This window comes from Streptomyces sp. NBC_01260 (assembly GCF_036226405.1).
GTDB lineage: Bacteria > Actinomycetota > Actinomycetes > Streptomycetales > Streptomycetaceae > Streptomyces > Streptomyces laculatispora.
Genome location: NZ_CP108464.1, coordinates 3,095,094 through 3,210,436 on the forward strand (window position 1 = coordinate 3,095,094; position 115,343 = coordinate 3,210,436).

The following is a 115,343-nucleotide window of genomic DNA, read 5'->3' on the forward strand; positions in this document are numbered from 1 at the left end:
GGAACCGGTTCGCCGTGACCTGCCGCCTGGTCCCCGGCCACTACACGCCCGGCGACCACTGATCCAGGCACTCCCCTCCGCACCGCCCACCTCAGGAGCCTTCCGCCATGACCGCGTCCGACCTCCGTGCGCTGCACCACGGACGTACTGTCGGCGATCCGCTGGTCCTCCCCGGCCCGTGGGACGCCGACAGCGCCCGCGTCCTCGCCGACGCGGGGTTCCCGGCCCTGGCCACGCCGAGCGCGGGGGTCGCGGCCTCGCTCGGGTACGAGGACGGGGCCACGCCCGCCGCCGAGATGTTCGCGGCGGTGGCGCGCATCGCCCGCGCCGTCTCCGTACCCGTGTCGGCCGACATCGAGGCAGGGTACGGACTGGCGCCACGGGAGCTGGTGGAGCGGCTGCTCGCCGCCGGGGCCGTCGGCTGCAATCTGGAGGACACGGTGGACGGGGTCCTCGTGGATGCCCGGTGGCAGGCGGACCGGCTGGCGGAGGTGCGGGCGGCCGCCGGGGACGCGCTGTTCGTCAACGCCCGGGTGGACACGTACGTCACCGGCGTCCCGGAGGGCACGGACCAGGAGGCCGAGACCGTGCGCCGCGCGCTGCTGTACGTGGCCGCGGGCGCGGACTGCGTCTACCCGATCGGCGCCCCGGCCGAGTCGCTCCCCCGCCTGGCCACCGCCGTACCCGCACCGCTGAACGCGCTCGCCCGGCCGGACGGTCCGGGTCCGCGCCGCCTCGGCGAACTGGGCGCCGGCCGCGTCACGTTCGGCCCCGGTCTCCAGCGCCGGGCCATGGCGGCCCTGCGCGAGTTCGCCGACGGGCTCCGTGGGGCCTGAGGCCGGCCCCGTACGAGAAACGCCACCGCCCCCGGCAGCGGCTGACTGCTGCCGGGGGCGGTGGCGGTGGCGGTGGCGTCCGCGGGTCCCCTGGGGGACGTACGGATCAGATGAGGCCGAGCTCGCGGACCGCGTCGCGCTCCTCGGTGAGCTCCTTCACCGACGCGTCGATGCGCGCACGGGAGAACTCGTTGATGTCCAGGCCCTGGACGATCTTGTACGTGCCGTTCTCCGTGGTGACCGGGAAGGACGAGATGATGCCCTCCGGAACGCCGTAGGAGCCGTCCGACGGGATACCCATGGAGGTCCAGTCGCCGGCGGCGGTGCCGTTGACCCAGGTGTGCACGTGGTCGATGGCGGCGTTCGCGGCGGAGGCGGCCGAGGACGCGCCACGGGCCTCGATGATCGCGGCGCCGCGCTTGGCGACGGTCGGGATGAAGGTGTCGCCCAGCCATGCCTCGTCGTTGACGAGCTCGGCGGCGTTCTTGCCGGCGATCTCCGCGTGGAAGATGTCCGGGTACTGGGTGGCCGAGTGGTTGCCCCAGATCGTCAGCTTCTTGATGTCGGAGACGGCGGCACCGGTCTTGGCGGCCAGCTGCGAGATCGCGCGGTTGTGGTCCAGCCGGGTCATCGCGGTGAAGCGCTCGGCCGGTACGTCCGGGGCGGCGGCCTGCGCGATGAGCGCGTTGGTGTTGGCCGGGTTGCCGACGACGAGGACCTTGATGTCGTCCGCGGCGTTGTCGTTGATCGCCTTGCCCTGCGGCTTGAAGATGCCGCCGTTGGCGGAGAGCAGGTCGCCGCGCTCCATGCCCTTGGTGCGCGGGCGGGCGCCGACGAGCAGGGCGACGTTCGCGCCGGCGAAGCCCACATTGGCGTCGTCGGTGATCTCGATGTTGCGCAGCAGCGGGAAGGCGCAGTCGTCGAGCTCCATCGCGGTGCCCTCGGCGGCCTTCAGACCCTGCGGGATCTCCAGGAGACGCAGGTTGACCGGCACGTCCGGGCCGAGCAGGTGGCCGGAGGCGATGCGGAAGAGCAGCGCGTAGCCGATCTGGCCGGCTGCGCCGGTCACGGTGACATTCACGGGAGTGCGGGTCATGGCGATCTCCGTTAGACAGCTGGCGGTGGGGGCTCCTGGCCCCTGGTGCTGGACATCCCTGAATCTTGATGTGAAGAGATATCCAGCGATCAGGCTATCCGACCCGGAACCCCTCGGCCGCCCGGCCCCCTGTGGCACCGCACACAACCGGTCACTCCCCGCTCACCGCCCCGCTCCTCGTTCACCCCGTCGCTTCGGCCGTGCACCCCTTCGTGCCGGTGGCGAGGGTGGCGCACGCCTTGACGTCGGCGACCCGCTTCACGGCGACCATCGGGGTGTACGTGTCAGCGGCGGCGGACACCGTGCCGTCCTGCCCCGCACCGCCCGCGCTGATCCGTACGGTGTCGCCGGTGGCCGCCTTGGTGATCCGTGCCCACGCCGCCCCGCAGGTCTTGCTGTAGCGCACCTCGACGACGCTTCCGCCGACGGTGGCGCTGGAGACCGTACGGACGTATTCGCCGCCGCAGCCCATGTCCTCGGGGTCCTGCCCGGCGCAGTCGGAGCCGCTGCACCCGACCCCGGCCGGCAGTTCCGGCGCACTGGCCGTGGGCGACGGGGAAGGGGCGGCGGCCTTGTCGGCGTCGGAGTCACCACCCGAACCGGTCAGCAGCACCACACCGGTCACCGCGAGCAGGACGCCCACCGCGGCCGCGGCGATCACGAGCTGTTTACGGCTGCCGCCACGGCCCCGGCCACTCCCGCTGCCCTTGCCACTGCCACTGCCGCGATGCGCGGGCGGCTGCCCGGGAGCGCCCCCGTGGGCGTTCATCGCGGGCGGCAGACCGGGCCCCGCACCCATCGCCCGGTCCGGCCGGACCTGCGGCTGCTGCGGCACCTGCGGAACGCTCCCGCGCTGGGCCGGTACGGACGGGGAGCGGCCCCCGTCGCTCACGCCCGGTGCCGCACCCGTCCCGCCCTCGGCCGTGCCGACACCATGGGAGGGCCGGCTCCTGCCGTGGCCGCGCGACGGCTGCCCGGTCTCGCCGAGCGCCGCCCGCGCCTGGATTATCCGCATGCCCTCCATCGTCATGTCGTGGCGCATCTCGGCACGGCTCCAGGCCCGTTCCGTCAGCTCCCACATGGTGTTCAGGTGCACGTGATTGGTGCCCGTCACCTCGGCCAGCGCGACGATGGCGCCCCTGGGGGCGAGCAGCCGCCCGTTCAGATACCGCTCCCACGACGTCTTGCTGTACCCCGTGCGGTCGGCCACGGCGGCGATGCTCAGGCCGCTGCGGTCGACGAGTCTGCGCAGTTGGCCGGCAAACTCCCGGACCTGTGGGTCGAGATCCTCCGGCAGTGCCTTCCAACGAGGCATTACTTCCCCCTACTTCCCACTTCACATCGTTTCGGCTTCCGCTGCCCCCGCACGCGCCCGGCGCCTCGCACACCGCTCTGGCCCCGTCCGGAGCCGGTGGTCTTCCGCCCCGGACTACCCAGATAGATGCGCGAACGCAGACTGCCAGTTCCTGGAGAGGGAGCGCATGGTTGCACTCGGCAGCCCGGCACACACCCGCACGCGCCCCGGCCTCGCCCGGCCTCGCCCGGCCCGCCTGCCGCCTGCCGCCTGCCGCCTGCCGCCTGCCGCCTGCCGCCTGCCGCCTGCCGGGCCAGTCTGCCATCGTTGCCTGACGATCACACCGTGGCGGAATGGTCACTTCCGTGCCACAGGCCACAGCCATCCCTTGAACAGTCCTCCCCCAACCACAAGGCTGTAGTCAGGACGGGGCAAGGCCGCTCAACTCGCCGGATTCCGGAGCTTTTCGCTCCGGCACGCCCCGTCCCCGGCGTCCGTCCCTTCTCGGGGGAGGGGACGGGCACCGGTCCGCGGCCCGGGGCGGCCGCGCGGATTCAGCGGATCGTGAAGTGGACCGCGTTCTCCAGGAACGGGATGTCCAGCCACGGCTTGGGCTGCGCCATCAGCGAGAGCATCACGATGAGGACGCCCAGCAGCCCGTACGTCACCAGGTCCGTGAAGCGGGAACGCACCGCGAGCATGCCCACCGAGGGGATCACGAGGCGGAGTACCGCGCCCCCGATGAGCGCCACACCGATCAGTATCGTGCCGACCCGGAAGGCCTGCTCGAAGGGGTCGGAGGCCACGATCAGCAGGCCGATCGCGGCCGTGCCGAGCACCGCGAGCAACGGCCACTGACGGGCGGGGGCCGGAGCGTCGCCGCCCGCCGCCCGGCCGCCGCCCTCGGGACGCGCGGTGTCCTGGGTGAGCGATGCCAACGCCCGCGACCGGCCCGTCGCGGGGGCCGCGGCGGGAACGGGCGCGGGGTGGCTGCCGGTGCGACCGTCCGCAGGAGCGTCCGCACCGTCATCCGCAGCGCCGTCCGCGGTGTCGTCCGGTGCCGCTGCCGCTGCCGCGCTGTCGCCCGACGCGGGTGAAGCACCGTCGGCCGGGTCCGCCGGCCCGCCGTCAGCCGAGGAGTCGGCAGCGCCGCCGGCCGGAACACCGGCCGCGCCCTCGGACTGCTCGGCGACCGGCCCGTCCGCATCGGCGGCGGCCCGGTCGGCCGGACTCGTACCAGCACCCATGGGGTTCCTTCCGGATCGGTTCAGCCCGCGGACGGGACGGAGTCGCGCTCGGCCGCCTCGACCACGTTGACGAGCAACTGGGCGCGGGTCATCGGGCCGACACCGCCCGGGTTCGGCGAGATCCACGCGGCGACCTCGGCCACGCCCGGGTGTACATCGCCGACGATCTTGCCCTCCCCGTCCCGGCTGACGCCGACGTCGAGCACGGCCGCGCCCGGCTTCACGTCCTCGGGCTTGATGATGTGCGCCACGCCCGCGGCCGCGACGATGATGTCGGCCTGTCGCAGGTGGGCGGAGAGATCACGCGTACCGGTGTGGCACTGGGTGACCGTGGCGTTCTCCGACTTACGGGTCAGCAGCAGCGGGATGGACCGGCCGATGGTGACACCGCGTCCGACGACCACGACATGCGCCCCGTTGATCTCCACACCGTGGTGGCGGAGCAGCTGCACGACACCCTGCGGGGTGCAGGGCAGCGGTCCCTTCTCGTTGAGCACGAGCCGGCCGAGACTCATCGGGTGCAGCCCGTCGGCGTCCTTGGCCGGATCCATCAGTTCCAGAACGCGGTTGGTGTCGATCCCCTTGGGCAGGGGGAGCTGCACGATGTAACCCGTGCACTCGGGATCGGCGTTGAGCTCCCGTACGACGTCCTCGATCTCCTCCTGGGTGGCGGTGTCGGGGAGTTCGCGCTGGATGGAACCGATGCCGACCTGCGCGCAGTCGCGGTGCTTGCCGTTCACGTACCACCTGCTGCCCGGGTCGTCACCCACCAGCAGGGTTCCCAGGCCGGGGGTGATACCCCGGGCCTTGAGGGCCGCCACGCGGACGGTGAGATCGGACTTGATCGCGGCTGCGGTGGCTTTGCCATCGAGAATCTGGGCAGTCATGGAGGCATTCTCGCGGATGACCCACCCGGGGACCAATTACAGGTACCGGCCGTGGACACAAGGTTGCACTTGGACAACTTCTCGTACCGCGGCTGGACAAACTTACTTCCCGCTTATAACGATGAAGGCCGCAGTGCCGCAGAAGTACCCGGGGGGCGGACCGCTGATGTTTTCTTTCCTCCGCGCGGCCGCATTCGTCCCCGTATGTCCGTTGGAGGAAACGCCCAGATGAGCTTCGGCGACCCGAACCCGAACAACCCTTACGGGCAGCAGCCCGGCCAGCAGCCCGGTCAGCCGCCGCAAGGTCAGCCGCCGCAGGGCCAGCCCGGCTACGGCTACCCGCAGCAGGCGCCCCAGGGAGTGCCGCCGCAGGGCCAGCCCGGTTACGGCTACCCGCAGCAGCAGCCCGGCGTTCCGCCGCAGGGCCAGCCCGGCTACGGCTACCCGCAGCAGGCGCCCGGCACGCTCCAGGCCAACAGCGGCTACATCAACATCCCGACGCTCGGCACGGTCGAGGTCGCCTCGATGGGCCGCCGCCTCGGCGCCCGTTGCATCGACGCCGTCGTCATCGGAGTGCTCTACGGCATCCTCAGCGCGATCGGCCTGGCGAGCGCCCTGGGCCTCGCGAAGAGCACCGACGACTGCGGCAGCAATCTGGACCCGGGCTACCAGTCCTGTGTCAACGACGCGAGCGTCAGCATCATCGCCACCATGTTCGGCGTGCTGGCCCTCTTCATCCTGATCACGCTGCTCTACGAGTGGCTGCTGATCTCGCTGATCGGCGCCACGCTGGGCAAGAAGGCGCTCGGCCTGAAGGTCGTCAAGGAGAACACCGGCATGGCCCCGGGTCTCGGTGCCGGCTTCATCCGCTGGATCATCCCGATCGTCGGCGCGTTCCTCTGCTACATCGGTGCCATCCTCACGTACCTGTCCCCGTTCTTCGACAACTCCGGGAAGCTGCAGGGCTGGCACGACCGCGCTGCCGGCACCCTGGTGATCAAGCAGTAACGCGGGCCGCACCACACGAAGGGCCGGTCTCCCCGAACTCGTTCTCGGAGACCGGCCCTTCGTCGTGGCCATGAGGCGTCAGGAGACGCCGGGAATCAGTGGAAGAAGTGGCGGGTGCCGGTGAAGTACATCGTCACGCCGGCCTTCTTCGCGGCCTCGACCACCAGCTCGTCGCGGACCGAACCACCCGGCTGGGCCACGGCCTTGATGCCGGCCGCGGTCAGGATCTCCAGCCCGTCGGGGAAGGGGAAGAAGGCGTCGGAGGCCGCGTACGCGCCCCGTGCCCGCTCCTCGCCCGCCCGCTCGACGGCGAGCTTCGCGGAGTCGACGCGGTTGACCTGGCCCATGCCGACGCCGACCGAGGCGCCGTCCCTGGCGAGCAGGATCGCGTTGGACTTGACCGCCCGGCAGGCCTTCCACGCGAAGGAGAGCTCCCGCAGCTCGTCGGCGGAGAGCGCCTCGCCGGTGGCCAGCGTCCAGTTGGCCGGGTCGTCGCCGTCCGCCTGGAGGCGGTCGGTGACCTGGAGCAGCGCGCCGCCGTCGATCGGCTTGACCTCGACCTCGGCCGACGGGGCCTCGGGGCAGCGCAGCACGCGGATGTTCTTCTTGCGGGACAGCACCTCGACCGCGCCGTCCTCGTACGCCGGGGCGACGATGACCTCGGTGAAGATCTCCGCGACCTGCTCGGCCATGGCGACGCTCACCGGACGGTTGACGGCGATGACACCGCCGTACGCCGACAGCGGGTCGCAGGCGTGCGCGTTGCGGTGCGCCTCGGCGATGTCGTCGGCGATCGCGATGCCGCACGGGTTGGCGTGCTTGATGATCGCGACGCACGGCTCGGCGTGGTCGTACGCGGCCCGGCGCGCGGCGTCGGTGTCCGTGTAGTTGTTGTACGACATCGCCTTGCCGTGCAGCTGCTCGGCACCGGCCAGGCCGCCGGCGCCGGAGGTGTAGAGCGCGGCGGGCTGGTGCGGGTTCTCGCCGTAGCGCAGGACGTCCTGGCGCTCGTACGTCGTACCGAAGAAGTCGGGGAAGCCCGAGTCGTCGGCGGCGGCGTAGTCGTCCGCGAACCAGGAGGCGACGGCCACGTCGTACGCGGCGGTGTGCTGGAATGCCTCGGCGGCGAGCCGCTTGCGGGCGGTCAGGTCGAAGCCGCCCGCCTTGACCGCGGTCAGCACGTCGGCGTACCGCTCGGGGCTGGTGACGACGGCCACCGAGGGGTGGTTCTTGGCGGCGGCGCGGACCATCGAGGGGCCGCCGATGTCGATCTGCTCCACGCACTCGTCGGCCGAGGCGCCGGAGGCGACGGTCTCCTTGAACGGGTAGAGGTTGACGACCACCAGGTCGAACGGCTCCACGCCCAGCTCGGCGAGCTGCTCGCGGTGCGCGTCCAGCCGGAGGTCGGCCAGGATGCCGGCGTGGACGCGCGGGTGCAGCGTCTTGACGCGGCCGTCGAGGCACTCGGGGAAGCCGGTGAGCTCCTCGACCTTGGTGACCGGTACTCCGGCGGCCGCGATCCTCCCGGCGGTGGAGCCGGTGGAGACCAGCTCGACACCGGCCTCGTGCAGACCGCGGGCGAGGTCTTCGAGCCCGGTCTTGTCGTAGACACTGACCAGGGCGCGGCGGATGGGCTTATTCACCGACATGATCGAGATGAACCTTTCGTCCCTCAATGCGATAGCCGTCACGGGCGAGCCGCCCCACGGCCTCGACGAGCAGCTTGCGCTCGACTTCCTTGATGCGTTCATGGAGAGCTGCTTCACCCTCCGGGGTGTCCTCTTCGGTCACCTCGACCACGCCCTGCGCGATGATCGGACCGGTGTCGACGCCGTCGTCGACGAAGTGGACGGTGCACCCGGTGACCTTCACGCCGTACGCGAGCGCGTCACGCACACCGTGGGCACCGGGAAAGCTGGGGAGCAGGGCGGGGTGGGTGTTGATGAACCGGCCGCCGAACCCGGCGAGGAACTCCTTGCCCACGATCTTCATGAACCCCGCGGACACGACGAGGTCCGGGCGGTGCGCGGCGGTGGCCGCGGCGAGCGCGGCGTCCCACTCCGCGCGTGACGCGTGGTCCTTGACCCGGCACACGAACGTGGGGATTGCGGCCCGTTCGGCCCGCTCCAGACCAGCGATGCCGTCGCGGTCCGCACCGACCGCCACGACCTGTGCGCCGTACCCCTCGGGGTCGTCACCGATCGCGTCGAGCAGGGCTTGGAGGTTCGTACCGGAACCGGAGACCAGCACGACCAGTCGGGCCGGGGCGGCGGAGGAGAGCGGGGAGGCCACGGCTGGGCCCTTTCTCGCGTGTGGAGCAGTTCGAAGCGGCCGCACCGTCTGCCGCGTCTCGGGAGCAGCGGCACGGCGGCCATGCTGTTTGTGCGGTCGTACGAAAGAATCACGCCCCCCGATACGGGGAACTCTACGAACGAGCCGACCGTCAGCAACGATACCGGCACCTCGCGAGGCCCCCGCGTGACGGGGGTGGGGGACCGGTGGCGCTCCGGCTCATACGGGAGCGGGCGCTCCGGGGCGGCAGCTGTCGGCCACCGCGCGCACGCCCAGCTTTCGGCCCCTCCTCGCCGGGAGGTAGCGTCAGGTGACAGCGAACCGTCCACAGGGCGGAAATGACGAGATGGGGAAGACGTTCACCATATGCCGGACCGACGCCGCCGCACCGCCTTCCGCCACCCGCTGCCCGAGCCGGCCCCCCTGCTGATGCGGGAGCGCCAGTCCCCCGCGCCGGGCTCCTCTTCTTCCCCTTCCTCCTCGTCGTCGGGGTCCTCCGGGTCCTCCGGGGCCCGTCCCGAGGACGACAACCCCTTCGCGCCGCCGCCGGAGAACCGCCCCGACCAGCCGTGGCAGCCGCGCCACCCGGCCAATGGCGGTACCAACGGCAACGGCGGCACCAATGGCAACGACGAGAACAACGGGGACGGCGGGGACTCACCCGAGGGCGGCTCCCCCGACAACCGGCCCGTCTGGGGCAGCCAGTGGAGCAGCCACCAGCCCGGACGCCAGAGCGGCGGTTTCGGCGGGCAGCCCGCCGGACCGGCGGGACCGAACGGACAGGGGGGTGGCCGGGGCGGCCCGGAGGGCAAGTCCGGTGGCACCCGCTGGGACCCGACCGACCCCGTCCAGCGCCGGGCGCGCTACTCACTGCTCGCCGGTATGTGGGCCTTCTTCTTCGCGATCTTCGACCTCCCGGAGATCGCCCTGCTGCTGGGCGCGCTCGCGACCTACTGGTCGATCAGCGCGCTCCGGGCCAAGCCGAAGGACCCGTCAACGACCGGGGGGACGGCCGGATCGGCTGCGGCTCCGGGCGCGGCCGCCGGTGCGCATGCCGATGCCCAGGGGCAGGGCACCGGCCCCGGTACCGCTGCCGGCCCGGCCCACACGCCGGGGTCCGCAGCAGCGCCGGGTGCGCCGGGCACCGGCGTCCTTCAGCGGGGCAGCCGGCAGCAGACGACTGCCGCGGTCAGCGGTCTGGTGACGGCGCTGATCGCTCTGGCGATCGTCGCGACGTCGTTCACGGTGCAGCTGGTCTACCGGGACTACTACACCTGTGTGAACGACGCCCTCACCAAGTCGGGCCAGGTCGCCTGCAACGATCTGCTGCCGAAGCCGCTGGAACCCCTCTTCGGCGTCAAGAAGTAGCGTCCGGCGGGTGGACCGGTCCGGCCTCCGCCGGATGGTCCGCCCGCTCTCCGGCCGCCTTGGCGTGCCAGGGATCGGTCGGCAGGAAGTCGTACAGCTCGCCGTCCTCGTCGCCCTGGCCGGCCGGGCCGGGCGACGAGGGCCCGGGCGATCCGGATGCGGACACGGGCACGAGCGCCGACGCGGGCCGGGATGCCGGGCCGTGGGCGGGTACCGGGTCCGTTCCGGTCTCCGCCGCATCCTCCGTATCCGCCGCATCCGCGTCCGTCTTTCGGTGGCCCCATCGCGGCCCCCACCCGCGTCCGGTGGGCGTGGCCCCCTTCCCCGCCTCTGCGGACCCCCGCACCTCTTCCGTCTCTTGCGCCGTGCCCGGCCCGGTCGCCGCCTCGGCCGCCGGCGGCTCGGGCGCGGTGCGTCCACGCAGCCGCCAGGCCCGCAGCAACACCGCCATCGGGACGCCGAGCGCGGCCGTCCACGCCAGGGCCGCCGCCCCCGTGAGCCACCACACGGGGCCGAACTCCGCCAGTGCCCGGGTCCCGAGCGGTCCCCCGGCCGCCGCCGCCAGCAGCGCGGCGCCGATCCCGCACCCCACCGCCCCCAGCGCGGCGGTGAACGCGGTCTCCCGCAGGCTCCACGCCTCCTCGCGCCCAGCGGCGGCGGGCGCGGCACGTCGTACGGTGAACCAGGCGACCGTCAGCGCCGCCGCGACCGGGACCGCCGCGGTCGCCCAGTTCAGCGGTGTTCCCGCGCCCTCGGCCGGCATCGCGGCCAGCAGCGGGAAGTCCGGCAGCGCCGGGCGGCCCGCGAAGGCGACCGGGCTGACCGTGGACGCCGTGCCGAGCGCGAACCCCGGCCCGAGCCCGTACGCGGCCCCCCACACCGCCGCGTTCGGCACCAGCAGCAGCGCCAGGAACAGCACCGCGCACCGTCCGGCCCAGTCTCCGGAGAACCGCAGGAACGAGTCCTGGACCGGATCCGCGTGCCACACCAGCGCCGCCGCGACCACGAGCGCGCCACCACCCAGCAGGACCATCACCCCGGCCGCCGCGGACCGGCCCACCACCCGGGCCCGCCGGACGAACCGGGAGCGTGCCATCGCCTCGTGGAGCCGGACCGGCGCCCAGGAAGGCGGCGATCCGAGCCGTCGCCCGGAAGCCGCCCACACCCCGGCCGCCGCCGCGCCCGCCACCACAAGGACCGCCGGGAACAACAGGGACAGCGGTTCGGCGGACAGCGGGGCGCCGCGCGCGTAGAGCGCGACCGGCGCCCCGACCAGCAGGTACCCGCCCGTCACCAGGGCGAAGGCGCCCCCGGGCGAGGGGGCTCCGCGCCCTTCGTCGGGCTCCAGCACGTCCCTGGCCGCGCGGTGCACCAGCCAGACCGGCAGGGCGGCGAACAGGAGGGGGACCACACCGACGGGGGCGGGGGCCCCGGTGAGGGTGTCGGTTCTGATCAGTTCGGCGCCATGGGCGAGCAGCCAGAGGCCGACGGCCGTGTGGACGGCCTCGCCGGGGCCGCTGTCGGCGCCGGGGGAACTGATCCAGAGGATCATGACGAGCACGGCCACGGAGCCCAGCCCGAGCCCCGCGGCCACGGCCCCGCGCAGCAGCGCCGAGGCCAGAACGGCGGGCCGTCCCCGCACTGCCGACAACGACGGGCTGCGTTCGGTCACTTGGGTCACACCGCAATGCTCCCAACGACACGCGCTTATTCCATGTAACGGGCGAATGACCGCTGTGTCGCTCAATATGCGCTTATGTTCTTTTTCACCCAGCGCAGGCCGGGCGGGGAGCCCTCATGACACAGAGCACGACCGGCACGGCAGATACCCATCCGCTCCCCCCGCCCAAGGAGCGTCGCAGGCTGCGGGAGGCGAAGTCACTGAGTGAGGAGCAGGTCGCGGCGGCTGTGGGGGTCACCCGGGCCACGGTCCGGGCCTGGGAGACGGGCCGCACCCGTCCACGCGGGCGCAAGCGCGAGGCGTACGCCAGGCTCATCGGAACGGGTGACGCACCGTCCACGCCACCCGCCGAGGGCATCAAGCCGGACACCCCGGACAAGTGGTCGAAGGATTCAGCCGAACGGGCGGCCCGCCCGACTGCCTCTGAGCCCGCCGAGGTCTCGGAGGCTTCCGAGCCTTCCGAGCCTTCCTGGGCAGTCTCCGCCGCCGGTTCCAGCGGCGGTGGCAGCGGTTCGGGGGCCGGGACCGGGCCTTCGCCCGCCGAGGCGTTCGACGCCCTGTACCGGCACACCGCCGCCGCGCTGTTCCGCCAGACCTATCTGCTGACCGGCCGCCGCGGCCTGGCCCGCGAGGCCGTCGGCAAGGCCTTCGACCTCGCCTGGCAGCGCTGGCCGGAGGTCGCCGCGGACCGGGACCCGGTGGGCTGGGTACGCGCGGCCGCCTACGAACACGCGGTGTCGCCGTGGCACCGGCTGCGCCGCGCGCACCGCCGCCTCGATCCGCCGCCCGAGGCGCCCGGCCCCCGTGCGCTGCTCGACGCGCTGCTGGCCCTGCCGCCCTCGTACCGCCGCACGCTGCTGCTCCACGACGGAGTCGGGCTGGGGCTGCCGGAGACCGCGGCGGAGACGGAGGCGAGCACCCCGGCGGCGGCGGGGCGGCTGATGACCGCTCGGGCGGCCGTCGCCGAGAAGCTGCCCGAGCTCGCGAAGCCGTCGGCACCGGCCGAGCAGTCCGCGCTGCTGCACGAGCGGCTCGGCGCGCTCGCCCTCGCCCAGCCCGCGCCCTCGCTGCCGGTCCCGGAGCTGATCCGTAGTGGCAGCGAACGCAAGGCGCAGCTCTGGACGCGGGCGGCCATCGGGTTCATCGTGCTGCTGATCGGCCTGACGCTGATCACGCTGGCCACCGCCCCGAGGAAGTACGAGACACCCCAGTCGCCCGCGCAGAAGGTCAGCGGGGTGCCGCCGCTCGGCGGTCCGGAGAAGCTCACGCCGCAGGACAAGAAGCTGCGGAAGAAGTTCGGCAAGGAGCTCGTGCGCGGTCCGGCCCGGCTGGTTCCCGAAGTGGGCTGAGTCCGGGGCCGTACGCAAGGACGCGGGCCCGCACCCCTGATCGGGGGTACGGGCCCGCGTCCTTGCGTACGGTGACGCGATCCTGCGGTGGTGCTCCGACGCGCTGAGGCGTCAGGCGCCGAGGATCTCGCGCGCCAGCTTGGCGGTCTCGGTCGGCGTCTTGCCGACCTTGACGCCGGCGGCCTCAAGGGCCTCCTTCTTCGCCTGCGCGGTGCCGGAGGAACCGGAGACGATGGCGCCGGCGTGGCCCATGGTCTTGCCCTCGGGGGCGGTGAAGCCCGCGACGTAACCGACGACCGGCTTGGTGACGCTCGATGCGATGAAGTCCGCCGCACGCTCCTCGGCGTCGCCGCCGATCTCGCCGATCATGACGATGAGGTCGGTCTCGGGGTCGGCCTCGAACGCCGCGAGGGCGTCGATGTGCGTCGTGCCGATGACCGGGTCGCCACCGATGCCGACGGCCGACGAGAAGCCGATGTCACGGAGCTCGTACATCATCTGGTAGGTCAGCGTGCCCGACTTCGACACGAGACCGATACGGCCGGGCTTGGTGATGTCGCCCGGGATGATGCCGGCGTTGGACTGACCGGGGGTGATCAGGCCGGGGCAGTTCGGGCCGATGATCCGGGTCTTGTTGCCCTTCGCGCCGGCGTACGCCCAGAAGGCGGCCGAGTCGTGAACGGCGATGCCCTCGGTGATCACGACGGCGAGGGGGATCTCGGCGTCGATCGCCTCGACGACGGCGGCCTTCGAGAAGGCCGGCGGCACGAAGAGGACGGACACGTTCGCGCCGGTCTTCTCCATCGCTTCCTTGACGGAACCGAAGACCGGGATCTCGCTGCCGTCGAAGTCGACGGAGGTGCCGGCCTTGCGCGGGTTCACGCCGCCGACGATGTTGGTGCCGTCGGCGAGCATGAGCTTGGTGTGCTTCATGCCCGTCGCGCCGGTCATCCCCTGGACGATGACCTTGCTGTCCTTGGTGAGGAAGATAGCCATGGTGGTCTGAGTCCCTCTTCCTTACTTCGCAGCCGCGGCGAGCTCGGCGGCCTTGTCGGCCGCGCCGTCCATGGTGTCCACGCGCTGAACGAGCGGGTGGTTGGCGTCGGAGAGGATCTTGCGACCCAGCTCCGCGTTGTTGCCGTCGAGGCGCACGACGAGCGGCTTGGTGACCGCTTCGCCCTTGGTCTTGAGCAGCTCAAGCGCCTGGACGATGCCGTTGGCGACCTCGTCGCAGGCGGTGATGCCGCCGAAGACGTTGACGAAGACGGACTTGACGTCCGGGTCGCCGAGGATGATCTCAAGGCCGTTCGCCATGACCTCTGCGGAGGCGCCGCCACCGATGTCGAGGAAGTTGGCGGGCTTCACGTTGCCGTGGTTCTCACCGGCGTACGCGACGACGTCCAGGGTCGACATGACCAGACCGGCACCGTTACCGATGATGCCGACCTCGCCGTCGAGCTTGACGTAGTTGAGGTTCTTGGCCTTGGCGGCAGCCTCGAGCGGGTTGGCCGCGGCCTTGTCCTCGAGCGCCTCGTGGCCGGGCTGGCGGAAGTCGGCGTTCTCGTCGAGAGACACCTTTCCGTCCAGGGCCAGGATTCGCCCGTCCTTGGTCTTCACCAGCGGGTTGACCTCGACGAGGAGGGCGTCCTCGGCGACGAAGGTGTCCCACAGGGTCACCATGGCCTCGGCGACACCCTCGGCCACGTCGGCCGGGAACTTCGCCTGGGCCACGATCTCGCGGGCCTTGACGATGTCCACGCCGTCCACGGCGTTGACCGGGACCTTCGCGAGGGCCTCGGGGGTCTTCTCCGCGACCTCCTCGATGTCCATGCCACCCTGCACCGAGGCCATGGCCAGGAAGGTGCGGTTGGTGCGGTCCAGGAGGTACGAGACGTAGTACTCCGCCTCGATCTCCGGGGACAGCTCGGCGATCATCACCTTGTGGACCGTGTGGCCCTTGATGTCCATGCCGAGAATGTCGGTCGCCCGGGCGACCGCCTCGTCGGGGGTGGCGGCCAGCTTGACGCCACCGGCCTTGCCGCGGCCGCCGACCTTCACCTGCGCCTTGACGACGGACTTGCCGCCCAGCCGCTCGGTCGCCTCGCGGGCTGCCTCAGGCGTGTCGATGACTTCACCGGCCAGCACCGGTACACCGTGCTTGGCGAAGAGGTCCCTCGCCTGGTACTCGAACAGGTCCACGCGCGTCCGTCCCTTATCAAATGGTCTCGCGGTTGGTTTTCTGCGTGGGCGTGCCGCGAGGGGCAACGTGACTGCGACTGTCACCAGGAAGGCGCACACGGTGACCGAATACGCGGCATGTCCATCTCGCAGGTTATCCCCGCGCCCCGCAGGACCCTAAATCGCAGATCGCACCTGGGCGGTGATTACGGTCACAGGCCGCCCTGGTAGCCGGGTCGCAGTGGACAAAACGGCGCGGGCACACCGGTCGGGCGACCGCCCGTCATCCATGGGCCTCCTTGTCCGGCAGGGGCAGCGGCCGCTTCTCGATCGCCGCCGCCATCACTTCCGGAAAGAGGTCCGGCGTACAGGCGAAGGCCGGAGCGCCCAGCGCGGCGAGTGCGCTCGCGTGGTCGCGGTCGTAGGCGGGTGCGCCCTCGTCGGAGAGGGCGAGCAGGGTCACGAACTGCACTCCGGACGCCTTCATCGCGGCGACCCGCTTCAGCATCTCGTTGCGGATGCCGCCCTCGTACAGGTCGCTGATGAGCACGACGACGGTGTCCGCGGGGCGGGTGATCCTGGACTGGCAGTAGGCGAGCGCCCGGTTGATGTCGGTGCCGCCGCCGAGCTGGGTGCCGAAGAGCACGTCCACCGGGTCGTCGAGCTGGTCGGTGAGGTCGACGACGGCCGTGTCGAAGACGACGAGCCTGGTCCGCAGGGCGCGCATGGAGGCGAGCACGGCGCCGAAGACCGAGGCGTACACCACGGAGGCCGCCATCGAGCCGGACTGGTCGATGCAGAGGATGACGTCCTTCTTCACGGACTGTGCCGCGCGGCCGTAGCCGATGAGCCGCTCGGGCACGATCGTGCCGGCCCCGTCCTCCCCGGGGAGGGTCAGGTAGTTCTTGAGGTTGGCCCGGATGGTCCGGTTCCAGTCGATGTCGTGGTGACGCGGCCGGCTGACCTTCGCCGAGCGGTCCAGCGCACCCGTGAGCGCCGCCCGGGTGCGGGTGGTGAGCCGGCTCTCCAGCTTCTCGACGACCTTGCGCACGACGGCTCTCGCGGTCTCCTTCGTCGTCTCGGGCATCACCTTGTTGAGCGAGAGCAGGGTGCCGACGAGATGGACGTCCGCCTCGACGGCCTCCAGCATCTCCGGTTCGAGCAGGAGCGCGGAGAGGCCGAGGCGGTCGATGGCGTCGCGCTGCATGACCTGGACGACGGAGCTGGGGAAGTACGTACGGATGTCCCCGAGCCAGCGGGCCACGGAGGGCGCGGAGGCGCCCAGTCCTGCCGAGCGGCCGCTGCCGCCCCGTCCGCCGGGCTGTCTCCCGCCCTCGTACAGCGCGGTCAGTGCGCCGTCCATCGCGGCGTCGCGTCCGGTGAGGGTGCAGCCCGTGCTCTGCGAGCTGTCCGCGCCGAGCACCATGCGCCAGCGCCGCAGCCGTTCACCGTCGTCCGCGCCCTGCACGCGAGCGGTCTCGTCCGTCCCGGCCGGCTTGTCCGCCCCGGCCGTCCTGGTCGTCGTCATCCCGTTGCCCCCAGCGGTTGCTCGGTGTGGTCGTGTCCCTCCGCGGCCCCGTCCCCATCCGCGTCCAGGCCCAGCAGCAGGCGCAGCACCGGCAGCACCGCGTCCGCCCGCGGTCCGTCGAGTACGGGGCCGAATCCGGGAGCCGTCGCCCCGCCGCCAGGGACCGTGCCCGCCCCCGCGGCCGCTCCCCCGGCAGCGGGGCCGCGCCGGACGAGCTCGCCCAGCGTGCGCCGGACACCTGATTCGTACGCCGAGAAGGTGCGGCGCAGCAGCGGCAGCACGTCGGTGAAGGTGTCCGGGGAGACCCCGCACAGCCAGGAGTCGACCAGGGCGAGCAGCCGCTCGTCATGGACCAGGAGCATGCCGCCACCGGCCGCCCCGCCGACGAAGCCCTCGATCCACGCGGCGGCGTCGGCGGGCGGTGTGCCGGGCGAGAGGGCCAGGCCCATCAGCCGGGCCGCGTCGTCCTGTCCGAGGTGCCCGTCGTCGAGCAGCAACCGGGCGGCCCGGCCCCGGATCACGCCTGCGACCGTGTCGCGGGCGGCGAGCTTGCGCAGCACCGCCCTCCAGCGTTCGCGCAGCCCGTCCGCGTTCGCCGGTACGGCGCCGGCGAGCAGCCCGATCGCCGTGTGGACGCCGTCCACCTGGCGGCGCAGCGCGGCGGCCCCGTCGTCGTCGAGTCCGGTGCAGGCGGGTGGCAGTCCGACGCAGATCCGCTCCGCCAGCCCGGCCGCGACCTCCCCGAGCGCCGCGGTGTCCGTGGACCGGACGTCCCCGTAGCGCAGCGTCCGGGCCAGGGACGGCAGGGCGTCGGCGAGGTGGCCGACGTCCGTGTCGAGGGCGGCACGGTCGGCGAGCACGCGCATCACGACGGGCAGCGCCTCGGGCAGTTCGGCCAGCAGGCACTGTTCGGCGAGCGCGGTGACCTCGGCGAGGGCGGTGGCCGCCACGGCGTCCGACTCGGCGCGGGCGGTCGCGGCGGAGAGCACGGTGGTGCCCCATACGCCCGCCTCCGCGACGCGTACGTACAACTCGGGCTCCCAGCGCAGCCGCCAGCTCTCCCGGAAGGTGCCGGTGCTCCCCCGGCCCTCGGTGGGTTCGCCCCAGCCGACGCCGAGGATCCGCAGCCGGTGCAGCAGCCGGCTGCGGGCCGCGTCGGTGTCCTTGCGGAGGTCGAGCTCCATGTCCCGTTCGGACGCCTCCGGTTTGAGCCGCAGGGTGCGCTGCAGGCGGGTGAGGTCGCGCTGGAGCGGCACGGCGGGGGCGGTGTCCGGTACCTCGCCGAGTGTCCCGCCGACGATCAGCCGGTCCCGGACGAGGGCGAGCGGTACGTCGGAGCCCTCGCACATCACGGCGCGGACGGCGTCGGTCGCCTCGCTCAGTCCGGCGAGCGGCCGGCCCCGCACGGCGGCGAGGGTCGCGGCGAGCCGGACGGCCTCGATGACATGGGCGGACGACACGAACCGGTCCTCGTCGCGCAGGAGTCCGGCGACCTTGGTCATCCACCGTTCGACCGGGCGGTCCGGGGATGCGAAGAGGTGTGCGTACCAGCCGGGTGAATCGATCCCGGCCCCGTATCCGCTGTGCCGGGCGAGCCGGTGGTGGGTCCAGGGCACCCAGGTCAGCTCGGCCTTGACCTTGGGCAGTCCCTTGAGGAGGGCCCGGTCGGCGGCGAGCGTCGTCCTCGCTTCGAGCGCGGGTACGTGCCAGGCACCGCAGACCACGGCGAAGTCGTCGCCGAACTCCTTGCGCGCCGTGCGCAACTGGATCCGCATGTACGCCTCGCGGACCGCGTCCCTGGGGTGGCCGCCGTCCCCGTACACCTCGCGCAGCGCGGTCATCGCCTCGCCGAGCGCGGCGAAGGCCGCCGACGGGTCGCCGGGGCCGCCGTCGTGGGCGCGGTGCTCGACGACGTCCTCCCACCAGCGCTCGGGGTCGTCGTAGCCCGCGGTCTCGGCCAGTACCCCGATGGGGTCGACCGGGACGGGCGGGGAGCCCGCTTCCCCGGCCTGTTCCGCCGGGCCCCGGCGCTCGTCCTCCTCCGTCATGGCCAGCGAGTGGGCGGCCGGCAGGTCGATGAAGCGGACCGGGACGCCGTGCGCGAGGGCCCAGCGGATCGCGACCCATTCGGGCGAGAACTCGGCGAGCGGCCAGAACGCCGCCCGTCCGGGATCATCCACCGCATGGGCGAGCAGTGCGACGGGCGGCCGCATCTGCTCGTCGGCGGCGAGCGGCAGCAGCGCGTCGCCCTCGGGCGGGCCCTCGATGAGCACCGCCCGCGGACGGGCGGCCTCCAGTGCGGCGCCGACGGCGCGGGCCGAGCCGGGGCCGTGGTGCCGCACCCCCAGCAGCAGCGGCCCGCCGGGGCGCGGGGCGCCGGTCACAGGGAGGCCTCACGGCAGGCGCGGTAGAAGTCCTTCCAGCCGTCCCGCTCGCGCACCACCGTCTCCAGGTACTCCTGCCAGACCACCCGGTCGGCGGCCGGGTCCCGGACGACCGCGCCGAGGATGCCGGCCGCGACGTCCCCGGCACGCAGCACCCCGTCGCCGAAGTGGGCGGCGAGGGCGAGGCCGTTGGTGACGACGGAGATGGCCTCGGCCGTGGACAGCGTCCCCGAGGGCGACTTGATCCTGGTGCGGCCGTCGGTGGTGACCCCGTCGCGCAGCTCGCGGAAGACGGTGACCACGCGGCGGATCTCCGCGAGGCCGTCGGGCGCGGGAGGCAGGTCGAGGGAGCGGCCGACCTGGTCGACGCGCCGCGAGACGATGTCGACCTCGGCCTCGGGGGTGGCCGGCAGCGGCAGGACCACCGTGTTGAACCGGCGGCGCAGGGCACTGGACAGCTCGTTGACCCCGCGGTCGCGGTCGTTGGCCGTGGCGATGACGTTGAAGCCGCGGACGGCCTGGACCTCCTGGCCCAGTTCGGGCAGCGGCAGGGTCTTCTCGGACAGGATGGTGATCAGGGAGTCCTGCACATCGGCGGGGATGCGGGTGAGCTCCTCGATCCGCGCGGTCATGCCCTCGGACATGGCGCGCATCAGCGGGCTGGGCACCAGCGCGTCGCGGCTGGGGCCGTGCGCGAGCAGCTCCGCGTAGTTCCACCCGTAGCGGACCGCTTCCTCGGGTGTGCCCGCCGTGCCCTGGACGAGGAGGGTCGAGTCGCCGCTGACGGCGGCCGCGAGATGCTCGGACACCCAGGTCTTGGCGGTGCCGGGCACACCGAGCAGCAGCAGCGCCCGGTCGGTGGCGAGCGTGGTGACGGCGACCTCCACGAGGCGGCGCGGGCCCACGTACTTGGGTGTGATCACGGTGCCGTCGGACAGGGTGCCGCCCAGCAGGTACGTGGCGACGGCCCAGGGCGACAGCCGCCAACGGGCGGGCCGCGGGCGGTCGTCGGCGGCCGCGAGTGCCTTCAGCTCATCGGCGAAGGCGTCCTCGGCGTGCGGGCGCAGCGCCTCGGCGCCCACGGCTGCGGTGGTTTCGGACACGGTCATGGATCCCCCTCCAGATCGGTCGGCCCGATGTGGTTCCCACCGTGCACCATGGCACTGACAATCGGCTTTCCCGCAGGTCAAAGGCGGTTGTCAGTGGTGCGTCCTACCGTCGTGTCCATGCTGCTGACTGACGGGGGAGAACCCTTGCGCACCGCCGCTCCGGCGGCGCGCTGGACGGTGGAGCAGGTCCTGGCCCTGGCTCCTGACGAAGCTTCACGCAAGGCGGGGAACAAGCTCGGTTCGGCCGGGCCGTGGTCGGACACCGGGTGGGACGGCCCGGGTGCGGTGTGGGGGCTGTGCAGGGGGAGCGGGAGCAAGCCGTACCGCACGGTGATCGATACCACCGGCCCCGCGTACAGGTGCAGTTGCCCCAGCCGGAAGTTCCCCTGCAAGCACGCGCTGGGCCTGTTGCTGCTCCGGGCGTCCGACGAGGGGGCCCTGCCCGCGGCCGATCCGCCCGACTGGGCCGGTGAGTGGCTGGCGGGCCGCCGCCGCCGCGCGGAGGCCGCGGAGGTGAAGGAGCGGCCGGAGGGGGGCGAGGGCGCCGCGGCCGGACCTGCCGATCCGGCGGCCGCCCGGCGGCGGGCCGAGCGCCGGGCCGGGCGGATCGGCGGCGGCGTGCGGGAGCTGGAACAGCGCCTGACCGACCTGGTGCGCGGCGGTCTGGCCGCGGCCGAGCAGTCGGGATACGGGCTGTGGGAGGAGACGGCGGCCCGCATGGTCGACGCCCAGGCGCCCGGTCTGGCGGGACGGGTAAGGGAGTTGGGCGCGATCCCGGGTTCCGGACCGGGCTGGCCGGTGCGGCTGCTGGAGGAGTGTGCGCTGCTGCATCTGCTGGACACGGGCTGGCTGGGCATCGACCGGCTGCCGCCCCCACTGGCGGCCACGGTCCGTACCCGGGTCGGGCTGCCGGCCCCCGCCGAGGGTCCGCCGGTCCGTGATCACTGGCTGGTCCTCGCCCAGTACGACACCCCCGAGGGCAAGATCGTCGCCCGTCGTATCTGGCTGTACGGGAGGGAGTCGGGCCGGACCGCGCTGCTGCTGTCCTTCGGGGCCGCCGGCCGCTCCCCCGGACAGGCCCTGCCGGTGGGCGTCACGCTGGATGCCGAGCTCACGCCCCATCGGGGATCGGGACAGCTGAGGGCCGAACTCGGGACGCGGTTCGGGACGCCGGCGCCGGCCGGGACGCCGCCGCCGGGCGTCACGGTCGCCGGGGCGGTCGCCGCGTACGGGCGGGCCCTGGGCGACGACCCCTGGCTGGACTCCTGGCCGGTGACGCTGCGCGACGTCATACCCGTGCCGTCCGAGGACGGCTGGCAACTGGCGGACGCGGAAGGGGATTCGGCCCTGCCGATCGCCCCGGCCGCGCTCTCCCGGCCCGCGCTGTGGAAGCTCGTCGCGCTCTCCGGCGGCGGTCCGCTCACCGTCTTCGGCGAATGCGGCCACCGCGGTTTCGACCCGCTCGCGGCCTGGCCGCCCGTGCGCGAGGGCGGCGACGACGCGCCGGAGGCCGCCGCGCACACCCTGCCGGTCAACGCCGAGACCGTGCCGCTCATCTGACTCCTGGAGGAGGAGCGATGCCCCGTACCGCCACACCCACCACATCCATCACCCCCGCCCCCACGGTCTCCGCAACCGACGACCCCACCGGCCCGCTCACCGCGACGCCGTGGGAGGAGCTCGTCACCTCGGCGCTGCTCGGCACGGACCGCCGCCCTCCCGCGGCGGCATCCGGCACCGGCCCGCACAGCCGGCCGGGCGGGGTAACGGGCTACGCGGGCCCGGACGGGGCGGCGGCCGCGCTGCTGAATGCCGCCGCCCTGCACACCGTGCGGCGCCGGGCGGGTCTGCTGCCCGCTCCCGCCGCGCCCCGGCCCGCTCCCGCGCCCGCCGACCCGCGGCCGCCCCTTCCGGGGGCTGCCCGGAGCCGGCTGGAGCGGCTGCTCGCGGACCGGGCGGCACCGAGCGGTTCGGGCGGCAGACGCGGCACGGCTCCCGATCTGACGGAACTGATTCCGCAGTGGCTGGCCACCGCCAATCTGCACGGCTACCGGGCACCGGACGCGGCGCTGCCCGCCGTGCTGGACGCGGCCCGGGCCCGGACCGATCTGCGGCCGCAGGCCCTGGCGTTCGCCGGACCGCGCGGCCTCTGGCTGGCCGGGCTGAACCCCGAGTGGAAGTTCGCGCTGCGCGGCTCGTCCGGCACCTCACTGCTGCCGGACGTGACCGACCCGGAAGCCGTCCACCGGCTCTGGGAGGAAGGCCTGTTCGCCGAACGGGTCGCGCTGCTCTCGGCGGTACGGGCGCACGAGGCGGGCGCCGCTCTCGCCCTGCTCGCCACCACCTGGGCCACCGAGCGGGCCGAGGACCGGCTGATGTTCATCGACTCCCTGCGTACCGGGCTCTCCGGCGCCGATGAGGCCTTCCTGGAGCAGGCCCTCGCCGACCGCAGCCGCAATGTCCGCGCGACGGCCGCCGAACTGCTTTCCGCACTTCCCGAATCGGCGCTCGCCCGCCGGATGGCGGACCGGGCCCTGTCCTGCGTGAGCCCCGGCCTCACCGGCAGCGGGCCGTCCGTGGCCGTGGAGGCCCCGCACGAATGCGATGCGGCGATGCAGCGCGACGGTGTGGTGGCGCTCCCGCCGTCCGGGCGGGGCGAGCGGTCCTGGTGGCTCGGCCAGCTGGTGGAGTCGTCCCCGCTCGCGATCTGGCCGACGCGGTTCGGCGGCCGCGAGGCGCGGGAGATCGTCGCGCTCCCCGTGGCCGACGGCTGGAGCGAGGAACTCCACGCGGCCTGGTGCCGGGCCGCCGTCCGGCAGCGGGACCCGAAATGGGCGCGGGCGCTGCTCGGCGCCCCCGCGACACCCCCGTCGAACGGCCCCGGTACGGCATCGCTCGCCGAGCGGTCGAAGCTCCTGATCGTGCTGCCCTCAGCCGAACGGGCCGGCTGGGTGGCCGGGTTCATCGCCGCGCACGGCCTGTCGGAGGCGTTCCAGCTGCTGGGGGTCTGCCCGACCCCCTGGGCGGAGCCGCTCGGCCGCTCCGTCGTCGACGCCCTCGACATCGCCCGGGACGCCGGCAGCTATCCGTGGAGCTTCAGCGGGGTGATGGGCCTCGCCGAACGCTGCCTGAATCCGGCCGAGGCCGACCGCCTGGAGGTCCTCACCACGACCCCCGACGAGCCGGCGGACGCCTCCCCCGGCGCGAACGGCTACTGGTCGGAGGCGTTCCAGCGCCTGGTCTCCACCCTGCGGCTGCGCGCGGCGATGGACGCGGAGCTGGCACCGGACCGGTGAGACGGACACGGGCCGGATCGGACGACGGCCGGGACCGGGCCTCGGGCCGGGTCAGCCGCCGCAGCGGCACCCGGAGCGGGACCGGCCCGCCCGTGGGATCAGGCCTCCGCCGGCTGGCGGACGTTCGCGTTGACCCAGGCGACGATCTCGACCGTCGTCGCGCCCGGGGTGAAGATCTCCGCGACTCCCTGCTCCTTGAGCGGTGCGATGTCCGCCTCCGGAATGATGCCGCCGCCGAAGACCTTGATGTCCTCCGCGTCGCGCTCCTTCAGCAGGGCGATCACCTTCGCGAAGAGCGTGTTGTGCGCACCGGAGAGGATCGAGAGGCCGATCGCGTCGGCGTCCTCCTGGATCGCGGTGTCCACGATCTGCTCGGGCGTCTGGTGAAGCCCGGTGTAGATGACTTCCATACCGGCGTCGCGCAGGGCCCGCGCGATCACCTTGGCCCCGCGGTCATGGCCGTCGAGGCCCGGCTTGGCCACCACCACTCGGATCGGACCGGTCACACCCATCACTGCCTCCACATGCGTCTCCCGTCCCTGAAGAGCCGGGGATGTGAACGAACGTTATCCACAGCATCCCGCAAGCCGCTGTTTCGCGGTGGGCGGGGAGGGGGAAATCACACGTGGGACATGTTCACCGGGCGCCGTTTCCCGCAGCACGCGGCACACCTGCCGTGCGGGACCGACCGCCGGGGGAGCCGCACGAGGTCGTCGTACCACCGCGCCGTCAGCCGCACGGCACGGTGGTACGGCTCATCGACCGCCCACCGGACGGTCACCGAAGGTGATCCGGAAGGCACGGCGGGCGGCGGGTCCCGGACGGTGAGCTGCCGCCCGGACCTCCGACACGGCGCCCCATGAGGGCATACGGGGCAGGAGCCGCCTCTCCCCGGGTGCCGGAGCAGGAGGTCGACCATGAAGGCCCCGCCCTTTCTTCCTCTACTGCCGCGTCGGCCCTGCCCGCGGGAGGCCTGGCTGTCGTCCGCACTGCTGAGAGCGACCGCGCTGGAACTCGTGGTGCTCGCCGGACACGCACTGCTGTATCCCACCGGCATCACCGGCGAGCGGAGCGCCCCGCCGCGCCCGGCGGCCGATCCGGCCCCCGCACCCTCCGGGACCACCGCCCTGCCCAGGGGAAACGCCAGGAACACCGAGCACACCGGACACACCGGGCACACCAGGCACACCGGACAGACCGACCGGCCGCCCGTCGTGCTCCTGCACGGCTTCATCGACAACCGCTCCGTCTTCGTCCTGCTGCGCCGCTCCCTCGCCCGGCACGGCTGGCGCCATCTGGAGTCGCTCAACTACTCCCCGCTGACCTGCGACATCCGCACCGCCGCCGAGCTGCTCGGCCGCCACATCGAGGAGATCTGCGCCCGCACCGGACACCGCGAGGTCGACATCGTCGGACACAGCCTGGGCGGCCTGATAGCGCGCTACTACGTACAGCGACTGGGCGGTGACCGACGGGTCCGCACCCTGGTCACTCTCGGCACACCGCACGCCGGCACCGCTGTCGCCCCGATGGCCAGCGCTCACCCGATCGTGCGCCAGATGCGCAGCGGATCGGCCCCGATCGAGGAGCTGCGGCTGCCCGCGCCCGGCTGCCGCACCCGGTTCGTCAGCTTCTGGAGCGAGCTGGACCAGGTGATCGTCCCCGCCGAGGCGGCCTGCATCGACCACCCGGACCTCGATGTGACGAACGTACGCGTCAGCGGGATCGGCCATCTCGCGCTGCCCGTGCACCCGGCCGTGGCTGCCGGGGTCCGCCAGGCGCTCGACGCGCAGGAGCCGGCAAGGGGGTCCGCCGGCGCCGCGTCCGTGGCCTGATCCCGCCGGATTCCGGGAGTCGTGCCCCGTCCGGCCGGCCCGGTCAACGGCCTTTCGTGCCCGGCCCTGCCCACAAATAGAACGAATTTCGAACATAGAGCCAAGGCTGTGTGAGCGGTCCGTCGAAAGACGGCCGATTGCCCGTTTCCTGTGCGCCCGCGGGCCGTGGACGATTGTCGGCGTCGCATACCGCCGGGTACAGTCGCGGCCACTGCTTTCCCCCCGGAGTCCCCCACGGGCCCCGGACACAGGTACTGCTGTCGAGGCGAGAGAGAAGTTGGTGAACGACCAGCACCCCCACGCCGGGCACGTCGGATACGACAGCCAATCCACGGGCGGATTCGACAACGACCCGCTCTTCGGCTCCCTCCCCGGCGGCTACGGCGGTTCGTACGACGCCACGCCCGGTTACGCCGCCCCGTACGACAGCGGGCAGGCCGGTCACAGCGGCCAGTACGACGCCACCCAGTGGGACACGGGCGCACACCGGACCGCCGCGTACGACCACGCCGCCGACTACGCGGCCTACACCCCCCACCCTCAGCAGCACCCCCCGTACGAGACGGCCCCGCAGTACGACGCGGCCCCGCAGTACGACACCACCGCGACCTGGGCGGCGCAGGACGGCTACGGCGCGAACATCCCGGCGCAGGGCGGCGCCCCGGACGCATCCGGCCAGTGGGACACCTCCGGCTGGTACGCGAACGGCCAATGGTCAAGCACCGACACGGCGGGATACGACTCCGGCGCGTACGACGCCACCGCCTGGAACACCGGCGCCACGCCCGAGCACGGACAGCGAACGCCGCACAATGTGACGGAATCGCACGAGCCCGAACAGACCGCACAGCATCCGTACGAGACACACGAGACGTACGAGGTGCACGAGGCGTACGAGCCTTACGAAGACCGCTCCCAGGAGCAGGGCCAGGACCAGCGCCACGCCCCCGCCCATGAACAGGCCTCCTACGACGCGCAGGATTCGCACGAGCCCGGCGCCGGCCACGAAGCCGAGGCCCTGGACCAGGACCCGTCCCCGGCCCCTGCCGTGTCCCGTCGCCCCGCGAGCCATCCGGTCTCCCGCGGCAGCCGCAGCCGCAGGCGTTCGCCCGCCAAGCGCTCCGCTCTCCTCACCGTCGCCGTTCCCTCCGCCTGCGTGATGAGCGTGGCCGGTATCGCCGCCGCCTCCGTGGGCGGGATGGGCGGCGGCGAGGAGAAGAAGGACGACACCACGACGATGGCGGCCGCCGACCCCGGCACGGTCAAGCCGGTCGCCGCCAACAACAAGCTGGACACCCAGCTCGCCAACCTCAGCGCCGACGCGGAGAACTTCGCCGACCGCGCGAGCCGCACCCAGGAGCGCATCGACCTGAAGGAGCGGCAGGCCGCCGAGAAGAAGAAGCGCATCGCGGAGGCCGCCCGCAAGGAGGCCCTGCGCCCCAAGTACGTCATGCCGGTCAAGGAGCACGGCCTCAGCGCGTACTTCGGCCAGGCGGGCGTCAACTGGATGTCCGTGCACACGGGCATCGACTTCCCCGTCCTGTACGGCACCCCGGTGATGGCCGCGACCGACGGCACCGTTCACACGCAGTTCAACACCGCCTACGGGAACATGGCCATCGTCACGATGGCCGACGGCACCGAGACCTGGTACTGCCACCTCAGCAGCACCCGGATCCGCTCGGGCCCGGTCAAGGCCGGTGACGTCATCGCGTACTCCGGGGACTCCGGCAACTCGACCGGCCCGCACCTGCACTTCGAGGTGCGGCCCGGCGGCGGCGCGGCCATCGACCCGCTGCCCTGGCTCCGCAGCCACAACGTCGACCCGACCTGAGCCGGCGGACGGCCGCGCCCGTCCGCCGGACCGGACGGGCGCTACAGCTTCTGGACCGGCGCGTACCGCAGCAGCAGCTTCTTCGGCCGCTCGTCACCGAAGTCGACCGTGGCCTTCGCCTGGTCGCCGATGCCCTCGACCGCCGTCACCGTGCCCAGACCGAACTGGTCGTGGGTGACCCGGTCGCCGACCACCAGCGTGATCGTCGGCTTGTCCGAGGTCCGCCGGGTCGCGAAGCCCGAGGGCCCGGAGCGCGAGCGGGACGCGGACAGCGACGAGGTGATGCCCGACGTCGGTCCCGCCGGAGCCGCCATCGGGCCCTTCCGCTTCCACTCCAGGTGCTGGTCCGGGATCTCCTCCAGGAACCGTGACGGCGGGTTGTACGAGGGCTGGCCCCACGCGCTGCGCATCGCCGCCCGGGTCAGGTAGAGCCGCTCGCGGGCGCGGGTGATACCGACATACGCGAGCCGGCGCTCCTCCTCCAGCTCCTTGACCTGGCCCAGCGCCCGCATGTGCGGGAAGACGCCGTCCTCCATGCCGGTCAGGAAGACCACCGGGAATTCGAGGCCCTTCGCCGTGTGCAGGGTCATCAGCGTGACGACTCCGGAGCCGTCGGTGTCCTCGTCGGGGATCTGGTCGGAGTCGGCGACGAGCGCGACCCGCTCCAGGAACTCGGAGAGGGTGCCCGCACCCTCCTCCTCGCCGCGCTCCTGCTCGAATTCGAGCGCGACGGCGGCAAGCTCCTGGAGGTTCTCGATCCGGGTCTCGTCCTGCGGGTCGGTGGAGGCCTGGAGCTCGGCGAGGTAGCCGGTCCGTTCCATGACGGCCTCCAGCACCACCGCGGGGCCCGCGCCCGACTCGACGATCGTGCGCAACTCCTCCATCAGCGTGTTGAACCGCTTGACGGCGTTGGCGGAACGCGCGGCCATGCCGTACGCCTCGTCGACGCGGCGCAGCGCCTGCGGGAAGGTGATCTTCTCGCGTAGTGACAGGGCGTCGATCATCGCCTCGGCCCGGTCGCCGATGCCGCGCTTGGGCACGTTCAGGATGCGGCGCAGCGGGACCGTGTCCTCGGGGTTGGCGAGGACCCGGAGGTAGGCCAGGACGTCCCGGACCTCCTTGCGCTCGTAGAAGCGCACACCGCCGACGACCTTGTAGGGCAGGCCGACCCGGATGAAGATCTCCTCGAAGACACGGGACTGCGCGTTCGTCCGGTAGAAGATCGCGACATCTCCGGCCCTGGCGTCGCCCGCGTCGGTCAGCCGGTCGATCTCGTCGGCGACGAACTGCGCCTCGTCGTGCTCGGTGTCCGCGACGTAGCCGGTGATCCGGGCTCCGGAGCCGGCGTTGGTCCAGAGGTTCTTCGGGCGGCGGCTCTCGTTGCGCTCGATGACGGCGTTGGCGGCGGACAGGATCGTCTGGGTGGAGCGGTAGTTCTGTTCCAGCAGGATCGTGGTCGCGTCCGGGTAGTCCTCCTCGAACTGGAGGATGTTGCGGATCGTGGCGCCGCGGAAGGCGTAGATCGACTGGTCCGCGTCACCGACGACGCACAGCTCGCCGGGGGCGTCGGCGGCACCGGCCGGGCCGACCAGTTCCCGTACGAGCGTGTACTGGGCGTGGTTGGTGTCCTGGTACTCGTCGACCAGGACGTGCCGGAAGCGGCGGCGGTAGTGCTCGGCGACGTCGGGGAAGGCCTGGAGCAGGTGCACCGTCGTCATGATGATGTCGTCGAAGTCCAGCGCGTTGGCCTCGCGCAGCCGGGCCTGGTACATCGCGTAGGCCTGGGCGAGCGTCTTCTCGAAACCGTCCGCCGCCTGGCCGGCGAAGGTCTCCTCGTCGATCAGCTCGTTCTTCAGGTTCGACACCTTCGCCGTGAACGACTTCGGCGGGAAGCGCTTCGGGTCGAGGTCGAGATCGCGGCAGACCAGGGCCATCAGCCGCTTGGAGTCCGCGGCGTCGTAGATCGAGAACGAGGAGGTGAAGCCGAGCTTCTTCGACTCGCGGCGCAGGATCCGTACGCACGCGCTGTGGAAGGTCATGACCCACATGGCGTTGGCGCGGGGGCCGACGAGCTGCTCGACGCGCTCCTTCATCTCGCCGGCGGCCTTGTTGGTGAAGGTGATCGCCAGGATCTGGCCGGGGTGCACCCCGCGCTCGGCCAGCAGGTGGGCGATGCGGTGGGTCAGCACCCGGGTCTTGCCCGAACCGGCCCCGGCGACGATGAGCAGCGGGGACCCCGCGTGCACCACGGCGGCACGCTGCTCGGTGTTCAGCCCGTCGAGCAGCGCGGCGGCGTCGATGACCGGGCGGTGGGCCCCGTCGCGGTAGTACGCGTCGCGGGGCGGCGGGGGCCCGTCGAACACGCCCCCGAAGAGGTCCTCCGGCACCGCTTCGGGTGCGGAGTCCTCGGGGGGCGGCGGGGGCCCTTCCTCCGTGTGCTGGAGGCCGGCCAGGAAACTGTCGTCAAAGAGGCTGCTCATCGCTGTCCGAGTCTAGGCGGCCGCACTGACACCCCGGGGCCGCATCACGAACCGCGCACCACCGCGCGGCCACGGAAAGCGATGCCGCACCCACCCTGTGTGGACGGACCCCGCACCTGACCTGCCCGCACCGCGTCCACTTCGGCAAGGTCACGAAAATGTATCGGGCATATCGAACATCAACCTTCACAGCGACACCATGAGTTGGCTAGCGTGCTCGTTCGGGCGGCCCGTACCCCCAGAGGCGAACCACGCCGAGCGGGCGTCCACGCCGAATCCGGCCTGCCCGTACGGGGTCCGGAACCGGGGACCCACACGCAGCACCGGGGTGAATCGGTCCGAACCCCCACCAGGACCGTAGGGCAGCCTTCCGTTCCGCCCGAACCCGACAGCTAACCCGGTAGGCGGTCCACGGAAGGAGATGCCGGCCTTGGCATCGCATCGCAAACCGCGCCCCCGGGTGCGCAGCACCACCCCGGCCATCGGGTTCACGACGGCCGCACTCGCCTCGGTGACCCTGCTGTCCACGCAGAGCGCGCTGGCGGCCCCGGCCCCGAAGCCCAGCATCGAGGACGTCCAGAAGAAGGTCGACGGCCTCTACCGGCAGGCGGGCACCGCGACCCAGCACTACGACCAGGCGAAAGAGGCGTCCGCCAAGCAGCGCACCAAGGTGGACGCGCTGCTGGACGACATCGCCGAGCGCGCCGACAAGCTGAACGACGCCCGCCGGACGCTCGGGAACTACGCCGCCGCCCAGTACCGCGACGGCGCGCTCGCGCCGACCGCCACCTTCTTCCTGGCCAACGACCCGCAGTCGTTCTTCGACCAGACCCACCTCATGAACCGGATGGCCGCGAACCAGCAGCAGGCCGTCACGGACTTCCGTACGAAGCAGGCCGAGGCGTCGAAGAAGCGTGCCGAGGCGGTGACGAGCCTGGAGACGCTCACCGCGTCGCAGACCAAGCTGCGTACCAGCAAGCAGAACGTGCAGAACAAGCTGACCGAGGCCCGCACGCTGCTGTCGAAGCTGACCGCCGAGGAGAAGGCGCGCCTCGCCGAGCTGGAGCGGAAGAAGCAGGCCGAGGCCAAGCGCAAGGCCGCGGAGCTGGCGGAGAAGCAGGCCGCCGCGAAGGCGGAGGCCGACCGCAAGGCCAAGGAGGCCGGAAGCGGGACCGGCACGGGGACGGGCTCGGGAACGGGCTCGGGCACCGGGACAGGCTCCGGCTCGGACAGCAGCGCCACGACGAAGGCCGGGAAGGTCCTCGCGTTCGCCCGGGCCCAGATCGGCAAGCCGTACGTCTGGGGGGCGACCGGCCCGGCCTCGTACGACTGCTCGGGGCTCACCCAGGCGGCCTGGAAGGCCGCGGGCGTCACCCTCCCGCGGACCACCTGGGACCAGGTGAAGGTCGGCACCCGGATCGCCACGGCGGATCTGCAGCCCGGGGACCTGGTCTTCTTCTACGACGACATCAGCCACGTCGGCATCTACAAGGGCGACGGCATGATGATCCACGCGCCGAAGCCGGGGGCGGACGTGCGCGAGGAGTCGATCTACTACATGCCGATCTACGGGAGCGTGCGGCCCGGCTAGCGAGTGTCCGGCGCCCCCAGGGGCCTGCCGTACGGAGCACGCGTAGTGGGTCCGTGGCCCAATACGCGGGCTCCGTGGGACCGTTAGCGTGTTCTTATGCCACTCATGGGGGAGTTGCGGCGCCGGCTAGGCCGGCGCGCTGTACCACGTACGGAAGCGCGGGTGCTGGGGTTACGCCGGCGGCGGGACCGGGGACAGGGCGCACTGGAGTGTCCCGGCCTGGTGGTCGTGGCGGTCATCGGGGCCCTGGTCGCGACCGGGATCGGCGCCGACCTGTCCGAGACGCGGGCACAGCGCGCAGAGCACCACAGGAGCGAGCGACCGTGAAGATCTTGGAGAGCGTCCGGGGCATGGCCTTCCTGGGGACCTTCGGCCAGGCCAGGCTGTTCTCGGCAGCCTGCGCCGAGCGCACCGCCGGGGTACTCCTCCAGTACCTCGCCGACGAGGGGCGCCCGGCGGACCAGGACACCTGTGTGGCCGCGCTGGAGCTGCTGTGGGACACCGCGCCGCCGGACGAGAACGTGGCCGCCGCCATGCACCGCAGGCTGAGCGCACTGCCGGAGCTCGGTCAGGAGTTCCGGCCGAGCGGCGTCCGGCAGTCGGCGGCGCTCGGGCTCAGAGCCCTGTTCGCCGGCATCGCGATGCTCATCGACCAGGGCCCGGACGGCGCGGTCGAACCGTCCGAATCGGCGCGGGCGCTCGCCCGGGAGCTGGACGGGGAGGTCGGCGCGACGGCCGCCGAGGAGGACGCGATCCAGGACCGGGACGTCGAGCGGATCATGTCCTGGAGCCCGCAGGAGCGGACGCTGCACGTCCACGGGCTGCGCGCGGCGGCGGCGGAGACGGGCCGCGACCGGCTGGCGGCGGCCCGGACCCGCCACGGCCTCGGCGACGGGGCACCGGACGGAGCCTTCACGCACCCGGGCTCGGTCTCGGTCACGGCCACCGCCGACCGCGGCGATGTCGCGGCGGCCGAACAGCGCGCCCGTTACGGGGTGGTGGGCCGGATCACGGCGGGCTCCGACGCGGGGGGCTACCTCCGTGTCGACCGGCTGGCCGACCTCGCCGAGTCGCCCGAGGAGCGGGCCTCCGCTGCCGGAGTGGACATCCTGGTGGCGGCCGACCCGGCGATGACGCGGGACTACGTGGGCGAGTGGGTCGAGGACTGGGCGGGTGTGGAGGAGGCGCTGCGGCGGGAGGGCCGGCAGGTCGACTGGGACGCCGCGCCGTAGTCAGAAGCGCTCAGAGGTGGTCGACAGTGGTCAGCGGTGGTCAGCCACCGGTCGGTTGCGGACGGCCGCCGGCCACCCACCGGCCACCACCCGCTCAGGTCCAGAGCGTGGCGATGAAGATGTTGACGACCGTCAGTCCGCCCACCGCCGCGAAGAGGCCCTTCTCGACCTTCTCCTCGTCCCGCTTGACGTAGACGAGCGCGAGGATGACGACCAGGATCAGCAGCTTGATGCCGATCTTGACGTTGTTCACGGGGTGGTCGTCGGCCTGGTCGAGCCCGACCAGCGCGACACCGGTGACCAGCATGGTCAGCGCGCCGTGCAGCATCCCGGGCACGAATCGCGCCGTCCCCGCCCCCATCGCCTTCATCTGGGTGAGGAAGCCTCCCAGCAGGGCGGCGATTCCGATGATGTGCAGGGCGACGAAGACATCGATGAGTACACGCATGGTTCCGCACCTTAGTCCTGGTCATATCAGCCTTCCGCAGCCAGGTGGGGCTTACTGAACGCTTGACCATTGAATGCACCAATTGCCTGACTCTGGTGCAATTTTTCCGGTCATCCAACAACAACGCAACGCCAAATTCAGACAATAGGCGTCATTACGACTCTTGTCCGTGCCCCGGGTTTAGCGTGCCTACCCAGGTGACCGGATCACCGCCGCTCCGCACCCGGACGGCACCTTCCGCTCACCCCGCCGAGAGATCCGGCGGCGGGCCGCTCCCCCTGTTGGTGACCCGCCGCCGGACCGGGCGGGCCCGCCGGTAGACCCCGACGGGCAGTCGACAGGAAGGACCCCCGCCCTCGTGGCCGCGCACCGGAAACCCAAGCAGCGCCCGTACACCGGCTCTGCTGCCCGCACCGCAGCGACCCTCGCCCTCGCAGGGGCCGCGACCGCTGCCGCGCTGCCGGGATCCGCGCACGCCGACCCGACGCCCACCGCCGCCCAGGTCAAGGCCGAGGTGGACCGGCTGTACCGGGAGGCCGAGGTCGCCACCGAGCGGTACAACGGCGCGAAGGCGAAGGCGGCCGCCACCGCCGAGTCCATCGACGCGATGCGCGACGAGGCCGCCCGCAGAACCGAGCGGCTCAACGCCTCGCGCGAGGCACTGGGTGCGTACGCGGCGGCGCAGTACCGCTCGGGCGGTCTCGACCCGTCCCTCCAGCTGGCACTCTCCTCGGACCCCGACCAGTACCTGCAGCGCGCCTCGTACGTGGAGCGGGCCGCCGCCGGCCGGGCCGACGAGCTCCGCACCGTGCAGCGCCAGGTCGCGGACGTGGCCCAGTTGCGGTCCGAGGCCGCGGGGCAGCTGGCCGAGCTCACCGCCCGCCAGACCGACCTGAAGAGGCACAAGGCGACGGTCCGGGCCAAGCTGTCCGAGGCCCGCAAGCTGCTGGCCCGCCTCTCCCCCGCCCAGCGCGCCGCGTACGACGCCTCGGACGGCGGCCGCGGCGCGGGCCACGCCGACCGCAGCTCCCCGCGCGGCTCCGACCGGGCACCGAACGCCCGCGCCGCGGCAGCCGTCGCCTTCGCGTACGGGGCCCTCGGCAAGCCGTACGTCTGGGGCGCCACCGGCCCCTCCTCGTTCGACTGCTCCGGCCTCACCCAGGCCGCCTGGGGCTCCGCGGGTGTCTCGCTCCCCCGGACCACGTACACCCAGATCAACGCGGGGCAGCGTGTCCCGAGGTCCGAACTCGCTCCGGGGGACCTGGTGTTCTTCTACTCGGGCGTCAGCCACGTCGGCCTCTACATCGGCAACGGCCGGATGATCCACGCCCCGCGCCCGGGAGCCCCGGTCCGCATCGCGCCGATCGACGAAATGCCTTTCGCCGGAGCGGCCCGGGTGGCATAGGCTCCCGTCCCTCCGACCACCGGACAGAGGGACACCCGCACATGCCCATGGACTTCGACGTCCAGACTCACGCCCATACGCTCGCACTCCGCTCCCCCGGCCATTACCGGGTCGGCCCGTTCACGGTGCGCCACAACGTGAACTGGTCGCTGAAGTACGCCAATTACGCGATCCCCGACCAGGGCGCCGAACCGACACCCGGCGAACTCGACGCCCTGGTCGCGGCCTTCCGCGAGCGGGACCGGATGCCGCGCCTGGAGTATCTGCCCGCCTGGGCACCCGCGGTCGAACCCGCTCTGCTCGCCGCCGGGTTCACCGCCGAGAACCGGGCCCCGATCCTGGCCTGCGCCCCCGGGGATCTGCTGCCGCCCAAGCCGGTGGACGCTCTGGTGACGGCAGAACCGGCCACGGACGCGGAGTTCGACGCCGCCGCCCTCGTACAGCACCTGGGATACGGCGGGACCGGCGAACCCGAGGGCGGCGAGGCGCGGTGGCTGCGCGAGGCGGCGGCGGGCGGCGGGGTCGCCGCGCTCGCCACCCTCGACGGCGTCCCGGCGGGGGCCGGCGGCTGCTCGGTCCCGGTCGACGGCCTCAGCGAGCTGGTGGGCCTGGCCGTCGCCGCGGAGTTCCGCCGCCGCGGCATCGGGGCCGACCTCTCCGCCCGGCTCACCGCGACCGCCTTCGAGCAGGGCTGCCGGGTGGTGTGGCTGGAGCCGGGCGACGCCGAGGTGGAACGGATCTACGCGTCCATCGGCTACCGCAGGATCGGCGAGAAGCTGAACATCTCGCTCGGTCCCGAGCGGCCGGCCGGCTGACCCGCGGCCGGCCGGCCGGACTCAGACCAGCCGCCGGGCCGTCGCCCAGCGGGTCAGCTCGTGCCGGTTGGACAGCTGCAGCTTCCTCAGCACCGCCGAGACGTGCGACTCGACCGTCTTCACCGAGATGAACAGCTGCTTGGCGATCTCCTTGTAGGCGTAGCCGCGGGCGATCAGCCGCAGCACCTCGCGCTCGCGCTGGGTCAGCCGGTCGAGGTCCTCGTCGACCGGCGGCGCGTCCGTCGAGGCGAAGGCGTCGAGTACGAAGCCGGCCAGCCGGGGCGAGAACACCGCGTCGCCGTCCTGGACCCGGAAGACCGAGTCGACCAGGTCGGCGCCGGTGATGGTCTTGGTGACATAGCCGCGGGCGCCGCCGCGGATGACCCCGATGACATCCTCGGCGGCGTCCGAGACGGACAGCGCCAGGAAGCGCACCGGGTTCTCCACCGGGCCCATGAACGGGGCGCAGCGGCGCAGCACCTCGACGCCGCCGCCGCCCGGGAGGTGGACGTCCAGGAGGACGACCTCGGGGCGGGTCGCCGTGATGACGGTGACCGCCTGGTCGACGTCGGCGGCCTCGCCGACGACCTCGACCCCGGTCTCCTCGGTGCGGCCGATCTCGGCCTGTACGCCGGTGCGGAACATCCGGTGGTCGTCGACGAGCACGACTCGTACCCGGCGCTCCGGGCCCCCGTGGCCCCCGGTCGCCTCAGTGGTCCCGTTCATCGCTCGTCCTCTCCATCTCCAGCTCGACTTCCGTGCCCCCGCCGGGCACCGAACGCAGCCGGGCGGTACCGCCGTTGCGCTGCATCCGGCCGATGATTGATTCTCGTACGCCCATTCTGTCCCCCGGTACGGAGTCCGGATCGAATCCGGGTCCCCGGTCGCGCACCGAGACGAAGACCGTGCGGCCCTCGACCTCCGCGTAGACCTGTACGGCGCCGCCCTCGCCACCGTACTTGGCGGCGTTGACCATCGCCTCGCGTGCGGCCTGCATCTGTGCGGTCAGCTTCTCGTCGAGCGGGCAGTCGCCGACGACGACGACCTCCAGCGGGACGCCGTGCTTGTCCTCGACCTCGGCGGCCGCGCGTTTGACGGCCTCGGCCAGGGTCTCGGGTTCGTCGTCCTCGTCCTTGCCGGTGCCCTCGGGGTTGTAGAGCCAGTTGCGCAGCTCGCGTTCCTGGGCGCGGGCCAGTCTGCGCACCTCGCCCGCGTCCTCCGCGTTGCGCTGGATCAGGGTGAGGGTGTGCAGGACGGAGTCGTGCACATGGGCGGCGACCTCGGCCCGCTCCTGGGCCCTGATGCGCATCAGGCGTTCCTCGGAGAGGTCCTGGGTCATCCGCACGAGATAGGGCCCGGCCAGCAGCGCGATGCCGGTGAGCACCGCGATGGCCGCGGTGAGGACGTTGCCGAGCTGGGCGGCGGAGCCGCGTACCACCATGAAGCCCGCGAGGCCGAGGCCGACCAGGGCGACTCCGGCGAGGCCCCGGGCCAGGTGCAGGACCCGGCGGCGGCTGCCGACCTCCATCCAGCGGGCGCGGCGGGCGTTGTCGGCCTGCCGCCACACCAGGACGGAGCCGGCACCGATCAGCAGGGTGGGCCAGATGTAGCGGTCGGCCTTGCCGCCCATGTCGACGTTGCCGACGAAGATCACGGCGCCGATGAGCAGCGCGACGAGGGCGAAGACCTGGCCCCGGTCGGGCTTGCGGAGCCGGCGCCTGCCGTCGGGGGCGGTCTCGAAGACGGACCTCGGGCTGTCCACGCCGCCGACGCCGAGCGGGACGACGATCCAGAACACGGCGTACAGGAGCGCGCCGAGGCCGTCCGCGAAGAACAGTCCGAGGAAGACGAACCGCACCCAGGCGACCGGCAGTCCGAGGTGTCCGGCGAGACCGCGTGCGACGCCGCCGAGCAGCCGTCCGTCGGCGCTGCGGTACAGCTTGCGCAGCGGTGGCTCCTCCGGGTCGGGGTTGAGGGAGCTGGCGGCTCGGGTGGTGGCGGCTGGCATGACCCGATCGTCACACGTGCGTACGGGTGGTGGCATCAGGGTCGGCCCCCACTTCGACCCTGAGAGCGTCCGGCCCGGAGAACCGGGGCGCCGGGGGCCGGGGCGCGGAACGGCCCCTTCAGGGTCAGGCGGGCCGATCTCAGGGTTCGGCCAGGGTCGGGGCGGGTGCCGGACGGGCCCCGCGCCCGTCACCATGGAGCCATGACCGTTCCCCAGGATGCGCCGCCCGGCGTCGTACCGCCCTCCGGGCCCGGCGCGCGGCTGCGGCGCAGCTCGCGGCAGAAGGTGGTGGCCGGGGTGTCCGGCGGCCTCGGCCGGTACTGCGACGTCGATCCGGTGATCTTCCGGATCGTGCTCGGCGTGCTCTCCGTGACCGGCGGCCTCGGACTGATCTTCTACGGCTTCGCGTGGCTGCTGATCCCGCTGGAGGGTGAGGACGAGAACGAGGCGCGCCGGCTGCTGTCGGGCCGGGTCGAGGGGGCGTCGCTGATCGCGGTGCTGCTCGCGCTGATCGGCTGCGGGCTGTTCCTGTCCATGCTGGGCAACGGCGGCACGCTGGCGTTCGCCGCGATGCTGTCCCTCGCGGTGCTCGGCTTCTCCGTCTGGACGCAGCACCGCAGGACGGCCGATCCGCAGGGCCCGCTGCATCCGGCGGCCGCGCAGGCGGTGTCGGACGCGCCGCCCGAGGTGAAGGCGCCGCCGCGGCCGGGCAGCCCGTCCTGGTGGCGCGACCCGATCATCAAGGACGGCACCTCGGGGCCGGTGAGCTCCGGCTATCTGTGGGGGCCGCCGGACACGACGCTGGGCGGCCGGGCGGCCGGGCCGCGCGGGGCGACGGCCGATGCCCCGTTCCGGGCGCCGCGGCGGTCGCGGGAGAACCCGGAAGCGACCTCGATCGCCGGGACCGTCTTCCTGCTGGCCCTGCTGGCGGGCGTTCTGGCCGCGAGGGCGAACTGGGACTCCCAGCCGCTGGGTACGAGTCTGCAGAACGGCCTGGCCGCCGCGCTCGCGGTGTTCGGGGCGGGGATGCTGGTCAGTGCCTTCATCGGCCGGACCGGCTTCGGTACGGTGCTGCTCTCGGTGATCACCGCGGGCCTGCTGGCGGGCGCGTCCGTGCTCCCCTCCGACATCACCGCGCACTGGGTGCGCGAGGAGTGGCGGCCGGCCTCGGTCTCCGCGGTGCAACCACGTTACGAAGTGGGCTCCGGGGTGGCGGATCTGGACCTCACCCGGGTCGCCGTGCCGAAGGGCGAGACCGTCAGGACCCGGGTGGAGGTCGGTGCGGGCCGGGTCGTCGTGCACGTGCCGAAGGCGGTCACCGTGCGGCTGAGCGCGCGGGCCGGTCTCGGTGACATCACCTTGCCGGGCGAGTGGCGAAAGGGCGACGTGGACATCAGGGTCTCGCAGAACGAACACCGGACGCTGCGCCCTCCGTCGGGCGCCGTCCCGGCCGGCACCGTGGAACTCGATCTGGAAGTCGGCGTCGGACAGGTGGAGGTCGCCCGTGCTGCGTCATGAGATCCGGCCCGGTCGGGCCGTGGCGGGCCTGGTGATGCTGGGCCTGGCGGCCGGATACGCGGCGGATGCCGCCGGCCTCTGGAGCGTTCCGTGGACGTTCTTCGTCGCGCTCTTCACCGGCGGGCTCTGGATCGCCGTCCTGACCACCTGGGTGGCCTACAGGATCCGGCGCCGCCGCGACGCGAGAAGGGCGTCCACGGAGAAGGACGCGGCCCCGCCCAGCAGCAGCGGCAGCCAGGCCATGAGGTAGGCCAGGTCGTTGCCGAGGTAGTACGGCTCGACCTGCCAGCTGACGGTCAGCCACAGGCTCAGCGAGATCAGCGCACCGCCGAGCGCGGCGACCCTGGTCCACAGGCCGAGGAGCGTGCCGATCCCGACGGCGAGTTCGCCGATCGCGATGGCGTGGCCGAAGCCGGACGGGCTCTTGAGCGCGAGGTCGACGAGGGCCGGGATCGCTGAGGAGTCCCGGACCGCGTTCATCGTCTCGCCGATGGAGCCGTTGCCGGTGGTGCGGAAGAAGGCGCTGTCGGTCAGCTTGTCGAGCCCTGCGTAGATGAAGGTGACCCCGAGGAAGATCCGCAGCGGCAGCAGGGCGTGCTCCCGCGCCAGCTCCCGCAGGCTCCTGGCCTCGCCCAGACCCCGTCCGTTCATGCCGTAGTGCATGGTTCTCCCGCCTTCCGCAGCCCCGCGGCGGACCACCGGGTCCCGCCCACAGGGCCATTCGATCCTCGCCGGACCGTTTCGACCCGTCACCAGACCTTACGTACGCGGGGATGGCGCTGCTCACCGGACGCCCGACGAGTTCGCCGGACGGGCGCCGGACGGGACGTCACACACGGTCGGGTCCCGGGCCCGGAAGGCCTCAGTCGGTCACGTCGATCTCGACCCGGTTCGACTCCGTCCCCGCGGCCGTGACCACCTGCACCTCGACCACCCCCGGCTCCACCTCCACCGGCACCGGCACGGTCAGCACCGTGTCGGTCGGGTTGGCGAAGCCGCCGGGGACCGGGATCAGCGGGACATGGACGTGGACCGGGCCGATCCGGACGACCACGCGGGCCAGCCGGTCGGGGGCCCCGGCGCCGGGCGGGACGAAACCCGCGCCGCGGATCTCGATGTCGTCGCCGGTACGGATCGGGGCGTCCAGATCACCGGCCTCCCGGGCCCTGACCACCGACAGCACCACCGGCCGGCCGGACTCGGTGTACTTCCCGGCGAAGTACGCCGCCGCGGAGACGGCCACCAGCAGGGCCAGCCCCCAGGGCAGGTCGGGCAGCTGCTCGGGCCGCCGGGCCAGCCGGACCGCGGCGAAGACCACGGCGACGGTGCTCACCAGCACGTACTGCACATCGGTGAAGCCGCCCCGCCCGGAGTCGTCGGTCAGCAGATCGGCGGCGCGCGGCCGGTCGGCCCGCAGCTTCTGGAGCCGCCCGGAGACCACCCGTACGCTCACCACCCGGCGTACCACCACGGCGATGGCGCACACCAGCGCCAGCACGCTCACCACCCCGGCACCGCGCGCCAGGTCCAGGCCCTCGATCAGCGCGTCGCGCTGTGCGTGGCCGGAGGCGCCCGCCAGCTGGAGCGCGAGGACGAGTACGGAGAAGACCGCGAGCAGCACCCAGGACGCGGCGACCGCGCGGGAGGTGGAGAGCCGGTTGTCCTCGCCGATCAGCGGGGCGAGGAGGCCGCCGCGCGCCCGGTGGACGTGGGCGGCCGTGGTCAGCAGCCCGGCGGTGACCAGTCCGGCGACCAGGCCCGCGGTACGGGCGTGGGTCCAGCCCGCCCCGATCGCGGTGGCGGCCTCGGCGACCGCGAGCACGGCGACGGCGCCCCACACGATGACCAGGGTGCGCTGCCACACCCGGTACAGCCAGGCGTCGCCCGCCTCCCTGCCCCGGTCGGCGACGGTGCGCGCGGACTGGGTCAGCTCGTCCGAGACCCACTGCCGGGTCGCGGAGGCGGACTGGGCGACCCCGGCGGGCAGGCCCTGGCCTGCGGCGAGTTCGTCCCGCTTGGCCAGAAAGGCGGCCACCGCGCGCCGGTGTCCCTCGCGCGCTCCGTGCGGGCAGTCGCCGCACGTACAGCCACCGCCGTGCGCGCCTTGTCGTGCCTCGTCCAACGCCACGGAGAACGCCACCCTTTCCCGCCCCGGTACAGCTGTGGCTCAATCCAACTCAGCTGTGATTGCTGCGAATTGTGCCGTACCGGACGGGCTGCTCCCGCATCGGGGCGCATCGGGCGGGTGGGATCGTCAGAACGTTCGAGCGATGCGCCGCCACTGCGGCTGGTAGTTGATCCAGGCGACCAGGTCGCTGCCGAGCTGTTCCCGGGTGGTGACCGCGTCCCGGTGCTCGATCAGCACCGGCTTCCCGGCCGCCCGCGCGGCCAGCTGCACCTGGCAGGACCGCTCCAGCGTGAGGAACCACCAAGCGGCCGCGTCCACCGAGTCGCCCACGGTCAGCAGTCCGTGGTTGCGCAGGATGACCGCCTTGCGGGTGCCGAGGGCGGCCGCGATCCGGCGCCCCTCGTCCTCGTCGACGACGACCCCCGTGTACGCGTCGTAGAGGGCGTGGTCCTCGTAGAAGGCGCAGGACTCCTGGGTGATCGGTTCGATGAGCTCCCCCAGCGAGGCCAGCGCGCGGCCGTGCACCGAGTGGGTGTGCGCGACGGCGACGACGTCCGGGCGGGCCCGGTGGACCTGGGCGTGGACGGCGAACGCCGCCTGGTTGACGTGGTGGCTCCCCTCGACGACCTGGCCCTCCCCGTTGACCAGGATCAGCTCGTCCGGCCGCAGCCCCTCGAAGGGCGCGCCGAAGGGGTTGACCCAGAAGCAGTCGGTGAACTCCGGGTCGCGCGCCGTGATGTGCCCGGAGACGCCGTCCTCGTACCCGTACTCGCCGAACAGCCGCAGCGCCCCGGCCAGCCGTTCCTTGCGGTGGGCGCGCTCGTCACCGGCGGAGGCGTGCACGGGCGGCATCGCGAAGCGCAGCTGCTCCACGGGTATGGGTGCGGGCTCGGGCATAGCGGCTCCTCGGGGCTCCCAGGCGTACGGGATCAGTCGTACGGGATCGGAAGTTACCGCCGGTTGCCGCAGGTGACCAGAGGCATGGGGCATCGATTCGGGGCGGGGAGCGGCGATGCCGCCGACCGTGGGAACGGGCGACGGCATCGGTACCGGCATGTGCCGGGCGCTCCTACTCCCACTCGATGGTGCCCGGCGGCTTGCTCGTCACGTCGAGGACCACGCGGTTGACCTCCGCGACCTCGTTGGTGATGCGGGTGGAGATCTTGGCGAGGGTCTCGTACGGCAGCCGGGACCAGTCCGCCGTCATGGCGTCCTCGGAGGAGACCGGGCGCAGCACGATCGGGTGGCCGTAGGTGCGGCCGTCGCCCTGGACGCCGACGCTGCGGACGTCCGCGAGCAGGACCACCGGGCACTGCCAGATGTCACGGTCCAGGCCGGCCGCGGTCAGCTCCTCGCGGGCGATGGCGTCGGCCTGGCGCAGCAGGTCGAGCCGATCCTTGGTGACCTCGCCGACGATGCGGATACCGAGGCCGGGGCCGGGGAAGGGCTGGCGCTGGACGATCTCCTCGGGCAGGCCGAGCTCCTGGCCGACCATCCGGACCTCGTCCTTGAACAGCTGGCGCAGCGGCTCGACGAGCTGGAACTCGATGTCGTCGGGGAGCCCGCCCACGTTGTGGTGGGACTTGATGTTGGCGGTGCCGGTGCCGCCGCCGGACTCGACGACGTCCGGGTAGAGCGTGCCCTGGACGAGGAAGGCGACGTCCTCGCCGGCCGCGCCCGCCTCGGCGACGAGCTCGGCCTGGGCCTGCTCGAAGACGCGGATGAACTCGCGGCCGATGATCTTCCGCTTCTGCTCCGGGTCGGAGACACCGGCCAGCGCGGTCAGGAAGCGCTCCTCGGCGTCGACGACCTTCAGCTGGACGCCGGTGGCGGCCACGAAGTCCTTCTCGACCTGCTCGGTCTCGCCCTGGCGCATCAGACCGTGGTCGACGTAGACGCAGGTCAGCTGGGAGCCGATGGCCTTCTGCACGAGGGCCGCGGCGACCGCCGAGTCCACCCCGCCGGAGAGTCCGCAGATGGCGCGCTTGGTGCCGACCTGCTCGCGGATGAGCGCGATCTGCTCCTCGACGACGTTGGTGGTCGTCCAGTTCGGCTCGATGCCCGCGCCGCGGTACAGGAAGTGCTCCAGCACCTGCTGGCCGTGCGTGGAGTGCAGGACCTCCGGGTGGTACTGGACGCCGTAGAGCCTCTTCTCGTCGTTCTCGAAGGCGGCGACCGGTACGACGTCGGTGGACGCGGTGACGGTGAAGCCCTCGGGGGCGGCGGAGCAGGCGTCGCCGTGCGACATCCACACCGGCTGCTCGGCCGGGGTGCCCTCGAAGAGGGTCGAGCCGGTCTTGGAGACGGCGAGCGCGGTACGGCCGTACTCACGGGCACCGTTGTCGTCGACGGTGCCGCCGAGCGTGGTGGCCATCAGCTGGAAGCCGTAGCACATGCCGAAGACGGGGACCCCGGCCTCGAACAGCGCGCGGTCGAGCGAGGGCGCGCCCTCGGCGTACACGGAGGACGGTCCGCCGGACAGGATGATCGCCCGGGGGTTCTTGGCCAGCATCTCGGCCACCGGCATCGTGGAGGGCACGATCTCGCTGTAGACCCGGGCCTCACGGACGCGGCGGGCGATGAGCTGGGCGTACTGCGCGCCGAAGTCGACAACGAGGACCACGTCGGTGGTGGTGTCGGGGGCGGCGGGGGGTGCTGCTGGCACGGGGCGGCCTTCCGGCGGTGGAGGGGGGTCGGTCCTTCCGATTCTACCGGCGGCCGACGGCACTCCTCGTCGGCGCCGACGAGGAGTGCGGACCCGGCGCCCTCGCGCCGTACGGATCCGCACACGGCGCCGCCCGGCAGCCCAGTGGCCAGGGCACGGGCGCCGGGCCGTCTCAGCATCCGGGCCACGCGTTGGCTCCCGCCCGCCGCCGGGTCCATACTGAACCCCATGCGTCAGCACACGACCTTCGTCTTTACCTATGGCAACCGGCCCGCCGGCTGCCATGGTCGTGCTGCTTGAGCAACTGACAAGCAACGTTCCAGGCGCCCCGGGCCGACAGGCCCGGGGCGTTCTGGCGTTCCGGACCGGTCGGCCCCGGGGAGCCGCACCCCACCGGGAGACCACCATGAGCAGCACCTCGACCGACCGGCCCGCAGCCGTCCGCACCGCCACCGAGGAGACCGGCGCGCACACGGCCGAGGCCGCGTCCCTGATCGGCGACGCCCGGTCGCGCATCGACGCCCTCGACGGCCGGATCATCGGACTCGTCCAGGAACGGATGGCCGTCTCCTCGGTCATCCAGGAGGCCCGGATCACCTCCGGGGGCCGCCGGGTGAACCTCTCCCGGGAGATGGAGATCCTCGGCCAGTACCGGGACGCGCTCGGCAAGCCCGGCACCTCCCTCGCGATGACGCTGCTGGAGCTGTGCCGCGGCCGCGTGTGACGCGCCGCGGGCCGGAGGGCCCGTGGCACCGCTGGGCTGTAGGGGCGTATCCCAGTTCGGGCGGACTCTCACCCGTACGGCGCGTGACCGGGCCCGGCGCGGCTTCGTTGGTCCCGGTGTCCGTGCCAGCCAGGGGCGGCTGTGGAAGGAAACCACGCGTGGCTCCGCCGGGGCGTGTGGCGTACTGCGTGTACGCCGTGGGACCGCGCACCGGCGTGCGTGACCGGTAGGCAGGGGACAGCAGCCCGGTCACCCGAGTACGGCCGCTTCCGGGGACGCCTGGAAGCAGCCGTGCTCCAGGGCTCGTGGACCGGTGTCTTCCGGCTCACGAGCCCTGGTGCTTCGCCCACTCCCGCTAACGGGCGGCGCGGCGCCGGGTCGTCACGTGCAGCACACCGCCGGCCAGCAGCGCGACCGCCGCCGCGAACGCGACCGTCAGCGCGGTGGAGCCGGTGGCGGCCAGGCCGCCACCCGTACCGCCCGTGCCGGAACCCGATCCGGTCGAGCCCGTCGAACCCGTGGAGCCGGTCGCGGCCGCGCCGCCGGACGTGGCGCCGCCGTCGCCGGTGGAGCCGCCCGCCGCGCCGCCCGTGGTGGACGAGCCGCCGGTGGAACCCGACGTCGCGGCTCCCGTGCTCCCGGTCCCGGAGTCCCCGGAGTCGTCGGCGTTCAGGACGAAGGACGCGGTGTTGTTCTCCCGCTTCGGGTCGAACGGCAGCTGCGGGTCCTGCGTCCGCACGTTGCGGACGACGACCGCGCCCGAGGCCCCGGCGACGACCTCGGCGACCTTCATGTCGAAGTGCAGCGAGAAGTACTGGTCCTCCCCGAAGGCCGTCGCCGCCTCGCACAGATAGCGCGGTGCGCCGGTCTGCTCCTTGCGGTACTGCCCGTCGGCCGTCACGCCCCGGCAGTCGTCGGGCCATTCGGTGACCGAGGCGCCCTCGGGGACGGTGAAGTCGAGGGTGGCGACGGACTCGCCCGAGCGCAGGTTGGCGATCCAGGCCGGTCCCTCGTTGTGGAAGCCGATATTGGCCTCGACGGTGCTGCCCCGCACGCCCCGCGCCGAATCGCCGTCGGCCACGAAGTCGGCGGTGTTCGCCGTGCTGAAGTCGGCCTCCTGCTGGTTGTCACGCGGGTTGAGGTCGGCGGACCGGGCGACGGGGAGCTCCTTGAGGGTGAGCACGTTCCCCTTGGCGCCCGGGGTGAACCGCGCACCGGCCCGCTGGGCGTCGAGCGCCGCTGAGCCGCCCTCGTTGACCCGGTAGACGAAGGTGTCGCGGTAGGCGCGCTGGGTGGCCCGGAGCATCAGCGGTTCGGCGAGCTCATAGGTGGCGCCCGCTTCGTAGCTGCCCTCGACCGAGCAGAGTGCGGTGGTCCGGACGGGGAAGCCCTGGCCGGCGTCGCCCTCCTTGTACTCGCAGTTCCGGTACCGCTCGGTGAACTCGATGCCGTGCGTGTACATGAGGGTGAGCAGTACGCCGTCGGCGGCGCGGGTGCCGTTGTTGGAGAAGGCGAGCGGGACCGGCTGGGTCTCGCCCGGCTTGAGCTCCGTCTTCAGCGGGGCCTGCTTCATCACCAGGTCGGGGCCGCCGACCCCGATCCGGGTGGAGAACGCCGTGAAGGTCGCGCCGTCCGCCTCGCCGGTGACCCGGACGGTGCCGAAGTCCCCGTCCTCGCTGCCCTTGGCGGCGGTGACGCGGAGTTCGGGCAGCGGGCTCGTACCGGGCGGGATGCCCGCGTCGTGGCAGACGCCGGTGGTGCCGGTGATCGCGCAGTCGGCGCCGCCCTGCTTGCTGAAGACCGCGTCGGCGACGCCCGCGATCCCGCTGAGGTCGAAGGTCACGGTGTACTCGCCCTCGAAGCCGCCGTGCTCCTCGTCCTGGGACGGGTTGTCGACGGTGATCGCGACGGAGGCCTGCTGCGGCGCCCCGCTCGCCGGATACGGGTGCAGTGCCGTCTCGGCGGGACCGCCGAAGCGCAGGACGGGGCCGTCGGCGTGCGCCGGGGCGGCCAGGGCGAGCGATCCGGCGGCCAGCAGGCCGACGGCGGCGAGGCTGCCCGCGGCGCGGCGCAGCGCTGCTCTCGGGGTCGTGCGTCTCATCGCGGGACCTTCTGGGGGTCGGTGGGAACTGTGCGGCTGCTGTGGCAGCGGTACGAGTTCGACCCCGGGACCCTGCGAACAGTTGCGCGGGCACAGGTCACGGATTGAGCACGGAAGCAAACGTGAGTGACATCACATAAGGATTCTGTGAATTCCGGGACAACCATCGGGACACCTTGCAGGTCATGCATGCGGAACCACCGGTCACATCCGTAACTCGGCTTCACCGGTAGAGCATGAGGGGCTGCACTCGGAGGGGGGTGCAGCCCCTTGTGCTGTCCTCTTCTGCTCCTCTTCTGCTGTCCTCGGTCCTCTGCCCGTGCGCTCCCCGGCCGCGGCCGGAGCCGGTCAGGCCTGCCCGGCCTTCTTCGGCGGCACCGCGGGCATCCCCAGGAACGGCAGCCTCAGCGCGCCGAACGCCTCCTCCGGAACGGCCGGCGCCTGCGGCTCGACCGCCGCCAGCCGCTCGTACGCCTCGCCCGCCGCCGGGCGGGGGTCCTGCTCGCCCTTGTTCGGCCAGAAGGACATGGCCCGTTCGGCCTGCGCGGTGATCGTCAGCGACGGGTTGACGCCGAGGTTGGCGGAGACCGCCGAACCGTCGACCACCGAGATGCCCGGGTGCCCGTACAGCCGGTGGTACGCGTCGATCACCCCGTCCTGCGCGCTCGCGCCGATCGGGCAGCCGCCGAGGAAGTGCGCGGTGAGCGGGGTGCCCATCAGCTCGCCGATGTTGGAGCCCGCGAAACCGTTGATCTCGTCGGCGAGCAGCGTCGCGCTCCGGGTCGCCTCGGCGATCTGCGTCGGGTTGGGCGCGCCATGGCCCTGCCGGGCGGTGAGCAGGCCCTTCCCGATGCCGCCGGGCTTGCGGTACGCGGTCAGCGAGTTGTCCAGCGACTGCATGACGAGCCCGATGATGGTCCGCTCCGACCAGCGCCGGTTGGAGAGCGAGCGCACGGCGAGCGCCGGGTGCTTGGCCATGTTGCCGAGCCAGCCCAGCACCCGGTGGGTGCCGTAGGGGACCTGGAGGATGGTCATCCCCCCCATCGCGTTGGATCCCTTGCCGTAGCGGACCGGCTCGATGTGGGTGTTCTCGTCGGGGTGGATCGACGAGGTGATGGCGACGCCCCTGGTGAAGTCGGCCCTGGCGCCGTGCTTCTTGCGGTACCGCCGGTCGGAGGTCTGTGCTCCCACGAGCCCTTCGGAGTTGGTCCGGGTCAGCTCGCCGAGCCGGGACGAGATACGGGGCAGCAGCCCCCGGTCCTTCATCGTGTGCAGCAGCGTCTGGGTGCCGTACGTGCCCGCCGCCACGACCACCTTGCGGGCGCGCAGCCGCGTCGGCCTGCCCTTCCTGCGGCGGTCGGTCGGGACGGTGGTGACGTGGAAGCCGCCCTCCGGGTCCTCCGTGACCGCGACGACGGAGGTCATCGGGTGGATGACCGCTCCGGCCTTCTCGGCGAGGTGGAGGTAGTTCTCGTTGAGGGTGTTCTTCGCACCGTGCCGGCAGCCCGTCATGCATTCGCCGCACTCCGTGCAGGCCTTGCGGGCGGGGCCCGCACCGCCGAAGTACGGGTCGGCGACCGTGCCGCCGGGCTTGGCCCTCGCCGTGCCGTCGGCGTCCTTGCCGTCGCCGAAGAAGACGCCGACGGGGGCGAGATGGAAGGTGTCGCCGACACCCATGGCCTCGGCGGCCGCCTTGAGGTGGACGTCCGAGGGGGTCGTCGTCGGGTTGAGCCGGACCCCGAGCATCCGCGTGGCCTGGTCGTAGTACGGCTTCAGCTCGTCCTGCCAGTCCGTGATGTGCGCCCACTGCCGGTCCTCGAAGAACGGCGCCGGGGGCACGTACAGCGTGTTGGCGTAGTTCAGCGAGCCGCCACCCACCCCCGCACCGGCCAGCACCATCACCTTGCCGAGCAGGTGCACCCGCTGGATGCCGAAGAGGCCGAGGGCGGGAGCCCAGAGGTAGTTCTTCAGGTCCCAGGAGTTCTTGGGCAGGGTGCCTGGGCTGAACCGCCGGCCCGCCTCCAGGACACCGACCCGGTACCCCTTCTCGCTCAGCCGCAGAGCCGACACCGCACCGCCGAAGCCCGATCCGACGACCAGTACGTCGTAGTCGTACGCGGCGTCGTCGTCGCCCGCACCGGCCGGTCCGGCCTGATTGTGGGCAGGGCTGTCCTGGGACATGGCACTCCTCGGTACGAAAAGGACAGGGATGCTGCGGTGGCGCGGCGGGTCAGCGCAGGCGGAACGCCTTCATCGCCTTCAGGCTGCGGCTCATGAAGGCCGCGTACTTCTCGTCGTCCATCCCGAAGGACGGGGCGAGCGGGATCAGCCGCTGCTGGGCGACGGTCTGCGCCTCGGTGTACTTGAGGATGCCCTCGGAGCCGTGCCGGCGGCCGAGACCGGACTCCTTCATGCCGCCCATCGGGGACTGCACACTGCCGTACGCGGGGGCGTAGCCCTCGTTGATGTTGACCGTGCCGGTCCGCAGCCGGGCGGCGACCCGGTGGCCGCGCCTGCCGTCCTTGGTCCAGACACTTGAGTTGAGTCCGTACGGGGTGGCGTTGGCGAGGCCGATGACCTCGTCCTCGTCGCTGAAGCGGTAGATCGACACGACCGGTCCGAAGGTCTCCTCGGTGCAGACGGCCATCGGCGCCTCGACGCCGTCGAGGATGGTCGGCTCGTAGAAGAGCGGGCCGATGTCGGGACGCGCGACCCCGCCCGCGACGAGCGTGGCGCCCTTCTCGACGGCCTCCGCGACATGCCGGCTGACCGTCTCCAGCTGGCGCTCGCCCACCAGGGAGCCCATGTCGGCCCCGTAGGCCAGGGAGTTGCCGAGCCGCATGGCCTTCGTACGGGCGGCGAACCGCTCCACGAAGTCGTCGGCGACCGACTCGTGGACGTACAGCCGCTCGATGGAGATGCAGAGCTGACCGGCGGAGGAGAAGCAGGCCCGGACGGCGCCCGCGGCGGCCTTCTCCACGTCGGCGTCCTTCAGGACCAGCATGGCGTTCTTGCCGCCGAGCTCCAGCGAGACCCCGACGAGCCGGGCCGCGGCGCCCTGGGCGACCTCGCGGCCGGTGCGGGTGGAGCCGGTGAACGAGACGTAGTCGGCGTGCTTGACGACCTCGGGGCCGACCACGGGTCCGTCGCCGAGCACGATCTGGAACACCTCGGCCGGAAGCCCGGCCTCGATCAGCAGGTCACGGGCCCAGAGCGCGGTCAGCGCGGTCTCCGTGTCGGGCTTCATCACCACGGCGTTGCCGGAGACGAACGCGGGCAGGGCGTCGCCGACGGACAGCTCGAACGGGTAGTTCCACGGCGCGATCTGGCCGATGACGCCGCGCGGCTGGCGCAGCTCGGTGACCTTGGTGAGGGTCGGGACGACACCGGTGTGCCGCTTCGGCTTCAGATACGAACCGGCCTTGCGGCCGTAGTGCCGGGCGGCGACGGCGACCGCCTGCACCTCCTCATGGGCGTGCAGACGGGCCTTGCCGGTCTCCAGCTGGATGAGGTCGAGGACCTCGGACTGGCGGCTGAGCACGAGGTCGTGGAAGCGCAGCAGCACGGCGGCCCTGGCCCGCACGGGCGTCGCGGCCCAGACCGACTGGGCGGCACGGGCCCGCTCGAAGGCGGCCGCCACGTCCTCGGGGGTGGACTCGGGCAGGTCGGCCAGCTTCTCCCCGGTGAAGGGGGTGTGGTTGGCGGTACGCCCGGAGCCGACGACGCCGCGGGTCAGCTGGGCGATCACCTCGGGGGTCACGACATCGGCGGCCGTGCGCACGCCCGCGGGCGCGGCGGCCACCGGGTTGGTGCCGACACCGGCGGCGGAGGTGGGCGTGGAGGCCTGCGAGTCCGTCATGAGGGCGAGAGTACGTCCAGCCGGATGCTTTGGGTACCCGTGGGTAACGGCTTTTCACAGTCCCCACAACAGCGCTCCGCGAGCACCCGTTGATCGAGCCAGTGACTACTGGCTACGTAAGTGCTGATCAGGGGCTATCTCCACGGGTCGCGCTCAGGAGGCGTGAATCTTCAGCCCCTCGGCCACCGGCTGGCAAATCTTCTCCCCGTCCTTGAGCGCCTGGCCCGCCGCGGGCTCGCGGCCCGGGCCTCCCAGTACGCCGCTCCTCTCCTCCTGGATCTCTGTCCCCCGTCATCCGTACCTCCTGTCGGAGGACAAGTGCGGTGAACACCGGCCGGCTGAGCGATGACAGAGGCGGATTCCGGCGTCAGTCGGTGTCCCCCGGAGCGCGCCAGCCGCGCAGCATGGTGTCGAACTGGTCGCGGGTGGTGTCCCAGTCCGCCGCCGGACCCGTCATGTACAGCGCGTACTCCGGCCCGGCGTCGCCCCCGTAGTACATCTGGTCGATGGCGTGCCTCGACTCGCCGTTCTTCTCGGTCCAGGTGAACTCCCAGAGCGATCCGGGATGGTCACGGTAGAAGTTGGGTTCCAGGCCCAGACCCTGGTAGGCCGGCAGCCGCTCCCGCAGGCTCAACTCCATGTTCTTCATGTGCAGGTAAGAACTCTCGAAGTCGGGCTGCTGGTCGATGCTGATGCGCAGGTAGTGCTTGCCGTTGTCCGGGGTGTAGTCGATGTTCGTCTTGGTCTGTCGACGCTGCCAGCCGTTCGGCACCAGAAGGCTGAACCCCTCCCGGTCGTGGACCCGCTGCCAGCCGTCCGGTACGCCCTTCAGCGTCGGATCGGGCTTGGGGGAGGACTTCGGCGAGGACTTGTGGGGGGCCGGGTCCGGTGACCGGGCGCCAGGGGTTCCGGTGCCGCCGCTCGCGCTGCTGCTCCCCGGGTGGTCCCGGTACTTCATCGCGGCGATCCCCGCGCCGCCGCCGAGCAGCGCCGCCAGGGCGACGACCAGCATCGCCGTGCGCCACCGGCCGCGGCCGCGCCGGGTCACCGGCGCGGACCCGGGGGCCGGGGCGGCGGCGGGGTGGGGCAGCTGGGCCGTACCGCCCGACGTTCCGCCCGAGCCCATCGCGTGCAGCATCTCCTGCGGCACCTGCTGCGTCGGGACGTACGCCTGGGCCGCCCGGGGCCGGCGCCCCTCCATGGCCTCCAGCAGCATCCGTTCCGTCTCCTCGGCCGAGGGCCGGTCCGCCGGGTCCTTGCGGAGCAGCGCGGTGATGACGGGGGTGAGGGCACCGGCCCGGGTGGGCGCCGACGGTTCCTCGGCCACGACGGCCTGCATGGTGGATATCGGGGAGGTGCGGCGGAACGGTGATCTGCCCTCGACCGCGGTGTACAGCGTGGCACCGAGCGACCACAGGTCGGATGCGGGGCCCGGGTCGCCCCCGCGTACCCGCTCGGGTGCCAAGTAGTCTATGGAGCCGACCAGTTCACCGGTCCTGGTGATGGTCGAGTCGCCCTCTATCGCCGCTATCCCGAAGTCGGTGAGCAGCACCCGGCCGTCCCGGGCGAGCAGCACGTTGCCCGGCTTCACATCGCGGTGCAGCACCCCGGCGCTGTGTGCGGCGCGCAGCGCGCCCAGCACATGGAGGCCGATCCTGGCGGCCTCGCGCGGCTCCAGCTCGCCGGATTCCTTGGCAGCGTCGGCGAGTGACGGGCCGTCGACGTACTGCATGACGATCCACGGCCGGTTGTCGTGCTCGATGACGTCATGGACGGTGACCACGCCCGGGTGTGTGATGCGGGCGGCGGCGCGGGCCTCCTTCTGCGTGCGGGCGTGCAGCACCACCCGGTCCGCCTCGGCGACGTACAGCCCCGCTGTCAGCTCCTTGACGGCGACGGTGCGGTGCAGCACCTCGTCGTGCGCCTGCCAGACCTTGCCCATGCCGCCGCGCCCGAGGACTTCGCCGAGCCGGTATCGCCCGGCCAGCACCAGTCCCGCGTCCGTGCCCTGTGATCGATCCACGTGTACCTGCCCCGTTCCTTCGGATGACAGGTTACGGAGGGGAGGTGCGGCCACGGAACCTCGCACCGCCCATGAAATCGCACTGTGATGCTTGTCGCTCCGGCCCGTCGCTCTGGGGTCCCCGTGTATATCAGGGCGTCACACGGTAGGAGGCGATGGCTTGTTGGTAGATGTCCGACACCTTGTCACGCTGGTCCTCCGGACCGATGACCTGGAGGATGTGGTAGCGGCCCGCGACGATCATCGCCAGGTTGCGTACGTACACCTCCCGTCCGGAACCGTCCTGCCAGGTGAACTGGCCCTCCGCCATGGCCTGTCGGCCGACGTCGATCCGGCGCAGTCCGCTCGCCGAGGACCAGCTGGAGTCCCGGAAGGGCTTCAACTCGGGTTCCTTGTCGCGCTGGTAGTCGAGCGGGTCGGCCCCGTTCGCCTTGACGGTGTCGCGGCCGGGGACGATCAGCAGGGTGAAGCCGTCGCTGCCGTAGCGGATCTGGCGGTCCGTGTTGGCGGGGCTGCGCTGCCACCCCTTGGACACCCCGACCTCGAAGCCCTCGTCGTCCTTGCGCAGCACGTAGCCGGGCGCGAGTGCGACGGCGGAGCGGCTGGTCTGCGGCTTCTGCGCGCCGCTCGACCCGGACGGCGACGGCCCGCCGGAGCTGCCGGAGCCCGGACCGGGCGCTCCGGTCGCCGTACGGGACGGACTGGCGCCCGCACCGGACTGCGTACCGGACTTGGGCATGAACATCACGGCGTACACGATCGCCGCGACCAGCACCAGCAGTATCAGGACGAGCAGCAGCCGGCCGAGCCGTCGCGGCGCGCGCTGCCCGTCCTGCTGCGGGCGCGGCGGGGTGCGCAGCGCCTTGGGGCCCTTGGGCTCGCGTGGCGGCTTGACGGCTCTGGGCTCGCGCGGTTCGGCGAGTACCGGCTCCGCCTCCAGCCGTCCCTTGGTGTGGCGGTGACGGCCGTGCGCCGGGCCGTTGCGGCGGCCGCGGCGCTTGCGGACGAGCTCGCCCCGGCGGCGCACGACGGGCAGCCGGGTGTCGTCCACGGACGGCAGCGGCACGACGTCGAAACCGGCCTCGGGCTCGGGCGCCGCCCGTACGAGGGAGCGCAGCCAGCCGCGCAGCTCCTCGAAGTCCGGTCGCTCGGTGGGGTCCTGGCGCAGCAGCGACTCGACGACGGGCCGCAGCGCACCGCACTCCTCGGCGAAGGCGGGCGGCTCACCGCAGACCATCTGGACGAGCTCGGCGGCATTGTCCTCGGGGTACGGGGCGTGGCCCTGGACGGCGCGGTAGAGCAGCGCGCCCAGCGCCCAGAGGTCGGTGGAGGGGCCGATGGGCGGTGCCAGCTGCCAGTTCTCGTGGACCGGCCCGGCCTGCTCGGGCGCCCAGCGCTCGGTGACCGCGCCGACGACCGCGATCCGGGCCTGCCGCGCGCGCTCGGCGGCCAGCGTGGTGGCGGGGCCCCGGTAGGCCGAGGTGTCGCGGTTCCCGGCGACGATCTCGTCCCAGCGGCCCGGGGCGGTCTCCCGGTTCTCCGCGGGCGGCTGCGGGCGGGCGGGCGCCGGGGCGGCACCCTGGCGCCGGGAGTCGGCCCGCAGGGCGTCCTCGCTGGAGCCGCCGGCGGGGACCGGACGCCCGGCGCCCGGGCCGTCGTCCCAGGAACCGGTCAGATGCAGCCGCCGGGGCGGCGCCTGACCGCCACCGTCGCTGCCACCGTCCTCGTCGTCCTCGTCGTCGTACGGGTCGTCGTCGTTGTCGTAGGCGTATGCCTGGGGGGCCGGCAGGCCGGGCGCGGAGGACCGGCCGCCGGGCTGCTGCGGCCCGGCGGCACCTTCGCGCTGGACCGGCAGGATGCCGGTGTCCCGCGCCTCGTCCGTACCGGCCCGACGCTCCTCCTCGCTGATGCGCGCGGCGGCGCGGGCACCCGCGCGGTACGCGGCGATGGCGCCCGCGCGCGTGGCACGCGCCTGGGCGGCACTGCCGGGCTCGGGGGCGGGGACGGGCGGCGGCGGACGGCGTACGGATTCCAGCTCGCCGGCGCCGTACGGGCTCTCGGAGCCACCCGCGGACGACGCGGACTCGATCGCCGCGGGACCGCGGGAACCGGGCAACCGCGCGGGCGGCGACAGCGCGGGCGGCCGGAAGGGCGCGTGCGGGTCGGACGGCTCGTGCGGGTCGGACGGCTCGTGCGGGTCGGCAGGGCCGGTCTCGTACTCGGAGTCGTACTCGGACTCGTACTCGGCGTCGGCGTCGGCGTCGGAGTCGGAGTCGGAGTCGGAGTCGGAGTCGGAGTCGGAGTCGGCCATCGGCAGCGCGTACGGGTCATCGGACCCGGAGTCGTACGGGGAGTCGTACTCGGCCATCGGCAGCGCATACGGGTCATCGGGCCCCGCCCCGGCCGTCGGCGGCACGTACGGGCCGGTGGGGCCCGACTCCACCGCGGGGCGGCCGTACTCCCCGTCGTCCTCGGCGTCGTCCGGGCGCGGCACCGGCACGTACCCGCAGAGGGCCTCCTCCGCCGCCCCGGCCGCCAGGCCGGTCAGCACGACGCGTCCGTCGTCGCAGATGAGCACCGTGCGCACGGTGATGTTGCGATGGGTCCAGCCGTGGGCGTGCAGGACGCGCAGCGCCGTCAGGACGTCGGAGCCGATCTCCGCGGCCCGGTACGGATTGAGCGGGCGCTCCGCGAGCAGGGCCGCCAGCGGGCGGGCCGCGACCAGTTCACTCACTATCCAGAGCGATCCCGCCTCGGCGAACACGTCGAAGACCTGGTCGAGCCGCGGGTGGTCGGGCACCTGGGCCGCCGCCTGGGCGGCCTCGATGGCGCGCCGGACCGCCGGATCGGTGGACCGCCGCACCGTGCGTCCGCTCGTGCGCCGGGCCGGCGTGGGCTGGCCGTCGGCGTCGAGCACCTCCGCGTCCACGACCTCCGGCAACGGCACCTGCCGGACCAGGACTTCCTGTCCGCTGTATGTGTCAAACGCCCGGGTCTCGACCAGTTCGTACGCATCGGACGGGGGCAGCGGAAGGCGGTAGCGGTCGGCAAGCACCCGACCCGCATAGTCGTCCACGACGCCTCCCCAGAGCGCGCTGTCCCTCGGTCACGTAGACCGCACGAATCCCACCAATTGCGGTCACTTACCGTGCAATTGACTTGCGGTCCCGGCTGCGTACGGTCTTCGAGCTCTCACAATACGTGGCAACCGGCGGCCGCGCGGAAGGTCGCCGCAACCCGGTCCGCCGGCCGCACCCTCAGCCGAGCGGCTTGAACGTGTCGAACGCCGTCTCGCGCAGCGTCTTGCACGCCTCGCCGTCCCACTCGTCGACCTTGCAGCTGATCATGATCGAGTAGCCGCGCTTGGCGTCGACCTTGAAGCCCCGGTTCAGAATCCGGCTGCGCTGCCCGTGCTCGTTGCGCTCGAACTGCCAGTCGGCGACGGTCGGGTACCCGTTGTACTCGACCTTCTCTATACCCAGGTGCTGGTATCCGCTGCTGCTGCCGGCGACCGCGCCCTTCAGCCCGTTCCAGGCGGCGGCCGCGTCATCTCCGGGCGAGCTGTTGTAGTCGATCTGGACGCGCGGGAAGCCCTTGTCGATGTTGTAGATGCCGCCGGAGTTGCTGCCCGCGATCGAATTGCGCTCGAATCCCTTGGGCATCGCCATGGTGAAGTGGAACCGCTTGTCGGTGACCCACTTGTACCCGGCGGGCAGCGCGTCCTTGCCGTCCGCGTCGTCGTCGGAGCTGTCCGATCCCTTGCCGGAGTCGTCCTTGCCCTTGTCCTGGTCCTGGCCGTCGTTCCCGTCCTGGCCCTTGCCCGGGTCCTTGCCCTGCTCCTTGCCGCTGCCGCCCTGTTCCGTACCGGCGGTACCGGCGGAGCCGCCGCCCGTCGACGAACCGGCCGAGGCGGAGGTGTCGTCCTTGCCCTTGCCCGCGTTGTCTGCGCCCTTGTCCCCGCCCAGCGTGAGCGCGAGGACCGTGCCGAGCACGGCGAGCACGATGACGGCCGCGATGACCGCCAGGGTGCGGCGCGGCACCACGTCCGTGAGCGACGCCCGGGGCGGGGTACTCGGAGAGGTGGCCGGACGCGGCGACGGTACGGCCCCGGAGGCGGCGGCCGTCGCGGGAGCCTTGGCGGGCCGGGCCGGTGCGGACGGTGCCGCGGTGGCGGTGCCCGCCGCGGCGACGGGCGCCGCCTTGGCGTTCCGCGCGGAGCGCAGTGCACCCCGCAGCCGGTCGCGGGTGCCCTCGCCCGCTTCACCGGACTTGGACGCCGGCTTGGCGGGGGCGGGCACCTTGGGCAGCGCCATCACCTGGGTGGCGTCGGCCGGTGGCGGTACCGGGACGTCCGGCTGCTCGGGGGCGTCGATCACGTCGCTGAGCAGGGCGCGCGCGCCCGCGTCGTCGAGCCGCTGCTCGGGGTCCCGGGCGAGCAGACCGTAGATGACCTCTTCCAGCGGGCCCGCGTTCTTCGGCGGGTCGAGCGGTTCGGTCATCACCGCGGTCAGGGTCGCGATCGCGGAGCCCTTGTCGTACGGCGGGCAGCCCTCGACGCTCGCGTACAGCAGTCCGCCGAGCGACCACAGGTCGGCCGGCGGGCCGGGCTTGTGCCCGCGGGCCCGCTCCGGCGAGATGTACGAGGGTGCGCCGACGAGCATGCCCGTGGAGGTGACGGAGGGGTCGCCCTCGACCTGGGCGATCCCGAAGTCGGTCAGCACGACCCGGCCGTCCTCGGCGATCAGCACGTTGGACGGCTTCACGTCACGGTGCAGAATGCCCTCGCGGTGCGCCGAACGCAGCACGTCGAGGATGGCCAGGCCTACCTCGGCCGCCCGTCTCGGTGTCAGGACACCGTCCTCGCGCACCGCCTCGGCCAGCGACTTGCCCTCGATGAGTTCCATGACGATCCACGGCCGGTCGTCCTCGTCGACCACGTCGTAGACCGTGACCGCGCCGTTGTTGCGGATCCGGGCGATCGCCTTCGCCTCGCGCAGCGTACGCGTGATGAGACGGCGCTTCTCGTCGTCGTCGATGGCTGTCGGGAACCGCAGCTCCTTGACCGCGACCGTGCGGCCCAGCGTCTCGTCCACGGCGCGCCAGACCGTGCCCATACCGCCCCGGCCGAGCACCTCCCCGAGCCGGTACCGCCCCGCAAGGAGACGTCCGTCCTTGTCCCGTTGGGGCTCCCGTGCCTGCTCCGCCTCCGACATGCGTCCCCTCTGCGATCAACCCGCCCTGGCAGAGCGTTCATTGTCCCCTACCCCGGGACCGGTCCTGGTGCCGGGGCCCGGGTCCGCCATGATGTGGCCGGAGGAAGGGACTCCCTGCCATGCCGACTCTAAGGGCACCGCTCGTCACCCTGTTGGCGACAGCGCTGCTCTGTCCCGGAACAGCGAGCCTGCCCAGCGAACCACACCTCACGCCCGCAGCCTCCTACCTGCCACCGCTCCTGCTCCAGGGCGAAGCCCCCACTGCCGCACTCCTGATACGCGCCCCCTCCGCCGCCGGCTCCGGCATCTACCGGTCAACGGGTCCCGGCATCCGGTACGCGGACCGCTTCCGGGCGGGCAGCATCACCAAGACCTTCGTCGCCACCGTCGTGCTCCAACTCGCCCATGAGGGACGACTGCGGCTGTCGGACCCGGTCGAGCGCTTTCTGCCCGGACTGATCCGCGGCCACGGGAACGACGGCCGCCGCATCACCCTGCGCGCCCTGCTCAGCCACACCAGCGGACTCTACGACTACACAGACGACAGGTCCGCGCATCCGGTCTCCGCCACCGCCGCGATCCGTACGGCGACGAGCCACCGCCCCACGACCCGCCCCGGCGTGTTCGCCTACTCCAATACCGATTACGCCGTACTGGGCCTGGTCGTTCGGCGCGTCACCGGCCACGATTACGCCACCGAGATCCGGCGCCGCATCATCGTTCCCCTCCGCCTCACCGGCACCTCCCTGCCCGGGGCCCGCACCACCCTGCCCGCACCGCACGGCCGCGGCTACTCCCGCGATCCGGCGGGCGGCGGCCTGATCGACGCCACCGAACTCGACCCGCGCACCGCGGGCGCGGCCGGTGAGCTGATCTCCACGCTCTCCGATCTGAACCGCTTCTTCGCGGCCCTGCTGGGCGGACGGCTGCTCCCGCCCGCACAGCTGGCCGGGATGCTGAACACCGCTGCGGCGCAAGGGAACCACGGCCTGGGGATCTACCCGGAGCGACTCTCCTGCGGAGTCACCGTCTGGGGTCACAACGGCCGTATAGCGGGCAGTTACGTCCGTACCGCCGCAAGCCGCGACGGTGGCCACATCATGACGTACCGCATCGACACGGACATCCTGACCGGCACGGAGACGCTCGAACCCGCACTCCTGGAAGCGGAGTTCTGCCCGGGCCGGGCCGGCCGACGCGCCGGCCCGAACGACAGGCCCTGAACTCTCGGGCCCGGCAAAGCGGAACTTCGTGTCGCGCTTCGAGGGACGGCCACCCTGCGGCGTCGAGATCCACGGAGGCGGGACGGGATTGCGCATCACCCGATCCGACCGCAGCCGCCCGAGCACCTCCACCGGCGGACCACCGAGCAAATGGGCCATGCGCGGGGCGTCGAGTACAGCCGCTCCGCGCCGCATTCCGCAGGGCCGTCGCCGGCCCGGTGGCTACGGCGGTGACCATGACGGGCGCAGCGGAAACACCAGCTCGTATGCACCGTCGGTGGAGACACGAGTGTCTCGATTCGCTCTTCCCGCAGGAGACAGGCCCGCGCGACGCCGCGCGGGCCTGTCCTGTTTGTCTCGGCCTCAGCCTCCCCTGGTGGCATTACCGGCGAGCGTCCGTGTCGGTGTTCTCCCGGATCGAGGCCCCCTCAGCAGCACGTAGGCGACTTGACCGCCCGGCGCACGGCACTGAACCGTTGTTCTGCACTCCTGAGGTTCAGAATCAGGTACTCAGCTAAATGGGCACGATGTCCGGCGCCCCGAGCCGTGCCGCGTCCGCCGTCAGGTCGTCGGGCTGGCGCTGCGACTCCCGCTCCGCCTCCACCCGCTTCTCGTAGTGCGCGACCTCCCGCCCGATCTGGCTCTTGTCCCAGCCGAGCACCGGAGCCATCAGCTCCGCGCAGAGCTGCGCGGAACGCGTGCCCCGGTCGAAGGTCTCGATGGAGATCCGGGTCCGCCGGGTCAGCACGTCGTCGAGGTGGCGGGCCCCTTCGTGCGAGGCCGCGTAGACGATCTCGGCCTTCAGGTAGTCGTCGGCGGACGGCAGCGGTTCGCCCATCACCGGATCGGCGACGATCAGCTCCAGGATCTCCTCGGTCATGGCGCCGTACCGGTTCAGCAGATGCTCCACCCGGGCGACGTGCAGTCCGGTCCGGGCGGCGATCCTGGCCCGCGCGTTCCACAGGGCGCGGTAGCCCTCGGCGCCCAGCAGCGGAATGTCCTCGGTGACGCATTCGGCCACCCGCTGGTCGAGGCCGTGCACCGCCTCGTCCACGGCGTCCTTGGCCATCACCCGGTACGTGGTGTACTTCCCGCCCGCGACGACGACGAGGCCCGGCAGCGGATGCGCCACCGTGTGCTCGCGCGAGAGCTTGCTGGTCGCGTCCGACTCGCCGGCCAGCAGCGGCCGCAGCCCCGCATAGACTCCCTCGACGTCGTCCCTGGTCAGCGGCGTGGCCAGGACCGAATTGACGTGCTCCAGCAGATAGTCGATATCCGCGCTGGACGCCGCGGGATGCGCCTTGTCCAGGTCCCAGTCGGTGTCCGTCGTGCCGACGATCCAGTGCCGCCCCCACGGGATGACGAAGAGCACGGACTTCTCGGTGCGCAGGATCAGGCCGGTGGAGGAGTGGATGCGGTCCTTCGGGACGACCAGGTGGATGCCCTTGGACGCCCGGACGTGGAACTGGCCGCGCTCACCGATCAGCGCCTGGGTGTCATCCGTCCAGACGCCGGTGGCGTTGACCACCTGTTTGGCCCTGACCTCGTACTCACCGCCCGCCTCGACGTCCTCCACCCGGGCGCCGACGACCCGCTCGCCCTCCCGCAGGAAGCCGACCACCCGGGCCCGGTTCGCCACGTGCGCGCCGTAGCCGGCGGCGGTCCGTACCAGCGTCGCCACATAGCGGGCGTCGTCCATCTGGGCGTCGTAGTACTGCAGGGCCCCCACCAGGGCGTCCCGCTTCAGCGCGGGCGCGACGCGCAGGGCCTGGCTGCGGGAGAGGTGCCGGTGCACGGGCAGTCCGCGGCCGTGCCCGGACGACACCGACATCGCGTCGTACAGCGCGACGCCCGAGCCCGCGTACAGCCGCTCCCAGCCCTTGTGCTGCAACGGATAGAGGAACGGCACCGGCTTCACCAGATGCGGGGCCAGCCGCTCCAGCAGCAGCCCGCGCTCCTTCAGCGCCTCCCGGACGAGCGCGAAGTCGAGCATCTCCAGATAGCGCAGCCCGCCGTGGATCAGCTTGCTCGACCTGCTCGACGTGCCGGACGCCCAGTCGCGAGCCTCGACCAGACCGGTGGCGAGCCCTCTCGTGGCCGCGTCGAGCGCCGTTCCGGCGCCGACCACGCCCGCCCCCACGACCAGCACGTCCAGTTCACGCTCGGCCATCGCTGCGAGCGCCTCGCCGCGCTCCGCGGGTCCCAGTGTCGCTGTCCTCACTACTGCCTCCCGGTAGATCGGGGTGGTCCGGGCACGGGGGTGCGGTCCGACCGTGGGGTCGAATGCCCGTGCCCACCCCTCGATTCTGTCCGCGCTCCGCGACTTCAGCCACCGCCTGTGGACAACACCCGGACAACCGGGACCACACAATGCGACATATAGGTCATATTTACGCCTAGTCTGACATTGCGCTGTCCCCAGCGGTTGCGCTTTCTGTCTTCATGGTCTTAGGGAAGGACGGCCACCCACGTGCCTGCAGACCTCGCCGTCATCGGACTCGGTCACCTCGGCCTGCCCCTCGCCCAAGCCGCCGTCGCAGCCGGTATCCAGACCGTCGGCTACGACACCGACCCCCGGGCCTTCGCCGAGCTCTCCGCGGGCCGCACCCCCGTCGAGGGTCCGCTCACCGCGTCCGACGTCCGCCGCATGCTCTCCGGGGGCTTCCGCCCCACCACCAACGAGGCCGAGCTGGGCCGGGTCCGTACCGCCGTGATCTGCGCGCCCACCCCGCTCGGCCCCGACCGCACCCTGGACCTCGGTGCCATCGGCGACGCGGCCCGCGCCCTCGCCGCCCGGCTGCGACCGCACACCACGGTGCTGCTGGAATCGGCCGTGCCCCCCGGCACCACCGAGAACTTCCTGCTCCCCCTCCTCGAAAAGGGCTCCGGGCTGCGCGGCGGACGCGACTTCCACCTCGCCTACTCCCCGACCCGGCTCGACCCCGGCAACCGCACCCACGTCTACGCCAACACCCCCAAGGTCATCGGCGGCCTCACCCCCGCCTGCACCGAATCGGCCGCGGCCTTCTACAGCCGGCTCACCGACAAGGTCGTACGCGCCCGCGGCCCGCGCGAGGCCGAGATGACGAAGGTCCTGGAGACCAACTTCCGGCACGTCAACATCGCCCTGGTCAACGAGATGGCCGTGCTCTGCCACGACATCGGCGTCGACCTGTGGGACGTCATCAGGTGCGCCGAGACCAAACCCTTCGGCTTCCAGCCCTTCCGCCCCGGCCCCGGCGTCGGCGGCCACGGAGCCCCGGTCGACCCGGGCTACCTCCCGTACAGCAGCCGCACCCCCGGCCACCCGCTGCGGATGGTCTCGCTCGCGCAGGAGATCAACGACCGGATGCCGCAGTACGTGATCCAGCGTTGCGCCACCCTCCTCAACGAACACGGGAAATCCGTGCGCGGCGCCCGGGTGCTGCTGCTCGGTGTCACCTACAAGCCGGACCTCGCCGACCAGGAGGCCTCCCCCGCCCGCGAGATCGCCACCCGGCTGATGGACATGGGGGCCCAGATCGGCTACCACGATCCGCACGTCCTGGACTGGCGGGTACGTGAACTCCCGGTCCCCCGGGCCGATTCGCTGTACGAGGCGGCCTCCAGCGCCGATCTCACGGTGCTGCTCCAGCACCACCGTACGTACGACCTCCAGGGCCTCGCCGTGAAGGCGCAACTGCTCCTCGACACCCGGGGCGCGACGCCCGCCGGAGCCGCGCACCGGCTCTGACCCCAGTCCCCCCAAGGAATTTCTGGGCCGATGTCCGAGGTGACTGCTAGCCCGCGGCGTCACTTCTCGCACAGTCGTGCGTATCCGTCCAGGGGGGAACCCGAATGAGCCAGCCCGTACCACCGCCGAACCAGCCGCAGCACCCCCAGGACGGCAACCCGTACGCCGGCCAGCAGCCCGCCGCCCCGACCGGCAACCCGTTCGCGGGCCAGCAGCCGGGTCCGTACGGCCAGCCGGGCCAGCCGGGCGTCCAGTTCGGCGGCGGCACACCGTTCGCCCCGGTGGCACCGGCGCGTGACAACGTCGGGCTCGGAATCCTTGCCGCAGTCGTCGCAGCCGTCGTCGCGGGGGCCGTCTACGGCGCGATCATCGGCGCCACCAAGCACGACATCGGCTACGCGGCCGTGGGTGTCGGCTTCGTCGTCGGCTTCGCGTCGGGCAAGGTCGGCGGCCGGAATCCGGCGCTTCCGGTCCTCAGCGCCGTCTTCGCGCTGATCGCCGTCTACTTCGGCCAGCTGCTCGGCGAGGCGATGATCGTGGCCAAGGACTACCCGGTCACGGTCTCCGAACTGTTCTTCGACCACTTCGGTGCGCTGAACGAGATGTGGAAGGCCGACTCGAACTTCATCTCGTACCTCTTCTTCGCCGTCGCGGCGGTCGCCGCGTTCTCCGGCGCGAAGAAGGCCGCCGACTAGTCGCGGTCGCGACACACGGAAGGGGCCGGACGGCGATCGCGCGATCGCCGTCCGGCCCCTTTGCCGTACTACGCGTACTCAGCGGCGGTGCTGCGAGTCCGCCACCGTCACCTCGACGCGCTGGAACTCCTTGAGGTCGCTGTAGCCCGTGGTCGCCATCGCCCGGCGCAGTGCGCCGAAGATGTTCATCGAGCCGTCGGGGGTGTGCGAAGGACCGGTGAGGACCTCCTCCGTCGTCCCGACCGAGCCGAGGTCGACCAGCTTGCCGCGCGGCACGTCCTCGTGGACGGCCTCCATGCCCCAGTGACGGCCGCGGCCCGGCGCGTCCGTCGCGCGGGCGAGCGGGGAGCCCATCATCACGGCGTCCGCACCGCAGGCGATGGCCTTCGGCAGGTCGCCGGACCAGCCGACGCCGCCGTCCGCGATCACGTGCACGTACCGGCCGCCGGACTCGTCCATGTAGTCGCGGCGGGCACCGGCCACATCGGCGACCGCGGTCGCCATCGGGACCTGGATGCCGAAGACGTTGCGCGTGGTGTGCGCGGCGCCGCCGCCGAAGCCGACGAGGACACCGGCCGCACCGGTGCGCATCAGGTGCAGGGCGGCGGTGTACGTGGCACAGCCGCCGACGATCACCGGGACGTCCAGCTCGTAGATGAACTGCTTCAGGTTGAGCGGCTCGGCCGCGCCCGAGACGTGCTCGGCGGAGACCGTCGTACCGCGGATGACGAAGATGTCCACACCCGCGTCGACGACGGCCTTGGAGAACTGGGCGGTGCGCTGCGGGGAGAGCGCGGCGGCGGTGACGACACCGGAGTCGCGCACCTCCTTGATGCGCCGGCCGATCAGCTCCTCCTGGATGGGGGCGGAGTAGATCTCCTGGAGCCGGCGGGTGGCCGACTCGACGGGCATCTCGGCGATCTCGTCGAGCAGCGGCTGCGGGTCGGCGTGCCGGGTCCACAGGCCTTCCAGGTTGAGCACGCCGAGGCCGCCGAGCTCACCGATGCGAATGGCGTGCTGCGGGGAGACGACGGAGTCCATGGGAGCGGCCAGGAACGGCAGCTCGAAGCGGTAGGCGTCGATCTGCCAGGCGATCGAGACCTCCTTCGGGTCGCGGGTCCGGCGGCTCGGGACGACGGCGATGTCGTCGAATGCGTATGCCCGGCGGCCGCGCTTGCCGCGCCCGATCTCGATCTCAGTCACGATGGTGTGGCCTTTCCCTCTACGTCTGCGCTGTCCAGTATCCCCGACACGCGCGTGAGGGGCGGTCCCGGGAACCCCGGTCCGCCCCTCACCTGCGTTGTTGCGTTACTTCCGGCTGTAGTTCGGTGCCTCGACCGTCATCTGGATGTCGTGCGGGTGGCTCTCCTTGAGACCCGCCGAGGTGATCCGCACGAAGCGGCCCTTGCTCTCCATCTCATCGACGGAGGCCGCGCCCACGTACCCCATCGTCTGGCGGAGACCGCCGACGAGCTGGTGCAGGACGTTGGCCAGCGGGCCCCGGTAGGGCACCTGGCCCTCGATGCCCTCGGGGACGAGCTTGTCGTCGGAGGACACCTCGGCCTGGAAGTACCGGTCCTTCGAGTAGGAGCGGCCCTGGCCGCGGGACTGCATCGCGCCGAGCGAACCCATGCCGCGGTACGACTTGAACTGCTTGCCGTTGATGAACTGCAGCTCGCCCGGGGACTCCTCGCAGCCCGCGAGCAGCGAGCCGAGCATCACCGCGTCGGCGCCGGCCACCAGGGCCTTGCCGATGTCGCCGGAGTACTGCAGGCCGCCGTCACCGATGACCGGGACACCCGCGGCACGGGCCGCCAGCGCGGCCTCGTAGATCGCGGTCACCTGCGGGACGCCGATACCGGCGACCACCCGGGTGGTGCAGATCGAACCGGGTCCGACGCCCACCTTGACGCCGTCCACACCGGCGTCGACCAAGGCCTGGGCGCCGTCGCGGGTCGCGACGTTGCCGCCGATGACGTCCACGCCGACGGCCGACTTGATCTTCGCCATCCAGTTGAGGGCGTTGCTGTTGTGGCCGTGCGAGGTGTCGACGATCAGGAAGTCGACGCCTGCCCCGGCCAGCGCCTGGGCGCGGTCCAGCGCCTCCGGGCTGGCGCCGACGGCCGCGCCGACGAGCAGCCGGCCCTCGCCGTCCTTGGCCGCGTTCGGGTACTGCTCGGCCTTCTTGAAGTCCTTGACCGTGATGAGGCCCTTGAGAATGCCCGTCTCGTCGACCAGCGGAAGCTTCTCGATCTTGTGACGGCGCAGCAGCTCCATGGCGTCCACGCCGGAGATGCCCACCCTGCCGGTGACCAGCGGCATCGGCGTCATGACCTCACGCACCTGGCGCGAGCGGTCCGACTCGAAGGCCATGTCGCGGTTGGTGACGATGCCGAGCAACTTGCCCGCCGGATCGGTGACCGGGACGCCGCTGATGCGGAACTTGGCGCACAGCGCGTCGGCCTCGCCGAGCGTGGCGTCCGGGCTGACCGTGATCGGGTCGGTGACCATGCCGGACTCGGACCGCTTCACCAGGTCCACCTGGTTGACCTGGTCCTCGACCGAGAGGTTGCGGTGCAGTACGCCGACACCGCCCTGTCGGGCCATGGCGATGGCCATGCGGGCCTCGGTCACCTTGTCCATCGCGGCGGACAGCAGCGGAATGTTCACGCGTACGTTCCGCGAGATGAGCGACGAGGTGTCGACCGCGTTGGGCAGCACATCAGATGCGCCCGGCAGCAGCAGCACGTCGTCGTATGTCAGCCCGAGCGTCGCGAATTTCTCGGGCACTCCGTCGACGTTTGCAGTCATGACACCTTCCCCAAATGGCCTTGATCGGTGCGGATGTCCATGCTAACGGCCTCCGTGCGTGTCTCATTCCACGAGCAAGATCACCCGGAGGTTCTGTACCTTCCTACGGGACCCGCGACGGGCCCGGGCTCACTGCTCCGCGAGGGCCCGCAGCCGGCTCAGCGCACGGTGCTGGGCGACCCGGACCGCGCCCGGCGACATGCCCAGCAGCTGTCCGGTCTCCTCGGCGGTCAGTCCGACCGCGACGCGAAGAACCAGCAGCTCACGCTGGTTCTCCGGGAGGTTGGCGAGGAGCCTCTTGGCCCAGGCGGCGTCGCTGCTGAGCAGCGCGCGCTCCTCGGGTCCGAGCGAATCGTCCGGCCGCTCCGGCATCTCGTCGGAGGGCACCGCGGTCGATCCCGGGTGCCGCATCGCGGCCCGCTGGAGATCGGCCACCTTGTGGCCGGCGATGGCGAAGACGAAGGCTTCGAAGGGCCTGCCGGTGTCCTTGTACCGCGGCAGCGCCATCAGCACCGCGACACAGACCTCCTGCGCCAGGTCCTCCACGAAGTGGCGGGCATCACCGGGCAGCCGGTTCAGCCGGGACCTGCAGTAGCGCAGCGCGAGGGGGTGGACATGGGCCAGCAGATCATGGGTGGCCTGCGCGTCGCCCTCGACGGCTCGGTGCACCAGGGCACCGATCACCGTCGTTCCGTCGTCGCGCATCGAACCATGGTGCCTCGGTGCCGCGTCATCCGCGGCACCGCGTCCGTAGTTGTGCACCGAAGCGTTATGAGCGGGTGCGCCGGAAGTCATGTCCTGCGCCCTCCCCTTCCGCTCGACCGAATCGTTCCCAAGGAACTCCACATCTCAAGGATGCGTCATCCGCCGGGAAGCGTCACATACCGGGAAGGGGCCACCGGGAATTCGACGACACCGCGAGCGTGTACGCCGGACGCCGCCCGGCGGGCGGAGTCTCGGAACAGACCCTGGTGCGCCCCGGCCCGGACCGCCCCGCCCGCCGCGAGGCAGACGGGACTTCTCAGCACACGGCCTAGCGGACCAGGCCCCAGCGGAAGCCGAGCGCGACCGCGTGCGCCCGGTCCGAGGCGCCGAGCTTCTTGAACAGGCGCCTGGCGTGCGTCTTCACCGTGTCCTCGGAGAGGAACAGCTCACGGCCGATCTCCGCGTTGGAGCGGCCGTGGCTCATCCCTTCGAGCACCTGGATCTCACGCGCCGTGAGCGTGGGCGCCGCACCCATCTCGGCCGACCGCAGCCGGCGCGGGGCCAGCCGCCACGTCGGATCGGCGAGTGCCTGGGTGACGGTCGCCCGGAGCTCCGCCCGGGAGGCGTCCTTGTGCAGATACCCGCGGGCCCCGGCGGCGACCGCGAGGGCGACGCCGTCCAGATCCTCGGCGACGGTCAGCATGATGATCCTCGCCCCGGGGTCGGCGGAGAGCAGTCGGCGGACGGTCTCCACACCTCCCAGACCGGGCATGCGTACGTCCATCAGAATCAGATCCGAACGGTCGGCACCCCAGCGGCGGAGGACTTCCTCGCCGTTGGCCGCCGTCGTCACACGCTCGACGCCGGGCACGGTCGCGACCGCGCGACGGAGCGCCTCTCGGGCAAGCGGGGAGTCGTCGCAGACGAGGACGGATGTCATGACCGCCCTCCGAAGCTGATGCGCGTCACCTTGAGCCTCCAGGCTGTTACAAGTCGTCACCTGTGCGGTTGACGCTCTCGGACATCTGCCCGATCGCTTTTTCTGCCAACCGCCTCCGCACTCTCAACGATGGTCACTCGAAAGAGTTACGGGTCGGACAGCCGAGTTCGGCACTCTACGTGAGGGAGCGCACACGGAAGAGAGCGCCACGGATCGTCCAGTCTTCAACTGAACCTTCACGGGAACTTATGCCCCATTTGGCGGGTTTTCTTCCCTTTTACTGGTGTCTGTGACTAGATTCGCAATCAGTCATATTTACATCTACTAACACCGTAGATGTACGGTCATGAACACGGTCAAAGATGGATGACAACGACTTTTCCGACTCAGCATGGTTTCGAGGGGACAAGCAATGGCAGATTTCTCCCGCCTTCCCGGCCCCAACGCCGATCTGTGGGACTGGCAGCTGCTGGCCGCCTGCCGCGGGGTCGACAGCTCGCTGTTCTTCCACCCCGAGGGGGAACGAGGCGCCGCCCGGAGCGCCCGCGAGACCTCCGCGAAGGAGGTCTGTATGCGGTGCCCGGTACGCGCCGAGTGCGCGGCGCACGCACTCGCGGTACGAGAGCCCTACGGAGTGTGGGGCGGACTGACCGAGGACGAGCGCGAGGAGCTCATGGGACGGGCCCGCAACCGGCTGATCGCCGCGACGGCGCCCTCGGGCGGCCCCGCTTCACCCCCCGGGCACGGCTGACCCCAGCCGCACGGCAGAGACTCGCACGGCAGAAACGTTTCTCCGCGTGCGGCGCACGCGCTACGCACGCTGCACGCGCCGCGGTCCGCTCAACGGGCGGCCGCCAGCGCCAGCTGGTCCAGAGTGGCCGCCACCGCCGGGACCTGCGCCAGATCGGGCAGGGTCAGCGCGACGATCTCGCGCTCGATGGCCGGCTCCACGGTGACGGTCCGGGCGCCCCGGGGGCGCACCGACTCGATCGCCAGCTCCGGCAGCACAGCCACCCCCAGTCCCGCGCCGACCAGGCCGATCACCGCCGGGTAGTCGTCGGTCGCGAAGTCGATCCGGGGGGTGAAGCCGGACTCCTCGCAGACCTCCACCAGCTGCCGGCGGCAGCGCGGGCAGCCCGCGATCCACGATTCACCGGCGAGTTCGGCGATGTCCACCGCCGGCCGGTCCGCCAGGAGGTGGACGTCGGGGAGCAGGCCGATCAGTCGGTCGGTGAGCAGCGGGCGCACCACCAGGTCGTCCCACTCGGCGCCCTGCGTGCCGTACCGGAAGGCCAGGGCGATGTCGCAGTCGCCGTCACGCAGCATCTCCACCGAGTGGGGCGGCTCGGCCTCGACCAGGGAGACCCGGGTGCCGGGGTGGGCGGCCCGCAGCGCCGCGAGGGCGCCCGGGACCAGGGTGGAGCTGCCGCTCGGGAAGGACACCAGCCGGACCCGGCCGGCCCGCAGACCGGCGATCGCGGCGACCTCCTCCTCGGCGGCGGTGAGCCCGGCGAGGATGCCCGAGGCATGCCGCACGAGCGCCTCGCCCGCCTGCGTCAGCCGCATCTCACGCCCGGTCCGGATGAGCAGCGTGGTGCCGGCGGAGGCCTCCAGGGCCTTCATCTGCTGGCTGACCGCGGGCTGTGTGCAGCCCAGTTCGCGGGCTGCGGCGGAGAAGGAGCCGGTGGTGGACACGGCTCGCAGGACGCGGAGATGACGGGCTTCGATCACTCTTCAAATATAAGAGATTCTTGGAGAAGGTGCGAATTATTCGTGTGCGACTTTGAGCCAGTGTTCGTTAGCGTGCGGGGATGGACGCGATGAGAGTGCTGACCGTGAACACGGGCCGGCCCGTGGCCGTGCCGTACACCGACTCCCCGGGCGGCGTGACCGGGATCGGCAAGCACCCGGCCGACGGCCCCGTACAGGTCACCGACCCCGGTCCGGAGGGCATCGGTGGCAGCGGTCTGGCCGGGGACGCCGTCTGCGACCTGCGTTTTCACGGTGGCTCGAACCAGGCGGTGTACGCCTTCGCCCGCGAGGAACTGGACCGGTGGGAGCGGGAGCTGGGGCGCCCGCTGCCCAACGGCAGCTTCGGCGAGAACCTGACCACGGGCGGGGTGGACGTCAGGGGCGCGCTGATCGGCGAGCGCTGGCGGATCGGCCCCGACCTGGTCCTGGAGATCACGTCGGGCCGCATTCCGTGCCGTACCTTCGCGGGCCACCTCGACGAGAGGCAATGGGTCAAGCGGTACACGCGGGCGGCCGCCCCCGGCGCGTATCTGCGGGTGATCGCCCCGGGCGCGATCCGGTCCGGTGACCCGGTGGAGATCGTTCACCGGCCGGACCACGACGTCACGGTGGAGCTCCAGTTCCGGGCCGTGACGACCCGGCAGGAGCTGCTGCCGCTCCTGCTCCCGGCCGGGGAGGCGCTGCACCCCGAGCCGCTGAGGAGGGCGCGGGAGTACGCGGCGCGGCAGCGGTGAGCGGGGAGCGCCGGTCGGTCGGCCGCGGGCTCGCGGGGGGCACTACCGTGCCGCGTATGACGACTGCACTGATTACGGGCGCGACCGCGGGCATCGGGGCCGCCTTCGCGCGGCGGCTCGCCGCCGAGGGGCACAACCTGGTCCTGGTGGCCCGCGACACCGAGCGGCTGCGGGAGCAGGCCACCGAGCTGCACGACCGGCACGGCATCGAGGCCGAGGTACTGCCCGCGGACCTGTCCACGGACGACGGGATCGCGGCGGTCGAGGCGCGGCTGGGCGATCGGCTGGCGTCCGTCGATCTGCTGGTCAACAACGCCGGGTTCGGCAACAAGGGCAGTTATCTGGACGTCCCCATGGCCGATGAGCTGGCCATGCTGAAGGTGCACTGCGAGGCGGTTCTGCGGCTGACCTCGGCGGCCGCGGCCGGGATGAAGGAGCGCGGCAGGGGCGGCGTCGTGAACGTGGCCTCGGTGGCGGCGTTCGTGCCGCGCGGTACGTACGGGGCCTCCAAGGCGTGGGTCGTGCAGTTCACCCAGGGCGCGGCCAAGGACCTGGCGGGCTCGGGTGTGCGGCTGATGGCGCTCTGCCCCGGCTTCGTCCGGACGGAGTTCCATCAGCGGGCCGGCATGGGCACCGGCAACATTCCGGGCTGGATGTGGCTCGACGCCGACAAGCTGGTGTCGGCGGCCCTGGCGGACCTGGCGCGCGGCAAGTCGGTCTCGGTCCCGGATCCGCGGTACAAGGCGCTGATGGGGCTGGTCAAGGTGACGCCGCGCGGCCTGCTCGGAGGGGTGACCTCCAAGACAGGCCGCAAGTACGGACCTCAGTGAGCGGTCGGTTACCGCACGCCGCGGCCCGCGTAGGCGCCGATGTTGGGGGCGCCGGGCTTCAGCCGGTTGCCGAAGTAGTCCTTGCCGCCGTTGTTCTCGATGACGGCTCCGGCGGCGAGGGCGGGCGAGCCCGCGCCGAGCCGGAAGTCGGTCCGGAGCCTCGGGTCGGCGGTGATGCCGCCGGTGTCGGGGCGGGTCATGTCGATGCCGTAGAAGGCGTTGTGGTCGAAGGAGAGCCCGGGAGTCGGGTTCTTGAAGGCGTAGCCGCCGGTGCCCTCGCTGACGAAGACGTTGTTGCGGACGGACAGTTCGTGCTGGGTGGTGGCGGGGCTGCCGGCGTCGTCCTGGACGAGGTATCCGGGGATCTGCTCCTTGTTGTGGAAGGTGTTGTTGTAGATCTCGGTGCCGAGGATCGGGCCCCAGCAGTTCTGGATGAGGCGGGCCCCGTCGTCGCGGCTGACGTTGTACCGGGCGACGGTGCCGATGGTCTTCGCGCCGTCGTACGGGCAGATCAGCAGGAAGCCGCCCTTGTTGTCGTGGCTGTGGTTGTACTGGAAGACGGTGTTCCGCGAGGCGCCGTCGGCGTCGAAGGACATCCCGTCGTGGGTGTTGCCGCCGCCCGAGACCTCGTTGTACTCGACGGTGGTGTCGTCGGTGTTGAAGGTCCAGATGCCCGCGTTGGCGGAGGGCGAGCGGAGCTGGAAGCCGTCGACCCGGTTGTGGTCGACCCGGGCACCGCTGGTGGTGTCGAGCTTCATGCCGTCACCGGCCAGCGACGTGAGCGTGTTGTGGTGGATGCGGACTCCGGTGCTGGGGGTCCACTCGCCCGGGTAGACGTCCGGGTCCTGCTGCCCGCCGACCAGATCGCGCCTGGAGAAGGTCGACTTGAAGTAGATGCCCTCGCGGTCGACGTCCTCGATGCGGTTGTCGCCGATGTCCAGGCCGTCGTACCGGCTGGCCTTCGCGGTGCCCTCGACGGCGATGTGGATCGCGCTGGAGCCGGACACGGTCTTGAAGTCGCCGCCGCGCACGTCGTGGATGTACAGGCCGGAGATGTCGAAGCCGCGGGCCACCCCGTAGTCGGTGAGGAGGAGGCGGACGCCGTTGCGCTCGCTGCCGGGGTGGTCGGCGTTGGTGATCTCCAGGGCCCTGAGGTGCACGTACTGCGTGTTGGAGAGCAGGACGGTGTCGTGGGCGCCCGCACCGTCGAGCTCGGCGCGGTCCGGGCCGCTGCCGTAGTCCGCGATGGTGAACGGTGCGCGGGAGGAGCCGGCGCCCGTGGGGGCGAGGGTGCCGGTGCAGGTGGCGCCTCGTTTGAACAGCAGCCGGTCGCCTGGGCCGTAGGTGTGCGCGTTGGCCTCGGCGAGGGTGGTCCAGGGGTGCTGCCTGCTGCCGGTGGCGCCCTGAGGGGACGCGGCGCAGTCCACGTGGAAGGTGCGGCCGGCGGGTGCCGCCTGCGCGGCGCTCGGTCCTGCGAGGGTCAGACCGGCGGCGGCCGTCAGGGCCGCGAGCGCCGCGGCGGTGACGCGATGTCTCACAATTCCTCCGTACGAACAGTCAGGGACGGGACGGGCCGCGAACGGCCCGATCGGCATCGCCGGGAATCCTGGACTTGGATTGATCGAACGTCAATGGATTACGTTTGAATGATCGAAACTCCCATCGTTCGATCACGTTGGGTCTAGGGTCGGACACCGGCTCCGGTACCGGCCGGGCCGCGGGCCGGGCCACACACTGCGAGGGGACTGCCGCCGTGCGCGAGAGTGCTGCTGAACGTCATGACCGCCTGCTCGGGCTGGTGCGGGACCGGGGCTCCGCCCGGGTGTCGGACCTGGCCTCGCAGCTGGGGGTCTCGCCCGTCACGGTGCGCCGGGACGTCGAGGAACTGGCCGGCCGCGGCCTGCTCGACCGGGTCCACGGCTCGGTGTCCTGGCCGCAGGACACCGTCCCCGCCGGGCCCGGCAGCGCGGGCAGCGGCCTGGTCCTCGGCATGCTCGCGCCCTCCGCGACGTACTACTTCGCCGAGGTGATCCGCGGCGCCCACGAGGCCGCCGCGCGGGCGGGGGCCCGGCTGATCCTGCGGATCTCCGACTACCGGCCGCAGGAGGACCACGCCCGCACCCAGGGGCTGCTCTCCGCGGGCGCCGAAGGGCTGCTGGTCGCGCCCGGCTGGCAGCATCCGGGCGACCCCTCCGCGTTCGGGGACTGGATCAGCTCACTGCCCGTGCCGACCGTGCTGCTGGAGCGCAGGCCCACCGCCGGCTCTCCGCTGGACGGTCTGGACCGGGTCTGCTCGGACCACGGGCACGGGGTGCTGCTGGCCGTACGCCACCTGGTGCGCCTCGGGCACGGGGCGCCGCTGCTGATGGCCCGCGCGGACTCCCCGACCGCCCTCGCGGTGCGCTCCGGATACGCGGAGGCCCTGGCCGCGCTCGGGCTGCGCGTACCCCAGGACGTGATCGAGTCCGTTCCGGCCGAACAGGCCCCGGAGGCCTTCGAGGAGGCCGTTCAGGCGCTTCGCGAGGCCGTCGGCTCCGGAGTGGCGACGGCCGCGCTGATCCACAACGACGTGGACGCCATCCAGGTGGTGCAGCGCCTGTCCGAGCTGGGCGTGCGCGTGCCGCAGGACCTGGCGCTGATCGCGTACGACGACGAGGTGGCGGCGCTCGCGGACACCCCGCTCACCGCCGTGGCGCCGCCGAAGCGCGAGGTGGGCCGCCATGCGACGGAACTGCTGGTGGAACGGCTCGGCCAGGAGGCCGGTGCGCCCCGCCGGCACCTGACGCTGCTTCCGCAGCTCCGGGTCAGGGACTCCTGCGGAGCGCCGCTTCCCTAGGCCCTTCCGCAGACGCTTCCGCAGGCACTCCCGGGCGCATCCGGAGGGTGGCCCCCGTACGCCTTCGTACCGTCTCCGTTCACAACGCTTTTGATCTTTTTTCGATCAATCGCTCTTTCGCTCTTGACTTCGGTCACGGCTGGTCCAAGGATCACGGCCAACGCCAATGTCGCCGCCTGTTCAGGAGCCTCGCTGTGAGCCGCAGTTCGAGCAGAACGTCCCTCGCCGTAGTCGGCGCCGCCACCGCCCTCGCCGTTCTCACGGCCTGCGGCGGCGGCGGTGACGACACGTCCGCCGCCGGAAGCGACGGCAAGCCCGTCAGCATCACCTTCTGGGGCTGGACCAAGGGGTCCAAGGAGGTCGTTGACGCGTTCAACGCCTCGCACAAGAACATCAAGGTGGTCTACGAGGAGATCCCGTCCGGCAACGCCGGCGGCTACGCCAAGATCTCCAACGCCGTGAAGGCGGGCAACGCCCCCGATCTGGTCTCCATCGAGTACCCGCAGCTCCCGGAGTACGTCAGCCAGGGCGCGCTCCAGGACATCGGCCAGTACTTCACCGAGGACATCCGCAAGAAGCTGCTGCCCCAGGCGGTGGAGCTGACGACGCTCGGCGGCAAGAACTGGGCCGTCCCCTTCGACGCCTCGCCGCAGTCCTTCTACTACCGCAAGGACCTGTTCAAGAAGTACGGCGTCGAGGTCCCCAAGACCTGGGACGAGTTCCGCAAGGCCGCCGAGAAGGTCAAGAAGGCTGACAAGAAGGCCCGAATCGGCACCTTCTTCCCCGATGACCCGACCACGTTCCAGGCGATGGCCTGGCAGGCCGGTGCGCAGTGGTACAAGCCCGAGGGCGACACCTGGAAGGTCAACACCACCGACGCGGCCACCGGCAAGGTCGCCGACTACTGGCAGGGTCTGCTCGACGACGACCTGATCCGCGCCAACGCCTCGTTCAGCCCCGAATGGACCAACTCCCTCAAGAACGGCGGCACCGTCGGCTACCTCGGCGCGGCCTGGGGCGCGGGCGTCCTCAAGGGCACCCTGCCCGAGCAGAGCGGCAAGTGGGCCGTCGCCCCGATGCCCAGCTGGGACGGCAAGCCGGCCAGCGGCATGCTCGGCGGCTCCACCTTCGCGGTGACGAAGACCAGCAAGAAGGCGAAGGCGGCGGTCGAGTTCGCCACCTGGATGTCGACCACCGAGGACGGCATCAAGGCCCGTATCGAGTCCGGCACTTCGAGCGCGTTCCCGGCCGCGGCGTCCCTGCGCCCGGTCGCGAAGAAGGCGTTCGACGCCGACTTCTACGGCGGCGAGGACATCTACCAGGTGTTCGAGGAGGCCGCGACGTCCATCGGCCCGAACTGGAGCTGGGGCCCGACGACCGGCACCACGAACACCACGATGAAGGACCAGTTCGGCAAGGTCGCGAGCGGCGGCACGACCGTCGAGGACGCGGTGAAGGCCGGGCACGACGCCACGGTCGCCGAGCTGAAGAAGCGCGGTCTGAAGGTCGAGGACGCAGGCTGATGAGGCACGCCCGGACAACCAGAGCCGCCGCCATCCTGCTGGGGCCCTTCTTCGTACTGTTCACCTTGGCCATGGTGCTGCCGATCGGATACGCGGTCTGGCTCAGCCTGTTCACCGAGAAGCAGTCCGGCCTGGGCTTCGGCGGCACCGAGACCGTCTTCAGCGGGCTCGACAACTACACGGCGGCCCTGGGTGACCGGGCGTTCCGCGAGGGCTTCGGCGTACTCCTCGGATACTGCCTGTTCTACATTCCGCTGCTGCTCGTCGGGGCCCTCGCCCTCGCCCTGCTGCTGGACTCCACGCTGGCCCGCGCCCGCCGGTTCTTCCAGCTCGCGCTGTTCCTGCCGCACGCCGTGCCCGGCATCATCGCCGCGCTGATCTGGGTGTACCTCTACACACCGCAGCTCAGCCCGGTGGTCAGCGCCATGGAGTCCGGCGGAATCGGCTTCGACTTCTTCTCGCCCGACGGGGCACTGCCCTCCGTCGTCAACATCGCGCTGTGGGAGTGGCTCGGCTACAACATGGTGATCTTCTACGCCGCGTTGCAGGCCATCGACCGCTCCGTGCTCGAAGCGGCCACGGTCGACGGCGCGGGCGCCTGGCGCGTCGCGATCGCCATCAAGGTCCCGCTGATCCGCGCCTCGGTCGTGATGGTCGCGCTGTTCACCGTCATCGGCTCGCTCCAGCTCTTCACCGAACCACTGATCCTCAACAAGGGGACGGGCTCCGCCGTCTCCTCCACCTGGACGCCGAACATGTACGCGTACACCGCGGCCTTTGAACGCAACGACTACGGCCTCGCCGCGGCCGCCTCCATCCTGCTGGCTCTCACCGCCGCGCTGCTGTCCTTCGTCGTCACCCGCTTCACCGGCCGGAAGGGCAAGAAAGCATGAGTTCCCCCGCCTCCCGCGGCCGCTGGATGTCGAAGACCGCGGTCAACGGTTTCCTGCTGCTCGCCGTCGTCTACATGCTCTTCCCGCTCGTCTGGCTGGTCACCGCCGCCACCAAGGACACCGGCGGCCTGCTCGCCGGCAACGCGTTCTCCTTCGACGGCTTCAACCTCGGCGAGAACCTGTCGAACCTGGCCTCCTACGGTGACGGCATCTACTTCCGCTGGTACCTCAACAGCCTCGGCTACGCGGGCGGTGGCGCGCTCGTCTGCTCGCTGATCTGCGTCGCCGCGGGGTACGCCTTCGACAAGTACACGTTCCGGGGCAAGGACCAGCTGTTCGGCCTGGTGCTGATGGGTGTGCTGGTGCCCACCACGGCACTCGCCCTGCCGATGTACCTGCTGGCGTCCAAGGTCGGTCTGGTCAACACCTACTGGTCGGTGCTGATCCCGGTGCTGGTCAACCCGTTCGGCGTGTATCTCGCCCGGGTGTTCTGCTCGGGGTACATACCGAACGAGGCCCTGGAGGCGGCCCGTATCGACGGGGCGGGTGAGCTGCGCACCTTCTGGTCCGTCGGTCTGCCCATGGTCATGCCGGGGTTCGTGACCGTCTTCCTCTTCCAGTTCACCGCGATCTGGAACAACTTCTTCCTCCCCCTCGTGATGCTCTCGGACCGCAAGCTGTTCCCGCTCAGCCTCGGGCTGTACTCGTGGAACACCAACACCCATGGCGAGCCGAGCTTCTACCCCCTCGTCGTCACCGGGTCCCTCCTCGCCGTCATCCCGCTGATCGTCGCCTTCGTCTCCCTGCAGCGGCACTGGAAGGCGGGCCTGACCGCCGGCAGCGTCAAGTGACCGTCCACGCGAGCCCCGAGGAGTACGAGTTCCACCATGCCGCACGCCACTGACAACCGGCCCCGGGCCCTGCTCGCGATGGGCCCCGGCATCGCCGGACGCCTCCTCGCCGAACGCCACCACGCCCGGCTGGCCGCCCTCACCCGTACGGACACCCGTCTCGTCGCCCACGACCTGGCCGACCCGACGCCCGAGGTGGCCGCCGCGCTCGCCGAGGCCGAGGTGCTGTTCACCTGCTGGGGAGCGACACCGCTCACCGCGCCGGTGCTGGCCGCCGCACCGCGGCTGCGCGCGGTGGTGCACGCGGCCGGCTCGGTCAAGCACCACATCACCGACGCCTGCTGGGAACGCGGCATCGCCGTCACCTCGGCGGCCGGGGCCAACGCCCTGCCGGTCGCCGAGTTCACCCTCGCCGCGATCCTCTTCGCGGGCAAGCGCGTCCTGCACTCCGCGGACCGCTACCGCGCCCTGCGCGCCGACCACGACTGGCTCGCCGAACTGGACGGCACCGGCAACTACCGCCGCACGATCGGCATCGTCGGGGCCTCCCGCATCGGCCGCCGGGTGATCGAGCTGCTGCGCCCCTTCGATCTGGACGTCCTGCTGTACGACCCCTACGTCGGCGCGGAACGGGCCGCGGGGCTGGGTGTCCGCCTCGCCACGCTCGACGAGCTGTGCGCGCGCAGCTCCGTGGTCTCGGTGCACGCCCCGCAGCTCCCGGAGACGCACCACCTCATCGGCGCCGCCCAGTTGGCCGCGATGCCGGCGGGCGCGACGCTGATCAACACCGCGCGGGGCTCGCTGGTCGACGAGGACGCGCTGCTTCCCGAGCTGACGAGCGGCCGGCTGCACGCGGTGCTGGATGTGACGCATCCCGATCCGCCCCGTACGTCCTCGCCGTTCTACGACCTGCCGAACGTGCTGCTGACTCCGCACGTCGCGGGCTCGCTCGGCAACGAGCTGCACCGGATGGCGGACCAGGCGCTGGACGAGCTGGAACGGTTCGCGAGCGGCCGCCCGTTCGCGGACCCGGTCCACGGGGACGCGCTGTTCCGCTCGGCGTAGCCCTCCCCGGCCGGTCCCACGGCCCACGTCCCACGCCCCACGTCCCACGTCCCATGCAAAAGGCCCGGTACCCCTCGCGGGGTACCGGGCCTCACCGCTTGCGCGGGGAGCTACACGCTAGTGCGAGTGACCGTGGCCGTGACCGGCCTCGGCCTCTTCCTCGGCCGGCTTCTCGACGACCAGGGTCTCGGTCGTGAGCAGCAGCGACGCGATGGACGCGGCGTTCTCCAGCGCGGAGCGGGTGACCTTGACCGGGTCGATGACGCCGGCCTTCACCAGGTCGCCGTACTCGCCGGTCGCGGCGTTGAAGCCCTGGCCCTTGTCGAGCTCGGAGACCTTCGAGGTGATGACGTAGCCCTCAAGGCCCGCGTTCTCGGCGATCCAGCGGAGCGGCTCGACGGCGGCGCGGCGCACGACCGCGACACCGGTGGCCTCGTCGCCGGTCTTGCCGAGGTTGCCCTCAAGGACCTTGACGGCGTGGACCAGAGCGGAGCCACCACCGGAGACGATGCCCTCCTCGACCGCGGCGCGGGTCGCGGAGATGGCGTCCTCCAGACGGTGCTTCTTCTCCTTGAGCTCCACCTCGGTGGCCGCACCGACGCGGATCACGCAGACACCGCCGGCCAGCTTCGCCAGGCGCTCCTGGAGCTTCTCGCGGTCCCAGTCGGAGTCCGTGGACTCGATCTCGGCCTTGATCTGGTTGACGCGGCCCGCGACCTCGTCGGACTTGCCGCCGCCGTCGACGATGGTCGTGTCGTCCTTGGAGACGGTGACGCGACGGGCGGTGCCCAGCACGTCCAGACCGGCCTGGTCGAGCTTGAGGCCGACCTCTTCGGCGATGACGGTCGCACCGGTGAGGGTGGCGATGTCGCCGAGCATGGCCTTGCGGCGGTCACCGAAGCCCGGGGCCTTCACCGCGACGGCGTTGAAGGTGCCACGGATCTTGTTGACGACCAGGGTCGACAGGGCCTCGCCCTCGACGTCCTCGGCGATGATCAGCAGCGGCTTGGAGGCACCGGCCTGGATGACCTTCTCCAGGAGCGGCAGCAGCTCCTGGATCGAGCCGATCTTGCCCTGGTGGATCAGGATGTACGGGTCGTCGAGGACGGCCTCCATACGCTCCTGGTCGGTCACCATGTACGGGGACAGGTAACCCTTGTCGAAGGCCATGCCCTCGGTGAACTCAAGGTCCAGACCGAAGGTGTTGGACTCCTCGACGGTGATGACACCGTCCTTGCCGACCTTGTCCATCGCGTCCGCGATGAGGTCGCCGACCTGGCTGTCCTGCGCGGAGAGCGCGGCCACGGCGGCGATGTCGGACTTGTCGTCGATCGGGCGGGCGGTCGCGAGGAGCTCCTCGGACACGGCCTTGACCGCGGCGTCGATGCCCTTCTTCAGGGCGGCCGGGGACGCGCCCGCGGCCACGTTGCGCAGGCCCTCGCGGACGAGCGCCTGGGCGAGCACGGTGGCGGTGGTCGTACCGTCACCCGCAACGTCGTTGGTCTTGGTCGCCACCTCCTTCACCAGCTGGGCACCGAGGTTCTCGTACGGGTCATCCAGCTCGACCTCGCGCGCGATGGTGACACCGTCGTTGGTGATGGTGGGCGCACCGAACTTCTTGTCGATGACGACGTTGCGGCCCTTGGGGCCGATCGTCACCTTCACCGTGTCGGCAAGCTTGTTGACGCCGCGCTCGAGGGCGCGACGGGCGTCCTCGTCGAACTTCAGGATCTTCGCCATGGAGCTGAACTGTCCTCTCAAAACAAGAACTGCGCCCCTCGCCGCCCGGCTAGTTATTTCGCAGGGGGCCAGGGGCGCAGAACAGAAGCAAACGTGGGTGAATTACTTCTCGATGATCGCGAGCACGTCGCGAGCCGAGAGAACGAGGTACTCCTCGCCGTTGTACTTCACCTCGGTGCCGCCGTACTTGCTGTACAGCACGACATCGCCGGTATTGACGTCGAGCGGAAGGCGCTCGCCGTTCTCGAAGCGGCCCGGGCCCACGGCCAGGACGACGCCCTCCTGGGGCTTCTCCTTGGCAGTGTCCGGAATGACCAGGCCGGAGGCCGTGGTCTGCTCGGCGTCGAGCGGCTGGACCACAATGCGGTCCTCGAGCGGCTTGATCGCAACCTTGGTGCTGGTCGACACGATCCGGTCTCCCCCTTCGGAGATCTCACGGGGTTAACAGTCTTTGGGTGGCGACCAGGTGGGCCCGTCGTCGCGGGTGCCGGACCTGCCGGTCGCACAGTACTGCTGGCACTCCCCAGTGGGGAGTGCCAGCACTGAGACTATGACCGCGGTTAGCACTCGGTCAAGCGGAGTGCCAATTCACGCCCCTCGTGGCGCCCATGTCGCAGGACGCCACGGCCCGGACCGGCTCGAACCGGCCCCGCCGCAGGGAGAACGCCCGGCCCCTGCGGACCGTTCCTGATGTCAACGGCGCGTGCACCACGCCCCCGGGCCCGCACCGTCGCGCGGTGCCGGGCCGCCCGGCCACCAGTGCGCCGGCGGGAACGAGCGCCGGGCGCGGCCCAACTCCGGAGCCCGGCCGCAGGCGACGACGACCATCGAGCCCGGTGCCCCGTGGTCACCGCGCACCTCCGCCGGCCGCGCCGCCGGCGCATGCGGCGGCCGGTTCACCCGCTGCGCCGCCTTGCGGCCCAGCCGTTCGATCGGGTCCACCGACTGCGCACAGCCGGTGGTGGCGGTCAGGAGCGCACCGGCGACCAGCAGTCCGGCCAGCAGCCGGTGCGCCCTTCTCATACGTAGTCCTCCAGCCGGGCCACGGCGTATCCCTTGTCCGTGATGACCTTCATGACGGCCCGGACCAGGTCGGGCATGGAGCCCTTCCATTCCTTCTGGCCGCGGAAGTGCGTGAGGATGATGTCTCCGGGGTGCAGGTCCTGGTCCTCCTCCCGCCACTCCATGTGGTCGGGGAAGGCCTCCTCCGACCACAGGGGTACGGCGGTGATGCCGCAGGACTTGGCGATCCGGAGCGTGTCGCCGTTGTAGTTGCCGTACGGCGGCCGGAAGAGCCGGGGGCGGCTGCCGAACTGCTTCTCGATGATGTCCTGCTGGTCGCAGATCTCCCGCTTCTGCTCGTCGTGGGAGAGACCGGGCAGGTAACGGTGGTGGAGCGTGTGGTTGTTGAGGGTGACGCCACGGGACTGCGCGTCCTTGAAGTAGGCGTAGTCGTCGCGCACCAGGTAGTCGCTGAGGAACGCGCTGTACGGGATGTTCAGGTCCGACATCATCCGCAGCAGTTCGGGGTCCTTGTCGTCCCCGTCGTCCATCGTCAGGAAGACGATCTTCTTCTCGGTCGGGACCGTGGTGAAGACCGGCGGCAGCGAGTCGTCACCGCCCTCGACCTCGAAGCCCTTGCGGGTGGTGATGTGCGGCTTCACGGCGGGCGGGGCGGGCGCGGCCAGCGGCGTGCCCGCCAGGCCCCACTTCTTGGCGGCGACCACGCGGGCGGCCTGGGCGAGGCGCGCCTTCTCGGCCTGCACGGCACGCGTGCCCGCCGCCCCCGCGTTCCCGGCCGGGCCGCCCGGCTGCCCGGCGAGGGCCTTGGCCCCCGGCCCGGCCCCGGTGGCGGTGCGGCTGTCGGTCCCGGCCCCGCAGCCGGAGCCGACCGCGGCGACCAGGAGCGCGGCCAGGACCGCGTGGCCGGACCGGCGCCGCAGGTGTCCCCGCCCGCGCCCCGTCCCGCCCGGCCCCTGCATCACCTGTCCCGGTCTGCGCCTCTTCATGATAAATTCCCTCTTTTGTCGTACAAGCTGCATTGCGCCGCATACTGCCAGTACGTGATCGGGCTCCCGGGCCGACACCGCCGCCGGCCCCGCACGGTCCCCCGGCTGGCTCACAATGGGGCAGGTGAACGCTCTCGCCCCGACCGGCCCGCCCGACGCCCCCGACCCGTCCGGCACCCCCGACCCCATCGCCGGCTTCCTGGCCCTGCGCACCCCGGAGGGCGCCGAGTTGCTGGCCGGGCTGCGGTCCTACGACCCCGCCACGGAACTCGCCACCGCCACCCGGCTGCGCCGCAGCCACCCCGCCGCCCTCGTCTCGGCGGCGCTGGGGCAGGCCCGGCTGCGGCAGCGGGCGGTGGCGAAGTTCGGCGCCGAGGACGCGCACCGGATGTTCTTCACGCCGAACGGGGTGGAGCAGGCGACCCGCACCTCGGTGGCGGCCTACCGCGCCGCACGGTTCGCGGGCACCGGGGTGCGCAGCGTCGCCGACCTCTGCTGCGGCATCGGCGGGGACGCCATCGCCCTCGCCCGCGCCGGGATCCGCGTCCTCGCCGTGGACCGCGACCCGCTGACCGCCGAGGTGGCCGCGGCCAACGCCGTCGCGCTCGGCCTGGAAGAGCTGATCGAGGTGCGGTGCGCCGATGTCACGGAGATCGACACCTCGCCCTGTGACGCGGTGTTCGTCGACCCGGCCCGCCGGGGCGGCCGCGGCCGGATCTTCGACCCGGAGGCCTACTCCCCGCCTCTCTCCTGGGCGACCGCCGCCGCGCTGAAGGCCCCCAGGGCTGCGCTGAAGATCGCCCCGGGAGTCCCGCACGAGGCGATCGGCCCGCAGGCGGAGGCCGAGTGGATCTCGGACGGCGGCGAGGTGAAGGAGGCGGTGCTCTGGTTCGGCGAGGGCTTCGAGGCCGGTGCGTACCGGGCCACCCTGCTCCCGTCCGGAGCCACCCTGTCGGCTCCGGCGGTGCTGCCCGCCCCGCCGGTCGGACCGGTCGGCCGCTACCTGTACGAGCCGGACGGCGCGGTGATCCGGGCCCATCTGGTCGCCGACATCGTGAACCGGTGCGACGGCCGGCTGATCGACGAGATGATCGCGTACGTCACGAGCGACGAGCTGTACGACTCCCCGTACACCGCCGGGTACGAGATCACCGATCAGCTCCCGTTCAACACGAAGCGGCTGAAGGCGCTGCTGCGGGAGCGCGAGGTCGGCGTCCTGACGGTCAAGAAGCGCGGCTCCCCGGTCGAACCGGAGGAGCTGCGAAGGAAGATGAAGCTCCGGGGCCCGAACAGGGCCACCGTCTTCCTGACCCGGGTCGCCGACGCCCCGACGATGCTGATCGGCCACCCCGTGACCGGCCCGGAGGCCGGTCTCGGCTGACGGCGCGGGCCGCCCGGCGGGCCGGAGGCCGGCCGGGCCCTACGCGAGATCGGTGAGCTCGTCGGCGTACACCCGCGAGAGCGGCTGCGGGCCCACGTACTGCTGGCAGTTGCACTGCCCCGACTCGAAGCGGACCGGCTTCTTCTGCTCGTCCCAGGCGGTCGGCACCTCGACCAGCTCATGGCACTTGCCCTGCTTGTCGTGCTTGGCGAGGTGGTGCGTGCAGCCGCAGACCGGCTCCGGCGGCCTGTGCGCCGCCTCGACGGCCAGCCGTTCCTGCCTGCCGGCCTCCAGCAGTTCCAGCCTGCGTGCGTGCCGATTACGCAGCGCGGTACGGCCGTTGTCGACCAGCCAGCCGAACCCGCCCGTCCAGAAGATGATGAGCAACCACCAGTACCACTCCATGACACGCCCTCCCCCTGAGTCCTTCGTGTACGCGCCAAGGATAGGACCGGAGTCAGCGGTGCGCCCCTCCCCCGGAGGAGATCAGCGGCGCGGGCGCGGGCGCCCCGATCAGCACCCGCAGCACCCAACGCCGGTGCAGGAGCGCCTTGGTGACGCCGGTCAGCCCGATGAGCCAGCCGATGAACCCGAGACCCATGACGAGGGCCATCAGGCCGTAGGTGTCCTCGCCCCGGACCGCGCCGGCCGGAACGGCGACGCAGGCGTACAGCCCGAGCGCGCACAGCAGGAAGGAACCCAGCAGCCAGACCAGACTGGTGCCGGGCAGCCTGAGCGCACGGTCACCCACCGGGTCCCGGTCCAACTCCCCCCATTGCGCGAGCAGTCGGCGGATCACACGGTCGCGGCGCAGCCCGACGACGACGAGGATCACGGCCGGTACCAGGCAGCCCACGCCCAGGACGAGGAAGACCACGCCGAAGAAGGCGCTGAAGACGTCGTACGACTCCTCCAGGGTGACGAGCGCCGCGCCGACCAGTGACCAGCCGAGCGCGCCCAGCGCACCCCAGAGCCACAGCAGGCCGAGCCGCCCCGGACCGAGGTGCATCTTCACCAGCTCGCCGAGGATCAGGGCCCGGTCGGCGAGCAGCGCTCCCCGGTCGGGCCAGGCGCGTATCTCGACGGGCGGCGGTGGCGGGGGAAGCGCTGAACGGCGGGACATGGGCGAGACCCTACCGAGTGCGGTACGTCCTGCTGGTCCGGGCCGCCGTCGCCGGCCGGGCCGTCGCCGGCCGCCGTTCGCGGGGGCCGCGGCTCAGGCGTTGCGCAGGGCCTCGATGTCGAGCCGCTTCATGCCGAGCATCGCCTTCATGGCGCGGGCCGCCTTGTCCGGGTCCGGGTCGGTCAGGGCATCGCCGAGGCCGGGCGGGATGATCTGCCAGGAGACGCCGAACCTGTCCTTGAGCCAGCCGCACTGGCTCTCCTGTCCGCCGTCCGCGGTGAGCCTGTCCCACAGCTCGTCCGCCTCCTCCTGCGACGCGCAGTCGACGGAGAGGGAGACCGCCTCGCTGAAGGGGAACTCGGGGCCGCCGTTGAACGCGATGTACTCGGTGCCCGCCAGCTGGAACCGCACGGTCATCACGGCGCCCGCCTCGCCGGGTGACGACGGGGTCCAGCGGGTCACGTCCAGGACGCGGGAGTCGCCGCCGATCACCGAGATGTAGTGGTCCGCGGCCTCCTCGGCCTGGTCGTGGTCGAACCACAGGAACGTGGTGATCTTCTGCATGGTCCTTCTCCTCACGCGGTGGTGCGGATGGTCGTACGGGGTAGACCGGTCGCGGGCCCGGAACTCATCGGCCGGCCCGGTCCAGCAGCATCGCCCGCTCCCGTTCGTTCCGGGTCAGCTCCGCCGCTCGTACGAACTCGGCGCGCGCCTCGTCCGTACGCCCCATCCTCACCAGCAGATCCCCGCGGACGCTCGGCAGCAAGTGGTAGCCCTTGAGCGCGGGGTCCGCGGCCAGGGCATCGACCAGGACCAGACCGGCCGCCGGGCCCTCGGCCATGGAGACGGCGACGGCACGGTTGAGCTCGACGACCGGCGACGGGGTCAGGGCGGCGAGGCGGTCGTAGAGCGCCGTGATGGCGGCCCAGTCGGTGTCCTCGTACCGCGCCGCCCGTGCGTGGCAGGCGACGATCGCGGCCTGCAGGGCGTACGGGCCCAGCGCCTGCCCCGCCGTCCCGCTCGCCGCCCCGCTCGCCGTTTCACTCGCCCGGAGCAGGGCCGCGAAGCCGCGGCGGATCAGCAGCCGGTCCCAGCGGGCCCGGTTCTGGTCCGCGAGCAGCACCGGCGCGCCGTCCGGTCCGGTCCTGGCGGCGGTGCGCGAGGCCTGGAGCTCCAGCAGCGCGGCCAGTCCGTGCGCCTCGGGCTCCTGCGGCATCAGGCCGGTCAGCACCCGGGCCAGCCGCAGGGCGTCCTCGCAGAGCGCCGGGCGCAGCCAGTCGTCCCCGGCGGTCGCGGCGTAGCCCTCGTTGAAGACGAGGTAGATCACTTCGAGCACGGAGCCGAGCCGGGCGGCGCGCTCGGGTCCGTACGGCACCTCGAAGGGGACGCCGGCCCGGCCGAGCGTCCGTTTGGCCCGGACGATCCGCTGGGCGACGGTCGGCTCGGAGGTGAGGAAGGCGCGGGCGATCTCCTCGGTGGTGAGGCCGCCCAGCAGCCGCAGGGTGAGGGCGATCCGGGCCTCGGTGGAGAGCACCGGATGACAGGAGGTGAAGATCAGCCGCAGCAGGTCGTCATTGATGTCGTCCGGATCGGCCGGTCCCGGCTCCGGGGCGTGGCCCGCCCCGTCCAGGTCGCGGCCCATCGCGGACAGCTTGCGGGCGTACGTCTCGCGGCGGCGTACGAGGTCGATGGCGCGGTGCTTGGCGGTGGCCATGAGCCAGGCTCCCGGATTGTCCGGGACACCCGACTCCGGCCACTGCTCCAGCGCGGCGACCAGGGCGTCCTGCGCGAGCTCCTCGGCGATGCCCACGTCCCGCACGATCCGGGCGACACCGGCGATGATCCGCGCGGACTCGATCCTGAACACCGTCTCAACCGCGCTCGCTGCCGTCACGGCCACCCATCAGAGCAGCCGCACCGGGCCCCGGCAAGCGCGCCGGGCCGGTGTGCGAGTGCTGCTGCTCAGCCTTCGTCGATGGCGCGGACCTCGGAGGTGACGCTCCAGCTCTCCGGGTGAATCCGCAGGAACCGCCTGGTCCACTCCAGCGCCTCCTCCTTGTCCTTGCACTGGAGGATGGCGTATCCGCCGACGACCTCCTTGGTCTCGGTGAAGGGGCCGTCGGTGTAACTGAGCCTGCCCCCGGACCAGTGGACGCGGGTGGCCTGGGAGGTCGGCGCGAGACCGGCCGTCTCCAGCATCACCCCGGCATTGGTGATCTCCTCGAACAGGGCGCCCATCCGCTTCTCCAGGCCGGGGTCGGGCTCGAATCCGGCGGCGGCCTGCTCGTCGATGCGGATGAGTGACATGAAGCGCGGCATGGTGACTCCTCGGTCGGGAGGACGGGGGCTTTCCCCGGCTCTCACCCCTGCGTCGAACGGGCCACGGCCGGATCGACACCTCCCGCGGAATTCTTCTGAGAATTCTCCGGACCGGCCACCGGAACGGTTCCCGGTCCGGTTCCCCGGTCGCCCGGGAGCAGCACCAGCGCCGCCAGGGCCGCCAGCGCGAGCAGTCCGGCGGCGACCCAGAAGGCCGCCGCATAGCCCCGGACCAGTTCGTCCCGGCCCGCCGCTCCCCCGGTGACCTGCGCGGCGACCGTCACCAGGACCGCGAGTCCGAGCGAGCCGCCCACCTGCCGGGAGCTGTTCAGCGGACCCGAGGCCATGCCGGTCTCCCCGGGCACGACATCGGTGGCGGCCGCGGTGCCGAGCGGTACGAAGCACATGCCGATGCCGACGGAGGCGACCAGGGACGGACCGAGGATCGAGGTGAGGAAGGTGCCGTCCGCCCGCGCGGTGGCCGCGAAGCCCGCGATGCCGAGCGCGGCGAGGGCGCCGCCGGTCGCCAGCAGCCGCCGGGTGCCGAGCCTGGCGACCGTACGGGTGGCGATCACCGAACCGGCGACGACGCCCACACAGAACGGCAGGAAGGCGGCTCCGGCCGCGGTCGGTCCGTAGCCGAACACCTGCTGGAGGCAGAGCGAGACGAAGTAGAACGCGGCGAACTGCCCCGAGCCGAGCAGCAGGCAGAACAGGTTCGCCGTCAGGACCGGCCGCCCCCGCAGCAGGCCGGGCCGCAGCAGCGGCGACGCGGTCCGCAGCTCGACGGCCACGAAGGCGGGGCGACGATCATCACCGGCCTGCTGACCCGAGGGACTCGAAGCGCCAGCGGTGCACCGGCCGGGTGACGATCCCCGCGTCCGGTTCGGGCAGCTCCGGCAGCTCGTCGCCGTACGCGCCCTCCCACCAGGTGACGACCAGGACCCGGTCCTGCGGGGCGCGCAGCAGCTCGCTGCGCAGCGGCGGCCGCGCCAGCTCGCCCGCACGGGCGCGCGCCCACTCCAGCAGTTCCGCGCCCCGGCCCTCGGTGGCGCGGGCCTCCCACATCAATGCGATGGTCCCGGCGCTCACGAGTAGAGGTTGTCCTTGCTGATCTCGTGCACGTGGTCGTGCGTGTGGGCATGGGCATGGGCGCTGCCCGGTACGTGCGTCTCGGTGACCGGCAGCGAGGAGTCGGCCGACAGCTCCAGGTCCGAGGCCGGCCGGTTGCGGGCCACCATCTCCGCGCCCAGCGCCGCGACCATCGCCCCGTTGTCGGTGCACAGCCCCGGCCGCGGCACCCGCAGCCGGATGCCGGCCCGCTCGCAGCGCTCCTGGGCGAGTGCCCGCAGCCGCGAGTTGGCCGCGACTCCGCCGCCGATCATCAGGTGGTCGACGCCCTCGTCCTTGCAGGCGCGGACGGCCTTGCGGGTGAGCACGTCCACCACGGCCTCCTGGAAGGACGCCGCCACGTCCCGTACCGGCACCTCCTCGCCCGCCGCGCGCTTCGCCTCGATCCAGCGGGCGACGGAGGTCTTCAGGCCGGAGAAGGAGAAGTCGTACGCGGGGTCGCGCGAGCCGCTCAGACCGCGCGGGAACGCGATGGCCTCCGGGTCGCCCTCCTTCGCGAGGCGGTCGATGACCGGGCCGCCGGGGAAGCCGAGGTGCAGCACCCGGGCGATCTTGTCGAAGGCCTCGCCCGCCGCGTCGTCGATGGTCGCGCCCAGCGGCCGTACGTCGTTGGTGATGTCCGGCGCCAGCAGCAGCGAGGAGTGCCCGCCGCTGACGAGCAGCGCCATGGTCGGCTCGGGCAGCGGGCCGTGCTCCAGCTGGTCGACGCAGATGTGCGAGGCCAGGTGGTTCACCCCGTAGAGCGGCTTGTTCAGCGCGTACGCGTACGCCTTCGCCGCCGAGACGCCGACGAGCAGGGCGCCCGCGAGTCCCGGACCGGCGGTGACGGAGATGCCGTCGAGGTCGCGGCCGCTGACCCCGGCCTCCTTCAGCGCGCGCTCGATGGTCGGGACCATCGCCTCCAGATGCGCGCGGGAGGCGATCTCCGGGACGACGCCGCCGAAGCGCGCGTGCGTGTCGACACTGGACGCGACGGCGTCGGCGAGCAGCGTCGTCCCGCGGACGATGCCGACGCCGGTCTCGTCGCAGGAGGTCTCGATGCCGAGTACGAGCGGTTCGTCAGCCATCAGTCAGTCTCTGTCTCTTGTACGGGTGCCTGTACGTCTTCTTCGTGTACGTGCAGGCGCATGACGAGCGCGTCGATGTTGCCCGGCTGGTAGTAGCCGCGGCGGAAGCCGATCGGTTCGAAGCCGAAGCGCTCGTACAGCTTCTGCGCCCGGGTGTTGTCGACCCGGACCTCCAGGAGCACCTCGGCGCACTCGAAGGCCGTGGCGTGCTTCAGCAGATCGGTCAGCAGCTCGGAGCCGAGGCCGCCGCCCCAGTGGCCGCGGGAGACGGCGATCGTCTGGACGTCGGCGAGGTCACCGGCCGCTGCCAGTCCCGCGTACCCGACGATCCGGCCGGTGACCGGGTCCTCGGCGACCACATAGCGGCGGGTGGCCTGCGGGCCGCGGGCGTGCGCCAGCTCGGACCAGAACATGCCGGGTGACCAGGCGTCGTCCGGGAACAGCTCATGTTCGAGGTCGAGCACCGGGTCGATGTCCCACCAGCGCATCTCGCGCAGTACAGCGGTCGCGGTGGTCACTTCGGCGTGACCACCTTGTAGTTCTTCGGGACCTGCGCGTCGGGCCTGCGGAGGTAGAGCGGCTGCGGCGGCAGCATGTCCGCGCCCGAGGCGAGGCGTTCGGCGGCGAGGGCGGCCAGGGCGCCGGCCGCGACGTGCTCGGGGCCGCGCGCGTCCGGGAACGCGTCGGGGTAGAGCACCGCGCCCGCGCCGACCACGGGGACCCCGGCGAGCTGCGCGGCGATGTCGGCGGGCCGGTCGACCGCGGGTTCACCGGTCCGGGTGCGGGGGTCCTCGTACCGCGCCCAGTAGACCTCCTTGCGGCGGGCGTCCGTCGCGACGGCGAAGGGTCCCTCGATGCCGGCCTGTCCGGCGGCGTACGCGAGACCGTCCAGGGTGCACACTCCGTGCACGGGCACGGACAGCACCGACCCGAACGTCGCGGCCGTCACCAGGCCGACCCGCAGTCCGGTGTACGGGCCGGGGCCGACGCCGACGACCACGTCCGTCACGGCGTCGAGTTTCACCCCGGCAGCGGCGAGGACCCGGTCGACGGCGGGCAGCAGCAGCTCCCCGTGCCTCCGGGCGTCGACCTGACCGGACTCGGTGACGACACGGGTCCCGTCGTGCAGGGCGACGGTGACGGCGGGGGTGGCGGTATCCATAGCGAGCAAGAGCACGCAAACAGCCTACGGCTCCGGCGCGGGGCAACCGCGCCCCGTACGGCGTCCCGGCAGCGGAGGTCACGACTGCTACCGTCACCGGACATACGCGGAATACGTGTAAACGCCTGTACGACTACCAACGGCGAAAGAGGCGCGCGCGGTGGCAAGGGTCAGCTCGGGAATCGTGGCCGCGCTCACCGCGGCGGCTGTCGTCGCGGTCGGGTTCCTGGCCTACCAGGCATCGGCGAACGCCCCCGCCACCCTCGCCCCCCAGCCGGAGGCGTCCAGCAGTTCGCCGGCCGCGGCGGGCCACCCCGAGCCGAAGGGCGGGAAGGACCCGCTCACGGTTCCGGCCTCCTCGGGCGCGGGGATGCGGGTGGTGTACGCGCTGGGCGGGCGGCGGGTGTGGCTGGTCGACGCGAGGAACAGGCCGACGCGGACCTTCAGGGTCACGCCGAGTGCGGTGAGCGCGCTTCCGGGTACCTACGAGGTCACCTCACGCTCCGGCACCGTCACCGGCTCCGACGGGGTGCCGATCGAGCACGTGGTGCGGTTCGCGACGACCGACGACGTGTCCATCGGCTTCAGCGCCGCGCAGGACGGCTCGACGGAGAGCCCGGGCCGGACGCTGAAGGCGGGCGGCGTACGGATGTCCCGTGCGGACGGCAACGCGGTGTGGACGTTCGCCACGGTCGGCACGAAGGTCGTCGTGGTCCGCTAGGTCCGTCTGCTGGACCGTCCATGGTCCATGCGCTCCCGGGCGCGTAACGAGGCCGCTCCCGACGCTTGCGGGCTTCCTCAGGCGTGCTCGGAGTCCGGGACCGCGTCCTCCCGCGGCGCGGGTTCCGCGGGCGTCCGCGGACGCACTCCGCACGGCGGGGTGGACACCGCGTCGGCCGCCGCCCCCGCGGCCAGCAGATCCTGCATCGATACCGCCCGCGGCGGCTGCACTTCACGCTCGGATGTAGGCATGGACGCCTCCTGGGGCTCCGGTGGAAGGCACGGTTAGGCAGACCTAACCTGCTCTCGCCCTCCATGTCACCACGCCCGCCCCGCCCCGCGCAACAATGTGCCGACACCATGTCGGAAAGTGGGCCGCGGCTCACGGCCTCGGGGAGTTCCTCAGGCCTCACCGGGCCCGTCGTCCCCGTCCACCACCCACGGGGTCCACGGCGCGAGCCCCAGTTCCGCCCAGCGTGCGCCCACGCCCACCAGCGTCACCGCGCGCCGTTCGTCGTCCGTGTCACCGACCGCGCGGTCGATCAGCACCTGGAGCCGGTCCTCCGAGAGCTCCTCGACCTTGCCGTCGCCCCACTCGACGACCACCACCGAGTCCGGCAGCGACACATCGAGGTCCAGGTCCTCCATCTCGTCGAGCCCACCGCCCAGGCGGTAGGCGTCGACATGGACCAGCGCCGGGCCGTCGCCGAGCGCCGGGTGGACGCGGGCGATCACGAACGTGGGGGACGTGACGGCGCCGCGCACCCCCAGGCCCTCGCCGAGGCCGCGGGTCAGGGTCGTCTTGCCGGCGCCGAGCTCGCCGGTGAGCATCACGAGGTCGCCGGGGCGCAGCACACCGGCGATCCGGCGGCCCAGGGCCCGCATCTGTTCGGGGGACTCGACGGCCAGGTTCACGGTGACGGTGCCCGGCGCGGTGCCTTCGGCGACCTCAGCCGCCGGGCTGTTGTGCGGTGCTTCCATGCCCGCCAACGTTAGAGGATTCCGTTACGGCTCCCGCCCTCACCAGCAGGTCGGCCAGCCGGTCCGTCACCGTCTCCGGGTGCTCCAGCATCACCAGGTGCCCGGCGTCCGGCACGATGACCAGCTCCGCGTCGGGCAGCTCGTCCGCGATCGCCTCGCTGTGCGAGCTGGGTGTCACCAGGTCCTTGTCGCCCGCCAGGATCAGCACCGGGACCTCGTGGAACTGGGGCAGCGCGGCGCTCTTGTCGTACTCGGTGAAGGCCGGGTAGAACTCCGCGACCACATCGATCGGTGTGGACTCGATGAGCCGCTCGGCGAACCGCTCGACCGCCGGGTCCACGTCCCGCGAACCGAACGAGTACCGCTTGATCAGCCCCGCGAACAGATCCGCGGTCGCCCGCCTCCCGCGCTCCACCAGCTCCGGCTGCGAGCCGAGCGCCTTCAGCACCCCGGGCAGCACCCGCCGTACCGCGTTCACGCCCGCCACCGGCAGCCCGAAGCTGACCTCGCCGAGCTTCCCGCTCGATGTCCCGATGAAGGCGACGGCGACGACCCGGTCGCGGAACAGGGCCGGGTACTGGTCGGCGAGCGCCATGATCGTCATGCCGCCCATGGAGTGCCCGACCAGCACCAGTGGGCCCTCGGGCGCGGCCGCGTCGATCACGGCCTTCAGGTCGCGGCCGAGCTGGTCGATGCCGACGTGGACGCCCTGCGCCTGCGCCCGGCCGCGCTCCGAGCGGCCGTGGCTGCGCTGGTCCCAGTGGACCGTGCGCACGAGGCCGCGCAGGGCCGCGCGCTGGAAGTGCCAGGAGTCCTGGCTGAGGCAGTAGCCGTGGCTGAAGACGACCGTGACGGGGGCGGGGGCCTTGCGCCCGAAGAGCCGGCGGCTGCGCGGACCGGCCGCGGCGCCGGGGGGCGTACCGCCCGTGCCGGTGCCGCCGCCGGGTTCGATCTCGTCGGTCTCGTAGTACAGCTCGGTGCCGTCGTCGGCCGCGGCCCGGCCCGGCAGCCCGCGCAGCGAGCCGTAGGGTCCGGTGGCGTCCAGCGCCAGCCGGGCCCGCCTCCGCATCCCGCGGCCGACCGTCAGCCGCTCGACCGCGACACCGGCCGCCGCGCCCGCCGCGATCACACCTATGGCGGCCCCGGCGATCCCCGCCCGGCGCCAGCCGACCGTCGAAGCGGCCGTCGCCATCGCGTCCCCCGCGCTGATCTCGCTCACCGTGCCGCGCTCCTCGTGGGTCGTGTCCGTCAGGTCAGGGCCGGTCCGGTCGGAGCCGGTGCGGTCCGGTCCGGAACTGCCCGGTCCGGTCCGGTCTTCCGATCATGCTCAGATCGTGCCCGGTCAGAAACGCTTCCTCGGTCAGGACCCGGCCGACTTGCCGTCCGCCGTCCCGTCCCGGTAGACGCGTGGCACCCGGCCGCCGATCCTGGTGACGATCTCGTACGCGATCGTGTCCGCCGCCCGCGCCCAGTCCTCGGCGCTCGGCTCGCCCCGGTCCCCCGGGCCGAACAGCACGGCGTCGCTGCCCTCCTCGACCACGTCCCCGGCGAGGTCGACGACGAACTGGTCCATGGCCACCCGGCCCGCGACCGTCCGCCGGACGCCGCCGACCAGCACCGGGCCGCGGCCCGAGGCATGGCGCGGGATGCCGTCCGCGTACCCCACCGGCACCAGGCCGAGCGTGGTCTCCCGGGATGTCGTGTAGTGGTGCCCGTAGCTGATGCCGTGCCCGGCCGGCACCTGTTTGACCAGGGCGACCGACGCGACGAGCGTCATCACCGGACGCAGTCCGAAGTCGGCCGGGGTGCCCAGCTCGGGGCTGGGCGAGATGCCGTACATGGCGATCCCGGTCCGCACCAGGTCGAAGTGCGACTCGGGGACGGTCAGCGTCGCCGGGGAGTTGGCGATGTGCCGCACCTCGGGCTCGGCACCGGCCTTCTCGGCGTACGCCACCATGTCGCGGAACACGTCCAGCTGGGCGGCGATGGAGGGGTGTCCGGGCTCGTCCGCGCAGGCGAAGTGGGACCAGAGGCCGGTGATCCGGACGGTGCCCGCGTCCTCGGCGGCGCGGGCGGCGGCGACCAGCTCGGGCCAGTCGGCGGGCTGGCAGCCGTTGCGGCCGAGGCCGGTGTCGGCCTTGAGCTGGACACGGGCGGGGCGGCCCGCCCCGGCGGCCGCCGCGGTGACCTCGCGCAGCGCCCACATACCGCTCACCGAGACATCGACATCGGCCTCGATCGCCTCGCGCCAGGGCCCGCCGGGCGTCCACAGCCAGCACATCACCCGGCCGCCGAGCCCCGCCGCGCGCAGGGCGAGCGCCTCCTGCGGGGTGGCGGTGCCCAGCCAGGTGGCGCCGGCTTCGAGCGCGGCACGGGCACAGGGCACCGCGCCGTGTCCGTACGCGTCGGACTTGACCACGGCCATGAGCTGCGCGCCGGACGCCCGGGCACGCAGAACGCGCACGTTGGCGCGGAGTGCGGCGAGGTCGATCTCGGCACGGGCTCTCAAGGACGCTGTCTCGTTCATCGCGCCCAGTGTCTCAGAGCCGTGCGGCACGGCCCCCGGGCACCGGTCGCGGCAGGGCGCGCCGCTCCGCCGCACGGGAGCGGCGGCGGGGGCGGGGGCGGTCACGTCAGCCGTGGTGCAGCTCGTGTTCCAGATGCTCGACGAGGACCGGTACATGGCTGTGCGGGACGTCCTTGACCGCCGTGACCAGCGTCACCGGGCCGCCGTCGCGGACCAGCGCGACGAGTTCGCCGACGGCCGCGGTGTGCGCGGGGTCGGCCAGTTCCGCGCGGTAGCGGTCGACGAAGTCGTCGTAGCGGGTGCCGGAGCGGTCCTCGTGGTACCAGGAGCGCAGCTCGTTCGACGGGGTGAGGTCCTTGAGCCACTTGTCGATCGCGGCGCGCCCCTTGGCGACCCCGCGCGGCCAGAGCCGGTCGACCAGGACGCGGGTGCCGTCGCCGTCCTCCTGCGGGTCGTACACCCGGCGTACCCGCACGTCACTGCTGCTGCCCACGACCGATCACTCCCTCAGGGCTGTCCCCCTGCCCCAGCATCACTCAGGCCCGTACGTCCCGCCAGGCCGCCCGGATCGCCTCCGCGACGTCCTGTGCGGCGACCGGGGAGCCGTCGGAGGCGTGCCGGGCCGCGAGGCCGTGGAGGTGGGCGCCGACGGACGCGGCGTCGCGGAGGGCGAGGCCGGCGGCGAGCAGGGAGCCGGTCAGCCCGGACAGGACGTCGCCGCTGCCCGCGGTGGCCAGCCAGGAGGTGCCGGTCGGGTTCACCCGCACGGGAGTGTGCGGGTCATCGGTGGCGACGAGCGTCGTCGAGCCCTTGAGCAGGACCGTCGCGCGGAAGCGGGAGGCGAGTTCGCGTACGGCGTCGAGCCGCCCGGCCTCGACCTCCTCGCGGGGGACGCCGAGCAGCGCGGCGGCCTCCCCGGCGTGCGGGGTGAGGACGGTGGGGGCGGTGCGCGCCCGTACGACGGCGGCGTCCAGCAGCCGCAGCCCGTCCGCGTCGACCAGCACCGGGACGTCGGCGGCCAGCACGTCGCGGACCGCCTCGACGGCGTCCGTGCCGTCGCCGAGCCCCGGCCCGACGACCCAGGCCTGCACCCGCCCGGCCTTCGACGGCGGGCCCGCGTGGACCAGGGTCTCCGGATGCCGCGCGATGACCGCGTCCGCCCCCGGGCCGACGTACCGCACCGCACCGGCACCGCCGCGCAACGCCCCGGAGACGGCCAGTACCGCCGCCCCCGGATAGCGCGCCGACCCGGCGACGATGCCGAGGACACCGCGCCGGTACTTGTCGCTCCCGGCGCCCGGTACGGGCAGCAGCGCGGCCACGTCCGCGTACTGGAGCGCCTCCAGATCGGGCACGTCCGGCAGTTCGGCGCCGAGCCCGATGTCCACGAGGTGCAGCGCCCCCGCCCGTTCGGCGGCCGGGTCGATGAGGAGCCCCGGCTTGTACGCCCCGAAGGTGACGGTCGCGTCCGCGCGGACCGCGTCCCCCCGCACCTCGCCGGTGTCGGCCTCGACGCCGCTCGGCAGATCGACGGCGACGACGGGCGCCCCGTGTGCCGCGTACCGCTCCACCAGTGCGGCCGCCGCCGGGCGCAGCCCGCCGCGCCCGCCGATGCCGGTGATGCCGTCGACGACGAGGTCGACCCGGCGGCCCCAGTCGCGGTGCCGGCCGTCCGCCGGGCCGGCGTCGTCGTCCACCACCCGCCCGCCCGCCGCGCGCAGCGCCGCGCTCCCGCCCGCGTGGGCCCGGCCCGGCGAGACCCGTACGGCCAGCACACCGGCCCCGCGCCGGGCGAGCCGGGCGCCCGCGTACAGCGCGTCGCCGCCGTTGTCGCCGCTGCCGACGAGGACGACGACCCGGGACCCGTACACCCGGCCACCACGCCGCAGCACATCGGTGCAGGCGGCGGCGAGTCCGGCGGCGGCGCGCTGCATCAGCGCGCCCTCCGGGAGCCGTGCCATGAGGGCCTGTTCGGCGGCCCGTACGGTCGAAACGCTGTACGCAGTACGCATGGCTCCAACGTACGCAGGAAACGGCCGCCACGCCCCGGCTCAGCCCTCCGCGATCACCACGGCCGACGCGATGCCCGCGTCATGGCTGAGCGACACATGCCACTGCCGCACGCCCAGTTCGGCGGCGCGCGCGGCGACCGTGCCGATCACCCGCAGCCGGGGCTGCCCGCTCTCCTCGACGTACACCTCGGCGTCGGTCCACAGCAGCCCGGCGGGCGCGCCGAGGGCCTTGGCGAGGGCCTCCTTGGCGGCGAACCGGGCGGCCAGCGAGGCGATCCCGCGCCGCTCGCCGCCGGGCAGCAGCAACTCGCTCTCCAGGAAGAGGCGCTGGGCCAGCTGCGGCGTGCGTTCCAGCGCCGCGTCGAACCGCTCGATCTCCGCCACATCGATCCCGACCCCGATGATCACGTACGTCCCCTCACAACTGCCCCGCTCACGTCATTGCACCGTTCATTCCACCGTGACGGACTTCGCCAGATTGCGCGGCTGGTCCACTTCGTTGCCGCGGGCCGTGGCCAGCTCGCAGGCGAAGACCTGCAAGGGCACGGTCGCGACCAGCGGCTGAAGCAGCGTAGGCGTTGCGGGAATCCGGATGAGGTGGTCGGCATACGGGACGACCGCCTCGTCGCCCTCCTCGGCGATGACGACGGTGAGCGCGCCGCGGGCCCGGATCTCCTGGATGTTCGACACGATCTTGCCGTGCAGCACCGAGCGCCCGCGCGGCGACGGCACCACCACGACGACCGGGAGGCCGTCCTCGATCAGGGCGATCGGCCCGTGCTTGAGCTCACCGGCGGCGAACCCCTCGGCGTGCATGTACGCGAGCTCCTTGAGCTTCAACGCGCCTTCCAGGGCAACCGGGTAGCCGACGTGCCGGCCGAGGAAGAGCACGGTGTCGTGGCCCGCCAGGGAGCGGGCCAGCGCGCGCACCGGCTCCATGGTCGCCAGGACCCGCTGGACCTCGCCGGAGATCTCGGAGAGCTGACGGATGACGGTGCGGATCTCGTCGCCCCACTTGGTCCCGCGGACCTGGCCGAGGTACAGGGCGACGAGGTAGCAGGCGACGAGCTGGGTGAGGAACGCCTTGGTCGAGGCGACGGCGATCTCGGGCCCGGCGTGCGTGTAGAGGACGGCGTCGGACTCGCGCGGAATGGTGGACCCGTTGGTGTTGCAGATGGCGAGGACCTTCGCGCCCTGCTCGCGGGCGTGCCGCACCGCCATCAGAGTGTCCATCGTCTCGCCGGACTGCGAGATCGCGATGACGAGGGTGCGCTGGTCCAGGATCGGGTCCCGGTAGCGGAACTCGCTGGCCAGCTCGGTCTCGCAGGGAATCCGGGTCCAGTGCTCGATGGCGTACTTGGCGATCATCCCGGCATGGAACGCGGTCCCGCAGGCGACGATCACCACCTTGTCGACCTCGCGGAGCTCCCCCGGCGTGATCCGCACCTCGTCGAGGCGGAGGCTCCCCTCCGGGTCGATCCGGCCGAGGAGGGTGTCCGTGACGGCCTTCGGCTGCTCGGCGATCTCCTTGAGCATGAAGGAGGGGTAGCCGCCCTTCTCGGCGGCGGACGCGTCCCAGTCCACGTGGTACGGAAGCACCTCGGCGGGCCGCCCGTCGAACCCGGTGACGAGGACCCCCTCCCGGCGCAGCTCGACCACCTGGTCCTGGCCCAGCTCGATCGCGGACCTGGTGTGCGCGATGAACGCGGCGACATCGGAGGCGAGGAACGCCTCGCCGTCCCCCACACCCACCACGAGCGGCGAGTTCCGCCGGGCCCCGACCACCACGTCGGGCGCGTCCGCGAACACGGCGACCAGGGTGAACGCCCCTTCGAGCCGTCCGCAGACCTGCCGCATCGCCTCGGCCGGGTCCTCACTGCCCGAGTACGCCTCGGCGAGGAGGTGGGCGACGACCTCGGTGTCGGTCTCGGAGACCAGCTCGTGGCCGCGCCCGATCAGCTCGGACCGCAGAGCGGCGAAGTTCTCGATGATCCCGTTGTGCACGACGGCGACGCGTCCGGCGTTGTCGTGGTGCGGGTGGGCGTTGGCGTCGGTGGGCCCGCCGTGGGTCGCCCAGCGGGTGTGCCCGATGCCGGCGCTGCCGGTCGGCAGCGGCCGCTCGACCAGCAGCTTCTCCAGATTGACCAGCTTCCCGGCCTTCTTCGCGGCGGCCAGCCCGCCATCGGAGAGGACGGCGATCCCGGCGGAGTCGTACCCCCGGTACTCCAGCCGCTTGAGGCCCGCGACGACGACGTCCTGCGCCGACTGCCTACCGACGTATCCGACGATTCCGCACATACCGGTCCCTTCGTGGTCACCTGCCCATGTTCTTCGCATATTCGCAGAAGGGGCGTGGGGTGTCGGGGAGGACGGCGTCGGTCAGGGAATGCGGCGCCACGGCTCGGCGCCGGAGCACGCCGCCGCCCCGGAGGACCGCGCCGGGCCGTCCCCCACCCGACGACCCTGATCACGGGCCCACCCGCGCGGGCTTCTAATATCAATTTCGGTGTTCTCCGGCGGACGCCGACGCCCGCTCGGTCGTGCCCCGCCGCCCAACAGCGACACGACACGACGACGGCCACCACATGGCGTTGGCGTCGAGCATCGAGGAGAGGAACGTTCATGCGTGCCCGGAATATCGTTGCCGCCACCGCGACAGCACTGGCGCTGGTGGGCGCCCGCGACCTCGTCCAGAAGAAGCACGCACTGCTCCGGAACTTCCCGGTGGTCGGGCACGCCCGGTACCTGCTGGAGACGATCGGGCCGGAGCTGCGGCAGTACATCGTGACCTCCAACGACGAGGAGCGCCCGTTCAGTCGTGACCAGCGCACCTGGATCTACGCGTCGGCGAAGGGCGAGAACAACTACTTCGGGTTCGGAACCGACAACGACATCGAGCACGTGCAGGGGCACGCGTACGTGAAGCAGCGCACGTTCGCCGGAGAACTGCTCCCCGACGTGCACGACCCGCAGGCCCTGCTGCCCTCGGCCAAGGTGTTGGGCGGGCCGCGCGGACGCGCCAAGGCGTTCCGGCCGGCGAGCGTGGTGAACATCTCGGCGATGAGCTTCGGATCGCTCTCCGGTGCGGCGATCACGGCCCTCAACAATGGGGCGGCGCTGGCGGGCACGATGCACAACACGGGCGAGGGTGGCCTCTCGCCGTACCACCGCAACGGCGGCGACCTCGTTCTTCAGCTCGGTACGAGCTACTTCGGCTGCCGCAACGAGGACGGCACCTTCAACATCGACAAGCTCATGGATGTGGTCGCCGGCGCCCCGGTCAAGGCGATAGAGATCAAGCTCTCCCAGGGCGCCAAGCCGGGGCTGGGCGGGTTGCTGCCGGGCGCGAAGGTGACCCCGGAGATCGCCGAGATCCGGGGCATCCCGCTCGGCGAGGACTGCGCCTCCCCGTCGCGGCACACCGCGTTCAGCGATGTCGACTCGATGCTCGACTTCGTCGAACTGCTCGCCACCGAGACCGGTCTGCCGGTCGGGATCAAGAGCGCGGTGGGAGAGATGGGGTTCTGGCAGGAGCTGGCCACGCTGATGGCGCGTGGCGACCGCGGCGTCGACTTCGTGACCGTCGACGGCGGCGAGGGCGGCACCGGGGCGGCGCCGTTGATCTTCGCCGACTCGGTGTCGCTGCCGTTCCGGATGGGCTTCTCCCGGGTCTACGGCACCTTCGCCGAGCTGGGGCTGACCGACGACCTGACCTTCATCGCCTCCGGCAAGCTCGGCCTGCCCGAGAACGCCGTGGTCGCCTTCGCCCTGGGCGCCGACATGATCAACGTGGCTCGTGAGGCGATGCTGTCGATCGGCTGTATCCAGTCGCAGAAGTGTCACACCGACAAGTGCCCCACCGGCGTAGCCACCCAGAACCCACGCCTGGCCCGCGGCCTCGACCCGACCTCGAAGGCAGCCCGCGCCGCCGCCTACCTGCGCACCCTGCGGATGGAGCTGATGAAGGTCTCGGCGGCCGTCGGCGTCGCCCACCCGGCCTTCATCACGGCCGACGACATCGAGATCCTTAACGGCGACTACGACGCCCGCACCCTGTCCGGTGTCTACGGCTACAAGGACGGCTGGGGCGAGCTGGGCCCGCACGTCGCCGATGAGATCACCGAGTTGCTCGCCACCCGGTCGAAGGCGGCCTTCGAGAAGGGACCGGCCGTCTGAGACACCGGCAGTGGACCTGAACAGCTCCTGAAGGGTCGATGCCGTTCCTGCGGCCGAGCAGTAAAGTAGGAACCACTCATACTTTGAGCCGTTCCTACTTTACCGCCTGTCTCAGGAGAGCCCGTGGCCTTCACCGGACGCAGCCGTGAGCTGCGCATTCTCGGAACATGGCTGGAGCGCGTCACTTCGGGGGCAGGGGGCAGCACCGGGCAGGCGCTGGTGATCAAGGGCCGACGCCGGATCGGCAAGACCCGCCTGGTGCAGGAGTTCTGTGCCCGTTCGGGGCAGCCGTACGTCTTCTTCCAGGCGACCCGCAGCCAACCCGCGCCTATGGCCCGGCGGGCCCTGTTCGACGCGGTTGCCTGCGGCCAGGGAATGCGGGACCACGGCGCGGCGCTGGAGCACGCCGCCGCCCCGCAGGACTGGGTCCGGACGCTGGCCGCAGTCGCGGCCACCCTGCCCACGGACGAGCCGGTGATTCTCGTACTGGACGAGGTCCCCTGGCTCTCCGAGGCGGACCCGGGATTCGACGCGGCGCTCAAGACGGCGTGGGACATGCATCTGTCCGCGAAGCCGGTGCTCCTGCTGCTGCTCGGCTCCGACCTGGCGATGATGGACCGGCTGACGTCGTACGACCATCCGTTCTACGGCCGGGCGGGTCAGTACACCGTGGGGCCGCTCAGCCCGGCGGACGTGCAGGACTCCACCGGACTGGACGCGGCAGCCGCGCTCGACGCCTACCTCGTCACCGGGGGCTTCCCCGAAGTGGTCACCGGCTGGCGGACCGGGGAACCGGTCGCCGCGTACCTGAACCGCCAGGTGGAGGACCCGTCGTCAGTGCTGCTCACGACGGGCGAGCGCTCCCTCGCGGCGGAGTTCCCCGCCCGGCTCCAGGCGGGCAGGGTGCTCCGGGCGATCGGCTCCGGCGAGCGCACCTTCTCCGGCATCGCCGCAAGCACGGGCGGCGCCGACGGGCGAGCGCTGGCGCACGGCACCCTCGCCCCGATACTGGCCGAACTCACCGAGGCGAAGCGGATCGTGGCCGCCGACCTCCCGCTGTCCACCCGGGCGGCCCCCAAGCTCAAGCGCTACCGCATCGCGGACACCTATCTGCGCTTCTGGCTGGCCCACTTGGAGAACGCCGTCGCACAGGCAGAAAGAGGCCGGGGCGAGGTCTCGGCCGCACGCATCCAACAGTCCTGGCCGTCCTGGCGGGGGCGCGCGGTGGAACCGGTGATCAGGGAGTCGCTCGCCCGCCGGGTGCCGGACGGCCTCTTCCCCGAGGCGACCGAGGTCGGCGGCTGGTGGAACCGTCAGAACAACCCGGAGGTCGACCTCATCGGTGCCGACACCCAACCGGTGGCGCGCCAAGTCGCCTTCGTGGGCTCGGTGAAGTGGCGCGACGAGACCCCGTTCGGGGCACGGGACCTGGCCGAACTCGTCGCGTCCGCGCAGCAGGTGCCGGGCGCGCAGGGCGCGGCCCTGATCGCGGTCGGCCGCAGGCCCCCGACAGACGCGGCGGCCGAGGGGCTGGCCGCGCACTGGGGGCCCGAGGACGTACTCGCCGCGTGGCGGTGACCGGGCTGACCGGCCCTTGACCGCCGGAGCCCCGCCGGCGGGAACCGAACAGGCGTCCCTGATGCTCTAGCGCGGTACACGCCGATCCGCAGGGGGCAGTCATGCGCACTTCCGGCACGGGTTCGAACGCAGCTCCCGGGACGGATTCCGTTCGCGGAAGCCGGGCCGGCGGCGGACCGTGGGCCGCTGCCGGGGCCAACCTCGCCATCGGGCTGTGCGCCATCGTCCCCGCCGTGTGTATCCGATGGTTCATCACGCAGTACCTGCCGATGGACTGCACGCCCACGGGCACGTCCGTCAACAGCACCGGCTGCGACAGGGATACGTACGAGGACGAGCCCTTCTACCTGTTCTGCGCCGCGATCAGCGGTCTCGTCGTCCTCGCGATGATCCTGGTGGTCGACGTCCTCATGCCGCGCCAGGAACGCTGGCGGATGGGCATCTGGCTCGGGATGGTTCCGCTGGTGCCCGTCCCCTTCCTCGCCGGGCTGGCGCTGGGCCGGTTCTGAGGAGCCGGCCGCAACAGCCTTCGGAGAGATCTCCGGGGAATCCCGCGTGGGACCTGCGGCACCCTCGGGCGCGGCAGGTCCTCGGCGGCAGCGGCTCTGTCCCGACGGTCAGTCGGACGACGCGTACGAGACGAACTCGGCCCAGACGCCCGGGGCGAAGCCGAGTTCGGGGCCGGGGATGTTCTTGGAGTCGCGGACGTGGACGGCGGTGGGGGCGGCGGCTACCTCGACGCATGCCGGGCCGTCGTTGCTGCTGTAGCTGCTCTTGAGCCACTCCAGCTCGGAGCCGTCTCCGATGATGGTCTTGCGGGTCATCTCTCTCCCAGCACTTTCTCGATGAAGGCCAGAGACTCCCGTGGAGTGAGAGCCTGAGCCCGGATGATTCCGTACCGCATCTCGATGATCCGGACCTGCTTGGGGTCGGAGACGAGGCTGCTGGACAACTGCCCCTCCCAGTGTCCCACCGACGTGCCGTCATCGAACTTCAGTAGGTGGAATTGCCCACCCATCCCGGCGTGGTCCTCCCGGTCCGTCGGCATCACCTGGATCTCGACATTCCGCAACTGCCCGATTTCCAGCAGCCGTTCAAGCTGGCGACGCGCAGCCGCCCTGCCCCCGAGCGGGCGCCGGATCGTCGCCTCTTCCTGAACGAACGTCAGCATGGTCAGCGGCTGACGTTCGAACACCTCTTGGCGCGCCATCCGTGCAGCGACGTGACGATCGATCTCATCTCGCCCGAACGAAGGCCGCCGCATCTCGTAAAGAGCCCGCGCGTACTCCTCGGTCTGCAACAGACCGTTCAGGTTGTGGTTGTCGTACGCGCCGAGCTCCACCGCATCGGCTTCCAGCTTGGCCAGATCACGAACCTTCCTCGGGTACCGCGCCTCCGCCACGTCCCGCTTCATCGCGGCGATCTTGCCGTTCGCACCCAGGGCCTTGTCCGCCCGGTCCAGGAACTCCGGCTTGGGAATCCGGGTGCCGGTCTCCACCTTGTAGACCTGGTTCTCGCCGTACCCGATCGCCTCGCCGAGCTCCGAGGCGCGTAAGCCCGCCGCCTCACGCCAGAGCCGGATCTGCCGGCCGACGACGGCCATCACGGCCCCCGACTCGTCCTCGGGGTCGACAGCCCAATCCGGTCCGTCCACCACGTCGTTGCCACTCATGCGGCATCCGCCTCCACCCGCTCGCGGCGCACCGGCGCTGTACGGCGTGGACAGGCCCGTACGACCGCTGGACAGTCACCGTCCGTATACGTGTCACTGCTTTTCAGCGTAGCGACGGACGGCCACGCTGAGTGACGTGAACCGAGAAATCACCCAACCGCGTGCACGCAGCGGGATGTTCGCCGTGCAGCTCTCCGCGACCCGCCGGGGCGCCCGGCTCGCCCGGCTGCTGGCGACGGAACAGCTCCGTTCCTGGGGGCTGCCGCTGGACGACGCGAGCCAGATCATCGCCGAGCTGGCGTCGAACGCGGCGCTGCACGGATACGTGGCGGGGCGGGACTTCCGCATCCTGCTGACGGTCACCGGGGACACGCTGCGCATCGAGGTGGCGGACGCACGCGGGGACCGGCTGCCCCGGCTTCTGGAACAGTCCGAGGCGTACGAGTCCGGCCGCGGGCTTCTCCTCGTCGAGGCACTGGCCACACGCTGGGGCGTCGAGCACGGCCCGTTCCCGCGGAAGACGGTCTGGGCGGAGATCGCCCTGACCGGATCGTAACCGCCACGACCCGGTGGACGACGACCCGGTGGACGACGACCCGGGCGGCCGGGACGCGGCGGCCCACGACGTAAAAGGCTTTCAAGTCCTTCAGGAAGAAGAAATCTCACCAAACCAAACCAACCCGGGTGGACCTCAGCAGGCCCGTGCGCGCACCCGTGGGCGCCGGCGCCGCCGCCCGTCACTCACATGGGTGAGGTTGCCCAACTGAGCTGGATTTCGCCTGGGTTGCCTGGCATATGCTCGCGAAACCGACTTTCAGACATGAGACGGCCCCCGCCGGGACAGTAATCCCGAGCGAGGGCCTGACCAACGAGGAAGAGAACGCTTCCCGATGGATAGCCAGCAGATTATCGCGCCCTCGCGCGCCCCGTCAGGCACCTCGTCCGGCGCCCCGTCCGGCGGTGTCTTACACGTCAACGTGCGCCACACCAGTCACTTCACGGTCGTGGGGAACCACCTGGCCCAGCACCAGGATCTTTCGCTCGTCGCGATCGGGCTCGCCACCCACATCCAGTCGCTGCCCGCCGGGGCGAAGGTCGGCATCAAGTTCCTGGTCGAGCGCTTCCCGGAGAGCGAGGCCCGCATCGCCGGGGCGCTGCGCGAACTCGAAGAGAACGGCTACCTGAGGCGCGACCGCGAACGTCTGGCCAGCGGCCGCGTGGTCACGCGCACGACGTCGTACAACCAGCCGTGTACGCAGGCGACCAGCCCGCCCGCACGCCACCCGAACCGCGCCGACCGCACCGGCCGCGCCTCCACCCGTTCCACGCGTCTCGCGCGGCCGGCTGCGGCCAGGGCGATTCCGGCCACGGCGATTCCGGCAACGGCGCCATCCGCTCCCGCACCCGTGCCCGTTGCGACCCCCGTTGCGCCCCCCGTCGCGGCGCCCGGTCCAGCAACCGCTACCGCTCCGGCTCCGGTCGCCGCACCCGCCCCCGTCCGCCCTCAGCCGCAGACGCCCGACCCGGACCTGCACCGCACCGCCTCGGCGCTCCTGCTCGAACTGCGGCGCGAGGCCGCCGTACTCGTCCTCTCCGAGAACGACGTCCGCAGCCTCACCCCCGCCGTCGCCACCTGGCTCGAACGCGACGCCACCCCCGCATCAGTCACCCTTGCCCTGACCACAGACCTGCCCGTGCCCCTGAAGTACCCGGCCAAGCTGCTGGCGCACCGGCTGAGCACACTGCTCCCGGCCCCCGTCCCGGCCTCTTCCGTCGCCCCTCCCCCGGTGCCGTTCCAGAACTGCGACGACTGCGACCGCGCGTTCAGAGCACCCGAGCCCGGCCGGTGCGGCGAGTGCCTCGCGGAGTCGTCCGTGGAATGCCCGGCGCCCGCATCCGGCAGGCCTCACGCGCCTGCTCACACGCGCCCGGGACCGAAGTACGCCACGGCCGCACCGACCCCGTGGACCTGGCCACCGGGCGAATGTTCCTCCCGCTGACCGACATCGAACTGCCAGGAGTACTGCCCCTGGTGTTCACGAGGCGCGCCGACTCCGGCTACCGAGGCGGTCGCTGGTTCGGGCCCGGCTGGTCCTCCACGGCCGACCAACGTCTTGAGTTCGACGAGCAGGGCGTCGTCTTCTTCACCGAGGATGGGCTGCTCCTCACCTACCCGCACTCTGCTGCAGGTATTGAGGTGCTGCCCGAGGACGGCCCACGCCGGCCCCTGCTGAGGGCAGCCGACGGCACCTACACGGTCGCCGACCCGGACACCGGTCACGTCCGCACGTTTACCCCGCACGGCCACGGCCCGGCGCTGCTGACGGACCTGACCGACCGCAACGGCAATCGCATCACGTTCACCTACGCACTCGACGGCACCCCCCTCGAAATCCAGCACAGCGGTGGCTACCGGCTCCGCCTCACCACCACCGACGGCCGGATCACCGCCCTGCATCTGGCCGGGACCAGGGTGATGGCGTACGGCTACACCGGCGGCCACCTCACCGAGACGGTCAACTCCTCGGGCCTGCCCCTGCGGTTCACGTACGACGCCGAAGGCCGGATCACCTCGTGGACCGACACGAACAGCCGCTCATACTCCTACGCCTACGACGACCGGGACCGGGTGACCGCCGAGGGCGGAGAGGGCGGGCACTACACCTTCCGCTTCACCTACGAGGGCACCGATCCCGACTTCCAAGGCCTGTGCGTCACCACACTGACCTCGCCGGAAGGGGCCGTCAGCCGGTATCTGATCGACGACCGTCATCAGGTCGTAGGCGAGATCGACCCGAACGGTGCGGTGACCCGTACCGCGTACGACGACGCGGGGCGCACGATCGCGCAGACCGACGGGCTCGGCCGCACCACCGGCTTCCGCCATGACGGGCACGGCCACCTGACCGGGGTGCTCCGCCCGGACGGTACCGAGATCACGGCCACGCTCGACGAACACGGCAACCCGCTCCGGATCACCGACCCGGCCGGTGCCGTCTGGCACCAGAGCTTCGACCCGACGGGCCGTCGCACCAGCCTCACCGACCCGCTGGGCCAGGTCACCCGCTCCACGTACACCGCGAACGGCGCCCTGATCGCCGTCACCGATCCGCTGGGCGCGACCACCCGCATCCGCTGCGACGCGGCCGGGCTCCCCACGGAGGTAACCGATCCGCTGGGTGCCACGACCTACTACCGACGCGACCTCTTCGGCCGCGCGGCCACCGTCATCGACCCCCTGGGCGCCACCACCGCGTTCACCTGGTCGGTGGAGGGCCACCTCCTGCACCGCAGTGGCCCGGACGGGGCAACGGAGTCATGGACGTACGACGGGGAGGGCAACCGCACCACCCACACCGACGGACTCGGCCGGGTCACCCACTACGAGTACACCCACTTCGACCTGCTCAGCGCGCGCACCGACCCCGACGGCGCCCGCTACGCCTTCACCCACGACGCCGAGGCCCGCCTCACCCAGGTCACCAACTCCCAAGGTCTGACCTGGAACTACGTGTACGACCCGGCTGGCCGTCTGCGGTCCGAGACCGACTTCGACGACCGCACACTGACCTACGCGCACGACCAGGCGGGCCAACTCACCGCACAAACCGACCCGCTCGGCCAGGTCACTCGCTACACCCACGACCCGCTCGGCCGCGTCCTCACCAAGGAGGCTGCCGGGCAACGCACCACCTACCGCTGGACGCCCACCGGCGACCTCCTCCAGGCAACAGGAGCGGGGGCGGACCTGATCCGCGCCTACGACCCGACGGGCCGGTTGCTCTCAGAGAGGGTCAACGGCCGCACGCTGCGCATGAGCTACGACCCCGCAGGCAACCTGACACACAGGGAGACACCTGCCGGGACCCTTTCCCTCTACACACACGACCTCGCGGGACAGCGCACGGCCCTGACCACGTCCGGCCGCACCCTCACCCACCGACTCGACCCGGCCGGCCGTGAATCCGCGCGCTCCTGGAACGGTGCGCTTTCTCTGGTCCAGACCCGGGACACCGCCGGGCGTATCACCACCCAGACGTACGCGACCTCAGCCCCGCTCCTGCACCACTCCCACACCTGGCGCTCCGACGGCAGTCTCACTGCCACCGACGACACCCAGTACACCCTCGACACAGCCGGCCGCGTCACCCACATCCAGGCCAGCACCTGGCAGGAGTCCTACGCCTACGACCATGCGGGCAACCAGACCCAGGCCGCCTGGCCCGAAGCGTTTCCCCACTCCGAAGCCACCGGCACCCGCACCTACACCGGCACCCGCATCGATACCGCGGGCAGCGTCCGCTACGAGTACGACGCCGCCGGGCGCACCACGCTCCGCCAGAAGACCCGTCTCTCCAAGAAGCCCGACACCTGGCACTACACCTGGGACACCGAGGACCACCTCACCCACGTCACCACCCCTGACGGCATCACCTGGCGCTACACCTATGACCCCCTCGGCCGCCGCACCTCCAAACAACGCCTGACCCACGACGCGGCGGTCGCCGACGAAACAACCTTCACCTGGCACGGCAACACGCTCATCGAACAGACCACCGCATCCACGGACTGGCCCGGCCGCGAAGCTCTCACCTGGGAGCACGACGCCTCGGGACTCACCCCCCTCACCCAGACCACCCGCTGCACCCCCGCAGCCGACACCCCCCAGTCCGAGACCGACACCCGCTTCCACGCGATCATCACCGACCTCATCGGTACCCCCACCCACCTCGTCGACGAATCCGGCCACATCGCCTGGCACGCCCACGCCACCCTCTGGGGCACCACCACCTGGAACCCCGACGCCACCGCCTACACCCCACTCCGCTTCCCCGGCCAGTACCACGACCTGGAAACCGGCCACCACTACAACCTCCACCTCACCGCAGACGAGTTTCCAGCGATTCGAGTATTCGAGCGAAATGGGAGTATCTACACTCTCGACAATCGAAGGCTTCACGTTTTCCAGGAGGCTGGCGTTGACATAAAATTCGCGAGAGCCACACCTCAGGAAATTCAGAACGAGGGCCGGAAATTCACCACTAGAAACGATGGAAATTCCATCAATGTGAGGCGTAGATAATCATGGAAATTTCCGACGGGGCAGGAAACATTCAGCGTCGCGATGATCTTGTCAGTTTCCTGCGTTCAGCCGCCGACGACTTGTCAAGGAATCCAGAAGGCTGGGAGAACAGCTCCCTTGAGAGCTTCCTGGCTTCATGGGCTGCCTGGCTGGACGATATGCCGGGATGGTGCGAGAATCAAGGTATTCCTGTACCAGAGCAGCCGGACTGGCAGCTGATTGCTCATATGGTTATGGCCGCTCGGGTCTACGAGTGAAATTACCCCTTCATCCGCATCAAGCGATGAAGATACCGGCAGGGTCGCGGGAATCTTTCAGTCGAATAATGCGGGGTATCCCTTTTCATTTTGAGGGTGTGCGCTGTCACCCCTGCACCCCATGGCCTGGCGGGCGGGCACCCCTGGGCGGGCCCTGGCCGCCCGCCCAGGGCGCTACGCGGTCTTCAGCTGGGTGAAGCGGAGGCGGTTGCCGAACGGGTCGCGGAGGCCGCAGTCGATTCCGTACTCACGGTCGGTGGGCTCCTCGGTGAACTCGACGCCCTTGGCGAGCAGCGTCTCGTACGTCTTGCGGCAGTCGTCCGTGGTGAGGATGAGCCAGCCGCCCATCGCGCCCTTGGTCACCAGTTCGCGTACCTGCTCCGCCGTCTCCTCCGACATCGCGGGAGCCCCCGGCCTCTCCAGCAGGATCTGGCGTTCCGGGTGGCCGGGGACGCTGACGGCGAGCCAGCGCATGAAGCCCATGTCGACATCGGCGGCGACCTCCAGGCCGAGCTTGCCGACGTAGAAGTCGAGGGCCTGGTCCTGGTCGAGGACGTACATCTGCGAGTGCGTGATTGCGTTGAACATGTGCTCAACGCTAAGGGGCCGGCCGCGGGAAAACTTATCCAGAACTGCTCAGTCGCTCGGCCTCGTCCATGCCATCGTGAAGCACGTGGGGACGCCCGTGGGCGCGGCTTCCTTGCGGTACGTCCTCGGTGAGCGGCCGACGATGTCGCTGAAGGTACGGCTGAAGGTGCCCGTGCTGCCGAAGCCGACCTCGAAGCAGATGTCCGTCACGCTGTGGTCGGTCTCCCGCAGCAGGAACATCGCGCGCTCCACCCGGCGGCGTTGCAGGTAGCGGTGGGGCGTCTCGCCGAACGTGGCACGGAAGGTGCGCGAGAAGTGCGCCGGGGAGACGTGCGCGATGCGCGCCAGGGCGGGTACGTCCAGCGGCTGCGCGTAGGTGCGGTCCATCGCGTCCCGGGCCCGGAGCATCCGGCGGTTCGACTCTTCTGCGGCGCGGCTCACACCGCCATCACACCACGCCCGCCCCCGCTCACCCCCAGGCGCGGTCCGGGGACCGCAGCCGGTCGCCGTCGCGGGCTCTCGCGGTGGCGGTACGGGGCAGTCGCACGGCCCCGTACCGCCCGGCGGGTCCGCTCAGTTCACATCGACGTAGTCGACGGGGGAGGTGGCGGCGCCCGTGGTGGACCAGCCGCCGAAGCTCCAGCGCCAGTAGCCGTCGACGGATGCCTTGACGGTGGTCTTCAGCGCGCCCGTGGAGCTCGACGTCACCGTCTTGACCGTGGTGTAGGCGGAGCTGCCCTTCTTGCGGAACTGCAGCTTGACCGTCGCCGCGGCAACGCCCGTGTACGTGTGCTTCGCCCAGTCGGCGCGCTTGAGGCTGCCCGTCACGGTGAGCGTCTTGCCCTTCTTCACCGGCTCCGGGGAGGCGTTGACCGTCGCCTTCGCCCACCGCCTGATCTGCACACCACCCGGAGCGGTCGTGAACTGCTCGGTCTTGAGGTGGTCGTCGGCCGTCCAGAGCTGTGTCGCGACGCCGATCTTCCAGGTCGTGGCGTCCTTGGTCGATTTCAGGCGGTAGCGGGGATCGATGTACAACGTGCCTTCGCAGTCCGAGATCCGGGCGGTTGTCTCGTAGCAGGTGTAGATCCCCTGGAAGCCGTTCCTCTCCCATTCCTTCGCGGCGGTGCCGCCGTGGTAGAGGTAGGGATACACGTCCCACGCGGCGGGCTTGGCCGTGCTGAGGCCGGCGGGGAGGTGGATCCGGAAGGTGATCCGTGGCTCCTTCACATCCGTCGTGCCCACGACTACGGGCTTGCCGCCGTTCACGACGATCTCCGTCACCGTGATCCCGGTGCCGGCTGCCTGCGCCGTCGGAGCCGTGAACGCCGAGAGGACGAGGGCCCCCGCGAGTGCGGTCACGGCGCCGGTTCTGCTGCCTGTCTTCACGCGTACCTCGTTGATTCTGCTGGGTAAGGGCTGTGGATCCGCCTGCCCGGACCGTCACCGGCCGATCGGCGGAGCGGCAGGCTACCAGCGGCCCGGCCGGGCGCTCCGGGCAGGGCGATCATGGAAATCCCCCGAACCCGCAACGGTCCCGCCCGTGCCCACGTGACCGACTCCACCCCCCACTCCGTTCGAACTCCCGCAACAATGAACCTGTGATCACTTCGCCGACACGGAGCACGAACCGACGCGCCGAGCACGCCGCGACGCCGTACGTCGACCTCTCCCGAGCGGAGTGGAGCGCCCTGCGCGACAAGACGCCGCTGCCGCTGACCGCCGAGGAGGTGGAACGGCTGCGCGGGCTCGGGGACGTCATCGACCTGGACGAGGTGCGCGACGTCTATCTGCCGCTCTCCCGGCTCCTCAACCTGTACGTGCAGGCCACCTCCGGGCTGCGCGGCGCGCTGAACACCTTCCTCGGGGACGCGGGCAACGGGCACGGCGCGCAGCGCGGCACCCCGTTCGTCATAGGGGTCGCGGGCAGCGTCGCGGTCGGCAAGTCGACCAGCGCCCGTATCCTCCAGGCGCTGCTGGCCCGCTGGCCGGAGCACCCGCGGGTGGAGCTGGTGACCACGGACGGGTTCCTGCTGCCGATGAAGGAGCTCCACGCGCGCGGGCTGATGTCGCGCAAGGGTTTCCCCGAGTCCTACGACCGGCGCGCCCTCACCCGTTTCGTCGCCGACATCAAGGCGGGCAAGGACGAGGTGACGGCCCCCGTCTACTCGCACCTGATCTACGACATCGTGCCCGGCGAGCGGCTCACCGTACGGCGCCCGGACATCCTCATCGTCGAGGGGCTGAACGTGCTCCAGCCCGCGCTGCCCGGCAAGGACGGCCGGACCAGGGTCGGGCTCGCCGACTACTTCGACTTCAGTGTGTACGTGGACGCGCGGCCCGAGGACATCGAGACCTGGTACCTCAACCGCTTCCGCAAGCTGCGCGCGACGGCGTTCCAGGACCCGTCCTCGTACTTCCGCAAGTACACCCAGGTCTCCGAGGCGGAGGCGATGGAGTACGCGGCGACGATGTGGCGGACCATCAACAAGCCCAATCTGGTGGAGAATGTCGCGCCGACCCGGGGACGTGCCACCCTGGTGCTCCGCAAGGGCCCCGACCACAAGGTCCAGCGACTGTCCCTGCGCAAGCTCTGAGCCGCAGGACCCACCCGAGGAGCCCGTTGTGCTGCATCTGCGTCTGCTCGTCCCCGCCGAGCACACGGACGAGGTGACGAGCCTGTTGGAGCGAACCGTCGGCACCACCCATCTCGTGGTGCTGCCGGGGGTCGCGCGCGATCCGGTCGGTGACATGGTGCTGTGCGACGTGGCGCGCGAGGCGGGCGACGAGCTGATCGCGGCGCTGCGACGGCTCGGGGTCGACACGTACGGGTCGATCACCGTCGAGAACATGGACCTGACGCTCTCCACGCGCGCCGACCGGGCCGAGGAGGCCGCACCGGGTGAGGGCGCGGACGCGGTGCTGTGGGAAGAGCTGGTGGAGGCCACGCACGACGACTCGACGTTCAGCGTCACCTATGTGGCGTTCCTGGCCGTCGCGACGATGCTCGCCGCCTGCGGTGTGATGCTCGACAACGCGATCCTGATCGTGGGCGCGATGGCGGTGGGTCCTGAGTTCGGTCCGCTGGCCGGGATCTCCACGGCCCTGGTGCAGCGCGCCCCGCGCCTGGTGTGGCGCTCGCTGTGGGCGCTGATCGGCGGCTTCGCCGCGGCCATGGCGCTGACGGCCGGCTTCGCCTGGCTGATGGACGTCTTCGGGCTGTTCAACGTGGGGATGATCGAGGCGGACCGCCCCAATACGGCGTTCGTCTGGCAGCCGGACTGGATGTCGTTCGTGGTGGCGTTCCTGGCGGGCATCGCCGGGACGCTCTCCCTGACCTCGGCGAAGTCCGGGGCTCTGATCGGGGTCGCGATCTCGGTGACGACCGTGCCGGCGGCGGCCAACGCGGCGGTGGCCTTCAGCTACCGCGACTACAGCCAGATGACCGGCTCCGTGCAGCAGCTGCTGGCGAACCTCGGCGGCATCGTGCTCGCGGGGACGCTGACGCTGCTGGCGCAGAAGGCCCTGTGGCGGACGACGCGGCACCACCAGCGGGCAGCACACACGAGGCCGCCCGCTCGCAGCACGCAGGCGTAGGCAGGCGTGCTGGGAGCGGGCGGACGCGCGGGCGGGCGCAGGCAGCCGGGCGGCCGCGCGATGCACGCGCGACCGCCCGGCTCACCGCTCATCCCAGCGCGGACTTCACCACGTCGGCCAGCCGTCCGGCCACCGCGCGCGCCTGGTCGATGTCGGCCGCCTCGACCATGACCCGTACCAGCGGCTCCGTGCCCGACTGGCGCAGCAGCACCCGTCCGGTGACACCCAGCTCGCGCTCGGCGTCGGCAACGGCCGTGGCCAGCTCCGGGGAGGTGGCCACCCGGGACTTGTCGACGTCCGGCACGTTGATGAGCACCTGCGGCAGCCGCTCCATCACACCGGCCAGTTCGGCGAGCGTACGGCCGGTGGAGGCGACCCGTGCCGCCAGCATCAGGCCGGTCAGCGTGCCGTCGCCGGTCGTGGCGTGGTCCAGGACGATGACGTGGCCGGACTGCTCGCCGCCCAGGGCGTAGCCCTCGGCCTTCATCGACTCCAGTACGTAACGGTCGCCGACAGCGGTCTGGACGAGCTCGATGCCCTCCCGCTCCATGGCGATCTTGAAGCCGAGGTTCGACATCACGGTACCGACCACGGTGCCCTTGCGGAGCTGTCCGGCGTCCCGCATGGCGAGGGCGAGCACGGCCAGGATCTGGTCGCCGTCGATCTCCTCGCCCGCGCCGTCCACGGCCAGGCAGCGGTCGGCGTCGCCGTCGTGCGCGATGCCGAGGTCGGCGCCGTGCTCGACGACGGCGGCGCGCAGCAGCTCCAGGTGCGTGGAGCCGCAGCCGTCGTTGATGTTCAGGCCGTCCGGATCGGCGCCGATCGTGACGATCTCGGCCCCGGCGCGGGCGAACGCCTCGGGCGAGACGCGGGCGGCGGCGCCGTGCGCCTCGTCGAGCACGACCTTCAGTCCGTCGAGCCGGTTGGGCAGTACGCCGATGAGGTGAGCGACGTAGCGGTCGAAGCCCTCGGCGTAGTCGCTGATCCGGCCCACTCCGGCGCCGGTGGGACGGGCCCACGGTTCGCCGGTGCGGTGCTGCTCGTAGACCGTCTCGATGCGGTCCTCCAGCTCGTCGGCGAGCTTGTGGCCGCCGCGGGCGAAGAACTTGATCCCGTTGTCCGGCATGGCGTTGTGGCTGGCGGAGAGCATCACACCGATGTCGGCGCCCAGCGCACCGGTGAGGTACGCCACGGCGGGGGTGGGCAGCACACCGACGCGCAGGACGTCGACGCCCGCGCTGGCGAGGCCCGCCACCACGGCGGCCTCCAGGAACTCTCCGGAGGCGCGGGGGTCGCGGCCGACCACGGCCGTCGGCCGATGGCCCTCAAAAGTGCCCACCTCGCCCAGTACGTGCGCCGCAGCGACCGACAGGCCGAGCGCGAGCTCCGCCGTCAGGTCCGCATTGGCGACACCGCGCACGCCGTCCGTGCCGAAGAGTCGTCCCACTGGTGTCCTCCGAAGGTGCTCCGAAACGCAAAAAAATCAGACCAGGCATTCAACGAACATATGAACGTCTTATGCCGTTATATGCCCGAGACTGTCAATATACGAACGCCCCGGCAGCACGAGGTGTGCCGCCGGGGCGAACGTGTAACGCGGATGAGCAGGCGGTTTAGCGCTTGCTGTACTGCGGGGCCTTACGGGCCTTCTTGAGACCGGCCTTCTTGCGCTCGACCGCACGGTCGTCGCGGGAGAGGAAGCCGGCCTTCTTCAGCGTGGCGCGGTTGTTGTCCTCGTCCGCCTCGTTGAGCGAGCGGGCGACGCCGAGGCGCAGGGCGCCGGCCTGACCCGAGACGCCGCCACCCGAGATGCGGGCGATGACGTCGTAGCGGTTGTCGAGCTCGAGCACCTTGAAGGGCTCGTTGACTTCCTGCTGGTGCACCTTGTTGGGGAAGTAGTCCTCAAGGGTGCGACCGTTGATCTTCCACTTGCCGGTGCCCGGAACGATCCGGACGCGGGCGATGGCGTTCTTGCGACGGCCAAGGCCGGCCGCCGGCTGCGGGTCGCCGAAGCGGCCCACGAGCGACTCCGAGGTGTACTCGCCCTCGACGGGCACCTCGGACTCGAAGGTGGTCACCTCGGCGAAGGTCTCTTCGCCCTCGGTGACCTCGGTGCCCTCGACGGGCGTCTCTGCAGTGGTCTCGGCCACGATTCTCCTCAGATCTTTCTGTACGTCTTAGGGGGAGGCCGGAACTACTG

100 protein-coding genes, 2 pseudogenes and 1 riboswitch (2 of these 103 cut by a window edge) are annotated in these 115,343 nt (G+C 71.7%); of the genes and pseudogenes, 37 read left to right on the top strand and 65 right to left on the bottom strand.

The genetic code is table 11. From position 1 onward, the window contains the following. Both OG322_RS13325 and OG322_RS13330 read left to right on the top strand, forming a co-directional pair. A protein-coding gene (locus OG322_RS13325) for a carboxymuconolactone decarboxylase family protein (RefSeq protein ID WP_329306451.1) crosses the window boundary here: on the top strand, positions 1-62 show its end. The gene continues 445 nt to the left of window position 1, outside the view; the window shows 62 of its 507 coding nt (coding positions 446-507); the start codon falls outside the window, past its left edge; the stop codon is at positions 60-62. A 45-nt stretch (positions 63-107) separates the two neighbouring features. Further along, on the top strand, positions 108-836 hold the full coding sequence (locus OG322_RS13330; protein ID WP_329306452.1) for an isocitrate lyase/PEP mutase family protein: 729 nt from the start codon (positions 108-110) through the stop codon (positions 834-836). Positions 837-942: 106 nt separating this feature from the next. Here the strand turns inward: OG322_RS13330 and OG322_RS13335 are convergent, their stop codons facing one another. The 4 genes from OG322_RS13335 to OG322_RS13350 all read right to left on the bottom strand — a co-directional run bounded on the left by OG322_RS13335 (position 943) and on the right by OG322_RS13350 (position 5,360). Beyond that, positions 943-1,932, bottom strand: a complete 990-nt coding sequence (locus tag OG322_RS13335) for a malate dehydrogenase (RefSeq protein WP_024488992.1) — start codon at positions 1,930-1,932, stop codon at positions 943-945. A 181-nt stretch (positions 1,933-2,113) separates the two neighbouring features. Further along, positions 2,114-3,247, bottom strand: a complete 1,134-nt coding sequence (locus tag OG322_RS13340; RefSeq protein WP_124284825.1) for a helix-turn-helix domain-containing protein — start codon at positions 3,245-3,247, stop codon at positions 2,114-2,116. Between the two features lie 533 nt (positions 3,248-3,780). Then, the gene (locus OG322_RS13345) at positions 3,781-4,473 is read right to left on the bottom strand and encodes a DUF3017 domain-containing protein (protein ID WP_329306453.1); all 693 of its coding nucleotides are present in this window, start codon (positions 4,471-4,473) and stop codon (positions 3,781-3,783) included. Positions 4,474-4,493: 20 nt separating this feature from the next. After that, positions 4,494-5,360: a bifunctional methylenetetrahydrofolate dehydrogenase/methenyltetrahydrofolate cyclohydrolase gene (locus OG322_RS13350; protein ID WP_123461161.1), complete on the bottom strand. Its 867-nt coding sequence runs from the start codon at positions 5,358-5,360 to the stop codon at positions 4,494-4,496. A 228-nt stretch (positions 5,361-5,588) separates the two neighbouring features. Here OG322_RS13350 and OG322_RS13355 point away from each other — a divergent pair, with 228 nt between their 5' ends. Next, on the top strand, positions 5,589-6,368 hold the full coding sequence (locus tag OG322_RS13355) for an RDD family protein (protein ID WP_123461160.1): 780 nt from the start codon (positions 5,589-5,591) through the stop codon (positions 6,366-6,368). A 95-nt stretch (positions 6,369-6,463) separates the two neighbouring features. Here OG322_RS13355 and purH read toward each other — a convergent pair whose 3' ends face one another. Further along, positions 6,464-8,017, bottom strand: coding sequence for a bifunctional phosphoribosylaminoimidazolecarboxamide formyltransferase/IMP cyclohydrolase (gene purH / locus OG322_RS13360; RefSeq protein ID WP_123461159.1), 1,554 nt, complete (start codon positions 8,015-8,017; stop codon positions 6,464-6,466). Continuing rightward, the gene (gene purN / locus OG322_RS13365; RefSeq protein ID WP_123461158.1) at positions 8,004-8,660 is read right to left on the bottom strand and encodes a phosphoribosylglycinamide formyltransferase; all 657 of its coding nucleotides are present in this window, start codon (positions 8,658-8,660) and stop codon (positions 8,004-8,006) included. The genes purH and purN overlap by 14 nt, the downstream gene beginning before the upstream one ends. Positions 8,661-9,026: 366 nt before the next feature. On the opposite strand from purN, the gene OG322_RS13370 reads away from it, so the two are divergent. After that, positions 9,027-10,028, top strand: a complete 1,002-nt coding sequence (locus OG322_RS13370) for a hypothetical protein (protein WP_329306454.1) — start codon at positions 9,027-9,029, stop codon at positions 10,026-10,028. Here OG322_RS13370 and OG322_RS13375 read toward each other — a convergent pair. Then, positions 10,018-11,700 carry a cell division protein PerM gene (locus tag OG322_RS13375; RefSeq protein WP_329307733.1) on the bottom strand — a complete coding sequence of 561 codons (1,683 nt, stop codon included), beginning with the start codon at positions 11,698-11,700 and terminating at the stop codon, positions 10,018-10,020. The two genes, OG322_RS13370 and OG322_RS13375, sit on opposite strands and share 11 nt — an antisense overlap. A gap of 125 nt (positions 11,701-11,825) precedes the next feature. Between OG322_RS13375 and OG322_RS13380 the strand changes: the two genes are divergently transcribed. Beyond that, complete coding sequence (locus OG322_RS13380; RefSeq protein WP_266411166.1) at positions 11,826-13,058, top strand: helix-turn-helix domain-containing protein; 1,233 nt, start codon at positions 11,826-11,828, stop codon at positions 13,056-13,058. A gap of 111 nt (positions 13,059-13,169) precedes the next feature. Here OG322_RS13380 and sucD read toward each other — a convergent pair whose 3' ends face one another. From sucD to OG322_RS13405, 5 genes are all read right to left on the bottom strand, one after another. Next, entirely contained in the window at positions 13,170-14,054 is an 885-nt protein-coding gene (sucD, locus tag OG322_RS13385; protein WP_123461155.1) for a succinate--CoA ligase subunit alpha, read from the bottom strand. 21 nt (positions 14,055-14,075) lie between these two features. Continuing rightward, entirely contained in the window at positions 14,076-15,257 is a 1,182-nt protein-coding gene (gene sucC / locus OG322_RS13390) for an ADP-forming succinate--CoA ligase subunit beta (RefSeq protein ID WP_123461154.1), read from the bottom strand. Positions 15,258-15,519: 262 nt separating this feature from the next. Beyond that, positions 15,520-16,764, bottom strand: a complete 1,245-nt coding sequence (locus OG322_RS13395) for a vWA domain-containing protein (RefSeq protein WP_443066543.1) — start codon at positions 16,762-16,764, stop codon at positions 15,520-15,522. Continuing rightward, entirely contained in the window at positions 16,761-19,148 is a 2,388-nt protein-coding gene (locus OG322_RS13400) for a DUF5682 family protein (protein WP_123461153.1), read from the bottom strand. The genes OG322_RS13395 and OG322_RS13400 overlap by 4 nt, the downstream gene beginning before the upstream one ends. Further along, a complete protein-coding gene (locus OG322_RS13405) occupies positions 19,145-20,257 on the bottom strand; it encodes an ATP-binding protein (RefSeq protein WP_123461152.1) in 1,113 nt (370 codons plus the stop codon). The genes OG322_RS13400 and OG322_RS13405 overlap by 4 nt, the downstream gene beginning before the upstream one ends. Positions 20,258-20,374: 117 nt before the next feature. On the opposite strand from OG322_RS13405, the gene OG322_RS13410 reads away from it, so the two are divergent. Further along, entirely contained in the window at positions 20,375-21,817 is a 1,443-nt protein-coding gene (locus OG322_RS13410; RefSeq protein ID WP_329306455.1) for an SWIM zinc finger family protein, read from the top strand. Positions 21,818-21,834: 17 nt separating this feature from the next. Continuing rightward, positions 21,835-23,553 (top strand): DUF5691 domain-containing protein, encoded by a 1,719-nt coding sequence (locus OG322_RS13415; RefSeq protein WP_123461150.1) that lies wholly within the window; start codon positions 21,835-21,837, stop codon positions 23,551-23,553. A 98-nt stretch (positions 23,554-23,651) separates the two neighbouring features. On the opposite strand, the gene OG322_RS13420 is transcribed toward OG322_RS13415, so the two are convergent. Continuing rightward, positions 23,652-24,065 carry a cobalamin B12-binding domain-containing protein gene (locus tag OG322_RS13420; protein WP_123461149.1) on the bottom strand — a complete coding sequence of 138 codons (414 nt, stop codon included), beginning with the start codon at positions 24,063-24,065 and terminating at the stop codon, positions 23,652-23,654. A 405-nt stretch (positions 24,066-24,470) separates the two neighbouring features. Here OG322_RS13420 and OG322_RS13425 point away from each other — a divergent pair, with 405 nt between their 5' ends. Together OG322_RS13425 and OG322_RS13430 are read left to right on the top strand one after the other, a co-directional pair. Continuing rightward, positions 24,471-25,388 (top strand): esterase/lipase family protein, encoded by a 918-nt coding sequence (locus OG322_RS13425; protein ID WP_329306456.1) that lies wholly within the window; start codon positions 24,471-24,473, stop codon positions 25,386-25,388. A gap of 280 nt (positions 25,389-25,668) precedes the next feature. Continuing rightward, positions 25,669-27,222 carry a M23 family metallopeptidase gene (locus OG322_RS13430; protein ID WP_329306457.1) on the top strand — a complete coding sequence of 518 codons (1,554 nt, stop codon included), beginning with the start codon at positions 25,669-25,671 and terminating at the stop codon, positions 27,220-27,222. A gap of 41 nt (positions 27,223-27,263) precedes the next feature. Here OG322_RS13430 and pcrA read toward each other — a convergent pair whose 3' ends face one another. Beyond that, positions 27,264-29,702 (bottom strand): DNA helicase PcrA, encoded by a 2,439-nt coding sequence (gene pcrA, locus OG322_RS13435; protein WP_123461146.1) that lies wholly within the window; start codon positions 29,700-29,702, stop codon positions 27,264-27,266. Between the two features lie 259 nt (positions 29,703-29,961). Then, positions 29,962-30,125, top strand: a riboswitch (cyclic di-AMP (ydaO/yuaA leader). Here pcrA and OG322_RS13440 point away from each other — a divergent pair. Continuing rightward, complete coding sequence (locus tag OG322_RS13440; protein WP_123461145.1) at positions 30,124-31,293, top strand: C40 family peptidase; 1,170 nt, start codon at positions 30,124-30,126, stop codon at positions 31,291-31,293. It overlaps the preceding riboswitch by 2 nt. Positions 31,294-31,616: 323 nt before the next feature. Further along, positions 31,617-32,525: a hypothetical protein gene (locus tag OG322_RS13445; protein ID WP_329306458.1), complete on the top strand. Its 909-nt coding sequence runs from the start codon at positions 31,617-31,619 to the stop codon at positions 32,523-32,525. Positions 32,526-32,619: 94 nt separating this feature from the next. On the opposite strand, the gene OG322_RS13450 is transcribed toward OG322_RS13445, so the two are convergent. Next, a complete protein-coding gene (locus tag OG322_RS13450; protein ID WP_123461144.1) occupies positions 32,620-32,973 on the bottom strand; it encodes a hypothetical protein in 354 nt (117 codons plus the stop codon). 358 nt (positions 32,974-33,331) lie between these two features. On the opposite strand from OG322_RS13450, the gene OG322_RS13455 reads away from it, so the two are divergent. Together OG322_RS13455 and OG322_RS13460 are read left to right on the top strand one after the other, a co-directional pair. After that, the gene (locus OG322_RS13455; protein ID WP_124284816.1) at positions 33,332-34,378 is read left to right on the top strand and encodes a C40 family peptidase; all 1,047 of its coding nucleotides are present in this window, start codon (positions 33,332-33,334) and stop codon (positions 34,376-34,378) included. Between the two features lie 41 nt (positions 34,379-34,419). Then, positions 34,420-35,193 (top strand): GNAT family N-acetyltransferase, encoded by a 774-nt coding sequence (locus OG322_RS13460; protein WP_124284815.1) that lies wholly within the window; start codon positions 34,420-34,422, stop codon positions 35,191-35,193. Between the two features lie 21 nt (positions 35,194-35,214). On the opposite strand, the gene OG322_RS13465 is transcribed toward OG322_RS13460, so the two are convergent. Then, positions 35,215-35,919, bottom strand: a complete 705-nt coding sequence (locus OG322_RS13465) for a LuxR C-terminal-related transcriptional regulator (protein ID WP_123461141.1) — start codon at positions 35,917-35,919, stop codon at positions 35,215-35,217. Continuing rightward, on the bottom strand, positions 35,903-37,201 hold the full coding sequence (locus OG322_RS13470) for an ATP-binding protein (RefSeq protein ID WP_123461140.1): 1,299 nt from the start codon (positions 37,199-37,201) through the stop codon (positions 35,903-35,905). Before OG322_RS13470 ends, OG322_RS13465 begins: the two co-directional genes overlap by 17 nt. 201 nt (positions 37,202-37,402) lie before the next feature. Between OG322_RS13470 and OG322_RS13475 the strand changes: the two genes are divergently transcribed. Next, positions 37,403-38,719 carry a PspC domain-containing protein gene (locus OG322_RS13475; protein WP_124284814.1) on the top strand — a complete coding sequence of 439 codons (1,317 nt, stop codon included), beginning with the start codon at positions 37,403-37,405 and terminating at the stop codon, positions 38,717-38,719. Positions 38,720-38,875: 156 nt separating this feature from the next. Here the strand turns inward: OG322_RS13475 and OG322_RS13480 are convergent, their stop codons facing one another. The 4 genes from OG322_RS13480 to guaA form a co-directional block, all read right to left on the bottom strand. Continuing rightward, a complete protein-coding gene (locus tag OG322_RS13480) occupies positions 38,876-39,382 on the bottom strand; it encodes a DoxX family protein (protein WP_124284813.1) in 507 nt (168 codons plus the stop codon). 199 nt (positions 39,383-39,581) lie between these two features. Beyond that, entirely contained in the window at positions 39,582-40,847 is a 1,266-nt protein-coding gene (locus OG322_RS13485) for a hypothetical protein (protein ID WP_329306459.1), read from the bottom strand. Between the two features lie 126 nt (positions 40,848-40,973). Next, positions 40,974-41,744 (bottom strand): class II aldolase/adducin family protein, encoded by a 771-nt coding sequence (locus tag OG322_RS13490; protein WP_123461135.1) that lies wholly within the window; start codon positions 41,742-41,744, stop codon positions 40,974-40,976. Between the two features lie 172 nt (positions 41,745-41,916). Continuing rightward, positions 41,917-43,512: a glutamine-hydrolyzing GMP synthase gene (gene guaA / locus OG322_RS13495; RefSeq protein WP_329306460.1), complete on the bottom strand. Its 1,596-nt coding sequence runs from the start codon at positions 43,510-43,512 to the stop codon at positions 41,917-41,919. Positions 43,513-43,918: 406 nt separating this feature from the next. Between guaA and OG322_RS13500 the strand changes: the two genes are divergently transcribed. Beyond that, positions 43,919-44,236: a chorismate mutase gene (locus OG322_RS13500; protein WP_123461133.1), complete on the top strand. Its 318-nt coding sequence runs from the start codon at positions 43,919-43,921 to the stop codon at positions 44,234-44,236. A gap of 355 nt (positions 44,237-44,591) precedes the next feature. Here OG322_RS13500 and OG322_RS13505 read toward each other — a convergent pair whose 3' ends face one another. From OG322_RS13505 to OG322_RS13530, 6 genes are all read right to left on the bottom strand, one after another. Then, positions 44,592-46,337: a peptidase gene (locus tag OG322_RS13505; protein ID WP_329306461.1), complete on the bottom strand. Its 1,746-nt coding sequence runs from the start codon at positions 46,335-46,337 to the stop codon at positions 44,592-44,594. 348 nt (positions 46,338-46,685) lie between these two features. Beyond that, positions 46,686-48,518, bottom strand: a complete 1,833-nt coding sequence (locus tag OG322_RS13510) for a GMC family oxidoreductase (RefSeq protein WP_329306462.1) — start codon at positions 48,516-48,518, stop codon at positions 46,686-46,688. Between the two features lie 49 nt (positions 48,519-48,567). Next, positions 48,568-50,196: a succinic semialdehyde dehydrogenase gene (locus tag OG322_RS13515; RefSeq protein WP_123461130.1), complete on the bottom strand. Its 1,629-nt coding sequence runs from the start codon at positions 50,194-50,196 to the stop codon at positions 48,568-48,570. A 367-nt stretch (positions 50,197-50,563) separates the two neighbouring features. Further along, positions 50,564-52,219 (bottom strand): serine/threonine-protein kinase, encoded by a 1,656-nt coding sequence (locus OG322_RS13520; protein WP_185095365.1) that lies wholly within the window; start codon positions 52,217-52,219, stop codon positions 50,564-50,566. Positions 52,220-52,349: 130 nt separating this feature from the next. Continuing rightward, positions 52,350-55,295, bottom strand: a complete 2,946-nt coding sequence (locus tag OG322_RS13525; RefSeq protein ID WP_329306463.1) for a protein kinase — start codon at positions 55,293-55,295, stop codon at positions 52,350-52,352. A gap of 181 nt (positions 55,296-55,476) precedes the next feature. Continuing rightward, positions 55,477-57,432: a serine/threonine-protein kinase gene (locus OG322_RS13530; RefSeq protein WP_123461128.1), complete on the bottom strand. Its 1,956-nt coding sequence runs from the start codon at positions 57,430-57,432 to the stop codon at positions 55,477-55,479. Positions 57,433-57,551: 119 nt separating this feature from the next. Here OG322_RS13530 and OG322_RS13535 point away from each other — a divergent pair, with 119 nt between their 5' ends. Continuing rightward, positions 57,552-58,655, top strand: a complete 1,104-nt coding sequence (locus OG322_RS13535) for a serine hydrolase domain-containing protein (protein ID WP_329306464.1) — start codon at positions 57,552-57,554, stop codon at positions 58,653-58,655. Here OG322_RS13535 and OG322_RS13540 read toward each other — a convergent pair. Both OG322_RS13540 and OG322_RS13545 read right to left on the bottom strand, forming a co-directional pair. Further along, a pseudogene (locus OG322_RS13540) lies at positions 58,650-58,826 on the bottom strand (NF041680 family putative transposase); the annotation flags it as partial. The gene OG322_RS13535 and the pseudogene OG322_RS13540 sit on opposite strands and share 6 nt — an antisense overlap. Before the next feature lie 343 nt (positions 58,827-59,169). After that, complete coding sequence (locus OG322_RS13545; protein ID WP_123461126.1) at positions 59,170-60,876, bottom strand: glycerol-3-phosphate dehydrogenase/oxidase; 1,707 nt, start codon at positions 60,874-60,876, stop codon at positions 59,170-59,172. A 249-nt stretch (positions 60,877-61,125) separates the two neighbouring features. Between OG322_RS13545 and OG322_RS13550 the strand changes: the two genes are divergently transcribed. Then, the gene (locus OG322_RS13550) at positions 61,126-62,388 is read left to right on the top strand and encodes a nucleotide sugar dehydrogenase (RefSeq protein WP_123461125.1); all 1,263 of its coding nucleotides are present in this window, start codon (positions 61,126-61,128) and stop codon (positions 62,386-62,388) included. A 104-nt stretch (positions 62,389-62,492) separates the two neighbouring features. After that, positions 62,493-63,083, top strand: a complete 591-nt coding sequence (locus OG322_RS13555) for a hypothetical protein (RefSeq protein ID WP_123461124.1) — start codon at positions 62,493-62,495, stop codon at positions 63,081-63,083. Positions 63,084-63,161: 78 nt separating this feature from the next. Here the strand turns inward: OG322_RS13555 and OG322_RS13560 are convergent, their stop codons facing one another. From OG322_RS13560 to OG322_RS13575, 4 genes are all read right to left on the bottom strand, one after another. Further along, a complete protein-coding gene (locus OG322_RS13560; protein WP_123461123.1) occupies positions 63,162-64,286 on the bottom strand; it encodes a GuaB3 family IMP dehydrogenase-related protein in 1,125 nt (374 codons plus the stop codon). A gap of 105 nt (positions 64,287-64,391) precedes the next feature. Then, positions 64,392-65,894, bottom strand: coding sequence for an IMP dehydrogenase (guaB, locus tag OG322_RS13565; RefSeq protein ID WP_123461122.1), 1,503 nt, complete (start codon positions 65,892-65,894; stop codon positions 64,392-64,394). A 129-nt stretch (positions 65,895-66,023) separates the two neighbouring features. Continuing rightward, positions 66,024-66,599, bottom strand: a complete 576-nt coding sequence (locus OG322_RS13570) for a sigma-70 family RNA polymerase sigma factor (protein ID WP_073732620.1) — start codon at positions 66,597-66,599, stop codon at positions 66,024-66,026. Between the two features lie 328 nt (positions 66,600-66,927). Further along, positions 66,928-67,539, bottom strand: coding sequence for a response regulator transcription factor (locus OG322_RS13575; protein ID WP_003948568.1), 612 nt, complete (start codon positions 67,537-67,539; stop codon positions 66,928-66,930). A 412-nt stretch (positions 67,540-67,951) separates the two neighbouring features. Here OG322_RS13575 and OG322_RS13580 point away from each other — a divergent pair, with 412 nt between their 5' ends. Then, complete coding sequence (locus OG322_RS13580) at positions 67,952-68,290, top strand: WhiB family transcriptional regulator (RefSeq protein WP_123461121.1); 339 nt, start codon at positions 67,952-67,954, stop codon at positions 68,288-68,290. A gap of 89 nt (positions 68,291-68,379) precedes the next feature. On the opposite strand, the gene OG322_RS13585 is transcribed toward OG322_RS13580, so the two are convergent. Next, positions 68,380-69,270, bottom strand: a complete 891-nt coding sequence (locus tag OG322_RS13585) for a LysR family transcriptional regulator (protein WP_329306465.1) — start codon at positions 69,268-69,270, stop codon at positions 68,380-68,382. Between the two features lie 89 nt (positions 69,271-69,359). Between OG322_RS13585 and OG322_RS13590 the strand changes: the two genes are divergently transcribed. Further along, complete coding sequence (locus OG322_RS13590; RefSeq protein ID WP_123461119.1) at positions 69,360-70,025, top strand: MOSC domain-containing protein; 666 nt, start codon at positions 69,360-69,362, stop codon at positions 70,023-70,025. A gap of 56 nt (positions 70,026-70,081) precedes the next feature. Continuing rightward, the gene (locus OG322_RS13595) at positions 70,082-70,855 is read left to right on the top strand and encodes an SDR family NAD(P)-dependent oxidoreductase (RefSeq protein ID WP_123461118.1); all 774 of its coding nucleotides are present in this window, start codon (positions 70,082-70,084) and stop codon (positions 70,853-70,855) included. An 8-nt stretch (positions 70,856-70,863) separates the two neighbouring features. On the opposite strand, the gene OG322_RS13600 is transcribed toward OG322_RS13595, so the two are convergent. After that, positions 70,864-72,393 (bottom strand): right-handed parallel beta-helix repeat-containing protein, encoded by a 1,530-nt coding sequence (locus OG322_RS13600; protein WP_164494382.1) that lies wholly within the window; start codon positions 72,391-72,393, stop codon positions 70,864-70,866. Between the two features lie 215 nt (positions 72,394-72,608). Between OG322_RS13600 and OG322_RS13605 the strand changes: the two genes are divergently transcribed. The 5 genes from OG322_RS13605 (at position 72,609) to OG322_RS13625 (ending at position 78,023) form a co-directional block, all read left to right on the top strand. Beyond that, the gene (locus OG322_RS13605) at positions 72,609-73,691 is read left to right on the top strand and encodes a substrate-binding domain-containing protein (RefSeq protein WP_123461116.1); all 1,083 of its coding nucleotides are present in this window, start codon (positions 72,609-72,611) and stop codon (positions 73,689-73,691) included. Positions 73,692-73,885: 194 nt separating this feature from the next. Beyond that, positions 73,886-75,214, top strand: a complete 1,329-nt coding sequence (locus OG322_RS13610; protein ID WP_266411183.1) for an ABC transporter substrate-binding protein — start codon at positions 73,886-73,888, stop codon at positions 75,212-75,214. Then, the gene (locus OG322_RS13615) at positions 75,214-76,107 is read left to right on the top strand and encodes a carbohydrate ABC transporter permease (RefSeq protein WP_123461114.1); all 894 of its coding nucleotides are present in this window, start codon (positions 75,214-75,216) and stop codon (positions 76,105-76,107) included. The genes OG322_RS13610 and OG322_RS13615 overlap by 1 nt, the downstream gene beginning before the upstream one ends. Continuing rightward, complete coding sequence (locus tag OG322_RS13620; protein ID WP_123461113.1) at positions 76,104-76,958, top strand: carbohydrate ABC transporter permease; 855 nt, start codon at positions 76,104-76,106, stop codon at positions 76,956-76,958. Before OG322_RS13615 ends, OG322_RS13620 begins: the two co-directional genes overlap by 4 nt. A gap of 36 nt (positions 76,959-76,994) precedes the next feature. Continuing rightward, complete coding sequence (locus tag OG322_RS13625) at positions 76,995-78,023, top strand: hydroxyacid dehydrogenase (protein WP_124284804.1); 1,029 nt, start codon at positions 76,995-76,997, stop codon at positions 78,021-78,023. A 117-nt stretch (positions 78,024-78,140) separates the two neighbouring features. Here OG322_RS13625 and groL read toward each other — a convergent pair whose 3' ends face one another. The 4 genes from groL to OG322_RS13645 all read right to left on the bottom strand — a co-directional run bounded on the left by groL (position 78,141) and on the right by OG322_RS13645 (position 81,745). Then, positions 78,141-79,763 (bottom strand): chaperonin GroEL, encoded by a 1,623-nt coding sequence (gene groL, locus OG322_RS13630; protein ID WP_123461111.1) that lies wholly within the window; start codon positions 79,761-79,763, stop codon positions 78,141-78,143. Positions 79,764-79,865: 102 nt separating this feature from the next. Continuing rightward, on the bottom strand, positions 79,866-80,174 hold the full coding sequence (groES, locus tag OG322_RS13635) for a co-chaperone GroES (RefSeq protein ID WP_123461110.1): 309 nt from the start codon (positions 80,172-80,174) through the stop codon (positions 79,866-79,868). A 282-nt stretch (positions 80,175-80,456) separates the two neighbouring features. Beyond that, a complete protein-coding gene (locus OG322_RS13640; protein WP_123461109.1) occupies positions 80,457-80,786 on the bottom strand; it encodes a hypothetical protein in 330 nt (109 codons plus the stop codon). Beyond that, on the bottom strand, positions 80,783-81,745 hold the full coding sequence (locus tag OG322_RS13645; protein WP_124285281.1) for a polysaccharide deacetylase family protein: 963 nt from the start codon (positions 81,743-81,745) through the stop codon (positions 80,783-80,785). Before OG322_RS13645 ends, OG322_RS13640 begins: the two co-directional genes overlap by 4 nt. Before the next feature lie 142 nt (positions 81,746-81,887). On the opposite strand from OG322_RS13645, the gene OG322_RS13650 reads away from it, so the two are divergent. Next, positions 81,888-83,153, top strand: coding sequence for a THUMP-like domain-containing protein (locus OG322_RS13650; RefSeq protein ID WP_329306466.1), 1,266 nt, complete (start codon positions 81,888-81,890; stop codon positions 83,151-83,153). Positions 83,154-83,192: 39 nt separating this feature from the next. Here the strand turns inward: OG322_RS13650 and OG322_RS13655 are convergent, their stop codons facing one another. The 10 genes and pseudogenes from OG322_RS13655 to tsaB form a co-directional block, all read right to left on the bottom strand. Further along, a complete protein-coding gene (locus OG322_RS13655) occupies positions 83,193-83,558 on the bottom strand; it encodes a hypothetical protein (RefSeq protein WP_123461107.1) in 366 nt (121 codons plus the stop codon). Positions 83,559-83,610: 52 nt separating this feature from the next. Further along, positions 83,611-84,276 carry a hypothetical protein gene (locus tag OG322_RS13660; RefSeq protein ID WP_124284802.1) on the bottom strand — a complete coding sequence of 222 codons (666 nt, stop codon included), beginning with the start codon at positions 84,274-84,276 and terminating at the stop codon, positions 83,611-83,613. A 93-nt stretch (positions 84,277-84,369) separates the two neighbouring features. Continuing rightward, positions 84,370-84,840 (bottom strand): VOC family protein, encoded by a 471-nt coding sequence (locus tag OG322_RS13665; protein WP_123461105.1) that lies wholly within the window; start codon positions 84,838-84,840, stop codon positions 84,370-84,372. A gap of 64 nt (positions 84,841-84,904) precedes the next feature. Beyond that, positions 84,905-86,170, bottom strand: coding sequence for an RNA polymerase sigma factor (locus tag OG322_RS13670; RefSeq protein WP_266411185.1), 1,266 nt, complete (start codon positions 86,168-86,170; stop codon positions 84,905-84,907). Between the two features lie 68 nt (positions 86,171-86,238). Continuing rightward, a complete protein-coding gene (locus OG322_RS13675) occupies positions 86,239-86,595 on the bottom strand; it encodes a YciI family protein (RefSeq protein ID WP_123461103.1) in 357 nt (118 codons plus the stop codon). A gap of 41 nt (positions 86,596-86,636) precedes the next feature. Beyond that, positions 86,637-87,395 (bottom strand): annotated as a pseudogene (locus OG322_RS13680) (MFS transporter); the annotation flags it as partial. A gap of 13 nt (positions 87,396-87,408) precedes the next feature. Further along, positions 87,409-87,687: a hypothetical protein gene (locus OG322_RS13685; protein ID WP_123461102.1), complete on the bottom strand. Its 279-nt coding sequence runs from the start codon at positions 87,685-87,687 to the stop codon at positions 87,409-87,411. Further along, entirely contained in the window at positions 87,684-88,793 is a 1,110-nt protein-coding gene (gene tsaD / locus OG322_RS13690; RefSeq protein ID WP_266411188.1) for a tRNA (adenosine(37)-N6)-threonylcarbamoyltransferase complex transferase subunit TsaD, read from the bottom strand. Before tsaD ends, OG322_RS13685 begins: the two co-directional genes overlap by 4 nt. Next, complete coding sequence (gene rimI / locus OG322_RS13695; RefSeq protein WP_123461100.1) at positions 88,793-89,311, bottom strand: ribosomal protein S18-alanine N-acetyltransferase; 519 nt, start codon at positions 89,309-89,311, stop codon at positions 88,793-88,795. Before rimI ends, tsaD begins: the two co-directional genes overlap by 1 nt. Further along, positions 89,308-89,955, bottom strand: coding sequence for a tRNA (adenosine(37)-N6)-threonylcarbamoyltransferase complex dimerization subunit type 1 TsaB (gene tsaB, locus OG322_RS13700; protein ID WP_124285280.1), 648 nt, complete (start codon positions 89,953-89,955; stop codon positions 89,308-89,310). Before tsaB ends, rimI begins: the two co-directional genes overlap by 4 nt. 184 nt (positions 89,956-90,139) lie before the next feature. Between tsaB and OG322_RS13705 the strand changes: the two genes are divergently transcribed. Next, the gene (locus OG322_RS13705; RefSeq protein ID WP_123461098.1) at positions 90,140-90,676 is read left to right on the top strand and encodes a L,D-transpeptidase; all 537 of its coding nucleotides are present in this window, start codon (positions 90,140-90,142) and stop codon (positions 90,674-90,676) included. Between the two features lie 77 nt (positions 90,677-90,753). On the opposite strand, the gene OG322_RS13710 is transcribed toward OG322_RS13705, so the two are convergent. The 8 genes from OG322_RS13710 to glmS form a co-directional block, all read right to left on the bottom strand. After that, complete coding sequence (locus OG322_RS13710) at positions 90,754-90,927, bottom strand: hypothetical protein (RefSeq protein ID WP_164494381.1); 174 nt, start codon at positions 90,925-90,927, stop codon at positions 90,754-90,756. A 150-nt stretch (positions 90,928-91,077) separates the two neighbouring features. Beyond that, on the bottom strand, positions 91,078-91,656 hold the full coding sequence (gene tsaE / locus OG322_RS13715; RefSeq protein WP_123461097.1) for a tRNA (adenosine(37)-N6)-threonylcarbamoyltransferase complex ATPase subunit type 1 TsaE: 579 nt from the start codon (positions 91,654-91,656) through the stop codon (positions 91,078-91,080). Further along, on the bottom strand, positions 91,625-92,875 hold the full coding sequence (locus tag OG322_RS13720) for an alpha/beta fold hydrolase (RefSeq protein WP_123461096.1): 1,251 nt from the start codon (positions 92,873-92,875) through the stop codon (positions 91,625-91,627). The genes tsaE and OG322_RS13720 overlap by 32 nt, the downstream gene beginning before the upstream one ends. Before the next feature lie 141 nt (positions 92,876-93,016). Then, positions 93,017-94,183, bottom strand: a complete 1,167-nt coding sequence (gene alr / locus OG322_RS13725; protein WP_329306467.1) for an alanine racemase — start codon at positions 94,181-94,183, stop codon at positions 93,017-93,019. A gap of 106 nt (positions 94,184-94,289) precedes the next feature. Beyond that, the gene (locus tag OG322_RS13730) at positions 94,290-94,676 is read right to left on the bottom strand and encodes a DUF488 domain-containing protein (RefSeq protein ID WP_123461095.1); all 387 of its coding nucleotides are present in this window, start codon (positions 94,674-94,676) and stop codon (positions 94,290-94,292) included. A gap of 43 nt (positions 94,677-94,719) precedes the next feature. Further along, positions 94,720-96,195, bottom strand: coding sequence for an NAD(P)H-hydrate dehydratase (locus OG322_RS13735; protein WP_329306468.1), 1,476 nt, complete (start codon positions 96,193-96,195; stop codon positions 94,720-94,722). Positions 96,196-96,234: 39 nt separating this feature from the next. Next, positions 96,235-96,603, bottom strand: a complete 369-nt coding sequence (locus tag OG322_RS13740) for a holo-ACP synthase (RefSeq protein ID WP_123461093.1) — start codon at positions 96,601-96,603, stop codon at positions 96,235-96,237. 42 nt (positions 96,604-96,645) lie between these two features. After that, positions 96,646-98,493, bottom strand: a complete 1,848-nt coding sequence (glmS, locus tag OG322_RS13745; RefSeq protein WP_123461092.1) for a glutamine--fructose-6-phosphate transaminase (isomerizing) — start codon at positions 98,491-98,493, stop codon at positions 96,646-96,648. Between the two features lie 324 nt (positions 98,494-98,817). Between glmS and OG322_RS13750 the strand changes: the two genes are divergently transcribed. The 3 genes from OG322_RS13750 to OG322_RS13760 all read left to right on the top strand — a co-directional run bounded on the left by OG322_RS13750 (position 98,818) and on the right by OG322_RS13760 (position 102,458). Beyond that, the gene (locus tag OG322_RS13750; RefSeq protein ID WP_329306469.1) at positions 98,818-100,371 is read left to right on the top strand and encodes an FMN-binding glutamate synthase family protein; all 1,554 of its coding nucleotides are present in this window, start codon (positions 98,818-98,820) and stop codon (positions 100,369-100,371) included. Between the two features lie 123 nt (positions 100,372-100,494). Beyond that, positions 100,495-101,949 (top strand): ATP-binding protein, encoded by a 1,455-nt coding sequence (locus OG322_RS13755; protein ID WP_123461090.1) that lies wholly within the window; start codon positions 100,495-100,497, stop codon positions 101,947-101,949. A 101-nt stretch (positions 101,950-102,050) separates the two neighbouring features. Next, a complete protein-coding gene (locus OG322_RS13760; RefSeq protein ID WP_329306470.1) occupies positions 102,051-102,458 on the top strand; it encodes a hypothetical protein in 408 nt (135 codons plus the stop codon). A gap of 108 nt (positions 102,459-102,566) precedes the next feature. Here OG322_RS13760 and OG322_RS13765 read toward each other — a convergent pair whose 3' ends face one another. Both OG322_RS13765 and OG322_RS13770 read right to left on the bottom strand, forming a co-directional pair. Continuing rightward, positions 102,567-102,773, bottom strand: coding sequence for a DUF397 domain-containing protein (locus tag OG322_RS13765; RefSeq protein ID WP_329306471.1), 207 nt, complete (start codon positions 102,771-102,773; stop codon positions 102,567-102,569). After that, positions 102,770-103,621, bottom strand: coding sequence for a helix-turn-helix domain-containing protein (locus OG322_RS13770; protein WP_329306472.1), 852 nt, complete (start codon positions 103,619-103,621; stop codon positions 102,770-102,772). Before OG322_RS13770 ends, OG322_RS13765 begins: the two co-directional genes overlap by 4 nt. Positions 103,622-103,757: 136 nt before the next feature. Between OG322_RS13770 and OG322_RS13775 the strand changes: the two genes are divergently transcribed. From OG322_RS13775 to OG322_RS13790, 4 genes are all read left to right on the top strand, one after another. Beyond that, positions 103,758-104,177: an ATP-binding protein gene (locus OG322_RS13775; protein ID WP_123461086.1), complete on the top strand. Its 420-nt coding sequence runs from the start codon at positions 103,758-103,760 to the stop codon at positions 104,175-104,177. 421 nt (positions 104,178-104,598) lie between these two features. Then, positions 104,599-105,621 (top strand): helix-turn-helix domain-containing protein, encoded by a 1,023-nt coding sequence (locus tag OG322_RS13780; protein ID WP_443066544.1) that lies wholly within the window; start codon positions 104,599-104,601, stop codon positions 105,619-105,621. Further along, on the top strand, positions 105,606-108,704 hold the full coding sequence (locus tag OG322_RS13785; RefSeq protein WP_329306474.1) for a DUF6531 domain-containing protein: 3,099 nt from the start codon (positions 105,606-105,608) through the stop codon (positions 108,702-108,704). Before OG322_RS13780 ends, OG322_RS13785 begins: the two co-directional genes overlap by 16 nt. Positions 108,705-108,706: 2 nt before the next feature. Next, entirely contained in the window at positions 108,707-108,961 is a 255-nt protein-coding gene (locus OG322_RS13790; RefSeq protein WP_266411194.1) for a DUF7660 family protein, read from the top strand. A 174-nt stretch (positions 108,962-109,135) separates the two neighbouring features. On the opposite strand, the gene OG322_RS13795 is transcribed toward OG322_RS13790, so the two are convergent. The 3 genes from OG322_RS13795 to OG322_RS13805 form a co-directional block, all read right to left on the bottom strand. Then, positions 109,136-109,549 (bottom strand): VOC family protein, encoded by a 414-nt coding sequence (locus OG322_RS13795; protein WP_123461083.1) that lies wholly within the window; start codon positions 109,547-109,549, stop codon positions 109,136-109,138. A 48-nt stretch (positions 109,550-109,597) separates the two neighbouring features. Further along, positions 109,598-109,990, bottom strand: a complete 393-nt coding sequence (locus OG322_RS13800) for a helix-turn-helix domain-containing protein (protein ID WP_185095364.1) — start codon at positions 109,988-109,990, stop codon at positions 109,598-109,600. Positions 109,991-110,122: 132 nt separating this feature from the next. Beyond that, a complete protein-coding gene (locus tag OG322_RS13805) occupies positions 110,123-110,935 on the bottom strand; it encodes a hypothetical protein (protein WP_260146773.1) in 813 nt (270 codons plus the stop codon). 212 nt (positions 110,936-111,147) lie between these two features. Here OG322_RS13805 and coaA point away from each other — a divergent pair, with 212 nt between their 5' ends. Together coaA and OG322_RS13815 are read left to right on the top strand one after the other, a co-directional pair. Beyond that, positions 111,148-112,143, top strand: a complete 996-nt coding sequence (gene coaA, locus OG322_RS13810) for a type I pantothenate kinase (protein ID WP_123461081.1) — start codon at positions 111,148-111,150, stop codon at positions 112,141-112,143. Positions 112,144-112,171: 28 nt separating this feature from the next. Beyond that, on the top strand, positions 112,172-113,143 hold the full coding sequence (locus OG322_RS13815) for a DUF389 domain-containing protein (RefSeq protein WP_123461080.1): 972 nt from the start codon (positions 112,172-112,174) through the stop codon (positions 113,141-113,143). 88 nt (positions 113,144-113,231) lie between these two features. On the opposite strand, the gene glmM is transcribed toward OG322_RS13815, so the two are convergent. The 3 genes from glmM to rplM form a co-directional block, all read right to left on the bottom strand. After that, positions 113,232-114,590 carry a phosphoglucosamine mutase gene (gene glmM, locus OG322_RS13820; RefSeq protein ID WP_123461079.1) on the bottom strand — a complete coding sequence of 453 codons (1,359 nt, stop codon included), beginning with the start codon at positions 114,588-114,590 and terminating at the stop codon, positions 113,232-113,234. A gap of 166 nt (positions 114,591-114,756) precedes the next feature. Next, the gene (gene rpsI / locus OG322_RS13825; RefSeq protein ID WP_123461078.1) at positions 114,757-115,293 is read right to left on the bottom strand and encodes a 30S ribosomal protein S9; all 537 of its coding nucleotides are present in this window, start codon (positions 115,291-115,293) and stop codon (positions 114,757-114,759) included. Between the two features lie 44 nt (positions 115,294-115,337). Continuing rightward, positions 115,338-115,343, bottom strand: the final stretch of a protein-coding gene (gene rplM, locus OG322_RS13830; RefSeq protein ID WP_031096418.1) for a 50S ribosomal protein L13. The gene runs 438 nt beyond the window's last position; only the last 6 of its 444 coding nucleotides appear in the window; its start codon lies off the right edge, out of view — the gene reads right to left on this strand; the stop codon is at positions 115,338-115,340.

Bases quoted from the DNA above. Each gene is read 5' to 3' on its own strand.
- OG322_RS13330 (WP_329306452.1), top strand. From the start codon at position 108: ATGACCGCGTCCGACCTCCGTGCGCTGCACCACGGACGTACTGTCGGC.
- OG322_RS13335 (WP_024488992.1), bottom strand. From the start codon at position 1,932: ATGACCCGCACTCCCGTGAATGTCACCGTGACCGGCGCAGCCGGCCAG.
- OG322_RS13340 (WP_124284825.1), bottom strand. From the start codon at position 3,247: ATGCCTCGTTGGAAGGCACTGCCGGAGGATCTCGACCCACAGGTCCGG.
- OG322_RS13345 (WP_329306453.1), bottom strand. From the start codon at position 4,473: ATGGGTGCTGGTACGAGTCCGGCCGACCGGGCCGCCGCCGATGCGGAC.
- OG322_RS13350 (WP_123461161.1), bottom strand. From the start codon at position 5,360: ATGACTGCCCAGATTCTCGATGGCAAAGCCACCGCAGCCGCGATCAAG.
- OG322_RS13355 (WP_123461160.1), top strand. From the start codon at position 5,589: ATGAGCTTCGGCGACCCGAACCCGAACAACCCTTACGGGCAGCAGCCC.
- purH (WP_123461159.1), bottom strand. From the start codon at position 8,017: ATGTCGGTGAATAAGCCCATCCGCCGCGCCCTGGTCAGTGTCTACGAC.
- OG322_RS13370 (WP_329306454.1), top strand. From the start codon at position 9,027: ATGCCGGACCGACGCCGCCGCACCGCCTTCCGCCACCCGCTGCCCGAG.
- OG322_RS13380 (WP_266411166.1), top strand. From the start codon at position 11,826: ATGACACAGAGCACGACCGGCACGGCAGATACCCATCCGCTCCCCCCG.
- sucD (WP_123461155.1), bottom strand. From the start codon at position 14,054: ATGGCTATCTTCCTCACCAAGGACAGCAAGGTCATCGTCCAGGGGATG.
- OG322_RS13395 (WP_443066543.1), bottom strand. From the start codon at position 16,764: ATGACGACGACCAGGACGGCCGGGGCGGACAAGCCGGCCGGGACGGAC.
- OG322_RS13405 (WP_123461152.1), bottom strand. From the start codon at position 20,257: ATGACCGTGTCCGAAACCACCGCAGCCGTGGGCGCCGAGGCGCTGCGC.
- OG322_RS13410 (WP_329306455.1), top strand. From the start codon at position 20,375: ATGCTGCTGACTGACGGGGGAGAACCCTTGCGCACCGCCGCTCCGGCG.
- OG322_RS13415 (WP_123461150.1), top strand. From the start codon at position 21,835: ATGCCCCGTACCGCCACACCCACCACATCCATCACCCCCGCCCCCACG.
- OG322_RS13420 (WP_123461149.1), bottom strand. From the start codon at position 24,065: ATGGGTGTGACCGGTCCGATCCGAGTGGTGGTGGCCAAGCCGGGCCTC.
- OG322_RS13425 (WP_329306456.1), top strand. From the start codon at position 24,471: ATGAAGGCCCCGCCCTTTCTTCCTCTACTGCCGCGTCGGCCCTGCCCG.
- pcrA (WP_123461146.1), bottom strand. From the start codon at position 29,702: ATGAGCAGCCTCTTTGACGACAGTTTCCTGGCCGGCCTCCAGCACACG.
- OG322_RS13440 (WP_123461145.1), top strand. From the start codon at position 30,124: ATGCCGGCCTTGGCATCGCATCGCAAACCGCGCCCCCGGGTGCGCAGC.
- OG322_RS13450 (WP_123461144.1), bottom strand. From the start codon at position 32,973: ATGCGTGTACTCATCGATGTCTTCGTCGCCCTGCACATCATCGGAATC.
- OG322_RS13460 (WP_124284815.1), top strand. From the start codon at position 34,420: ATGCCCATGGACTTCGACGTCCAGACTCACGCCCATACGCTCGCACTC.
- OG322_RS13465 (WP_123461141.1), bottom strand. From the start codon at position 35,919: ATGAACGGGACCACTGAGGCGACCGGGGGCCACGGGGGCCCGGAGCGC.
- OG322_RS13470 (WP_123461140.1), bottom strand. From the start codon at position 37,201: ATGCCAGCCGCCACCACCCGAGCCGCCAGCTCCCTCAACCCCGACCCG.
- OG322_RS13475 (WP_124284814.1), top strand. From the start codon at position 37,403: ATGACCGTTCCCCAGGATGCGCCGCCCGGCGTCGTACCGCCCTCCGGG.
- OG322_RS13480 (WP_124284813.1), bottom strand. From the start codon at position 39,382: ATGCACTACGGCATGAACGGACGGGGTCTGGGCGAGGCCAGGAGCCTG.
- OG322_RS13490 (WP_123461135.1), bottom strand. From the start codon at position 41,744: ATGCCCGAGCCCGCACCCATACCCGTGGAGCAGCTGCGCTTCGCGATG.
- OG322_RS13500 (WP_123461133.1), top strand. From the start codon at position 43,919: ATGAGCAGCACCTCGACCGACCGGCCCGCAGCCGTCCGCACCGCCACC.
- OG322_RS13505 (WP_329306461.1), bottom strand. From the start codon at position 46,337: ATGAGACGCACGACCCCGAGAGCAGCGCTGCGCCGCGCCGCGGGCAGC.
- OG322_RS13510 (WP_329306462.1), bottom strand. From the start codon at position 48,518: ATGTCCCAGGACAGCCCTGCCCACAATCAGGCCGGACCGGCCGGTGCG.
- OG322_RS13515 (WP_123461130.1), bottom strand. From the start codon at position 50,196: ATGACGGACTCGCAGGCCTCCACGCCCACCTCCGCCGCCGGTGTCGGC.
- OG322_RS13530 (WP_123461128.1), bottom strand. From the start codon at position 57,432: ATGTCGGAGGCGGAGCAGGCACGGGAGCCCCAACGGGACAAGGACGGA.
- OG322_RS13535 (WP_329306464.1), top strand. From the start codon at position 57,552: ATGCCGACTCTAAGGGCACCGCTCGTCACCCTGTTGGCGACAGCGCTG.
- OG322_RS13555 (WP_123461124.1), top strand. From the start codon at position 62,493: ATGAGCCAGCCCGTACCACCGCCGAACCAGCCGCAGCACCCCCAGGAC.
- guaB (WP_123461122.1), bottom strand. From the start codon at position 65,894: ATGACTGCAAACGTCGACGGAGTGCCCGAGAAATTCGCGACGCTCGGG.
- OG322_RS13570 (WP_073732620.1), bottom strand. From the start codon at position 66,599: ATGCGCGACGACGGAACGACGGTGATCGGTGCCCTGGTGCACCGAGCC.
- OG322_RS13575 (WP_003948568.1), bottom strand. From the start codon at position 67,539: ATGACATCCGTCCTCGTCTGCGACGACTCCCCGCTTGCCCGAGAGGCG.
- OG322_RS13580 (WP_123461121.1), top strand. From the start codon at position 67,952: ATGGCAGATTTCTCCCGCCTTCCCGGCCCCAACGCCGATCTGTGGGAC.
- OG322_RS13590 (WP_123461119.1), top strand. From the start codon at position 69,360: ATGAGAGTGCTGACCGTGAACACGGGCCGGCCCGTGGCCGTGCCGTAC.
- OG322_RS13595 (WP_123461118.1), top strand. From the start codon at position 70,082: ATGACGACTGCACTGATTACGGGCGCGACCGCGGGCATCGGGGCCGCC.
- OG322_RS13615 (WP_123461114.1), top strand. From the start codon at position 75,214: ATGAGGCACGCCCGGACAACCAGAGCCGCCGCCATCCTGCTGGGGCCC.
- OG322_RS13620 (WP_123461113.1), top strand. From the start codon at position 76,104: ATGAGTTCCCCCGCCTCCCGCGGCCGCTGGATGTCGAAGACCGCGGTC.
- OG322_RS13625 (WP_124284804.1), top strand. From the start codon at position 76,995: ATGCCGCACGCCACTGACAACCGGCCCCGGGCCCTGCTCGCGATGGGC.
- groL (WP_123461111.1), bottom strand. From the start codon at position 79,763: ATGGCGAAGATCCTGAAGTTCGACGAGGACGCCCGTCGCGCCCTCGAG.
- OG322_RS13640 (WP_123461109.1), bottom strand. From the start codon at position 80,786: ATGAGAAGGGCGCACCGGCTGCTGGCCGGACTGCTGGTCGCCGGTGCG.
- OG322_RS13645 (WP_124285281.1), bottom strand. From the start codon at position 81,745: ATGCAGGGGCCGGGCGGGACGGGGCGCGGGCGGGGACACCTGCGGCGC.
- OG322_RS13650 (WP_329306466.1), top strand. From the start codon at position 81,888: ATGGGGCAGGTGAACGCTCTCGCCCCGACCGGCCCGCCCGACGCCCCC.
- OG322_RS13655 (WP_123461107.1), bottom strand. From the start codon at position 83,558: ATGGAGTGGTACTGGTGGTTGCTCATCATCTTCTGGACGGGCGGGTTC.
- OG322_RS13660 (WP_124284802.1), bottom strand. From the start codon at position 84,276: ATGTCCCGCCGTTCAGCGCTTCCCCCGCCACCGCCGCCCGTCGAGATA.
- OG322_RS13665 (WP_123461105.1), bottom strand. From the start codon at position 84,840: ATGCAGAAGATCACCACGTTCCTGTGGTTCGACCACGACCAGGCCGAG.
- OG322_RS13675 (WP_123461103.1), bottom strand. From the start codon at position 86,595: ATGCCGCGCTTCATGTCACTCATCCGCATCGACGAGCAGGCCGCCGCC.
- tsaD (WP_266411188.1), bottom strand. From the start codon at position 88,793: ATGGCTGACGAACCGCTCGTACTCGGCATCGAGACCTCCTGCGACGAG.
- tsaB (WP_124285280.1), bottom strand. From the start codon at position 89,955: ATGGATACCGCCACCCCCGCCGTCACCGTCGCCCTGCACGACGGGACC.
- OG322_RS13710 (WP_164494381.1), bottom strand. From the start codon at position 90,927: ATGCCTACATCCGAGCGTGAAGTGCAGCCGCCGCGGGCGGTATCGATG.
- tsaE (WP_123461097.1), bottom strand. From the start codon at position 91,656: ATGGAAGCACCGCACAACAGCCCGGCGGCTGAGGTCGCCGAAGGCACC.
- alr (WP_329306467.1), bottom strand. From the start codon at position 94,183: ATGAACGAGACAGCGTCCTTGAGAGCCCGTGCCGAGATCGACCTCGCC.
- OG322_RS13735 (WP_329306468.1), bottom strand. From the start codon at position 96,195: ATGCGTACTGCGTACAGCGTTTCGACCGTACGGGCCGCCGAACAGGCC.
- glmS (WP_123461092.1), bottom strand. From the start codon at position 98,493: ATGTGCGGAATCGTCGGATACGTCGGTAGGCAGTCGGCGCAGGACGTC.
- OG322_RS13750 (WP_329306469.1), top strand. From the start codon at position 98,818: ATGCGTGCCCGGAATATCGTTGCCGCCACCGCGACAGCACTGGCGCTG.
- OG322_RS13760 (WP_329306470.1), top strand. From the start codon at position 102,051: ATGCGCACTTCCGGCACGGGTTCGAACGCAGCTCCCGGGACGGATTCC.
- OG322_RS13765 (WP_329306471.1), bottom strand. From the start codon at position 102,773: ATGACCCGCAAGACCATCATCGGAGACGGCTCCGAGCTGGAGTGGCTC.
- OG322_RS13770 (WP_329306472.1), bottom strand. From the start codon at position 103,621: ATGAGTGGCAACGACGTGGTGGACGGACCGGATTGGGCTGTCGACCCC.
- OG322_RS13785 (WP_329306474.1), top strand. From the start codon at position 105,606: ATGTTCCTCCCGCTGACCGACATCGAACTGCCAGGAGTACTGCCCCTG.
- OG322_RS13790 (WP_266411194.1), top strand. From the start codon at position 108,707: ATGGAAATTTCCGACGGGGCAGGAAACATTCAGCGTCGCGATGATCTT.
- OG322_RS13795 (WP_123461083.1), bottom strand. From the start codon at position 109,549: ATGTTCAACGCAATCACGCACTCGCAGATGTACGTCCTCGACCAGGAC.